This is a genomic window from Ruegeria sp. HKCCA6837 (genome assembly GCF_013034475.1).
GTDB lineage: Bacteria > Pseudomonadota > Alphaproteobacteria > Rhodobacterales > Rhodobacteraceae > Ruegeria.
The window spans coordinates 172,449-287,791 of the sequence record NZ_WQGD01000002.1 but is presented as its reverse complement, the minus strand read 5'-3'; the positions used below and the strand labels follow the sequence as shown (position 1 = coordinate 287,791).

The 115,343-nt window shown below is 56.8% G+C and carries 104 protein-coding genes, 3 tRNA genes, 1 pseudogene and 1 riboswitch (1 of these 109 only partly in view); of the genes and pseudogenes, 57 read left to right on the top strand and 51 right to left on the bottom strand.

The window, feature by feature from the left end; genetic code table 11:
- Window positions 1-82 precede the first annotated feature (82 nt).
- From GOV91_RS05665 to GOV91_RS05655, 3 genes are read right to left on the bottom strand one after another with little or no spacing between them, the layout of a single operon-like run.
- The gene (locus tag GOV91_RS05665; protein ID WP_171234749.1) at window positions 83-967 is read right to left on the bottom strand and encodes an esterase-like activity of phytase family protein; all 885 of its coding nucleotides are present in this window, start codon (window positions 965-967) and stop codon (window positions 83-85) included.
- Window positions 940-1,803 carry a penicillin-insensitive murein endopeptidase gene (gene mepA / locus GOV91_RS05660; RefSeq protein WP_171178361.1) on the bottom strand — a complete coding sequence of 288 codons (864 nt, stop codon included), beginning with the start codon at window positions 1,801-1,803 and terminating at the stop codon, window positions 940-942. Before mepA ends, GOV91_RS05665 begins: the two co-directional genes overlap by 28 nt.
- Window positions 1,800-3,167 carry an MFS transporter gene (locus GOV91_RS05655; RefSeq protein ID WP_171178363.1) on the bottom strand — a complete coding sequence of 456 codons (1,368 nt, stop codon included), beginning with the start codon at window positions 3,165-3,167 and terminating at the stop codon, window positions 1,800-1,802. The genes mepA and GOV91_RS05655 overlap by 4 nt, the downstream gene beginning before the upstream one ends.
- 127 nt (window positions 3,168-3,294) lie before the next feature.
- Between GOV91_RS05655 and GOV91_RS05650 the strand changes: the two genes are divergently transcribed.
- The 3 genes from GOV91_RS05650 (at window position 3,295) to yaaA (ending at window position 6,604) form a co-directional block, all read left to right on the top strand.
- Window positions 3,295-3,582 (top strand): YggT family protein, encoded by a 288-nt coding sequence (locus GOV91_RS05650; protein ID WP_171178365.1) that lies wholly within the window; start codon window positions 3,295-3,297, stop codon window positions 3,580-3,582.
- 78 nt (window positions 3,583-3,660) lie between these two features.
- Complete coding sequence (gene recQ / locus GOV91_RS05645; protein WP_171234748.1) at window positions 3,661-5,700, top strand: DNA helicase RecQ; 2,040 nt, start codon at window positions 3,661-3,663, stop codon at window positions 5,698-5,700.
- Window positions 5,701-5,833: 133 nt separating this feature from the next.
- On the top strand, window positions 5,834-6,604 hold the full coding sequence (gene yaaA, locus GOV91_RS05640) for a peroxide stress protein YaaA (RefSeq protein WP_171234747.1): 771 nt from the start codon (window positions 5,834-5,836) through the stop codon (window positions 6,602-6,604).
- Between the two features lie 79 nt (window positions 6,605-6,683).
- On the opposite strand, the pseudogene GOV91_RS05635 reads toward yaaA, so the two are convergent.
- Window positions 6,684-8,885: pseudogene (locus GOV91_RS05635) on the bottom strand (response regulator).
- A gap of 171 nt (window positions 8,886-9,056) precedes the next feature.
- On the opposite strand from GOV91_RS05635, the gene GOV91_RS05630 reads away from it, so the two are divergent.
- Both GOV91_RS05630 and pbpC read left to right on the top strand, forming a co-directional pair.
- The gene (locus tag GOV91_RS05630; protein ID WP_171234746.1) at window positions 9,057-14,483 is read left to right on the top strand and encodes an alpha-2-macroglobulin family protein; all 5,427 of its coding nucleotides are present in this window, start codon (window positions 9,057-9,059) and stop codon (window positions 14,481-14,483) included.
- A 36-nt stretch (window positions 14,484-14,519) separates the two neighbouring features.
- Window positions 14,520-16,556 carry a penicillin-binding protein 1C gene (gene pbpC / locus GOV91_RS05625; protein WP_171234745.1) on the top strand — a complete coding sequence of 679 codons (2,037 nt, stop codon included), beginning with the start codon at window positions 14,520-14,522 and terminating at the stop codon, window positions 16,554-16,556.
- On the opposite strand, the gene GOV91_RS05620 is transcribed toward pbpC, so the two are convergent.
- Genes GOV91_RS05620 through GOV91_RS05605 form a run of 4 tightly spaced genes read right to left on the bottom strand, consistent with a single transcriptional unit; the run spans window position 16,553 to window position 23,230 of the window.
- On the bottom strand, window positions 16,553-18,595 hold the full coding sequence (locus GOV91_RS05620; RefSeq protein ID WP_171234744.1) for a hypothetical protein: 2,043 nt from the start codon (window positions 18,593-18,595) through the stop codon (window positions 16,553-16,555). The genes pbpC and GOV91_RS05620 overlap by 4 nt on opposite strands.
- On the bottom strand, window positions 18,592-21,354 hold the full coding sequence (locus tag GOV91_RS05615) for a DUF4159 domain-containing protein (RefSeq protein WP_171234743.1): 2,763 nt from the start codon (window positions 21,352-21,354) through the stop codon (window positions 18,592-18,594). The genes GOV91_RS05620 and GOV91_RS05615 overlap by 4 nt, the downstream gene beginning before the upstream one ends.
- Window positions 21,351-22,226 carry a DUF58 domain-containing protein gene (locus GOV91_RS05610; protein ID WP_171234742.1) on the bottom strand — a complete coding sequence of 292 codons (876 nt, stop codon included), beginning with the start codon at window positions 22,224-22,226 and terminating at the stop codon, window positions 21,351-21,353. The genes GOV91_RS05615 and GOV91_RS05610 overlap by 4 nt, the downstream gene beginning before the upstream one ends.
- Complete coding sequence (locus GOV91_RS05605) at window positions 22,223-23,230, bottom strand: MoxR family ATPase (protein WP_171234741.1); 1,008 nt, start codon at window positions 23,228-23,230, stop codon at window positions 22,223-22,225. The genes GOV91_RS05610 and GOV91_RS05605 overlap by 4 nt, the downstream gene beginning before the upstream one ends.
- Before the next feature lie 64 nt (window positions 23,231-23,294).
- Here GOV91_RS05605 and GOV91_RS05600 point away from each other — a divergent pair, with 64 nt between their 5' ends.
- The gene (locus GOV91_RS05600; RefSeq protein WP_171234740.1) at window positions 23,295-23,870 is read left to right on the top strand and encodes a DUF1285 domain-containing protein; all 576 of its coding nucleotides are present in this window, start codon (window positions 23,295-23,297) and stop codon (window positions 23,868-23,870) included.
- Here GOV91_RS05600 and GOV91_RS05595 read toward each other — a convergent pair.
- Window positions 23,853-24,815 carry a DMT family transporter gene (locus GOV91_RS05595; protein WP_171234739.1) on the bottom strand — a complete coding sequence of 321 codons (963 nt, stop codon included), beginning with the start codon at window positions 24,813-24,815 and terminating at the stop codon, window positions 23,853-23,855. The genes GOV91_RS05600 and GOV91_RS05595 overlap by 18 nt on opposite strands.
- Before the next feature lie 172 nt (window positions 24,816-24,987).
- Here GOV91_RS05595 and GOV91_RS05590 point away from each other — a divergent pair, with 172 nt between their 5' ends.
- Window positions 24,988-25,743, top strand: a complete 756-nt coding sequence (locus tag GOV91_RS05590; protein WP_171178388.1) for a hydroxypyruvate isomerase family protein — start codon at window positions 24,988-24,990, stop codon at window positions 25,741-25,743.
- Window positions 25,744-25,805: 62 nt separating this feature from the next.
- Window positions 25,806-26,036 carry a DUF2798 domain-containing protein gene (locus tag GOV91_RS05585; protein WP_171178849.1) on the top strand — a complete coding sequence of 77 codons (231 nt, stop codon included), beginning with the start codon at window positions 25,806-25,808 and terminating at the stop codon, window positions 26,034-26,036.
- A gap of 42 nt (window positions 26,037-26,078) precedes the next feature.
- Here GOV91_RS05585 and polA read toward each other — a convergent pair whose 3' ends face one another.
- The 3 genes from polA to GOV91_RS05570 form a co-directional block, all read right to left on the bottom strand.
- Window positions 26,079-28,877: a DNA polymerase I gene (gene polA / locus GOV91_RS05580; protein ID WP_171234738.1), complete on the bottom strand. Its 2,799-nt coding sequence runs from the start codon at window positions 28,875-28,877 to the stop codon at window positions 26,079-26,081.
- A 70-nt stretch (window positions 28,878-28,947) separates the two neighbouring features.
- Entirely contained in the window at window positions 28,948-29,418 is a 471-nt protein-coding gene (locus GOV91_RS05575; RefSeq protein WP_171234737.1) for a hypothetical protein, read from the bottom strand.
- An 82-nt stretch (window positions 29,419-29,500) separates the two neighbouring features.
- Entirely contained in the window at window positions 29,501-29,677 is a 177-nt protein-coding gene (locus GOV91_RS05570) for a zinc-finger domain-containing protein (RefSeq protein WP_170533977.1), read from the bottom strand.
- A gap of 87 nt (window positions 29,678-29,764) precedes the next feature.
- On the opposite strand from GOV91_RS05570, the gene GOV91_RS05565 reads away from it, so the two are divergent.
- Window positions 29,765-30,754 (top strand): ABC transporter ATP-binding protein, encoded by a 990-nt coding sequence (locus GOV91_RS05565; RefSeq protein ID WP_171234844.1) that lies wholly within the window; start codon window positions 29,765-29,767, stop codon window positions 30,752-30,754.
- Here the strand turns inward: GOV91_RS05565 and GOV91_RS05560 are convergent.
- A complete protein-coding gene (locus GOV91_RS05560; protein WP_171234736.1) occupies window positions 30,751-31,215 on the bottom strand; it encodes a DUF1203 domain-containing protein in 465 nt (154 codons plus the stop codon). The two genes, GOV91_RS05565 and GOV91_RS05560, sit on opposite strands and share 4 nt — an antisense overlap.
- 110 nt (window positions 31,216-31,325) lie before the next feature.
- On the opposite strand from GOV91_RS05560, the gene GOV91_RS05555 reads away from it, so the two are divergent.
- The 3 genes from GOV91_RS05555 (at window position 31,326) to GOV91_RS05545 (ending at window position 35,790) form a co-directional block, all read left to right on the top strand.
- Complete coding sequence (locus tag GOV91_RS05555) at window positions 31,326-34,244, top strand: error-prone DNA polymerase (RefSeq protein WP_171234735.1); 2,919 nt, start codon at window positions 31,326-31,328, stop codon at window positions 34,242-34,244.
- Window positions 34,245-34,292: 48 nt separating this feature from the next.
- Window positions 34,293-34,706 carry a group III truncated hemoglobin gene (locus GOV91_RS05550; protein WP_171234734.1) on the top strand — a complete coding sequence of 138 codons (414 nt, stop codon included), beginning with the start codon at window positions 34,293-34,295 and terminating at the stop codon, window positions 34,704-34,706.
- 145 nt (window positions 34,707-34,851) lie between these two features.
- Window positions 34,852-35,790: a DMT family transporter gene (locus GOV91_RS05545; RefSeq protein ID WP_171234733.1), complete on the top strand. Its 939-nt coding sequence runs from the start codon at window positions 34,852-34,854 to the stop codon at window positions 35,788-35,790.
- Between the two features lie 9 nt (window positions 35,791-35,799).
- Here the strand turns inward: GOV91_RS05545 and GOV91_RS05540 are convergent, their stop codons facing one another.
- The gene (locus GOV91_RS05540) at window positions 35,800-36,513 is read right to left on the bottom strand and encodes an NYN domain-containing protein (protein WP_171234843.1); all 714 of its coding nucleotides are present in this window, start codon (window positions 36,511-36,513) and stop codon (window positions 35,800-35,802) included.
- 109 nt (window positions 36,514-36,622) lie between these two features.
- Window positions 36,623-37,735, bottom strand: coding sequence for an S-(hydroxymethyl)glutathione dehydrogenase/class III alcohol dehydrogenase (locus GOV91_RS05535; protein ID WP_171093067.1), 1,113 nt, complete (start codon window positions 37,733-37,735; stop codon window positions 36,623-36,625).
- Between the two features lie 129 nt (window positions 37,736-37,864).
- Between GOV91_RS05535 and GOV91_RS05530 the strand changes: the two genes are divergently transcribed.
- A complete protein-coding gene (locus GOV91_RS05530; protein ID WP_171178403.1) occupies window positions 37,865-38,152 on the top strand; it encodes an I78 family peptidase inhibitor in 288 nt (95 codons plus the stop codon).
- Window positions 38,153-38,213: 61 nt separating this feature from the next.
- Complete coding sequence (locus GOV91_RS05525) at window positions 38,214-39,866, top strand: DUF6504 family protein (RefSeq protein ID WP_171234732.1); 1,653 nt, start codon at window positions 38,214-38,216, stop codon at window positions 39,864-39,866.
- A gap of 3 nt (window positions 39,867-39,869) precedes the next feature.
- Here the strand turns inward: GOV91_RS05525 and GOV91_RS05520 are convergent, their stop codons facing one another.
- On the bottom strand, window positions 39,870-40,595 hold the full coding sequence (locus GOV91_RS05520; protein ID WP_171178408.1) for an SDR family oxidoreductase: 726 nt from the start codon (window positions 40,593-40,595) through the stop codon (window positions 39,870-39,872).
- Between the two features lie 192 nt (window positions 40,596-40,787).
- Between GOV91_RS05520 and GOV91_RS05515 the strand changes: the two genes are divergently transcribed.
- The 8 genes from GOV91_RS05515 to GOV91_RS05480 all read left to right on the top strand — a co-directional run bounded on the left by GOV91_RS05515 (window position 40,788) and on the right by GOV91_RS05480 (window position 48,509).
- A complete protein-coding gene (locus GOV91_RS05515; protein ID WP_171234731.1) occupies window positions 40,788-42,119 on the top strand; it encodes an NAD(P)/FAD-dependent oxidoreductase in 1,332 nt (443 codons plus the stop codon).
- Window positions 42,073-42,618 carry a hypothetical protein gene (locus GOV91_RS05510; protein WP_171178412.1) on the top strand — a complete coding sequence of 182 codons (546 nt, stop codon included), beginning with the start codon at window positions 42,073-42,075 and terminating at the stop codon, window positions 42,616-42,618. The genes GOV91_RS05515 and GOV91_RS05510 overlap by 47 nt, the downstream gene beginning before the upstream one ends.
- Window positions 42,618-43,841 (top strand): MFS transporter, encoded by a 1,224-nt coding sequence (locus GOV91_RS05505; RefSeq protein ID WP_171234730.1) that lies wholly within the window; start codon window positions 42,618-42,620, stop codon window positions 43,839-43,841. The genes GOV91_RS05510 and GOV91_RS05505 overlap by 1 nt, the downstream gene beginning before the upstream one ends.
- Complete coding sequence (locus GOV91_RS05500; RefSeq protein WP_171093054.1) at window positions 43,838-44,455, top strand: DUF3833 domain-containing protein; 618 nt, start codon at window positions 43,838-43,840, stop codon at window positions 44,453-44,455. Before GOV91_RS05505 ends, GOV91_RS05500 begins: the two co-directional genes overlap by 4 nt.
- Window positions 44,452-44,994 (top strand): DUF3833 family protein, encoded by a 543-nt coding sequence (locus GOV91_RS05495; RefSeq protein ID WP_171234729.1) that lies wholly within the window; start codon window positions 44,452-44,454, stop codon window positions 44,992-44,994. Before GOV91_RS05500 ends, GOV91_RS05495 begins: the two co-directional genes overlap by 4 nt.
- Window positions 44,995-45,868: 874 nt before the next feature.
- Window positions 45,869-47,032 (top strand): site-specific integrase, encoded by a 1,164-nt coding sequence (locus tag GOV91_RS05490; protein ID WP_171234728.1) that lies wholly within the window; start codon window positions 45,869-45,871, stop codon window positions 47,030-47,032.
- A gap of 104 nt (window positions 47,033-47,136) precedes the next feature.
- Window positions 47,137-47,769, top strand: coding sequence for a tyrosine-type recombinase/integrase (locus GOV91_RS05485; protein WP_171234727.1), 633 nt, complete (start codon window positions 47,137-47,139; stop codon window positions 47,767-47,769).
- Between the two features lie 260 nt (window positions 47,770-48,029).
- A complete protein-coding gene (locus GOV91_RS05480) occupies window positions 48,030-48,509 on the top strand; it encodes a GNAT family N-acetyltransferase (protein ID WP_254440600.1) in 480 nt (159 codons plus the stop codon).
- A 415-nt stretch (window positions 48,510-48,924) separates the two neighbouring features.
- Here GOV91_RS05480 and GOV91_RS05475 read toward each other — a convergent pair whose 3' ends face one another.
- The 5 genes from GOV91_RS05475 to GOV91_RS05455 all read right to left on the bottom strand — a co-directional run bounded on the left by GOV91_RS05475 (window position 48,925) and on the right by GOV91_RS05455 (window position 54,607).
- The gene (locus GOV91_RS05475; RefSeq protein WP_171234726.1) at window positions 48,925-49,776 is read right to left on the bottom strand and encodes an ABC transporter permease; all 852 of its coding nucleotides are present in this window, start codon (window positions 49,774-49,776) and stop codon (window positions 48,925-48,927) included.
- A gap of 4 nt (window positions 49,777-49,780) precedes the next feature.
- On the bottom strand, window positions 49,781-51,034 hold the full coding sequence (locus tag GOV91_RS05470; RefSeq protein ID WP_254440599.1) for an ABC transporter permease: 1,254 nt from the start codon (window positions 51,032-51,034) through the stop codon (window positions 49,781-49,783).
- A gap of 60 nt (window positions 51,035-51,094) precedes the next feature.
- Window positions 51,095-52,147 (bottom strand): ABC transporter substrate-binding protein, encoded by a 1,053-nt coding sequence (locus tag GOV91_RS05465; RefSeq protein ID WP_171234725.1) that lies wholly within the window; start codon window positions 52,145-52,147, stop codon window positions 51,095-51,097.
- Window positions 52,148-52,211: 64 nt separating this feature from the next.
- Window positions 52,212-53,321: an ABC transporter ATP-binding protein gene (locus GOV91_RS05460; RefSeq protein WP_171181273.1), complete on the bottom strand. Its 1,110-nt coding sequence runs from the start codon at window positions 53,319-53,321 to the stop codon at window positions 52,212-52,214.
- Between the two features lie 329 nt (window positions 53,322-53,650).
- Window positions 53,651-54,607, bottom strand: a complete 957-nt coding sequence (locus GOV91_RS05455) for a LysR substrate-binding domain-containing protein (protein ID WP_171234724.1) — start codon at window positions 54,605-54,607, stop codon at window positions 53,651-53,653.
- 131 nt (window positions 54,608-54,738) lie between these two features.
- On the opposite strand from GOV91_RS05455, the gene GOV91_RS05450 reads away from it, so the two are divergent.
- Both GOV91_RS05450 and GOV91_RS22515 read left to right on the top strand, forming a co-directional pair.
- A complete protein-coding gene (locus GOV91_RS05450) occupies window positions 54,739-55,371 on the top strand; it encodes a glutathione S-transferase family protein (RefSeq protein ID WP_171234723.1) in 633 nt (210 codons plus the stop codon).
- 50 nt (window positions 55,372-55,421) lie between these two features.
- The gene (locus GOV91_RS22515) at window positions 55,422-56,396 is read left to right on the top strand and encodes a hypothetical protein (RefSeq protein WP_174836528.1); all 975 of its coding nucleotides are present in this window, start codon (window positions 55,422-55,424) and stop codon (window positions 56,394-56,396) included.
- Window positions 56,397-56,504: 108 nt separating this feature from the next.
- On the opposite strand, the gene GOV91_RS05440 is transcribed toward GOV91_RS22515, so the two are convergent.
- Both GOV91_RS05440 and GOV91_RS05435 read right to left on the bottom strand, forming a co-directional pair.
- Entirely contained in the window at window positions 56,505-57,896 is a 1,392-nt protein-coding gene (locus tag GOV91_RS05440; protein WP_170756228.1) for an alpha/beta fold hydrolase, read from the bottom strand.
- 331 nt (window positions 57,897-58,227) lie between these two features.
- Window positions 58,228-58,797 (bottom strand): GNAT family N-acetyltransferase, encoded by a 570-nt coding sequence (locus tag GOV91_RS05435; RefSeq protein ID WP_245224488.1) that lies wholly within the window; start codon window positions 58,795-58,797, stop codon window positions 58,228-58,230.
- A gap of 173 nt (window positions 58,798-58,970) precedes the next feature.
- On the opposite strand from GOV91_RS05435, the gene GOV91_RS05430 reads away from it, so the two are divergent.
- Complete coding sequence (locus GOV91_RS05430) at window positions 58,971-60,683, top strand: adenylate/guanylate cyclase domain-containing protein (RefSeq protein WP_171234722.1); 1,713 nt, start codon at window positions 58,971-58,973, stop codon at window positions 60,681-60,683.
- 489 nt (window positions 60,684-61,172) lie between these two features.
- Here GOV91_RS05430 and GOV91_RS05425 read toward each other — a convergent pair whose 3' ends face one another.
- From GOV91_RS05425 to GOV91_RS05410, 4 genes are all read right to left on the bottom strand, one after another.
- On the bottom strand, window positions 61,173-61,544 hold the full coding sequence (locus GOV91_RS05425; protein ID WP_171234721.1) for a hypothetical protein: 372 nt from the start codon (window positions 61,542-61,544) through the stop codon (window positions 61,173-61,175).
- Window positions 61,545-61,961: 417 nt separating this feature from the next.
- A complete protein-coding gene (locus GOV91_RS05420) occupies window positions 61,962-62,942 on the bottom strand; it encodes a GTP-binding protein (protein ID WP_171234720.1) in 981 nt (326 codons plus the stop codon).
- 14 nt (window positions 62,943-62,956) lie between these two features.
- Window positions 62,957-64,423 (bottom strand): guanitoxin biosynthesis MBL fold metallo-hydrolase GntH, encoded by a 1,467-nt coding sequence (gntH, locus tag GOV91_RS05415; protein ID WP_217352015.1) that lies wholly within the window; start codon window positions 64,421-64,423, stop codon window positions 62,957-62,959.
- Window positions 64,424-64,433: 10 nt separating this feature from the next.
- Window positions 64,434-64,667, bottom strand: coding sequence for a hypothetical protein (locus GOV91_RS05410; protein WP_171188099.1), 234 nt, complete (start codon window positions 64,665-64,667; stop codon window positions 64,434-64,436).
- A gap of 99 nt (window positions 64,668-64,766) precedes the next feature.
- Between GOV91_RS05410 and GOV91_RS05405 the strand changes: the two genes are divergently transcribed.
- Together GOV91_RS05405 and GOV91_RS22810 are read left to right on the top strand one after the other, a co-directional pair.
- Window positions 64,767-66,086 carry a hypothetical protein gene (locus GOV91_RS05405; RefSeq protein ID WP_171234719.1) on the top strand — a complete coding sequence of 440 codons (1,320 nt, stop codon included), beginning with the start codon at window positions 64,767-64,769 and terminating at the stop codon, window positions 66,084-66,086.
- Window positions 66,087-66,386: 300 nt separating this feature from the next.
- A complete protein-coding gene (locus tag GOV91_RS22810) occupies window positions 66,387-66,518 on the top strand; it encodes a hypothetical protein (protein WP_256369230.1) in 132 nt (43 codons plus the stop codon).
- On the opposite strand, the gene GOV91_RS22635 is transcribed toward GOV91_RS22810, so the two are convergent.
- The 4 genes from GOV91_RS22635 to GOV91_RS05385 form a co-directional block, all read right to left on the bottom strand.
- Window positions 66,519-67,199, bottom strand: coding sequence for a hypothetical protein (locus tag GOV91_RS22635; protein WP_254440598.1), 681 nt, complete (start codon window positions 67,197-67,199; stop codon window positions 66,519-66,521).
- Between the two features lie 90 nt (window positions 67,200-67,289).
- The gene (locus GOV91_RS22630) at window positions 67,290-68,330 is read right to left on the bottom strand and encodes a 7-cyano-7-deazaguanine synthase (protein ID WP_254440597.1); all 1,041 of its coding nucleotides are present in this window, start codon (window positions 68,328-68,330) and stop codon (window positions 67,290-67,292) included.
- A gap of 16 nt (window positions 68,331-68,346) precedes the next feature.
- Window positions 68,347-68,865, bottom strand: a complete 519-nt coding sequence (locus tag GOV91_RS05390) for a hypothetical protein (RefSeq protein WP_254440596.1) — start codon at window positions 68,863-68,865, stop codon at window positions 68,347-68,349.
- A gap of 395 nt (window positions 68,866-69,260) precedes the next feature.
- Window positions 69,261-69,336, bottom strand: a tRNA-Lys gene (locus GOV91_RS05385).
- A gap of 220 nt (window positions 69,337-69,556) precedes the next feature.
- Between GOV91_RS05385 and dapF the strand changes: the two genes are divergently transcribed.
- Both dapF and mtaB read left to right on the top strand, forming a co-directional pair.
- Window positions 69,557-70,390 carry a diaminopimelate epimerase gene (gene dapF, locus GOV91_RS05380; protein ID WP_171234718.1) on the top strand — a complete coding sequence of 278 codons (834 nt, stop codon included), beginning with the start codon at window positions 69,557-69,559 and terminating at the stop codon, window positions 70,388-70,390.
- Window positions 70,387-71,643 carry a tRNA (N(6)-L-threonylcarbamoyladenosine(37)-C(2))-methylthiotransferase MtaB gene (gene mtaB / locus GOV91_RS05375; protein ID WP_171234717.1) on the top strand — a complete coding sequence of 419 codons (1,257 nt, stop codon included), beginning with the start codon at window positions 70,387-70,389 and terminating at the stop codon, window positions 71,641-71,643. Before dapF ends, mtaB begins: the two co-directional genes overlap by 4 nt.
- A 144-nt stretch (window positions 71,644-71,787) precedes the next feature.
- Here mtaB and GOV91_RS05370 read toward each other — a convergent pair whose 3' ends face one another.
- The 3 genes from GOV91_RS05370 to petA are packed head-to-tail and all read right to left on the bottom strand — an operon-like array spanning window position 71,788 to window position 74,528.
- Window positions 71,788-72,579, bottom strand: a complete 792-nt coding sequence (locus GOV91_RS05370; RefSeq protein WP_171234716.1) for a cytochrome c1 — start codon at window positions 72,577-72,579, stop codon at window positions 71,788-71,790.
- Window positions 72,580-72,597: 18 nt separating this feature from the next.
- The gene (gene petB / locus GOV91_RS05365) at window positions 72,598-73,929 is read right to left on the bottom strand and encodes a cytochrome b (protein ID WP_171093028.1); all 1,332 of its coding nucleotides are present in this window, start codon (window positions 73,927-73,929) and stop codon (window positions 72,598-72,600) included.
- Between the two features lie 14 nt (window positions 73,930-73,943).
- Window positions 73,944-74,528, bottom strand: a complete 585-nt coding sequence (gene petA / locus GOV91_RS05360) for a ubiquinol-cytochrome c reductase iron-sulfur subunit (RefSeq protein WP_171178437.1) — start codon at window positions 74,526-74,528, stop codon at window positions 73,944-73,946.
- A 464-nt stretch (window positions 74,529-74,992) separates the two neighbouring features.
- On the opposite strand from petA, the gene GOV91_RS05355 reads away from it, so the two are divergent.
- Window positions 74,993-75,436, top strand: coding sequence for a cytochrome c family protein (locus GOV91_RS05355; protein WP_171234715.1), 444 nt, complete (start codon window positions 74,993-74,995; stop codon window positions 75,434-75,436).
- A gap of 22 nt (window positions 75,437-75,458) precedes the next feature.
- On the opposite strand, the gene GOV91_RS05350 is transcribed toward GOV91_RS05355, so the two are convergent.
- Both GOV91_RS05350 and GOV91_RS05345 read right to left on the bottom strand, forming a co-directional pair.
- Window positions 75,459-76,067, bottom strand: a complete 609-nt coding sequence (locus GOV91_RS05350; RefSeq protein WP_171234714.1) for a glutathione S-transferase — start codon at window positions 76,065-76,067, stop codon at window positions 75,459-75,461.
- Window positions 76,068-76,137: 70 nt separating this feature from the next.
- The gene (locus GOV91_RS05345; RefSeq protein WP_171234713.1) at window positions 76,138-76,749 is read right to left on the bottom strand and encodes an FMN-binding negative transcriptional regulator; all 612 of its coding nucleotides are present in this window, start codon (window positions 76,747-76,749) and stop codon (window positions 76,138-76,140) included.
- 54 nt (window positions 76,750-76,803) lie between these two features.
- Window positions 76,804-77,004, top strand: a riboswitch (FMN riboswitch).
- Window positions 77,005-77,075: 71 nt separating this feature from the next.
- Here GOV91_RS05345 and GOV91_RS05340 point away from each other — a divergent pair.
- The 5 genes from GOV91_RS05340 to cobO all read left to right on the top strand — a co-directional run bounded on the left by GOV91_RS05340 (window position 77,076) and on the right by cobO (window position 81,048).
- Window positions 77,076-77,516 (top strand): 6,7-dimethyl-8-ribityllumazine synthase, encoded by a 441-nt coding sequence (locus GOV91_RS05340; RefSeq protein ID WP_171234712.1) that lies wholly within the window; start codon window positions 77,076-77,078, stop codon window positions 77,514-77,516.
- A 148-nt stretch (window positions 77,517-77,664) separates the two neighbouring features.
- Window positions 77,665-78,765: a chorismate synthase gene (gene aroC / locus GOV91_RS05335; protein WP_171234711.1), complete on the top strand. Its 1,101-nt coding sequence runs from the start codon at window positions 77,665-77,667 to the stop codon at window positions 78,763-78,765.
- Window positions 78,749-79,411 (top strand): HD domain-containing protein, encoded by a 663-nt coding sequence (locus GOV91_RS05330; RefSeq protein WP_171234710.1) that lies wholly within the window; start codon window positions 78,749-78,751, stop codon window positions 79,409-79,411. The genes aroC and GOV91_RS05330 overlap by 17 nt, the downstream gene beginning before the upstream one ends.
- Before the next feature lie 45 nt (window positions 79,412-79,456).
- The gene (locus GOV91_RS05325) at window positions 79,457-80,392 is read left to right on the top strand and encodes a DMT family transporter (RefSeq protein WP_171234709.1); all 936 of its coding nucleotides are present in this window, start codon (window positions 79,457-79,459) and stop codon (window positions 80,390-80,392) included.
- Window positions 80,393-80,448: 56 nt separating this feature from the next.
- Entirely contained in the window at window positions 80,449-81,048 is a 600-nt protein-coding gene (gene cobO, locus GOV91_RS05320) for a cob(I)yrinic acid a,c-diamide adenosyltransferase (protein WP_171234708.1), read from the top strand.
- A 35-nt stretch (window positions 81,049-81,083) separates the two neighbouring features.
- On the opposite strand, the gene GOV91_RS05315 is transcribed toward cobO, so the two are convergent.
- The 5 genes from GOV91_RS05315 to GOV91_RS05295 all read right to left on the bottom strand — a co-directional run bounded on the left by GOV91_RS05315 (window position 81,084) and on the right by GOV91_RS05295 (window position 85,618).
- A complete protein-coding gene (locus GOV91_RS05315) occupies window positions 81,084-81,302 on the bottom strand; it encodes a hypothetical protein (protein WP_171178454.1) in 219 nt (72 codons plus the stop codon).
- Between the two features lie 208 nt (window positions 81,303-81,510).
- Window positions 81,511-83,079: an alkaline phosphatase gene (locus tag GOV91_RS05310; RefSeq protein ID WP_171234707.1), complete on the bottom strand. Its 1,569-nt coding sequence runs from the start codon at window positions 83,077-83,079 to the stop codon at window positions 81,511-81,513.
- A 137-nt stretch (window positions 83,080-83,216) separates the two neighbouring features.
- The gene (locus GOV91_RS05305; RefSeq protein WP_171234706.1) at window positions 83,217-83,582 is read right to left on the bottom strand and encodes a hypothetical protein; all 366 of its coding nucleotides are present in this window, start codon (window positions 83,580-83,582) and stop codon (window positions 83,217-83,219) included.
- Window positions 83,583-83,693: 111 nt separating this feature from the next.
- On the bottom strand, window positions 83,694-84,644 hold the full coding sequence (locus GOV91_RS05300) for an AraC family transcriptional regulator (protein WP_171178460.1): 951 nt from the start codon (window positions 84,642-84,644) through the stop codon (window positions 83,694-83,696).
- A 107-nt stretch (window positions 84,645-84,751) separates the two neighbouring features.
- Window positions 84,752-85,618 carry a branched-chain amino acid aminotransferase gene (locus GOV91_RS05295; protein WP_171178461.1) on the bottom strand — a complete coding sequence of 289 codons (867 nt, stop codon included), beginning with the start codon at window positions 85,616-85,618 and terminating at the stop codon, window positions 84,752-84,754.
- A gap of 158 nt (window positions 85,619-85,776) precedes the next feature.
- On the opposite strand from GOV91_RS05295, the gene GOV91_RS05290 reads away from it, so the two are divergent.
- From GOV91_RS05290 to GOV91_RS05260, 7 genes are all read left to right on the top strand, one after another.
- Complete coding sequence (locus GOV91_RS05290) at window positions 85,777-86,289, top strand: MarR family winged helix-turn-helix transcriptional regulator (protein WP_171234705.1); 513 nt, start codon at window positions 85,777-85,779, stop codon at window positions 86,287-86,289.
- On the top strand, window positions 86,286-86,987 hold the full coding sequence (locus GOV91_RS05285; RefSeq protein WP_171178465.1) for a response regulator: 702 nt from the start codon (window positions 86,286-86,288) through the stop codon (window positions 86,985-86,987). Before GOV91_RS05290 ends, GOV91_RS05285 begins: the two co-directional genes overlap by 4 nt.
- A 69-nt stretch (window positions 86,988-87,056) precedes the next feature.
- On the top strand, window positions 87,057-87,983 hold the full coding sequence (locus GOV91_RS05280; protein ID WP_171234704.1) for a histone deacetylase family protein: 927 nt from the start codon (window positions 87,057-87,059) through the stop codon (window positions 87,981-87,983).
- The gene (locus tag GOV91_RS05275; protein ID WP_171234703.1) at window positions 87,980-88,222 is read left to right on the top strand and encodes an exodeoxyribonuclease VII small subunit; all 243 of its coding nucleotides are present in this window, start codon (window positions 87,980-87,982) and stop codon (window positions 88,220-88,222) included. Before GOV91_RS05280 ends, GOV91_RS05275 begins: the two co-directional genes overlap by 4 nt.
- On the top strand, window positions 88,223-89,089 hold the full coding sequence (locus tag GOV91_RS05270; protein WP_171234702.1) for a polyprenyl synthetase family protein: 867 nt from the start codon (window positions 88,223-88,225) through the stop codon (window positions 89,087-89,089).
- Between the two features lie 13 nt (window positions 89,090-89,102).
- Entirely contained in the window at window positions 89,103-91,031 is a 1,929-nt protein-coding gene (gene dxs, locus GOV91_RS05265; protein ID WP_171234701.1) for a 1-deoxy-D-xylulose-5-phosphate synthase, read from the top strand.
- A 491-nt stretch (window positions 91,032-91,522) separates the two neighbouring features.
- On the top strand, window positions 91,523-91,675 hold the full coding sequence (locus tag GOV91_RS05260) for a hypothetical protein (protein ID WP_171234700.1): 153 nt from the start codon (window positions 91,523-91,525) through the stop codon (window positions 91,673-91,675).
- A 74-nt stretch (window positions 91,676-91,749) separates the two neighbouring features.
- Here GOV91_RS05260 and GOV91_RS05255 read toward each other — a convergent pair whose 3' ends face one another.
- Together GOV91_RS05255 and GOV91_RS05250 are read right to left on the bottom strand one after the other, a co-directional pair.
- Entirely contained in the window at window positions 91,750-92,568 is an 819-nt protein-coding gene (locus GOV91_RS05255; protein WP_171234699.1) for a DUF2189 domain-containing protein, read from the bottom strand.
- Between the two features lie 274 nt (window positions 92,569-92,842).
- Window positions 92,843-92,918: transfer RNA gene (locus tag GOV91_RS05250), tRNA-Thr, on the bottom strand.
- Window positions 92,919-93,144: 226 nt separating this feature from the next.
- Here GOV91_RS05250 and GOV91_RS05245 point away from each other — a divergent pair.
- The 4 genes from GOV91_RS05245 to arsB are packed head-to-tail and all read left to right on the top strand — an operon-like array spanning window position 93,145 to window position 97,254.
- The gene (locus tag GOV91_RS05245) at window positions 93,145-93,978 is read left to right on the top strand and encodes a MarR family transcriptional regulator (protein WP_171234698.1); all 834 of its coding nucleotides are present in this window, start codon (window positions 93,145-93,147) and stop codon (window positions 93,976-93,978) included.
- Window positions 93,975-94,973: an ArsJ-associated glyceraldehyde-3-phosphate dehydrogenase gene (locus GOV91_RS05240; protein ID WP_171234697.1), complete on the top strand. Its 999-nt coding sequence runs from the start codon at window positions 93,975-93,977 to the stop codon at window positions 94,971-94,973. Before GOV91_RS05245 ends, GOV91_RS05240 begins: the two co-directional genes overlap by 4 nt.
- A complete protein-coding gene (arsJ, locus tag GOV91_RS05235; RefSeq protein WP_171178483.1) occupies window positions 94,970-96,235 on the top strand; it encodes an organoarsenical effux MFS transporter ArsJ in 1,266 nt (421 codons plus the stop codon). The genes GOV91_RS05240 and arsJ overlap by 4 nt, the downstream gene beginning before the upstream one ends.
- Window positions 96,232-97,254 carry an ACR3 family arsenite efflux transporter gene (arsB, locus tag GOV91_RS05230; RefSeq protein WP_171234696.1) on the top strand — a complete coding sequence of 341 codons (1,023 nt, stop codon included), beginning with the start codon at window positions 96,232-96,234 and terminating at the stop codon, window positions 97,252-97,254. Before arsJ ends, arsB begins: the two co-directional genes overlap by 4 nt.
- Before the next feature lie 28 nt (window positions 97,255-97,282).
- On the opposite strand, the gene GOV91_RS05225 is transcribed toward arsB, so the two are convergent.
- From GOV91_RS05225 to GOV91_RS05210, 4 genes are all read right to left on the bottom strand, one after another.
- On the bottom strand, window positions 97,283-97,792 hold the full coding sequence (locus tag GOV91_RS05225; RefSeq protein ID WP_171234695.1) for a nuclear transport factor 2 family protein: 510 nt from the start codon (window positions 97,790-97,792) through the stop codon (window positions 97,283-97,285).
- 59 nt (window positions 97,793-97,851) lie between these two features.
- Window positions 97,852-98,805, bottom strand: coding sequence for an alpha/beta hydrolase (locus tag GOV91_RS05220; protein ID WP_171234694.1), 954 nt, complete (start codon window positions 98,803-98,805; stop codon window positions 97,852-97,854).
- 113 nt (window positions 98,806-98,918) lie between these two features.
- Window positions 98,919-99,722 carry an AraC family transcriptional regulator gene (locus tag GOV91_RS05215; protein WP_245222878.1) on the bottom strand — a complete coding sequence of 268 codons (804 nt, stop codon included), beginning with the start codon at window positions 99,720-99,722 and terminating at the stop codon, window positions 98,919-98,921.
- Between the two features lie 216 nt (window positions 99,723-99,938).
- Window positions 99,939-100,015 (bottom strand) — tRNA-Arg (locus GOV91_RS05210).
- 115 nt (window positions 100,016-100,130) lie between these two features.
- On the opposite strand from GOV91_RS05210, the gene GOV91_RS05205 reads away from it, so the two are divergent.
- Window positions 100,131-101,156: a LacI family DNA-binding transcriptional regulator gene (locus tag GOV91_RS05205; protein WP_171092978.1), complete on the top strand. Its 1,026-nt coding sequence runs from the start codon at window positions 100,131-100,133 to the stop codon at window positions 101,154-101,156.
- Window positions 101,153-102,373, top strand: coding sequence for a winged helix-turn-helix domain-containing protein (locus GOV91_RS05200; protein ID WP_171234693.1), 1,221 nt, complete (start codon window positions 101,153-101,155; stop codon window positions 102,371-102,373). The genes GOV91_RS05205 and GOV91_RS05200 overlap by 4 nt, the downstream gene beginning before the upstream one ends.
- A 3-nt stretch (window positions 102,374-102,376) precedes the next feature.
- Here the strand turns inward: GOV91_RS05200 and GOV91_RS05195 are convergent, their stop codons facing one another.
- Together GOV91_RS05195 and hpaR are read right to left on the bottom strand one after the other, a co-directional pair.
- On the bottom strand, window positions 102,377-103,075 hold the full coding sequence (locus tag GOV91_RS05195) for a fumarylacetoacetate hydrolase family protein (protein WP_171234692.1): 699 nt from the start codon (window positions 103,073-103,075) through the stop codon (window positions 102,377-102,379).
- A 587-nt stretch (window positions 103,076-103,662) separates the two neighbouring features.
- Window positions 103,663-104,097 carry a homoprotocatechuate degradation operon regulator HpaR gene (hpaR, locus tag GOV91_RS05190; protein WP_171234691.1) on the bottom strand — a complete coding sequence of 145 codons (435 nt, stop codon included), beginning with the start codon at window positions 104,095-104,097 and terminating at the stop codon, window positions 103,663-103,665.
- Window positions 104,098-104,319: 222 nt separating this feature from the next.
- On the opposite strand from hpaR, the gene GOV91_RS05185 reads away from it, so the two are divergent.
- Complete coding sequence (locus GOV91_RS05185; protein WP_171178499.1) at window positions 104,320-105,090, top strand: HpcH/HpaI aldolase/citrate lyase family protein; 771 nt, start codon at window positions 104,320-104,322, stop codon at window positions 105,088-105,090.
- Window positions 105,091-105,094: 4 nt separating this feature from the next.
- On the opposite strand, the gene GOV91_RS05180 is transcribed toward GOV91_RS05185, so the two are convergent.
- A complete protein-coding gene (locus tag GOV91_RS05180; protein WP_171178502.1) occupies window positions 105,095-106,237 on the bottom strand; it encodes a DUF3095 domain-containing protein in 1,143 nt (380 codons plus the stop codon).
- Window positions 106,238-106,378: 141 nt separating this feature from the next.
- On the opposite strand from GOV91_RS05180, the gene GOV91_RS05175 reads away from it, so the two are divergent.
- The 5 genes from GOV91_RS05175 (at window position 106,379) to GOV91_RS05155 (ending at window position 112,237) form a co-directional block, all read left to right on the top strand.
- Window positions 106,379-107,551, top strand: coding sequence for an MFS transporter (locus GOV91_RS05175; RefSeq protein ID WP_171234690.1), 1,173 nt, complete (start codon window positions 106,379-106,381; stop codon window positions 107,549-107,551).
- Window positions 107,552-107,572: 21 nt separating this feature from the next.
- A complete protein-coding gene (locus GOV91_RS05170) occupies window positions 107,573-108,604 on the top strand; it encodes a glycosyltransferase family 4 protein (protein WP_171234689.1) in 1,032 nt (343 codons plus the stop codon).
- A 103-nt stretch (window positions 108,605-108,707) separates the two neighbouring features.
- Window positions 108,708-109,730, top strand: a complete 1,023-nt coding sequence (locus GOV91_RS05165; RefSeq protein WP_171234688.1) for an aspartate-semialdehyde dehydrogenase — start codon at window positions 108,708-108,710, stop codon at window positions 109,728-109,730.
- A 383-nt stretch (window positions 109,731-110,113) separates the two neighbouring features.
- Window positions 110,114-111,055, top strand: coding sequence for a hypothetical protein (locus GOV91_RS05160; RefSeq protein ID WP_171234687.1), 942 nt, complete (start codon window positions 110,114-110,116; stop codon window positions 111,053-111,055).
- Window positions 111,056-111,319: 264 nt separating this feature from the next.
- Entirely contained in the window at window positions 111,320-112,237 is a 918-nt protein-coding gene (locus tag GOV91_RS05155) for an endonuclease/exonuclease/phosphatase family protein (protein WP_171234686.1), read from the top strand.
- Between the two features lie 93 nt (window positions 112,238-112,330).
- Here GOV91_RS05155 and GOV91_RS05150 read toward each other — a convergent pair whose 3' ends face one another.
- Complete coding sequence (locus tag GOV91_RS05150; RefSeq protein WP_171234685.1) at window positions 112,331-112,981, bottom strand: carbonic anhydrase; 651 nt, start codon at window positions 112,979-112,981, stop codon at window positions 112,331-112,333.
- A gap of 145 nt (window positions 112,982-113,126) precedes the next feature.
- Here GOV91_RS05150 and GOV91_RS05145 point away from each other — a divergent pair, with 145 nt between their 5' ends.
- From GOV91_RS05145 to GOV91_RS05135, 3 genes are all read left to right on the top strand, one after another.
- On the top strand, window positions 113,127-113,516 hold the full coding sequence (locus GOV91_RS05145) for a hypothetical protein (protein WP_171234841.1): 390 nt from the start codon (window positions 113,127-113,129) through the stop codon (window positions 113,514-113,516).
- Window positions 113,517-113,579: 63 nt separating this feature from the next.
- Window positions 113,580-114,962: a M17 family metallopeptidase gene (locus GOV91_RS05140; protein ID WP_171234684.1), complete on the top strand. Its 1,383-nt coding sequence runs from the start codon at window positions 113,580-113,582 to the stop codon at window positions 114,960-114,962.
- On the top strand, window positions 114,959-115,343 hold the 5' portion of the coding sequence (locus GOV91_RS05135; protein ID WP_171234683.1) for a C40 family peptidase. Its footprint extends 353 nt past the window's final position; the window shows 385 of its 738 coding nt (coding positions 1-385); its start codon is at window positions 114,959-114,961; the stop codon falls past the right edge of the window. The genes GOV91_RS05140 and GOV91_RS05135 overlap by 4 nt, the downstream gene beginning before the upstream one ends.

Genomic DNA, 115,343 nt, shown 5'->3' with positions numbered 1-115,343 from the left:
CCCGTTTTGACAAGGTAGCGGCGACTTGGCCAAGGGACCGTCCCAAGGCAAGCCGTGCGTTTAGACCCTTGGAGGCCCCGAGTCAATCGGGCAGCAAATATTCCACCAATTCGGTCCGCTGCAGGGCCAGAAAGTTGTCATCCGAGATCATCGTAGCCCGCAAACGGCCTTGACCGTCGCGCCAGACTGACACCCCTTCGAGATTGTCATGTATGCCTGCTGCGGTTTCGAACAGGGTTTCTTCGGCGCTGAGAACGTCATCCGTCACCTCCCATCGACGCAGCCGAGAGCGGAACCCGATGAATCCAAGCTTACGCTCCAGCAGGTAAAATTTCCCGTCCGGGCCGAAATCAGCGCCGACTGGTTTGAAACCCTCGCGTTGTGGCAATACAAAAGGGATCGACCATGCATCGCCATTCCAACGGTAAACCGGGATGTCCCCGTCAGCGGTACGGTCTTTTTCCGGGATCGTGTAAAGCCAGCCGCGTGCATCAATGGCAAGACCTTCGAACGACCCGTTGTCGGCGAGGTCGTCAAACTCGGGCAACCGAGGCAAAACTCGCGACCTTGCCCCCCGTGCTGCATAATACGCGACCCGGTGCACCCCTTCGAACGAGATGTAAACTCCACCACTTGGCGCCAATGCGAGCCCTTCGGAGTCGCCGACACCACCCTTCATGATGTGCCCTTGGCTGGATAAGATCCGCCACTGATCCAAAACACGAATGTTGGTGATCCGATCACTGTCCCGTTCTATTTGCGCGGTCGCCATCCTGGCCCGGTCGCTCAGCACCAGAATTTGCTGACCATCACCCGAAACCTGCAATGCCGAGAACCCCCCGAACCAGGTTGCCGGATCACGCCACTCGAAGCTGTGCAGATAAGTGGCTGCCTTGATCTCGACCGCGGCGACTGCCGTAGCCACAAACAGAAAGGCGGTTAGTTGGATTGCAAAACAGCTGCGCATTGTTGTGGTAAATCGGCCAGAACATACTCCCGGCGTTTCTTGGGGGCTGGGGCGTTTGGATCAGGTGGCGGCGGATTGAGGATGTTGTTTACCCATTCCTGCGCCTGTGCGCAGCCATCGCCCTTGGGTGGCGGGTCCTGGTTGACGCAGCCTTTCGACCCTCGGGGGCATTTCAGACGGACGTGAAAATGATAATGATGCCCCCACCATGGTCTGATCTTGCGCAGGTAGGCACGGTTGCCTTTTTCGTCGTTGCACATCTGCACCTTGGCACCGGGAAACACGAAGATGCGCGCAACGCGCTTGTCTTTTGCGGCCTCGCGCAAAACTGCATGGTGCTGTTTCGTCCAATTCCCGTTTACAAAGGCACCGTTCGCGCGTCGCAACGAAATGGACGAGATATTCTCGCGCGCTTTGCGGCTGAGGCGCATGTTGTTGCCCGGCAGCATCCAGATATCGATATCCAGACCCAACTGATGAGACCGATGGCCCGACGTCATCGGACCACCCCGTGGCTGGCTGATATCCCCGATATAGAGACCATTCCAACCCGGCTGTCGCGCCGCAAACTTGCTGAGGTCCTTCACGTAATCAATCGCCTCTGGGTGCCCCCAATTGCGGTTCCGAGACAGGCGCATGGCCTGCCACGTTGGTCCGGTTTCCGGCAATTGCACCGAACCGGCAGCGCATCCGCGCGAATAACTGCCGAAGGCTGCTGCTTTTTGTTGTGAACTGACCTTTTGTGCCCCAAACAACTGCTTTGCCAGAGGCTCTGCCGCCGCTGTGCTCGCAATAGTAAGCGCGGCCAAAATTATCAAAAAACGCTGTATAATCATCTGCTCTGATCCCCTTCCGGTCTGACCCAGCGCATCAGGAATAGCCCTAGAATAAACAACAGAATGATCGGTGACACCCCCAGACGCGCACTGCCGGTTGCGGTTGTTGCAATCCCGATCATCAACGGTGCAGCAAAAGCAGTCGCGCGCCCTGACAGGCCATAGAGACCAAAGCTTTCGACCGGCGTCTCCGGATCTGTGTGGCGTACCATCATCGAGCGACTGGCCGATTGCAGAATACCGCCCATACCACCGATCAACACACCGCAGCCGAAGAAAACGATATCCGGCAAGCTTGACCCTTCTTCGAGCTGGATGCCGTAGATTTGCGTCCGATCCATCATGACCACAGTGGCGCATACGAATATCAGAACCCAGATCGCAACGATGATCACGGGTTTGGGGCCGTATTTCTTGTCCAGCTTGCCGCCGAACCAGGAAAATGCCGCCGCTGCCAAAACGCTGACAATCCCGAAGACGCCGATCTTGATCAAATCCCACTCAAGCACGAGCCGCGCATAAACACCGCCAAAACTGTAAAGCCCGTTCAGCGCATCGCGGTAGAACATCGACGAACCGAGGTAGCTGGCCAGACTGACGCGATGACGCAGGTTAGACACTGATTTCGCCAGTAGCCGCAGCGCTTCACCCACACTGCCCGTTTTTTCACTTGGTGCGTCATCGCGCACCCACAGGAAGTAGGGCACCATAAACAGAATGAACCAAGCAGCCGTAAACGGGCCGACAAAACGTGTGCCTTCCCGGGTCGCCGCATCTAGACCCAAGGCAGGCTCCATCCCGATCAGTGTTTTGCCGTTCGCCTGTTCCACAAACAGCGCCAACATGATCGCCAGTGAGATCAGGCCGCCGAAATAGCCAAATGCAAAGCCCGAGCCCGAAATCTCGCCCACTTCACTGTCGTCGCCCAAATCAGGTAGCTGGGAATTGATAAAGATCAGCGCATATTCCGCGCCCACGAAACCCAGCCCAAAGGCCGACAGCATCAGCCACATGTTCGAGCCATCGGGCATCGTGTACCACAACGCACCGGATCCAACCGCGTACATAACCGAAAACGCAAAGATCCACGGAATGCGCCGTCCTGACACATCCGCCATCGCCCCCAGCAAAGGCGCGCCAAAGGCAATGATCAACCCTGTGATCGTCAAACAGTTCGCCCAGACCGTCTGTGCCTGCGCGGCTGCGGCTTCGGCATTCAGCCCACTGTTCGCGTAATACCCGGCTGCCACCCCGGCAAAATATGGGCCAAAGACAAAGGTGACCAACAGCGTGTGATACGGCTGGCTGGCCCAGTCAAAGAACCACCAGCCCCAGATGCGCTTGCGTTTGGAAATCTCTGCCATTTCTGCCTCTGTTATTGTTGTGTTTATAAGACGGGGGTTTGGTTCAATTCGCAAGCGTTGAGTGTCAGGCACTTGCTCTTTGCCGCTGTGGTGCTTAGGTCTCGGCGAACAAGAAAACGGAGAACCCATGCTGTCGCTGATCCAAATCCTGCTGCTGATCCTGGACGTTGTCTGGTTCATCATTCTGGCCCATGTGATCATGAGCTGGCTGATAAACTTTCAGGTGCTCAACTTGCACCAGCAACTGGTTGCGCAAATCTGGTACGGGTTGAACCGCATATTAGAGCCTATTTACGGCCCCATCCGTCGCATCCTGCCCAATATGGGCGGGCTGGATCTAACACCTTTGGTGGTCCTGATCGGGGTCTATGCGCTGCGGATCATCCTGATCAACAATGCACCCTATTTCTACTGACCTCTTGTTCACCAAATCTTAGTATGTGATTGTCCTGTCTTAAGAGCAGACAAACCTTAAAACAGGGCAACCCCGCAGATGTTCGACTCCGCACCCCTGCTGCGAGATGTCTTTGGATTCGATGACTTCCGCCCCGGACAGGAAGAGATTGTCGATTCCGTGACCGCCGGCGAAAACGTGCTTGCGATCATGCCGACCGGGGGCGGGAAATCCCTGTGTTATCAACTTCCTGCCTTGCTGCGCGACGGGGTGACGGTGGTGATTTCACCACTGATCGCCTTGATGCGTGATCAGGTGCGCGGACTGCAGGAAGCCGGGGTTGAAGCCGGGGCACTGACCTCGGGCAACACACCCGAAGAGACCGACGCGGTGTGGGAAGCCCTGGAAGCTGGGCGGCTTAAACTGCTTTACATGGCGCCTGAACGTCTGGCCGCCGGGTCGGCGTTGGGCATGCTGCGCCGGATCAATGTCAGCCTGATCGCCGTGGACGAGGCGCATTGCGTCAGCCAATGGGGTCACGATTTTCGTCCAGATTACCTGCGGATCGGTGAACTTCGGCGCGCGCTGAACGTTCCTCTTGCAGCCTTCACCGCCACGGCGGATTCAGAGACGCAAGACGAGATTGTCGAAAAACTGTTTGACGGCATCGAACCGCGCAAGTTTCTGCGGGGTTTTGATCGGCCTAACATCCATCTGGCCTTTGCAGCCAAGGACGGGCCGCGCAAACAAATCCTCGATTTTGCAGCCGCACGCAAAACCCAATCCGGCATCGTCTATTGCGGCACCCGCAACAAGACCGAAGTGTTGGCTAAGGCTCTGCGCGACGAAGGGCACACAGCCTGCCACTATCACGGTGGCATGGACCCCGAGGATCGTCGCATCGTCGAAACCCGCTTCGCCCGCGAGGACGGTCTGATAGTTGTGGCCACCGTGGCCTTTGGCATGGGCATCGACAAACCCGATATCCGTTGGGTGGCCCATGCTGACCTGCCCAAATCCATCGAGGCCTATTATCAGGAAATAGGGCGCGCGGGCCGTGACGGAGGCCCTGCCGAAACGCTTACCCTGTTCGGCCCTGACGATATCCGCCTTCGGCGATCGCAGATCGACGAGGGGCTGGCCCCGCCCGAGCGTCGCATGGCAGATCATGCCAGGCTGAATGCTTTGTTGGGCTTGGCCGAAGCGCTGGAATGCCGTCGTCAAACCTTACTGGACTATTTTGGTGAACAGGCTGCGCCCTGTGGCAAATGCGACCTGTGCGACACCCCGCCCGAGGTCTTCGACGGCACCACCCCCGTCCGTATGGCCCTTTCCTGTATCCTGCGCACCGAGGAATGGTTTGGCGCGGGCCATCTGATCGATATTCTGCTGGGGAACGAGACCGACAAAATCCGCGCGCGTCGTCACGACGATCTGTCCACTTGGGGCATCGGCAAAGACTGGTCGCGCCCTCAGTGGCAGGCGATTTTCCGGCAGATGATGGGGCATGATCTGGTCCGCCCAGATCCAGAGCGCCACGGTGCATTGCGCATGACCGAAGCTGCCAAGCCGATCCTGAAAGGCGAGGCGCAGATTAATCTGCGCAAAGATACGATCCGAAAAGCCACGCGCCGACCCGCAGTGAAAGCCATGGTATCCGAAGAAGACGCTCCGCTGCTGTCGGCACTTAAAGCGAAACGCCGAGCACTGGCTGAGTCTGCGCGCGTGCCGGCCTATGTCATCTTCCCAGACCGCACTTTGATCGAAATGGCTGAAAACCGACCCACAACACTGGATGACATGGCTCGAATTGGCGGCGTTGGTGCCAAGAAGTTGGAACGCTATGGCGACACTTTCCTTGAAGTCATTGTAGGCGCGGTCGAGGCCGTTCACCCTGCGCGGCGCAAACTGGCCGGGCGCGATCAGGGTGAGATCTATGACCGTTTACTCGAAGTGCAATCTCAGTTGTCGCGTGGTCCCGAGGGGATTGATAAGCCACTGACCTGTTCTGCCTCGCAACTGGCAAAGGTGGCGCAAATGCGCCCCGATGACCCACGCGGGATCGAGACGGTGCTGGGTGATCGACGTCACGAAAGGTTTGGCGCTGCCTTTCTGGACGTGCTGCGTGAGGCGGGCTAGTTCGTTTTACGTTTCAATCGTGTCAAAAGACGCTGCCTCCCCCTATGGTCGACCGCGCCTTGCGACAAATGCTCTTTTGGTAACACGCAAAACGACCTAGATACACCAAAGCAGGTAAGGAAAGAGGGCGGATATGCTGGTAGTGATTTCCCCGGCCAAGCGGCTGGACTGGGCAGAGCGGGATGTCGCGGTCACACAACCCGACTTTCAGGATGACGCGATCCGGTTATCTAAAACAGCCCGCAACCTGACACTTGGCGATCTGAAAAAGTTGATGAACCTGAGCGACGATCTGGCACGCCTGAACCGCGACCGCTATCGCACCTTTTCGGATACGCCCGAGGCCGAGGCCACGCGCCCTGCCGCGCTTGCTTTTGCTGGCGACACTTACCAAGGGCTTGAGGCCAGTTCTCTGGATGCCGAGGAACTGGCGTGGGCCCAGGACCACTTGCGCATTCTGTCAGGGCTGTACGGTGTGCTGCGCCCATTGGATGCGATTCAGCCGTACCGGCTGGAGATGGGCAGCAAGCTGAAAACTCGGCGCGGCAAGAACCTGTATGAATACTGGGGCAACCAACTCAGCAAAACGCTGAATACCCAAGGTACAGAGATTGGAAGTGACTTTCTGATCAACTGCGCCAGTCAGGAGTATTTTGGCGCGGTTGACTTGAAAGCGCTGAAACTGCGGGTCATCACACCGGTGTTTATGGAAGACAAGAACGGGACCCCGAAGATCGTAAGTTTCTTTGCCAAAAAGGCTCGCGGTGCCATGGCGCGATATATCGTTCAGCACCGTCTGACCGACCCAAAGGCCCTGCTGGAATTTGACACTGGTGGGTATGAATACCGTCCTGACCTGTCTGAAGAGGACAAACCGGTCTTTGTCAGGCCCTATACAGCCTGAACATCATTGAAACACCTGGTCGCGGTTGCGGCCACGGAAGGAAGCGGGGGGCCAGCCCCTCGCGCTCCCCGAGGTATTTTTAGCCAGATGAAGCAGGAACCTGTTTTTGATCGCAGCGGTTTGTGATGAACTCTTCGGGTTCGGATTTATCAACAGGTCTCACGTTACTGGGTTGGTGGTTCAAGATCATCTGATGAATGAGGGTTTTGTGCAGCGGTTTGGTCAAATAGTGGTCGAGTCCTGCCGATAATATCCCCTCATCGTCCCCAGCCATCGCGTGCGCGGTCAGGGCAACGATCGGGACGTGTCGGCCGGTTTCAACTTCGAGCCTACGGATTTCGGCAGTGGCTTGTTTGCCGTCCATCTTGGGCATTGAAATATCCATGAAAATCAAGTCAGGCTCGAACTTCTGATAGATATCAACCGCCTCAAACCCATGAGATGCAAATCGTAGGTCAATGTTCAAAGTCTTGAGCATCTTTTTCAGGATCAATTGATTAGTGCGGTTGTCTTCGGCTGCAAGAATCTTCATTCGCCGGAGCGTTTTTGATCCGGAATCCTTTTTATTAGACTCTGACTTTGTCTGCTGCGGCGCTCGATCAGATTGCGGTGAGGCTTTCAGAGTCATCAACCTGGCATACAGCTCTGATCGGGGAATGGGTTTCTGAAGAACGCCACTTACGAGGTCGCGCGCCGGATGGGCGTGGATCAATGCGGGATTTGCGGACATCACAATGATCGGCAAGTCACCCCATCCCCGATCCTTGAGTGAGGTCGCAAGGTCCAGCCCATCCATGTCAGGCAGATCATGGTCACTCAGCACCAGCTCTATCTGATCATTCATCAAGGACAGCGCCTCTCTGCCCGACGCGCAGACAGTCACTTCAGCACCCAGCTGGCCTAGCTGTTTCGCCAGAATTGCCCGGTTTACGGCCAGATCTTCGACCACCATCACGTGTTTGACGCAATCTGCCAGATTCGGCGGCTCGGGTTGCTTGCCTTCGGCGGTGGGCAGAGAGATGCGAAACCCGAAACAGGACCCAAGCTCCAGTTCGCTTTCCACCCAAACAGTGCCGCCCATCATTGAAATCAGCCGTTTTGTGATAGCCAAGCCCAGCCCTGTACCTTCGAATTGGCGGTTGCGCTCGTCTTCAACTTGATTGAACTCGCCAAAGATGTGACTGATTTTTTCAGCCTCGATACCGATGCCTGTATCTTCGATGGCAACATGGATGTCGCAGGTCTGTTTATCCGGGTGGGGCACACCCGTGACCCGGATTGGAACATGCCCTTCGGACGTGAATTTGACCGCGTTGCCAACCAAATTGGTCAGAACCTGTCGTATCCGTCCGGGATCACCAACAAACAGAGTGGGCAGGAACAGGTCGTAATCCACCAGTAGTGTCAGGCCCTTGTCGCGCACACTGGGTTGCAAGAGCATCGCAACCTCGAGAATGCAGCGTTCCAGATCGAAATGTTCAGGATGAAGAACAAGCTTGTCCGCTTCAATCTTCGAGTAGTCCAACACGTCATTGATGATGACCAGCAAGGCTTCACCTGAATTGCGGATGGTGTTGACGTACAGACGCTGTTCTTCGTTCAAAGGGGTTTCGTCCAACAGCTCACTCATCCCGACGATACCATTCATCGGAGTGCGGATTTCATGACTCATGTTGCCCTAAAATGCTGACTTTGCGCGGTTGGCCGCCTCGGCACGCTCGCGCGCGGCTGTCAGTCCGGTCTCATGCCGAACCGACGCCGTGATGTTGAGCGCAAGACTAACCACGTCACCACCATTTCCCCGTTGGTCAATCAGGCGGATGTATTGCCCGTTCCACAGTTGCAGTACGATGGGCGGAGGATTAGCGCGTTTCCAGCGTGCCTGCATCCTGGCGCGCCACGCATCAGCCGTGTCATCGCCGATGTCGACAATGCCTTCGGTTGTCAACAATTCTAGAATGCGGGGATATGTTATCCCAGGTACCACCTCATCCAAACCATCAAAAACACTTAGATAAGCGGTGTTGGCTCCGATCAATCTGCCATCGCCGTCGAAAAAGGCAAACCCGTCCTGAATGGTTTGGATAGAATGCCACCCACGGCGTTCAGCCACCTCGATCTTGTCATTCGCGACGGTCAGGTCGGATTTTACCTTCTCATTCTCGTCGCGGACGGTTTCAACCTCGGCCTGCGTCTCACCAATGCGTTTGGTCAATGCCATCGCATGCTGGCCCAGTTTACGGTTGGCCGCCGAAAGCTCGGCCTGTTTCAGGGCCAGCATACGTTCGGCCGCCAGACGTGCGCGAAGTTCCTGTGCCAGTTTGTGCAAGACTCATGGTGATCAATTCCGGGACGTTCCGGTCCCACCATCGCGGCAGAGAATGAAAAACTGTTTAAGCCGTTGCGTGACAGGCGCACGCCATGCAAGGTTGAGCACAAAGAGGAGGGCAACATGCACCGCTTTGTTTTTATTTCAATAACTTATATCTTTTCACTCTTGATCCTGCCCATCACCGCTCTGGCGCAGAACGCCGTGCCTGACTTCCGCTACATAACCACCCGGGACACGGACTTTTATGGGTCAGATCTGGATGCGCTGTTCGACACAGATCTGAGATCATGCATTCGGGCATGCTCGGCCAATGATCGCTGCACTGCTTTCACCTATAACACGCGATCCGATGCCTGCTTTCCCAAGGACGGGGTGACCCGGCAGGAGGCGTATCAAGGGGCGCTTTCCGCGCAAAAGGTAACGACCTCAGAACAGGCTCTGATATTGGGCAAAACCCGTGCGGCAGCGTTGAGCGTTCTGGGTTCTGCTGATTTGAAGCGGGCGACAGATCAGGCGCACAACCTGGGATTCCTGCATCCTGCCGGCGGTTACGACCTGAAAGCTGTGTTGGACGCAGCGCGTAGCGCGGGCAGTGCGACGCAAGCGATGCAATGGACCGGCGTTGCCGTGTCTCTCAGCGATGCGCCGGACCTGTGGGTGGAATACGCGCGACTATTGCTGATTATGAACCCCTCGGGCTGGAGCGAACGACGGGATTTGCGCAATCGTGCATTGAACGCTGCGATCAATGGCTATCTGCGCGCCGAGACCCCGGGCACCCAGATTATGGCTCTGATGACTATGGCAAACGCGCTGGAAGAAGTTGAGCGCGGGCGTGACATGGTTCCAGTGCTGCGCCTGGCCGAGCAAGTGCAACCGCGCGAGGATGTGTTGGCCGCACTGGACGATGCCATTGCGAAATATGGCTTCCGCGTTGTCGATAGCTCGGTCGAAAGCGATGCTGCCGCCCCCCGGATCTGTGTTGAGTTTTCCGAACCCCTGGTCAAGGCCGGCGTGGACTATGATCCGTTTGTGCAGCGTGACGATGCCGGGTTGGTCGTACAGGCTGAGGACAAACAGCTTTGCGTCGACGGGGTCGCGCACGGCCAGCGATATCGCGTGACACTACGGCAAGGTTTGCCAGCCGCTTCGGGTGAAGTACTGAACCGAAACGTTGAACTGACCCATTACGTGCGCGACCGGACGCCTTCGGTTCGCTTTCCCGGGCGCAGCTATGTCCTCCCGAAATCTGCGGATGCTGCGTTGCCGGTCGAAACAGTCAATGTCACTGCACTTGATCTGATCCTGCGGCGGATCAGCGACCGGAACCTGTTGCGCGCGGTGCAACAGGACTTCTTTGGCCGCCCGCTCAGCGAATGGCAGGAAGAGGAATTCTCGGACCAGATTGCCGAGGATATCTGGACCGGCACTGCCGAGGTATCCAATAAGTTGAATCAAACCATGACAGCGCGCCTTCCTATGGCAGAGGCCATCGCTGGTCAGTCTGCAGGCATCTATGCGCTGACAGCCCGTGTTCCGGGGGCTGATCCTTATGACGACCCCGGCGCGACGCAGTGGTTTGTGTTGTCTGATCTGGGGATCAGCACCGCGCTTGGCACCGATGGGCTGCACGTAACGGTGCGCGGCCTCAGCGATGCGGCACCGCGTCAGGACGTCGAGGTTTCGCTGGTCACAAATGCGAACGCGGTCATTGCAACCGCGCGGACCGATGAAACGGGCTATGCCATATTCGATCCAGGCCTGATCCGCGGCAAAGGGGCCAATGCACCCGCCTTGGTTACGGCCTCTGCCGGGGACAGCGACTTCAGCTTCTTGTCCCTGACCGATCCCGCCTTTGACCTGTCGGATCGCGGCGTCGAAGGGCGCGCGCCTGCGGGGCCAGTTGATGTCTTCCTGACCACGGATCGGGGTGCCTATCGTGCCGGAGAGGTCATCCATGTCACCGCGCTGTCCCGAGATGGTGAAGCACAGGCCATTGAAGCGTTGCCACTGACCGCGATCCTGTATCGTCCGGACGGGGTGGAATACCGTCGGTCTGTCTCGGACGGGGGCATTGCCGGGGGGCATGTCTTTGCTTTGCCTGTCGCCATCGACGTACCGCGTGGAGCATGGAAGATTGAGATTAAATCTGATCCCAAAGGCGAGGCACTGGCGCGTCAGACGGTACTGGTCGAGGATTTTCTGCCTGAACGTATCGATTTCGATCTGACCCTACCCGACGCGCCCTTGCGGCCCGGCGATAGCCCTCCGCTTTCCATAGATGCGCGCTATCTTTTTGGTGCGCCGGGATCTGACCTGAGCATTGACGGACAGGTCGTCGCGCGCGCGGCTGACACGGTTCCGGGATATGAAGGCTATCGCTTTGGCCGCTACGATGCGGAGGCCGTGATAAAAAGCACCTATTTCGGAAACTCACGCACGGATGCAGCGGGCCAAGCCACCGTGGCCGTCGAAATTCCAGTGTTAGAGACTGAAGGAAAGCCTATTGAGGCTGAAATCATCGCACGATTGACCGATGGTTCTGGTCGTCCGGTTGAACGTCGCCTATCTGCTCCGGTCCCGCCGCCGCAGCCGGTGATCGGTGTCAAACCTTTGTTCGAACAGGTTGTTCCCGAAAGTACCGAAGCGGCATTTCAGATCGTCGCGCTCGCGCCTGATCTGACCCCGAACCCGATGCGTCTGCGTTGGACACTGAACCGGGTCGAGACGCGGTATCAGTGGTATCAGCTGTACGGCAACTGGAATTGGGAACCGACAACCCGCCGCACACGCATTGCCACCGGCGAAGTTGACATCTCGACAGATCCTTTGACATTGGCCCAGCCCGTGGATTGGGGCCGTTATGAACTGGTCGTCCAGCGCATCGACGGCACATATGCCGAAACCGCTGTCGATTTCTATGCGGGCTGGTATCAGGCCGCGGATGCGTCAACCACACCAGACCGGCTTGAGATGTCGCTGGACCGTGACAGCTATCGCGCAGGCGATACCGCGCAGTTACGGATCGTCCCGCGCATGGCGGGCGTCGCCCAGATCGAAATCCTGTCGAACCGGCTGATCCATCGCCAAATGGTGGACGTGTCGGAAGGTGAGACCGTAATCCCGATCGAAGTGACCGAAGATTGGGGCGCGGGGGCTTATGTCACCGCCACGGTCATCCGCCCGATGAACGTCGCAGCAGGTCAAAACCCGGCGCGTGCGATGGGTGTAGCGCATGCCTCCATTGACCCAGCAGATCGCAAGCTGGACGTCGCAATTGATGTGCCCGAGGTTACATCTCCACGGCAAACGCAAAAAGCCCGTATTAGGGTAGAGAATACCTCGGAAAATAACCCGGTCTGGCTGACGCTGGCTGCGGTGGATGTGGGCATTCTGAACCTGACCGGGTTTGAAAGTCCGGATCCACAGGAATATTACTTTGGGCAACGCCGTCTGGGCGTGGATCTGCGCGACGTTTACGGACGCCTGATCGACGGCATGACCGGAGCGATGGGTACCGTCCGTTCCGGTGGTGACTCCGACAACGGCATGCGCCGCCAATCCCCGCCTCCGACGCAAGACTTGATGGCTGTGTTCAGCGGCCCGGTTCAAGTCGGCCCGGACGGAGAGGTTGAGGTGGACATTCCCCTGCCCGCCTTCAACGGCACTGTCCGATTGATGGCTGTCGCGTGGTCACCCAAAGCGGTCGGGCAGGCCGAAGCCGATATGATCGTCCTCGATCCGGTGGTCGTCACCGCCAGCCTGCCGCGTTTCCTTGCCCCCGGAGATCAAAGCCGAATGCGGCTTGAGATCGTTCATACCGATGGCACACCCGGGGACATGGTACTTGGTCTGACGGCTTCCGGTGGATTGGAACTGGGTGAGGCACCGACCAACTTTGTGTTGAAGAACGGCGGCAAGGCGATCTTTGACATCCCTGTCACTGCCAGCGTTGTTGGCGACCCCGAAATCAGTGTCTCGATCACCACACCAGACGGCCGCGACCTGTCTCAAACCCTGCGTATGCCCGTACGTGCCAATGATCCGGTGATTGCACAGACACGACGTTTCGCGTTGGGGGCCGGGGACAGCTTCCTGTTTTCACAGGACGTATTTGACGGGTTCCAGCCCGGTTCGGCCAAGGCCATCTTATCCGCCGGAGCTTTGGCAAAGTTCGACACGCCCGGTCTGTTGGATCAGTTGAACCGTTATCCTTATGGCTGCACGGAACAGATCACCAGCAAAGCCCTGCCGCTGCTTTATCTGTCATCCGTCGCGCAAGCCTCGGGGCTGGGGGACGGTCCGGTGGTGGATCAGCGCATCACAGAGTCCATTCGCAGCATCCTGACCCGTCAGGCTGCAAATGGTGCCTTTGGACTTTGGCGCGCGGACAGCGGAGATTTCTGGTTGGACGCTTACGTGACGGACTTCCTGTCCCGTGCGCGCGCACAGGGATACCCTGTGCCGGATCGCGCCTTTGCCCAGGCCATGGATAACCTACGAAACAGGGTCAATTACGCGCCAGATTTCGACGAAGGCGGTCAGGATATTGCCTATGCCCTGATGGTTCTGGCACGAGACGGCGCGGCATCGATGGGTGATCTGCGCTACTATGCAGATGTCAAAGGGGATGCGTTCGACACCCCATTGGCGGCCGCACAATTGGGCGCAGCACTTGCATCTTACGGCGATCAGACCCGGGCGGACGCGATGTTCAACCGCGCCGCTCGCATGTTGGAACAAGTTCCGGATGAGCAGGAAAATTACTGGCGCGCGGATTTTGGCACGCACCTGCGGGATGCGGCAGGTCTGTTGACTCTTGCCCTGGGCGCGGGCAGCGAGGCCGTCAATCCCGACGCATTGATCCAACGTGTCAGCGCCGGTCGCGCCCCATTGTCCACGCAAGAGGCCACGTGGTCGCTGTTGGCCGCCCATGCGCTGGTGTCTGATCCGACTGGATCGGGCTTGACCGTCAACGGCTCTCAGGTGGCTGGTCCGTTTGTGCAGGTTCTGCAGTCTGGTCAGGCGGATGAGGTCAGTATCACGGCAAGTGACGGCCAAGCAACGGACATCACCCTGACAGTCACCGGGATCCCTGAAGTTCCGCCAGAGGCGGGTGGTACCGGTTATTCCATCGAACGGCAATATTACTCGATGGATGGCGATCCGATTGACGCCAACAGCTTTGAAACCGGCGAAAGGTTTGTCACGGTTCTGACAGTGACCCCGTTCGAAAGCGGCGGGGGGCGGCTGATGGTCGATGATCCACTTGCCGCCGGGATCGAAATCGACAACCCCAGTCTGCTGCGTTCAGGCGATGTACGGTCGCTGGACTGGCTGGACCTGTCTGAGGCAACTCATACCGAGTTCCGTTCTGACCGTTTCCTTGCTGCGGTTGATCTGTCCGGCGGTGACACGGTAACGCTGGCCTACGTCGCCCGCGCGGTTACGCCGGGTCTCTTCCATCACCCTGCGGCCTCGGTCGAGGATATGTACCGCCCGCAAAACCGCGCGCGAACAGCGACTGGCCGGATCGAGGTTCAGTGATTTGCACCGCGCAATATCACTGCCCGGGTGGCTGTCATGCATAGGCCGTCGCGGCTTTTGTTGGCCCTGGCCGGTGCCCTTTATCTGACGGCACTGGCACGGGACGGTCTGCACCGCTGGGTCGATGCCACAGTTCTTCCCCCTGTTCTGGCCGAAACATCAGTCGAGATGCGGGACCGGAACGGCGACCTTTTGCGTGCGTTTCCGGTTGAAGATGGGATTTGGAGATTGCAACCCGGTGCAGTCGATCCGAATTTCACCGCTATGCTCGTCCGGTACGAAGACAAAAGGTTCTGGACACATGCCGGAGTGGACCCAGTTGCGATGCTTCGCGCTGTGGGGCAAAGCCTTTGGAATGGGCGCACGGTGTCCGGTGGGTCAACCTTGACCATGCAGGTCGCGCGGCTGATCGAAGATGGCTCGACCGGGCGCTGGAGCGGTAAAATTCGCCAAATTAGAGTCGCATTGGCCCTGGAGCAGCGGTTAAACAAACGGCAAATCCTGACCCTTTATCTGACCCACGCACCCTATGGGGGCAATCTGGAAGGTATCCGAGCCGGTACCCGTGCATGGTTTGGAAAAGACGCAACTCGGTTGACCGCAGCACAGGCGGCCCTGTTAATCGCATTGCCGCAATCCCCGGAAGCTCGACGCCCGGATCGTGAACCACAGATAGCCCGAGAAGCCCGTGACCGGGTTCTGCGCAGGCTCGCGCGGTATGGCACCCTGACTGCGGCTGAAACCAGCGCGGCCATAGCAGAAACCATTCCAGACCAAATGAGACCCTTCCCGCGTCTGGCGCCGCACCTGACCGACCGGATGAAACGCCTGACCCAGGCAACCGGCGCGGTCGATTTGACTTTGGACGCCGGGTGGCAGGCCCGGTTGGAGGGTTTGGTGGCCCAAGCCGCCACCCGTGTCGGGCCGCGCGTATCCGGGGCCCTGATCGTCGCGGATCACCGCAGTGGTGAGGTTCTGGCCTCGGTCGGGTCCGCCGGGTATCAGGATGCCCGTCAGGGCTTTGTGGATATGACCCAAGCGCTGCGGTCGCCCGGATCGACACTGAAACCTCTGGTTTACGGGCTGGCCTTCGATCAGGGACTGGCCCATCCCGAAACCCTGATCAGCGACAGCCCCGTAATGTTTGGCCGCTACGCCCCGCGCAATTTTGATGGGGCATTCCGTGGCGATGTCCGGGTACGGGACGCCCTGCAATTGTCGCTCAACATTCCGGTCGTGCGTCTGACAAACGCGCTGGGGCCAGCGCGTATCATGGCGGCATTACGCTTGGCCGGATCAGAACCGCGCCTGAACGGTGGCACGCCCGGCTTGGCGATCTCATTGGGCGGTGTGGGGTTGAGCCTGCATGACCTTGTACAAATCTACGCCGCTCTGGCAGGCGGTGGACAAGGCCCGATTCTGCACCACGATGCCTTGGGGGATGCACTGCAAACCCCGCGCGTTATGTCAGAAACCTCTGCCTGGCAGGTTGCCGACATTCTGGCCGGGCTTTCACCACCCGCAGGCGGCGCGACAGGGGCGCTGGCCTACAAAACCGGCACATCTTATGGCCACCGCGATGCCTGGGCCATCGGCTTTGACGGTCAGCACGTCATTGGGGTCTGGTTAGGTCGTGCAGATGGAACGCCCGTTCCCGGCGCGTTCGGAGGCGATCTTGCCGCGCCGCTTCTGGCCGAAGCCTTCAGCCTGCTGAAACCCGCGCTTACCCCGCTGCGCCCACCGCCGCCTTCGACCTTGCTGGTGGGCGCTGCGCAATTGCCCCAACCCTTGCAACGTTTCCGCCCTCGCACGGCGGCTTTCCAAAATGATCCTTCCGCTCCGGATCTGCTGTTTCCGCCCGATAATGCTGTTTTAGAGACATTTGGAGCGCCCCTAACGGTCAAACTGCGCGGGGGGGTCGGGCCATTTTCAGTGCTGGCGGATGGCGTGCCCGTGCTGACCGGACAGCGACAGCGAGAGTTCGAGATCCCCAACCCGGGGGCCGGTTTCACCTCGCTTGTTGTGGTGGATGCGCAAGGTCTTTCGGATCGGGCAGCAATCAGGATTGATTAGCGCCGCCCTTCGCGCAACCAACCTCCCAGCAGGAACCCTCCTGCCAGTAGCAAAACCAGCCAAGGGGGCAGCAGACCGGCCTGCGTAACATCCCGCGTCTCGTAGGCATCGCGCGGGGTCAGACCGATCCAACCTCGGCCAGCCGCAGGACGCCCTGCGCGTACGTTGCGGATTGATGGCAAACCGTCTTCCAAACGGATCACGCCACCCCGCATACTAGCCAAGATCGGTTCCAAAACATCATCGGTTGCGATGGTGCGCTCAAACTCTTTCGGCGCGGCGGGGCCAAGGCCAATCACGGCCATATGGTCGCCTTCCCGCAACCGGTACAGACCGATCTCAGGCCCATAGTTTTGTGCTTCGAACCGGCCCGGAGAGACCTCTTGCAAAGTGATCTCTAGTGTCTCACCGTTTGGACGCGTCACCGTCACCGGCCCAACCTCGTCTTCAAGCGTCTGGCGAATGATGCGCATGGATTGACCGTTCGCCTCGGCCCATAACGCTTCTTCCTCCAGTTCGGGTTCCTTCATCATCCAATGAGCCAACCTGCGCAGCAGCTCCAGCTGCGGACCGCCACCTTCAAAACCGCGGCTCCACAGCCAAGCGTGGTCGGATGCCAGCATCGCAACGCGCCCCTCGCCAACACGGTCCAGAACCAGCAGTGGCCGTTCTTCGATGCCAGTCATCAGAACCTCGCCCGAGCGGTGGTTCACGTCGATCTGGCGCAACCAAGCCCCCCAATCCTCGGAATCGCCCAGATTGGTTGTTACCGGATGCCGTTGCCCCAAGTCGCTGACCATCGGTACATACCGTTCCTCGAACACCCGTGCCGAAGGCTGCGCCGGCAAGATCGGTGCTAAAGGAGATCGGAAGATACTGTCGGCACTGGCGAAATCGGGACCAGCCGCGATCAGAACCGCGCCCCCGTCATTGATATAGCTGGTGACGTTGTCCAGATAGATCGCAGGTAAGATGCCACGCCGCTTGTAGCGGTCGAAGATGATCAGATCGAAATCGTTGATCTTTTCCAGAAACAGTTCACGCGTCGGAAAGGCGATCAAGGACAGCTCATCGACAGGCACGCCATCCTGTTTCTCAGGCGGGCGCAGAATGGTGAAATGTACCAAATCGACCGAACTGTCGGATTTCAACAGGTTGCGCCATGTGCGCCCACCGGGGTGCGGTTCGCCCGAGACCAGCAAAACGCGCAGACGATCCCGAACGCCATTCATCTGGATCAGCGCAGTGTTGTTGCGGTCGGTCAATTCACCCTCGGCCTGCGGAACAGAGAACTGGATAACGTTGCGCCCGCCATGGGGCAGCGTGATCGGCAACTCGACATCCCGGCCAATGGGAATGTTGAACTGTTCGGGTGCGGCACCGTCTACAGAAATCTCTAACGGCGCGGTTGCTGCACCGGCAGGGGCTGCGCCACTGTCTTCCACGCGCAGGGTCAATGTTACCGGCTCGCCAATAATGGCAAAGGCAGGCGCATTCCGAACGATAAGCCTGCGATCCCAGTCACTTTCACGCCCGGTTTGCAGAAGGTGCATCGGTGCAGGCAGGTCCGGAGCCTGATCGACATCGTGCACAATCCCGTCCGACACCACCAGAATGCCAGCGATCCGAGCGCGGGGTTCTTCGGCCAATGCCTCATTCAGAGCCGCCATGATCTGCGTGCCCTCATCCCCATCCCCGTCGCCAACCTGAATGCGGCGCAGTTCCGTGTTGTTGCGCGCCTCAATCTCAGCAGCAAGTGCCTCGGCTGCCTGTGCAGTTTGTTCAGCCCTGTCCGTAAGCGTCTGGCTAGCGCTTTCATCCTCGATCATCAGGACGATATCTGTCAGCGGTGCGCGATCTTCGATCTGATAGACCGGGCCGGACAGAGCCGCCAGAACCACCAAAGCCGCCAAACCCCGCAGCGCCCAACCCGACAAGCCACGCCACAGGGCCAACACAACCCCAGCCACGGCAATCGCACCCACAGCGGCCAAAATAGGCCAAGGGATCAGTGGGTCGAATATGACGGTTCCGGTCATTGTCCTAACCTGTCCAGAAGGGCGGGCACGTGGACCTGATCGGATTTGTAATTCCCGGTCAGCACATGCATTACCAAATTGACACCAAAACGATTGGCCAACTCGCGCTGACGTTCCCCGGCATAGCCGCGCCCGACAGGCAGCAGGGCCTGCCCATTGCGATCCACAGCCCAGGCCCCGGCCCAATCATTTCCACCGATAACCACCGGAGTCACATTGTCATTCAGGTTGCGGAACGGCATCCCTTCGATCTGTTCCGCGTCCAGTGGCGCAGCTTCCACCCAGACCTCGGTGCCAGAATAACGGCCCGGGAAATCCTGCAACAGATAGAACGTTCTGGTCAGGACGTGATCACGTGGAATCGGCTCTAATGCAGGGATATTCAGCGGTACAGCCAGTTGCTGCAACTTGCGGCCATTCGGGCTGGACGCGCCGAAGCCAGCGATATCCGCGTCACGTGTGTCGAACAGGATCATCCCACCCGAGCGCAAATAGGCGTTCAATTTCACATAAGCTTCAGCCGAAGGCTGAGGCTGGCTCAGGGAAATCGGCCAGTAGAGCAGCGGGAAGAATGCGAGCTCATCACGTTCAAGGTCCACACCTATGGGGTCGGCCGGTTCGACGGAGGTGCGATAAAACAAGGTTTGCGCCAATCCTCGCAGACCGGCCTGCGCAATCTCGTCCACCTGCGCGTCGCCCGTCAGCACATGGGCTAAGACAAGTTCATGCGTCGCTGCCAAGGCGAACTCAGTGTCCTCCGGCGTCTGCGCCTGAACCTCGGGCACCAGCAGAAACGCCGCCAGAACCCCAGCAGCAGCACGAGCCAAACCCAACCGGCCAGACAAAGCCAATGACGCAACCACGTCGATTGTGAGCAAGATCAAAGCAAGGCTAAGCAGCAGACCACTCAGCGGGGTTTCGGTGCTGGCCTCTTGCCCTTTGATCGGCACATTGGCGGGCCACACCACCGGGCGAAGTTCGGTATCCTCGGAAACAACGTTCAGCGCCAGCTTCTGCTTGCCACTTTCATACAGACCCGGACGTAAATCCGGCCCGATCTGCCCCGAAATCAAATGCACACCGTCGACACCCGCAAGCGTGCCAGCGTCTGACAATGTGCCAAACCCGTCCATGATCTGCACTGGCTCCCACGTGGTGCCTTGCAACTGTGCCTCTTGCCGGGATTTCGCAGCCGAGGCCACGGCCAGACGATCCAGCATTTCGACAAACAGGCCCGACAGCGGCAGACTGGACCATTCCGCATCTGCGGTTACGTGGAACAGCACCACCTGCCCCAATCCCAACGCCTTGCGTGTTACCAATGGCGTTCCATCAGAGAGAGACGCAATCACGCGATCCGCCAGATTAGGGTCTGGTTGAGCCATGACCTGGGTCGAGACGACCACATCATCCGGGATATCCAAACCATAGAACGGTGAATTTTCGGGGAACGGGGCCAGGGTCTTGGCCTCACCCCAGCTCATCGCTCCACCGACAGATCGCCCGCCGCTGCGCAGCCGCGCGGGCAACAGGGTGTCTTCGGTATCCCGCCCCAGATCGCTGGCCGCCATGCGCGGACCGGCAAACCGCAGCAGCAGGCCGCCCTGTTCGACCCATTCGATCAGACCGGTCTCTTCCGCATCCGACATCTGCGCGACATCCGACAGAACGATCACATCTGGGTTCGCAGGCAGAACCTCAAGCAGACCCCCATCGACAAAATCCGCCGTGGGGATCAGAACCTGTGTCAGGTAATGTAGGGGCGACAACAGCTCCAGCCCTTCGCGGTTCAAGGTTCCGGCAATCAGCGCAACCTCACGCCGACGCAAGCTGTCATCTGTCAGGGTCACAGTCCCGGCGGATCTTTGGCCCTGAATTTCGAAACGCGTGATGCGCGCGCGCAATTCCGACGGCAGTGCCAGTTCGATCTGCGCCGTGGTTTCCCCGGCATCTAAGGTCAGGTCGACCGAATGCAGCACCCGCGCCGTGCCTGCCGGATCACGCCCCTGCGCCAGAACCGTCACCCGCTCTTCTGGGCCGGGTCCCGCGCGTTGCACGGTCAGTTGGATAAGACCGTCTTGGTAGGCCGCGGGCTGGATCGCAATGGGCCTGGATGCCGCCTGATACACCGTCACATCACCACGCGCCTGCAAGGCAGAAACCAACCCGGCATGTTGGGCATAGTCCAACCTGTCGCTGAACCAATGCGTTTCAAAGCCGCCATCAACTGCATCCAAAACGGCAATGGCTTGAGAAATCTGATCGGCAGTCGGTTGCCAAGGGTTCGGAGTCAGTCCAGGAAGACGCCCGCGCCATGCTTCCGCCGCTTGGAAAACAGGCGTTTCCGGTTCGGTCAGGCGCATTATGGCAACTGTACGACCAGCGCGACCTGCTTCGGACAGTTGAGTGTCTATCTGGTCCAGCGTGGCCGACCAGCGCGTTGCACCGGCCCAACTGGCATCCAAAACCAGCAGCAGCGGTCCGGTGCCGGTCTCATCCCGCGATGGGTTCAGAACCGGTCCGGCCAGACCCACGATAATGGCCGCAGCCGCCAATATCCGCAGCAGCAGCAACCACCATGGTGTGCGATCCGAAACACTTTCGTCATCCTTCAAGCCCAACAACAGGGTGACTGCCGGGAACATCCGGCGGATCGGTGCGGGCGGTACAGCGCGCAGAATCAGCCACAGAATCGGCAGGGTTAGAAGACCCAGCAAAACCCATGGCGCGGTAAAGCCTATGCCCGCAAGAACCGTCATCGCGTGCCCCCATCCAAGGCCCGATAGAGCCACAATAGAGCCGCTTGTGCACTATCACCCGTATGATGCAGGCCCAGTTGCCAGCCGGTTGCACGGCACAACTGCGTCAGGGCATCCTTGCGGCGCGCAAGACGTTCCAAATAGCGGTCCCGCAACTCGGCCGCCTTGAGGGTTTCGTGCCGGACAGATCCTCCGACGCTTTCGAAAATGGTGCGCCCGCGATAGGGAAATGTCTCTTCGCCCGGATCAAGTACTTGCAGCACCACACCGCGCACGCCGCGGTCAGCCGCTTTGGTCAGGGCCAATTCAACTTCGTCCATGGGGCCAAGGAAATCCGAGATAAACACGGCGCGGGCATGAGGAATCATGGCACGGTGTTCAGGCGGGGCGTAATCCGTTTGATCATCTTCAGACCAGGCTTGCGCCAAACGGATGATCTGCGCGTTGCCGCGCCGGGGCGGCAAGGTTGTACCGGTAAGGCCGACACGTTCACCGCCGCGCACCAGCAGGATCGAGGTTGCCAGCCCCAACAGCCGGGCGCGATCCGCCTTTGTCGGCAGCGATTTGTCAGACGCGAACCGCATGGAAGCACCCTGATCGACCCAGAGCATCACCGATTGCGCGATCTGCCATTCGCGCTCGCGCACAAACTGCTGATCCCCCCGCGCTGAACGGCGGTGGTCGATCATCCGGCGGCTATCCCCGATTTGCGCGGGGCGGTATTGCCAGAAATCATCGCCCATACCCGAGCGCCTACGCCCGTGATCGCCCAACAGGACGGTTCCGGCCAAATGCTCGGCCCGCGCCAAAAGAGGCGGCAGCCGGGACGCTTCGGCCTCGGATCTTTCGCGAAGGGTCAGCGCAGCATTCACGCCGCAGCCTCGGTGCGGATCAGACCGGCAGCCGTCGAGTCAATCAGCTCGGCAAGGCTGTCACCGCGCGCCCGCGCCGCAAAGTTCAACGCCATCCGGTGGCTCAGCACCGGGCGGGCCATGTCCAGAACATCCTCAGCATTCGGAGCCAAACGCCCCTGCAACATCGCACGTGCCCGCACCGTCATCATCAGCGCTTGCGCTGCGCGAGGACCGGGGCCCCAAGCCACGGTTTCTGAAACGCGTTCGGACACGCCTGCTTCTTCGGGGCGGAACGCGCGAACCAGATCAAGGATCAGTTCGACCACCGATTCACCCACCGGCATCCGGCGCAGCAGGACTTGGGCCGCCAACAGGTCTTCCTTGCTGAAAATCTGGTGAGCGTCTTCCTCTTCCACACCCGTCGTGGCCAGCAGAATATCACGTTCGGTCTGCCGATCCGGGTATTCGACGTCGATTTGAACCAGAAAACGGTCCAACTGCGCCTCGGGCAGCGGATAGGTCCCTTCCTGTTCGATCGGGTTTTGCGTGGCCAATACGTGGAAGGGTGTCCCAAGCGAGCGGTCTTCGCCTGCCACAGTTACCGTGCGTTCCTGCATCGCTTGCAGCAAAGCCGACTGCGTTCGAGGGCTGGCGCGGTTGATTTCGTCAGCCATCAACAACTGGCAAAAGATCGGTCCAGAGATAAACCGGAAATGCCGTGAACCGTCATCGGCAGTATCCAGAACCTCGGACCCAAGAATATCTGCGGGCATCAGGTCGGGCGTGAACTGAATGCGGTTGCCGTTTAAGCCCATCACGGTCGAAAGCGTTTCGACCAACCGCGTTTTTCCCAGCCCCGGCAAACCGATCAGCAGGGCATGACCACCGCACAACAGCGCGGTCAGAGTCAGATCCACGACCCTTTCCTGCCCGATGAAGCGGCGGGTGATCGAGGCCTTCGCCTCTTGCAGCTTGTTTTCCAGCGCTTCGATCTCGGCTACGAGGTCGGCAGGTTCGGTCATGACTTTCCCTTCCGTGGACTAATATGATTGAAGTGTATCGCGCTAAGAGGAAATGGCAAAAGCAATGAGCGGACAAAAACCTGTGAAACCGTCGCCGGATGGTCTGGCTGCATCAGTCAAAGCGGCCAAAACCAAGGGTTTACCGCCCGTTCACCTGTGGAATCCCCCGTTTTGCGGCGATCTGGACATCCATATCGCAAAAGATGGCACCTGGAGTTATTTAGGCTCGCCCATCAACCGTTTCGAGCTGGTGATGCTATTTTCCTCAATTCTTAAGAAAGAAGATGGGAAATACTTCCTCGTCACACCGGTCGAGAAAGTGGGAATCACTGTTGAAGACGCCCCGTTTGTCGCCGTGGATTTTGATCGTGAGGGCGAAGGCGAGCAGCAAAACCTGACCTTTACAACTCATGTTGGCGATCATGCTGTTGCAGGTTCAGATCATCCGATCCGGATCGTTATTGACCCGGTGACAAACGAACCTTCACCCTACATCATGATCCGTTCCGATCTTGAAGCACGCATAGATCGCAAAAGTTTCTACCGCCTGGTCGAGATTGGCACCCACCATGACGGCTGGTTTGGCGTTTGGTCAGGCCAAGAATTCTTTGGGCTGATCCCGTCAACCGAGCTTGGCTGATCCTCGGGACTGTCGAGGCGCACGATGCTGCGCCAAAACAACGGCCAGAGCAACAACACCCGCGCCCAGCGCGCGGGTCCAATTCCAGTCATCCCCCAGCATCAGCATGATCAGCATCACGTAGAACGGTGCGACGTTGATGTGGAACGACGCGAGCGCAACGCCCAATTTACCAACCGAAGCGATGAACAGAACCTGGCTGAGCCCCATGGCAATCAGTGCATAGATCACAAGCATGCCAACCTGCTGCGCATCAACTGACGCACGCGGCATCACGTCCAAACCCATTTGCGCAGAAACAAAACACAGAGCACTGGCCATCAGCAATCCGCCGGTAAACGTGATCGTTGTGCGGCCGATCTGGCTGAGCTCGGGAAAGTCCCGTGCCGTCGCCATGCTGGCCCAGCAATACAGACCGGTTGAAGCGATTGCGCAGACCGCGCCCAGCCCCAGTTGTGCCGGTGAACCGGCGCTTGTTGCTATCAATCCACCTACAATCGATACCAAGACACCAAGGGCAAAATTCCACTTCAAACGTCGGGTGCCAGCGGCAAGTTCCAGCAATGTTGCCGCCAGTGGAGCGCAGGACGCAATGATTGCAACGGTGACGGGATCTGTCAGTTTCTGTGCAAGGATCAACAGGAACATGCCGATCCCAAAACCGAACCCGCCGATGATCATTGCCCGACCCCATTTGGCCCTCAGTACGCGGCTGGGCCCGTCCAGAATGAACCAAAGCGGTACCATCACAGCCACGGCCATTGCCAGACGCGCAGCCAGCAGTGCGACAGGTGGCCAGCTTTGCAACAGGATCTCAGCGGCAGGGAAACCCGCAGCCCAAGTCATCATCGAAGCCACTGCCAGACCATTGCCGGACAGGACCGAGTTGCGGCCAGCAGGCAAAAGAACTGTCGCCCCGCGCACGGGTTCAGGGCTCATGGCCATGAGTTTAGACCTTTTTGTTGGTTCAGCGTGAAAAATGATTCGCTGCTACGGCCCGACTGTCCCTGATCCTTTGTCCATGATCTGGCCGATTTTCGACAACTTGTCGTTTTCAGTCCCTTCCCCGGAAACTGCGCGACGGTTAGGGTCAAACTGCCACAACCGAAGACCTCTCATGCCCAGATTTGCTGCCAACCTGTCGTTGCTCTTTACCGAACTGCCTTATCTCGACCGGTTTCAGGCCGCTGCTGATGCGGGATTCACTGCTGTTGAAATCCTGTTCCCCTATGACATAGCCGCTAAAGAAACCCGCCGCGCCTTGCTGGCCAACGGGTTGGAATTGATACTGATCAACGCCCCACCCCCTAATTACACGGGCGGCCAACCCGGTTTCGCCGCGGTCCCGGGGGGCGAGGCCCGGTTTCAGTCGGATATCCGCCGCGTTCTGCGTTATGCGGACATGCTGCGCCCCGGATTCATTCACATCATGTCAGGGTACGCCTCGGGGTTGGACGCTCTGTCGTGTTTTGTTCAAAATCTGCAATGGGCCGCTGATGCTGCGCCTCAACAGCAGTTCACGATTGAACCGCTCAACTCGGTGTCGCAGCCTGAATACTTCCTGAACGACTACGATCTGGCAGCTGAGGTTCTGGATCGTGTTAATCGCCCGAATGTCGGCCTGCAATATGACAGCTTTCATGCTCACATGATCCACGGCGACGCGCAGGCCGTTTGGGATCGATTTCATCGCAGAGTGGCCCATGCCCAGATCGGCGCTGCCCCGGATCGGTCTGAACCGGGTCGGGGACCCACGGATTTCCAAAGCTTGTTTTCGGCTATGCATGCCGCGGGATATACGGGTTGGGTCAGTGCCGAATACACACCTTCGACATCGAAAACCTCCGACAGCCTTGATTGGATGCAGCCCTAGCACTGGCATTTCACAGGCAAATGCTGCAGATCAAAGGCAATACGCCCTTCAGGATACCCGCCATGATTCCAGCCCGCTATGCCCGCGCCGTATTCAGCCTGATCATGTCCGGCCTCATGTCCTGCATCGTCACAGGGATCGCAACAGTGAAAGCCATTGGTTTCGGCCCCAGCACATTCGGAGATTGGTTGGCATCCTGGGCTTTTTGCTGGCCGATAGCCTTCACCGTGATTCTTCTGTTTGGCCCAACCGTGCAACGCATGGTGAACCGCATGGTCAGGCCACAAGACTGACCCGCGACGAAGATGGCCCGCCGGGCCGGATGAGGCGCGTCGCTAGTGCGCCTCGGCCCAATTCGCGCCTTGCCCGGCATCCACACTCAGCTTGACGTCCAGCTTGATTGCCGGATCCGAGGCACCCTCCATCACGTCGCGTGCCACGCCGATCACCTGATCCACGGAATCTTCGGCCACTTCGAACAACAATTCGTCATGCACCTGCAGCAGCATCTTAGCCGGTAGCCCATTGATCGCCCCAGGCATCCGCACCATGGCCCGTCGGATCACATCCGCTGCAGTGCCCTGAATGGGCGCATTGATCGCCGCCCGTTTTGAGAACCCAGCGTGAGGTCCCTTGGCGTTAATCTCGGGCGTATGAATTTTGCGCCCGAACAAGGTCTGGACATAGCCATGTTCTTTGGCAAAGGCGACGGTGTCATCCATATAGGCTCTAATGCCCGGGAAACGTTCGAAGTAGCGGTCGATGAAGCCCTGGGCTTCGGCCCGCGGAATGCGCAGGTTCCGCGCCAGACCAAAACCCGAGATGCCGTATATCACACCAAAGTTGATCGCCTTGGCCTGACGGCGAATGTCGGGCGTCATCTCATCCAGCGGCACGTCGAACATCTCGGATGCCGTCATGGCGTGAATGTCCAACCCGTCCGAGAATGCCTGTTTCAAAGTCGGAATATCCGCAATATGCGCCAGAATCCGCAGTTCGATCTGACTGTAGTCGAGGCTCACCAGCACATTGCCCGGCTCAGCGATAAACGCCTCACGAATGCGTCGCCCTTCCTCGGTCCGCACCGGGATGTTCTGAAGGTTCGGATCGGTCGAGGCCAAACGTCCCGTATTCGCGCCGGTGATGGAATAAGACGTGTGCACCCGCCCGGTATCGGGGTTGATATGGGTCTGCAGCGCATCTGTGTAGGTCGATTTCAGCTTGGACAGCTGCCGCCAATCCAGCACCCGGCGCGGCAGTTCATGCTCGGTCGCAAGATCTTCCAAAATGTCCGCCCCGGTCGAATATTTCCCGGTCTTCCCCTTCTTGCCACCCTCAAGACCCATTTTGTCGAACAGAATCTCACCCAACTGCGCAGGCGATCCAACATTGAAAGTCTCACCGGCCAGCTCGTGAATTTCAGCCTCTAATCCGGCCATTTTCTGCGCGAATGCGTTAGACATACGGCTCAGCACATCGCGGTCCACCTTGATGCCATGCATCTCCATCTCGGCCAAGACGGGCACCAAGGGGCGTTCCAACGTCTCGTACACCGTCGTCACTTGGACCTGATGCAGTTGAGGCTTGAACAGTTGCCAAAGACGCAAGGTGATATCCGCATCCTCAGCGGCGTAGGCCGTGGCCTCATCAATTGGAACCTTGTCGAATGTGATTGCGGATTTACCCGATCCCAGCAGCGGCTTGATCGGGATTGGCGTATGGCTCAGATACCGCTCGGACAATGTGTCCATTCCATGCCCATGCTCGCCGCCATGCATCGCATAAGACATCAACATCGTGTCGTCGATTGGGTCAACGTTGATGCCATGGCGCGCAAAGATCTTGGCATCGTATTTCATGTTCTGCCCGATCTTTAGGATCGACGGATCCTCGAGCATCGGTTTCAGCAAGGTTAGAGCCTCATCCAACGGCATCTGACCCTCAGCCAATGCATCCGAGCCGAACAGATCATCGGCGGCCCCATCGCGGTGGGTCAGCGGGATATAGCAAGCCTCACCAGCTTCAACACAAAGCGAGACGCCGACCAGATCGGCGATCATCTCATTCAGACCGGTGGTTTCGGTATCGACAGCGACCCAACCGCGCTCGTAGGACTTATCGATCCACTTTTGCAGGGCCTCGGCGTCGCGTACACACTCGTATTTCGACGCATCAAACGGAATAAGCGTTGCCTCTGGTTCTTCAGCCGCAGGCGCAGGCGCGTCAGCAATCACCGGAGCTTCGGCCCCCAGTTTATCTGCGATGCGCTTGGTGAGAGTGCGAAACTCCATCTCGGCCAGGAACCCCAGAAGGGTTTCGGCATCCGGGTCTTTGACCTCAAGATCGTCCAGAGTGAAATCCAGCGGCGTGTTTTCGTCCAATTGCACCAGCTTCTTGGACAGCTCGATCTGGTCTCGTTTTTCCATCAGCGTCTGACGGCGCTTTGGCTGTTTGATCTCTTCCGCGCGATCCAGCAGCGTTTCCAGATCGCCATATTCATTGATCAGCAGAGCTGCCGTTTTCACGCCAATCCCAGGGGCACCCGGCACATTGTCCACCGAATCCCCGGCCAAAGCCTGCACATCGACCACCCGTTCAGGGCCAACACCGAATTTTTCGATAACCCCGTCCCGGTCGATGCGCTTGTTCTTCATCGCATCCAGCATCTCAACGCCGTCGCCAACCAATTGCATCAGGTCCTTGTCGGAACTTACGATAGTCACACGGCCTCCGGCCTCACGCGCCTGAACGACCAACGTGGCGATGATGTCGTCGGCCTCGTACCCCTCAAGCTCTTTGCAGGCGATGTTGAAAGCCTTTGTCGCCTCGCGCGTTAGAGGCATCTGCGGGCGCAGGTCCTCAGGCATCGCCTCGCGGTTGGCCTTATACAGATCGTAGAGATCGTTCCGGAACGTGTGCGAACCCTTGTCGAAGATCACCGCGACATGGGTTGGCGCATCTGGTCCGGCGTTTCCCTCGACATATTTCTGCAGCATGTTGCAGAAGCCCGAGACCGCCCCGATCGGTAATCCGTCGGATTTTCGAGTCAGCGGAGGCAGCGCGTGATAAGCCCGGAAAATAAAGGCCGATCCGTCGATCAGATGCAGGTGACACCCTTTTCCAAAATTGCTCATGCGCGCTCTCCCTGTCGGTCAGGGATGGTTCTGCCACAGGGGCACGCGGGTGACCAGTCAGGAACGTGTGTTAGCCACCAAAGAGGCCGCCGAAAACGTCTGAGAAACTGTTCAGAAGCGCCATGATCACCAGAACGCCGAGGAAAGCGAAGAAAGCGAAGGCGAAGAACTGGAACAGGATCGCGCCAGTTCCAATGGCCATTCCGGCGATGGCCGGGCGTCGTTTTTCGTGACTAAGAATGCCAATCACCGAGACAACAATTGCCAGCCCACCCAGCATAGCCACACCAATTTGCAAGTAATCGTCCAGGTCACGGGTTTGGGCCACGGGTGCGGGCTGCTCCAGCCCGGCTGCGGCGCGTAGGGTGGATTTGCCAAGCTCTGCCGCCAGTTCACCCAACGAAACGCCGGTGGACTGTTGCGGCGCAAAAGGACCGGCCCAGAACACAAACAACGCAGCGAACAAAGCCAATGCAGCAAGGAAAAACCCGATCCAACCAAAAACCGGGTTGGCCGTGTCAGTGGCAGTCATGTCGGTCATCACACTCACCTACGATGGTTGTACCAACGCACTACCATGAAAATCGCGGCGAGATTTGGGCGAAACCCGGTTAGGCGGGCAATCAGCCCTGTTCTGTGCCCTTCAGAACATATTTGCAGTCGCAATAGGGGCACTCGACCCAGCCGGTGTCTTCGGGGATTTGCAGCCACACGCGCGGATGCCCCAACGCACCTTCACCGCCATCACAGGCAACACGGGTGGTTTCGACGATCTTGGTTTCCGGCGCTTCGATGGTCACGGCTGGCGATCCTTCTTCGGTTGTCGGCCTCGCGGGCATGTACTAGGTGCGTTTATGAGCGATGAGCAAACCGGGGGCAAGAGCCACATGAGCGATGCGGCAATCAGGATCGAAGGGCTGCGCAAAACCTATCGCGGCGGCAAGGGCCAGCCCGAGAAACACGCGCTGAAAGGCATAGACCTGACCGTTCCGCGCGGGTCGGTGTTTGGGCTGTTGGGGCCAAACGGAGCTGGGAAATCGACCCTAATCAACATTCTCGCTGGGCTGGTTGTGAAATCCTCGGGCCATGTATCTATTTGGGGATTCGATCAGGATCAGAACCCGCGCCAGTCGCGTTCCGCCATTGGCGTGATGCCGCAAGAGCTGAACCTGGATCCGTTCTTTTCCCCACGTGGAGCGTTGGAGGTTCAGGCCGGGCTTTATGGCGTGCCAAAGGCGCAGCGCCGCAGCGATGAGATTCTGGAACTGGTGGGTCTCAGCGCCAAGGCCGAGGCGTATGCCCGCACGCTGTCGGGCGGGATGCGGCGGCGGCTTTTGCTGGCCAAGGCGCTGGTGCATCACCCGAAGATTCTGGTGTTGGATGAACCCACGGCAGGTGTGGATATTGAACTGCGTCAGATGCTCTGGACCAATGTGCGCAAACTGAATGAACAGGGCATGACCATCATCCTGACCACGCATTATCTGGAAGAAGCGCAAGAGATGTGCGACGAGATCGCCATCATCAACCATGGCGAAAAGATCGCGCAGGACAGCACCGCCAACTTGCTGGGTCGGATGGACAGCCGGACGATGGTGATCGTTCCGGACAACCCTGTGACGAAACTGCCTGCAACAGAAGGGGTCGAAGCCGCGCTGCGCGACGATGGCAGCCTTGTGCTGCAATATCAGGGCAATCAAACCAGCGCCGAGCAGGTGCTGGAAGCCGTCCGTGCCGTGGGTATCCGTATTCGTGACGTGCGTACCGAGGAAGCCGATCTTGAGGATGTGTTCCTTGCACTGACTTCGTCGCGCGCCGAGGAACCTGCAGACGATCAGGACCAGCCGCGCCGGGGAATGCACCGCGTTAAGCTTTAGGCGCGGTCGATCCGCGCCTGATAGCAGTTGTTTCTGGCCGAGCGGACATGGATATAAGCGATATCCGGTCTAGCAAAGATGCCCTTCACCGCTGCGCCGATCTGCTCCATGGGCGTGATCGCCCCGGTGCCATAGACGATCCTGTCATCCGCACCATAGCCCTTGATCAAATAGTCAGGAGAGGTGGTCAGAATCTCGGGCATCTCTTCCCCCTCATGCCGCTCGCACGGTTTAGCACACAGAAAGATCGGGCCGGTTTCCGCATACGGATGCGTCTCTAAAAAGGGGCGATGGGCCAATATCAGCATCTCTTCGCCTTCGGGAATGTTCTGCAGGCAGTGGCGGCATGGATTGCCTGCACCAGTCGAAACGGCGTGTTCGGGCGTTGCGCCATAAGCATCCGGACCACCGGCCTGAAGGGCGCGTACCTCGTTGGTGGGTAATGCAGTAATTTTGAACATATCGGGCCTCCTTTTTTGCCGACCCTGCCGATCTGATCGATCTCAAGCGACCCGTTTCCTGCGCAAAGGACTCGAAAAAGAACAAAACGTGAATATAATAGTGACTCGCCATGTATGCCGAGCTGTCGATCACATCGAACTTCACCTTCCTCACCGGGGCCTCGCACCCCGAGGAGTATATGGAGCGTGCCGTCACCCTGGGCCTGCCCGCTATTGCGATTGCCGATGACAACTCGGTCGCCGGGATTGTCCGCGCCCACACCCAGGCGCGCGAGATTGCCCGCAAGGTCCGCGAACGGCTGGAGTGGGAAGCGCAGAGCACCTCCATCGGCCCACCCTGCCCTGACCACATCCCCAAACCGCCCTCGTATCCGATTCACGCAGTGCCGCGCCTGATCCCAGCCGCGCGGCTGATCTTTACCGACGCACCTACCGTCACCGCCTTGCCGCTGAACCGACAGGGTTGGGGCAACCTATGCCGTATCCTGTCCACTAGCCGCCTGCGTGCCGAGAAAGGCGACTGCATCCTGCACCTGTCCGACCTTTTGGAGTTTTCCGACGGCCTCCACCTGCTGCTCTGGCCACAAGCGGACCGATCCCAAGGCGGCGCGAGCGCATGGAGGACACACGCGCAACAACTGACGCGCCGCTTTGCCGGGCGGATAAACCTGTTGATGCACCCTCGATACGATGGCGCAGACAGCGCATATTTCTCTTTGTTAGAGACTGAATCAAAGCAACTGGGCATCCCCACACTCGCCAGTGCCACACCGATGATGCATCACGGGGCCCGTCGTAAGCTGGCCGACGTTCTGACCGCCATCCGCCTGCGCCGTAAGGTGGATGATCTGGGCCGCGAGGCATTGGCCAATGGCGAACAGCGCCTGCGCTCCGAGACCGAGATGTTGCGCATCTTTAAAGGTCACGAGGGCGCTGTTGCCCGCGCCCATGAGCTGAGCGAGCAACTCACATTCTCGCTCGACGAGCTGCGCTATGAATATCCCAGCGAGGGCAGCGAACAGGAAACTCCGACCCAACGCCTGCACCGTTTGGCACATGAGGGGTTGAAATGGCGCTATCCGGCAGGCGCGTCAGAGAAAGCTCAGAAGATGTTGGCCCATGAGCTCGCCCTGATCGGCAAACTGAAATATGAACCCTATTTCCTTACCGTTCGCGACATCGTCCATTTCGCCCGATCTCGGGGCATCTTGTGCCAGGGGCGCGGCTCGGCGGCCAATTCGTTGGTCTGTTTCTGCCTCGGCATCACCGAAGTCAGCCCCGAGATGGGTACGATGGTGTTCGAACGCTTTGTCTCTGAGGCGCGCGATGAACCGCCCGACATTGACGTGGATTTTGAACACGAACGCCGCGAAGAGGTGATCCAGCACATCTATGATCGTTATGGTCGCGAACGCGCGGGGCTGTGCGCCACGGTCGTGCACTATCGGGGCAAGCGGGCCATTCGCGAGGTCGGCCGTGCTATGGGGCTGACCGAAGATACGATCTCGGCGCTGTCCTCGCAGCTTTGGGGTTTCTTCTCGACCGTCGGGCTCGAGGCGCACCGGATGCGCGAGATCGGCCTCGACCCCGAGGACCGTCGCCTAAAACAGACTCTAATGCTGGTGTATGAAATTGACGGCTTCCCCCGTCATCTATCCCAGCACGTCGGCGGCTTTATCATAACCGAGGGGCGTTTGGACGAACTTGTTCCCATCGAGAACGCCACGATGGAAGACCGCACGGTCATCTGCTGGGACAAGGATGACATCGACTCGCTTGGCATCCTCAAGGTCGATGTTCTCAGCCTTGGGATGCTCACCTGCATCCGCAAGGCATTCGATCTGATCGGTCAACACCACCAGACCAGCTATACACTAGCAACCCTGCCGCCCGAAGATCCGGTGATTTATGACATGCTGTGCAAAGCCGACAGTATCGGCGTGTTTCAGGTGGAATCACGTGCGCAGATGAACTTCCTGCCCCGGATGCGGCCACGCAATTTCTATGACCTGGTGATCGAGGTCGCCATCATCCGCCCCGGCCCCATTCAGGGCGACATGGTTCACCCCTATATCCGCCGCCGGAACGGAGAGGAGGAGGTCAGCTTCCCCTCGGACGAACTGGGCGAGGTGCTGGGCAAAACGCTGGGCGTACCGCTGTTTCAGGAACAGGCGATGCAGATCGCCATTGTGGGTGCGGGTTTCACCCCGGAACAGGCCGATCGGCTGCGACGGTCGCTTGCAACCTTCAAAAAGCATGGCAATGTCAGCGAATTTCGCGCGCTATTCCTGCGCGGAATGAAGCGCAACGGGTATGATGACGAGTTTGCCGAGCGTTGCTTTTCACAGATCGAAGGGTTTGGGTCCTATGGCTTCCCTGAAAGCCATGCGGCCAGCTTTGCCTTGCTGGTCTATGCCTCGGCCTGGATAAAATGCCACCATCCCGGGATTTTCGCCTGCGCGCTGCTGAACTCACAGCCCATGGGGTTCTATGCGCCCGCCCAGATCGTACGCGATGCGCGCGAACATGGGGTGCAGGTGCGCCCGGTCTGCATCAATGCCAGCTTCTGGGACAATGTGATGGAGCCTGACGGCCATGGTGGGCTGGCCCTGCGGTTGGGGTTCCGTCAGATCAAAGGCCTCAGCGAGGAAGACGCCAGCTGGCTGACCGCTGCGCGCGGCAACGGCTACCATCAGGTCGACGATGTGTGGCGTCGCGCGGGTCTGGGGCCGCCGGTGATCGAACGGCTGGCCGAGGCCGATGCCTTCGCCGCCTGCGACCTGACCCGGCGCGAGGCCTTGTGGCAGGCCAAGGCGATTGCAACCGCCAAGCCGCTACCGCTTTTCTCGCAAGATCTGGAAGGTGAGGCGCTGGACGAACCCGAAGCCTATCTGCCGCAAATGACATTGGGTGAGCAGGTGGTCGAGGATTATGTCGCCACCCGCCTCAGCCTGCGGGCGCATCCGGTGGCCTTGCTACGGCATATCCTGACGCCCGAGCCGCGCGACAAAACCACGCCTGTTGCATGACGGTTGAAGTGGATATTGCCCCGGGACAGAGTCGAATTTGGTGACCTCATGTCCAGACCCACCCTGCCGCCGCGCTTTCCGGCGACACCCCACCAGATCAATGCGCAGGTTAACGCCTTCTATGCCCGCGTACGAGAAGACACTGTGCTGGGTCCGGTGTTCAACACACATGTACATGATTGGCCCACGCATGAGGAAAAGATCGCCGCGTTCTGGCGCAACGCCATCTTGTTTGAACGCAGCTACGACGGCAATCCACAGCGGGTCCATATAGAACGGCCCGATGTGAAACCCGAGATGTTTGCCCACTGGCTGGACCTGTTCGAAGAGGTTGCAACCCAGACCTTGCCGCCCGAAACCGCAGTCCCTTGGGTCGCGCTGGCCCGACGTATCGGCGTGGGGATGAAGGCTGGCGTGCAATCGGCCCGTCAACCCAAAGACGCGCCACCGATCCTGCGTTGATCCCTCTGCATGGCGGCTTTGTCATGTTAGCGGTAAAATAGGGACTATGCGGACCGCAAAAATGGGGTTACTCAGGGGCAAGACAGCCCCTTTTGCGCTGCGACGGCACAGTGCCACCACACCGACATCGCCCGAGGCCATATCGATGAGCACTCAAAACACCACCCTCAGGGGCCTTGGTTTCGCGTTTGCGGGATTCGCGGTCTTTGCCAGCCACGACGCGCTGATCAAGGTGCTGGGCGGGACCTATTCGGTGATGCAGATCATTTTCTTCGCCACGCTGTTTTCCTTTGTACCGATGGCGGTGACGATCCTGACCGACCGGACAACGGGCAACTTCCTGCCACACCATCCCTGGCTGGTGCTGCTGCGTTCGGCCCTGATGGTCACATCCATGGTCTGCGCCTTCTATTCGTTTTCGGTGCTGCCGCTGGCCGAGGTCTATTCGCTGCTGTTTGCTTTCCCCCTGTTCGTTACGGTTCTGTCGATCCCCATATTGGGGGAGGTCGTCCGCGCCCAACGCTGGGCCGCCGTCGTCGTTGGTCTTATCGGCGTTCTGATCGTCCTGCGCCCCGGCACGACGGACATCACCCTAGGTCACCTTACCGCTCTGACAGCTGCGTTTTGCAGCGCGTTTGGCTCTGTTCTGGTGCGAAAGATCGGGAATGAGGAACGCTCAGCCGTACTGATCCTCTACCCGATGCTGCTGGCCATAGTGGTGATGAGCCTTGCGCAGCCGGCTGTGTATCAGCCTCCATCCCTGCTGCATCTGGCAATGATGGCGCTGGTCGGCGTGTTGTCGGTCATCGCGCAGCACCTGATTATCCTCGCCTACCGTGCCGCGCCTGCAGGGGTCGTGGCCCCCAGCCAATACAGTCAGATCATCTGGGCCACACTGTTCGGCATGATCTTCTTCGACGAGAAACCCGATGCTTGGGTCGCGGTGGGTGCCAGTATCATCATCGCATCCGGCGTGTTCGTGGTCTGGCGCGAGAGCCGGGCCAATACTTCGTCGGTCAACACCCCAGTATTGCGAGTGCGGTCTCCGCGGTCGGATACGGGAGCAACGAGGCCGGGGGGCTGAAGCAAGGCTTCAACTGTCCTTACACCTGATCTTGAGACCCCCGTTGATATCACCTTCTTCAAAGCGGCCAATGGCGCGGACCAAATCGCCTAGCCTTTTGTGGCCGTAAGTGCGAGAGTCGAAATCCGGATACATCTTACCAAGTTGGCTACCCACAAAGGAAAGACTGGCCCACCCATCCGCTTCGTTTGTGTTCAACACAACATTCCGGATCAATTGATATGCATGGTTCAATCCATGTTTCGATTTTGCGTCTTTGTTTTCTTTTGAAGTATTTGCTCCGCACTCCGGCTTGTGGATGTTTTCAATGTAGATAAACCTGTTGCAAGCATTCACGAACGCTTTGGGAGCCTTTCGTTCTTCTCCAATGCCGAATACCTTCAACCCCTGCTCGCGGATGCGGCTGGCCAAGCGGGTAAAGTCACTATCGGATGATACCAACACAAACCCACTGAACCGACTGCTGTGCAAGATATCCATAGCATCAATAACCAAGGCAATATCGCTGGAGTTCTTTTTGGACGCATTGGCAAATTGCTGTTGGGGAACAATTGCGTATTCCGCCAATGATCCAGAGTTCCACCCCTGCGGCGACCCGTTGGAAAAATCTCCGTAGATCCGCCTTAGGCTTGCCTCGCCCAAAGTGGCGATTTCTTCAAAAATCTCCGGCGCGTGTTTTGCCGGTACATTCTCTGCATCAATAAGGACCGCCAAGCGATCCATGCCTGCTGTTGTCACTGTAATTCCTCAAAACAAAACTAATTCGCATTGCGGAATGTAGTAACAAAAAAGGGCGAGCAAAAGCCCGCCCTTCGAGATTATTAGAGTTTTATCAGTACACTACAACCGACCGGATACTCTCACCCTTGTGCATCAGATCGAAGCCGTGGTTGATGTCGTCCAGACCCATGGTGTGGGTGATCATCGGGTCAATCTCGATTTTGCCTTCCATGTACCAGTCGACGATCTTGGGCACGTCGGTCCGACCACGTGCGCCGCCGAAGGCTGTGCCGCGCCAGGATCGGCCGGTGACCAGCTGGAACGGGCGGGTCGAGATCTCGGCCCCAGCAGGCGCCACGCCGATGATGATCGATTCACCCCAGCCTTTGTGCGCCGATTCCAGTGCGTCGCGCATCACGCCGACGTTGCCGGTGGCGTCAAAGGTATAATCCGCGCCGCCCTTGGTCAGGTTGACCAGATAGGGAACCAGATCGCCTTCGACCTCCTTGGGGTTCACAAAATCGGTCATGCCGAACTTCGTGGCCATCTCGACCTTCGATGGGTTCAGGTCAACGCCAACGATCTGATCCGCCCCGGCCAGCCGCAGACCCTGAATCACGTTCAGGCCAATGCCACCCAGGCCGAACACGATGGCCCGGCTGCCGATTTCGACCTTGGCGGTGTTGATCACAGCGCCGATGCCGGTGGTGACGCCGCAGCCGATATAGCAGATCTTGTCGAAAGGCGCGTCTTCACGCACTTTGGCCAGCGCGATCTCGGGCAGAACCGTGTGGTTCGAGAAGGTCGAGCAGCCCATGTAATGCAGGATCGGATCACCATCCAAAGTCGAGAATCGCGAGGTCCCGTCGGGCATCAAGCCTTTGCCTTGGGTTTCCCGGATCGCCTGGCACAGGTTGGTTTTGGGATGCAGACAGTATTCACACTCGCGACATTCAGGAGTGTAAAGAGGGATCACGTGGTCACCCGGCTTCAGGCTGGTGACGCCGGGGCCGACCTCAACCACGATGCCTGCGCCTTCATGGCCCAGAATGGCCGGAAACAGGCCCTCGGGGTCGGCACCCGACAGGGTGAATTCGTCTGTATGACAAATGCCGGTGGCCTTGATTTCCACCAGTACCTCGCCCGCCTTGGGGCCTTCGAGATTCACATCCATCACTTCCAAAGGTTTGCCCGCCTGAACGGCGACGGCGGCACGGGTGCGCATATCACTGTCTCCCTGTCTTCTTTGACCCGACCCTGCGTCAATTGCAGGGTGTTTTCAACTGTGCTTTCATGACAGACTTGCTAATTGTTTGATATTGCAGAAACGACATTGCCGGAATGAGGAACGCCAATGCACCGATTTATCCCGATTCTGATCCTTCTGGCCGCCTGCGCCGAGACCCCTGCCCCCGAAGAAGCACGCCTTGCGCCCGAGAACGCGCCGGTTGATCTGGCCTTTTGTCAGGGCGAAGCATTTGCCGACTCGGTAGGCCAGCCGGTTTCGTCCATTCAGGCCGATTTGCCGGAACGCACCCGCGTGTTGGGGCCCGATGACATTGCAACGCAGGATTACCGGATCGACAGGCTGAACGTCTTTGTAAACGGGGCCGGTGTTATTCAGCGCCTGACCTGCGGGTAAGCGTGGACTCGGGCGTTGATTCTCAGATAAGAACAAAGTGGGAACATTTTGATGTCTGCCGATGCCAAAACGCCGAATACTTTCACTGTGGTTTCCCCGTCTTGGGGCTGAACGGCTGATCCGCGCCGCGCGGGGGCTGCATGCCGGGCCGTTGGCTGTGGTCACTGAGCAGTCGAACATGCAGGTCATTACCTCATTGAATACTGAGGCGCAGGCCGCCGGGCTGCGTGTGGGCCAGCCCGTGCGCGATGCCCATGCCATGTGCGCCAGCCTGATCACACGGCACCGCAACGCCCCGGCCGAGACTGCGTTTCTAACCGCGCTGCGCCGCTGGGCGGGCAAGTTCAGCCCTTGGGTGGCCGAAGAAGCTCCGGATGGGCTGATCGTTGATCTGTCGGGTTGCGCGCATCTGTTTGGCGGGGAAGAGACGCTGCTGAGCGTGCTGGAAACCGACTGCGCTGATATGGGCCTCAGCGTACAAATGGGCATTGCCGACACGCTGGGCGCAGCCTGGGCTTTGGCACGCTATGCAGGTCAAGAGGCCACATCCGACCGCAATGGCGACGCCATCAGCCAAGAGGCCCGCGCCACCCGCGCCCGGGCAGGCAAGCGGCGACACTGGACCAAAGGCGGGGCTGCACCACAAGTGATGGCCCTGGGTGGTGGCGCGCGTATTGCAGCGCCGGGGCAATCCTATGGTGCGCTCAGCCCCCTGCCCATCGCGGCGCTGCGACTGGACGACCCGGTTGTGACGCAGTTGAACCGGCTGGGCCTGCGCCGGATCGGCGATCTACTGGGCCAGCCGCGCGCGTCGCTGGCGCGCCGCTTTGGGCGCGGACTGGTGCTGCGGCTGGATCAGGCCATGGGCAGCGCACCCGAGCCGGTCTCGCCCGCGCGTCCGCCGCATCAGTTCGCGGTGCGCATGACGCTGCCCAATCCGATCGGTTTGATCGAGGATGTGATGGCTGCGGTTGATCGGGTGCTGCCCACGCTCTGCGCCAAGCTGGAGGAGAAAGGGCGCGGGGTGCGGACATTACGGCTTGAGGCGCACCGTGCTGATCAAGCCGCCGAGATCATCGAGGTCGGCCTGGCCCGCCCGACCTATGACAAACATCGTATTCGACCTTTGTTAGAGATGAAAATCGACAAGATCGATGCAGGCTATGGCATCGACATGCTGCGGCTTGAAGCGATCCAGACCGAGCCCATCCACGCCCGCACCATCGCCGGTCATGCCGAGGCACGCCGCGTGGCTCGTAACCGGCTTGAGGGCAATACAGCCGTGGATGACCTGATCGGCAAGCTGGGTGCGCGTGTTGGGCTGGAGGCGATCACAAGACGGCACCCGGCCGCCTCTCATATCCCCGAGAAAACGGTACAGACGCTGGCGGCTGCATGGTCGGAACCCGCGCGCGACTGGCCTGCACCGCCGCGCCCCCGGCCCTTGCAGATGTGGCAGCCCGAGCCGGTGATGGCACCGGAAACCCCAGATGTCCCAACCGCATTCCGCTGGCGCGGACGCGACTGGCAACTGGCTCAGGCCACCGGCCCGGAACGGATCGCACCGGAATGGTGGCTGGATGACCCCAACTGGCGCAGCGGCGTGCGCGATTACTGGGTGGTGGTGACGGAACAGGGCGAACGCCTATGGCTGTTCTACGGGCACGGAGGCACCATGTCTGCAGGCTGGTTCTGTCAGGGACAGTTTTGTTAGAGTCTATTTTCCGCGATAAACCAGCAGATCCGGCAGGTAGTCAATCAAACGAATAAACCACGAGAATGGTGCCGGGAAATCGGTACGGAACCGGCGGCGCGACATCGCTTTGACCACGCGCTCTGCCGCGTCCTCAGCTGTCATCAGCATCGGCATCTTGAAACTGTTCTTGTCGGTCAGGCGGGTCTTGATGAAGCCGGGATTGACAATGCGCACCGTCACACCGGTGCCCGCCAGATCATGCCGCATCGTTTCGGCCAGCGAAATCAGCGCCGCCTTGCTGGCCCCATATCCGATAGCGGCAGGCAAACCGTGATATCCGGCCAGCGACCCGATCAGAGTGATCTCTCCTTGACGCGCCTGAACAAAGCCCGGAACCGTTTCACCTAATACCCGCAACGCCCCCGAATAGTTCACATCGCTAATCCTGAGCGAAGCCTCGGTATCCCATTCGCCCGAGCGCATGGGCTCGTAAGCGCCTGCATTGTAAACCAGACCGTCGATCTGACCTGCCTCGGCCACGGCATTGCGTACAGAGTCTAAATCGGTCACATCACACGGAATCGCGCGTGCATTTGGAAGCTTGGAACAGATTTCATTCAAACGCGCGGCGTTGCGTGCAGACAATATCAGATGCGCGCCCTTACCGCTCAGTGCCTCGGCCAAGGCACGGCCCAAGCCTTCGCTTGCGCCGATGATCCAATAGGTTTTTCCGTCAAAGCTGCTCATACCCGCGCCGTTTCGTTGAAGTTACACTTTTTACGGCCCTGCACCCGCAGTGGATCATAGGGTGACGCAAGGAAGCGGGCGCTGAAACCCGAAGTCACAAGATAGTGCATCTGTTAAAAACTTCTATCCGGATTGATCCAGCACGGCATACCCTGCGTATCTCATTGTAAAATGTCACATAACGAGGCTGGAATGTTCGACGAAACCCGGGGTGTACGGAAGAAAATTGCGATTGTAGGTGCAGGCGTTTCGGGTCTCTCTGCCGCGTATTACCTTTCAGAAAACAACGACGTGACGGTGTATGAAGCCGAACCCAGGCTGGGTGGTCATGCCCGCACGGTGATGGCTGGCAAAAACGGCGACCAGCCGGTCGACACCGGCTTTATCGTTTTCAACTACGCAACCTACCCTTACCTGACGCAGCTTTTTGACGAGCTGAACGTACCCGTCACCAAAAGCGAAATGAGCTTTGGCGCGACCATCGACAATGGCCGCATCGAATACGGGTTGAACAATCTGCGCACGCTGACGGCGCAGAAACGCAATCTGGCGCGCCCTGCCTACTACAAGATGATTGCAGACATCATACGCTTCGGCAAAGAAGCGCCCGAGGCCGCCAAGGACGACGACACAACGATTGGTGAACTGGTCGATCAACTGCGTCTGGGTCACTGGTTCCGGCACAACTATCTGATGCCCATGTGCGGCGCGATCTGGTCCACGCCGGTTGAGTTCGTAGATCAGTTCCCGGCCCGTTCGCTTGTGCAGTTCTTCCGCAACCATGCGTTGCTGGCGAGTGGGCGTGCCAATCAGCATCAATGGTATACAGTCAGCGGCGGTAGCATCGAATACGTCCGCCGCATAGACGCCGCTCTGCGCGCACGTGGCTGCGACATCCGACTGGCCGCCCCGGTTCAACACGTTCATCGCGACGACATGGGCGTCAGCGTCACCAGCCAGGGGCATACGGATCAATTCGACGAGATCATCCTGGCGACCCACTCGGACCAGTCCCTCGCCATTTTGGGCGAAGGCGCAACCCCGGCCGAGGCCGCAGCTTTGGGCGCGATCCGCTATCAACCCAACACCGCCATACTGCACTGCGACCAACGCCAAATGCCCAAGCGGCGCGCGTGTTGGTCCAGTTGGACCTATCGCTCGCAAGCCGGAAATGTGGGCGTGACATATTGGATGAACAGGCTTCAGAACATCCCGGACAGCGATCCCCTGTTTGTGACGCTGAATGCTTCATCAGAAATTCCCGCGGACAAAATCTATGATCAGGTCGAATTTGCCCATCCGGTATTCGACAAAGCCGCCCTGAAGGCACAAGGGCAAATCCGCGAGATGCAGGGACAGAACCGAACTTGGTTTGCCGGTGCTTATAACCGGCACGGATTTCACGAAGACGGGATTGCCAGCGCGATACATGTCGTTGCGCAAATTAATGGCACCCCGCAAACCATCGGAGCTGACAATGGCATTTCTGGGAAAGACCCGGCCATCCCCGTGGCCGCCGAATAAGGGAATTTTGCGTGCAGCGTTACTGACCGTGGCGCTACTGGCCCCATCAGCAGCGCTGGCATCGCCCGTGAACGAAGAGTTGAAGGACGCGCAACTGCGTGGCTCAGCGACTTTTCGATATCTGGGTCTGCCGCTCTATGACGCCAAACTCTATACCCCCGGCGGCGCTCCGTTTAGTTGGAGCGAAGACATCGGCCTGCAACTGACCTACCGCAAGAACTTCAAGAAGAAAGCGCTGGTCAACTCGACCCTGGACGAGATGGACCGGATCGGACGCTCTGCCCCGGTACGCAACCAATTGGACCAGTGTTTCAAAGCCGTGACCAAGGGGGACAGCTTTCTCGCGGTGTCCAACGGGCCGGATAACGTAAGCTTCTGGCTGAACGGGCAAAAAACCTGCACTATGTCCTATCCGGGCATCAAGCGTAGTTTCATGTCCGTGTTTCTGGGGGACAACACGCGATCGGCGTCGTTCACGCAGAAACTGCAGGGGCGCTGATGCTTTATCCTCGGGTCAGCCTGTATGCGCTGATGCTCGCTGCGGCGGGCATCCCGCTTTATATCCACCTGCCGCGCTTTGCGGCGGTGAATTTAGGTATTGGCCTGGGTGTAATTGGAACTGTTCTTCTGGTGATCCGCCTTGTTGATTTGGTTCAGGACCCGTTGATTGGCTGGGCAATCGACAAGTGGCCAAAGGGCCAGCTTGTATTTGCCTCTCTAGCGGCGTTGGGATTGGCGGTCGGGTTCCCTTTGCTCTTTAGCTTGCCACAGGGTGCCAGTGTCACCGCGCTGATCGCGATTCTGATCTTGCTGTTCTCGGCTTACAGCCTGGGCACCATCCTTTTGTACGGGCGCAGCGCAACTTTGGCAAAACGTCCAGATCCGCAAGAGCTTATGACCTTGGCCGCCTATCGCGAAGGCGGGCAACTGACCGGCGTGGTCATCGCCGCCAGCGCCCCGGCGCTTTTGGTTGCATTTGGTGCGCAAGCCCAAGGCTATCCCGCGTTTGGAGTATTTCTGGGGCTTCTGTCCGTTCTGACCCTGTTGCTGACCATTCCGATCTGGAGGCGTACACCGATAACCGGCACTGGTCTGTCTTTTGCAGGGCTGGGTCAGGCCGGAGGGTTGCGCCTGCTGGCGCTTGCGCTGGTTAACAGCCTGCCCGTGGCCATCACCTCGACCCTGTTTTTGTTTTTTGTTGAAGATCGGTTGCAACTGCCGGGCAAAGCAGGCCCGCTGTTGATCCTGTTCTTCCTGAGCGCGGGCGCAAGCGTGCCGCTTTGGGCCAAGCTCAGCAACCGGATTGGCCCGAAACAGACTCTGATGATTGCCATGCCCCTCTCAATCGCGGGGTTTATCGGTGCCGCCACCCTGAGCGCTGGGAATCTAGCCGGGTTTGCCGTGATCTGCCTTGCCTCGGGCGCAGCCTTGGGTGCGGATATGATCGTGCTGCCCGCTATGTTTTCTGTCGTCTTGACCCGGGCCGGACTGAACGCCTCTGCGGCGTTTGGCATCTGGTCCTTCGCTGGCAAGCTGGGCCTCGCCCTGGCTGCCTTTTTCACCTTGCCCCTGCTGGAACGCAGCGGCTTCACCCCCGGTCAGACCAATTCTGCTGACGCGCTAGAGACACTCAATCTTGCTTATGCGGTGCTGCCCTGCATCCTCAAGCTCGGCGCGTTTGGAATGGTCTTGACCCTGCCCACCGAGGTCACAAGCAAATGAACGCTATCGCCATCATCCTGCTGGTCCTTCTGATCGCAGTTTTCATCCGCGCCCGCCTGCTGAGCTTTCGCGCACAATCTCCGTCAGATTACACAGGAACCGGACCTGCCTTTTCACTGAAAGAGCATCTGAACGGAGAAATCCTGTCCGAAGGGCTGATCTATGGCCCCAATGGGAAGATGTCGAACAGCTTTGTCGCGCGCATGGTTGGCGAATGGAAGGGAAACTCGGGCACGCTGTCCGAGTACTTCACCTATTCCAACGGAAAACAGATGACACGAAAGTGGTATCTGACACTGGGCACAGGCAACACGTTCACGGCAACGGCGGACGATATTGTCGGTGAGGGTCGGGGCATCATTTCGGGATCGACCGTCAAACTGTCCTATCGGATCATCCTGCCCGAAGATGCCGGTGGGCACACTTTGGACGTCACAGACTGGATGTATCTGACGGAACACGGCGTCATCATGAACCGATCCGAGATGCGCAAGTTCGGCCTCAAGGTCGCTGAGCTGGTTGCCACGATGCGCCCTGCTCCCGATGTAAAAACCACGCATGTGCCAGGCGCAAACGGGTATGATGCGACATCCGAAGGGAAACCACTGCAATGAGTGTTTTCCGTTCCCTTCTCACCTTTCTTGCTATAGCAAGCCTTGCGTTTCTGGCGGCCTGTTCCAGCAAGCCGAAAGTGCCCAAAACCTTCTTGTCCGACCGGCAACTGAATCTCGAAGAGTTCTTCGAAGGCAAAACGGTGGCCTACGGTCAGTTTCAGGACATTTTGGGCAATATCCCCCGCAGATTCACCGTCGATATCGACGGGACATGGGATGGTGAAACCCTGACATTGGTCGAAGACTTCGTTTATGATGATGGCGCCACAGAGCAACGTATCTGGACGCTGACCAAAACCGGTGTAGATACCTGGACCGGTACAGCCCCCGGTGTGTTGGGCACCGCCAGTGGGATTGAGCGCGGAGATACGTTCAATTGGAAATACAAGATCGACCTGCCGATCAAGGACGGGACGATGCGCGTCAAATTCGACGATTGGATGTGGTTGTTGGATGATGATCGGCTTCTTAATCGCGCTTACGTCTCACGCTATGGCGTACGTCTGGGCGAAGTGATCCTCTTCTTCGAAAAGCGATAGCCGAAGCTGGATCAACCGGTCTTCCGGAATCAGTAGAAAATAAACTCGTCTACCGGGGCTTGCACTGTTCGATTTTTACTGCCGTTCCTGTTCATGCCTGACCCATCCGGAACGGTTCCGTCAGGAGGAACTGTGTTCTCCAAATTAAGACGCGCCCGCTCAATCTGGCCCCAAAGGAAAAACAGACCATCCCGTTTGCCCACCATACCTGCAGGCACACTCGCCCGCACAACACGTTTTTTCGCCTGTCGCATTTGCGCTCTCACTGCCCCCGGTGTTGACCACCTTTTCCAAAAACCTATCGGGTTTGTAAGTTAAAAGCAATTTTCATAGGCAAAATAGCGCCCGGCGGCGTCTCCGACGTAGTCCTGGTACGAAAGCACCATTTAAAGGATCATTTGTTTTTGTCCTTACATAGGCGACCAACGGGGTCTACCGAAGGTTGGAGGCCTCACGCAGCGATGGACCGGTGGCGCAAAACCGCATTAGTACTAGGTTCGTGGCTGTACGAAATTCGCGCACGACCTGCAGAGACTTAACGATCGCGCCTGACCCGCTTTCAAGAGACTCAAATCACGCCCAAGTCGCACACGCAGCTTGGTGATTCATACATATAGGCCCGGTCGTCTTCGCACCAAACCCGCTTACTGAACGCCTAAATTTTGAAACAGTGGTGAGCCGTGCAGGATTCGAACCTGCGACCCACTGATTAAAAGTCTTATAAGCCCCTTTTCGATAGCATTATAGCCAATTCGATTGGACAATATATTCTCTTAAATAACAAAAGCTTTAGCGTGCAGAGGTTTCTATAAGACCCTTCCCAACTCTCCGCACTTTGCTTACCTTGTGCTTACCCAAGCCGTCCGAGACCAATATGCCCAACGTCAGATCAACAAAATCAAGTGTCGATCGCCTTTCAGCAACAAACCGGGACACGATATATTGGGACGACGGTCTGCCGGGTTTTGGACTTCGCGTGAAAACGACCGGCGTCAAAAGCTTCTTAGTTCAATATCGCAACAAACAAACCGGTCGGTCGAAACGCAAGACACTTGGGCGATATGGGCCGACCTTGTCTTTGTGCGCCGCCCGCGAAATTGCACGCGCGCTTCTTGCTGAGGTGGTACGTGGCGCAGATCCTGTCGCCGATGCTCAAAGCCTAAGGCATTCACCAACGGTGAACTCACTTGCCACGCAATACATGACCGAACATGCGGAACCGAAGAAACGTCTCAGTAGCGTTCGGAATGATCGGTCAATGCTGGACAGATACATTCTCCCCAAGCTTGGGGACCTTAAAGTCATTGAAGTGACGCATCAGCATGTTCAGAAGCTTCACAATCAAATGCGTGATACGCCCTATCAAGCCAATCGCACTCTGGCGCTCATGTCGAAAATGTTTGAACTGTCTGTGCGCTGGGGTCAGCGTTCTGACAATCCGGCGCGCGGCATAGAAAAGTTCCCCGAGGAAAAGCGGGACAGCTGGTTGTCAGACGGTGAGCTGCAAAGACTTTTGGTGGCTCTGTCAGAGCATCCAAATCAGGTGGCAGCGAACGCTATTCGCCTGCAGCTCCTGACAGGCGCACGGATCGGCGAAGTGCTGAAGGCAAAATGGGAAGACTTCGATTTGGAACGCGCGGTCTGGACAAAGCCGTCGCACCACACAAAGCAAAAGCGACGTGAGCACCTGCCGATTTCGTCAGCAACCTGTGATTTGCTTGCAGCAATGAAAGCAGGGGCATCTCCTGAAAGTCGTTGGTTGTTTCCGGGACGCTCTCCGGACCAACCGTACAAAGATCTGAAGAAATTTTGGAGCTCGGTCACCACATCAGCAGGTCTTCAAGACTACCGTATCCACGACAATCGGCATACGCATGCGTCGCATCTCGTTTCCAGCGGTCTGAGTCTGCCTATAGTCGGTCGATTGCTTGGACACACGAACCCGTCTACCACGCAACGCTACGCGCACCTCGCAGATGACCCGTTGCGGCAGGCAGCGGATGTGATGGGTAAGAAGATCAGCGGTGGCAGTTCCTGAAACCTGAGAATTTCCTGTGCTGAAGACACGCGAGCGGCAATTAGACTGCAGCTGTCGGCACAGTGTCGATGTTTGGGACGGAAGGGAATGGACGGAGATATAAGATGTCCAAATCTCTACTTCCCGTTGTCACAACGCGTCGTCCGCCTTGGAACAAAGGCAGACTAGTCGGACAGAAGCGGCCATTGCGGTCAAAGCAAGTCTGGGCCATTCGCGCTCGGCTCGAACTTGCAAACAAGCTGAGAGACCTAGCATTGTTCAATCTTGCCATCGATAGCAAGTTGCGCGGGTGCGATCTCGTCCGCCTGAGGGTTAACGATCTCGCCGTCGGCAATTCTGTTCGCGATCGGGTATCCGTTGTTCAACGTAAAACTGCGAAGCCAGTGCAATTTGAAGTCACGGAGAATACACGTGAAGTCGTGTCGCAATGGGTCTCTTCTCAATACATGCATGGACAACGGTATCTGTTTCCAAGTCGTACGCGTGCTTTGCCGCATCTTTCGACCCGGCAATACGCTAGGCTTGTCCGGGAATGGGTGTCAGCGATTGGTCTCGATCCGTCCAGCTACGGCACGCATTCGCTTAGGCGCACCAAAGCGGCTTTGATATACAGAAAGACCGGAAACCTACGTGCCGTTCAACTTCTGCTCGGTCACAGCAAAGTGGACAGTACGGTGCGTTACCTTGGCGTCGAGCTTGAAGACGCGCTTAGTATTGCCGAACGTATCGATCTTTAACGATTTAGGCGGGCGGGATCGTCCGCTCGCCGCTCCCAAGCAGACTTTCGGAATCTCCCGTTAATCTTCCGCTTCGAGCCCAATGTTGCCGATGCTGCGCGTCGAAAGAATGTCTGCAATAGTGATGGGATCATCTGATCCGATAATTCCGGTAGGAAACGCCATGAATTTTGTGAAACCGCTTACTCTTGTGAAAGACATAGAGAAGTCCAAGTGCTTCCGGCCTGCCTTAGTCGTATCTGCCAGCTTCTCGATGTCTCATGTCCCGGGATAAGTTTGCCGCGATGACGTCGCTCAAAATCCGACAGGCAACAGTTGCCGATGTAATTCCGCTCAGTGGGTTGATCCGACGCACAATTCGCGTTTCGAATTTCAAGGACTACGATCAAAAGTCAATCGACAGGTTGTGCACGATTTTTGAGCCGGAGCCGGTCACCAAAAGAATTGAAAACGAGTTAATTCTTCTTTGCTTCATGGGCACCGAACTCGTTGGAACTGTGGGTCTGAGAGATGACTATCTGCGTTCAATGTTTGTGGACCCTGAGTACCAGGGGCGAGGGTTGGGCAAAATGCTGGTTGCAAGAATAGAAGAGGAGGCGCGACAAAGGGCAATCCCGGAAATGATGCTTCATTCCTCACTGACCGCGCGAGAATTTTATTTGGCCCTCGGCTATGAATTTGTGGAATTCCAAACGTACCCGGAGGGACCATTCGTTTTGATGAGAAAGACGCTCTTGTAGCGATTTGCTGGAAACAAAATGAAGGCAAGAAGCGCGGTCGTCAAACAGCTCAATGAGCGCCTGAGAACGACTTTGCAGTACGAAAAGTTGGCACAAAGTTTGCCCGATGTATCGCGGCCCCCCATTTGAATCATCAGCATAGAGCAGACATTTGTTTCTGCGATGCCGACGGCTGTTTTGTCCGCTTAGCGGTCGTTCGTTGTAACTTGCTGGAACGTCTGCAATGCGGACAAACGCGCCATTTGTGTCTGCTAACCGCACATCAGCGTTCAATCGCCCTTCAAGCGCCGGCTCGGAGGACAAATCACCAATTTTTAATGCATCAATTTTGGGTTAAAGAAAGCTCACTCTTTTGATGATGAATCATCACCATTCTTCGTGGCTGATGTAATCCAGTTTCTTAAATCCGGTGCAATTAGTCAGAAGTACCTCTAAGACGCTCGGATCTACGGCGCAGCAATTCGAGTGTTGCTAAGAGAGCTATGGATAGAAGCACCAAAAGCGTTGCTACCGCGAGGATCGTTGGATTTATCTGCTCGCGTAGCCCTGAAAACATCTGGCGAGGGATTGTTCTTTGTTCTGGACCCGCCAAAAACAACACCAAGACTACTTCATCAAATGAAGTTACGAAAGCAAACAGTCCTCCAGAGATGACACCGGGCCGGATGATCGGAATAACCACATCGAAAAACACTTTAGTTGGCGAAGCTCCTAGACTAAGGCCAGCGCTGAATAGTGAACGATCAAAGCCAGTCAGTGTTGCGGTGACAGTGATGATAACGAACGGTACGCCAAGGGCTGCATGAGCAATTATTAGGCCAGGGTAGGTGCTGACCAAATTAAAGCTTGTATAGAAAAAGAACATGCCGGCAGCGATGATGATTAATGGCACGATCATGGGCGAGAGAAGAAGCGCAGTGATCAGGCGCTTAAATGGCATCCAAGGCGACGCGAGACCAACCGCCGCAAGTGTTCCCAATCCTGTTGCTAAGATCGCAGCGGCGATGCCCACGACAAAACTATTCCAGATGGCAAGCGTCCATTTCTGGTCATGTGCGATGGCCTGGTACCAGCGCAGGGAAAAGGCATCCGGGTCTAGCGAAAGCATACCTTCAGTGAACGTAAAGAATGGTTCTGCATTGAAAGACAGGGGCACAATAACTAAAATCGGCAACATCAGAAAAACGAGTACCAGGTAAGCTGAGAAACGCAGACTATAATGTCCAGCGATGTGCCAAAAGGTAAAATACTCTGGGAACTTCCGCATCGCTCTAACCCAGTTTGATGTTGCCCGCGCCCACGAACCGGTCATAGAGCCAGTAGAGCGCAAGGATTAAGAACAACAGAAGCGAGCCAAGGGCGGCTGCAAGCTCCCAGTTGTTGGATTGCTGCATGTGAAAGGCGATGATGTTCGAGATCATCTGGCCATCCGTGCCCCCAACCAATGCCGGAGTGATGTAGTAGCCCACTGAAATTATGAAAACCAACAACGCGCCCGCTGACAGGCCCGGCAAGCTCATCGGAAGGTAAATGCGAAGGAAGGCCGGGATCGGTGGGCTGCCCATCGACATTGCCGCGCGCATGTAACTGGGATCAATGCCACGCATGACCGAATAAAGCGGCAGGATCATGAAGGGCAACAGGATATGCGTCATCGCAATGATGGTCGAGAATTGCGTATACAACATCTCAAGCGGCGCATCGGTCAGACCCAGGGCAAGCAGGGTGGAATTAACCACTCCGTTTGTTTGTAACAGTGCGATCCATGCGGTGGTTCGCACAAGAAGCGAGGTCCAGAAAGGCAACAGGACAAACACCATCAGGAGGTTCGCCGTTCCGCTGGAGCTGTTGGCCATGAAATAGGCTAGCGGGTAACCAAGAATAACAGTCAAAATCGTTATGATCAGCGCCATCCGAAGCGTCTTGCCATAGAGTTTGACGTAAATCTGCGTCTCGCGGCGTTGGATGCCGCCGTCAGGGTCATTCTCGAGGTCGAGCGCAGTCAGATAGTATCCGGCGGTATAGACCTGACCGGTTTTTTTTAGTGCTTGCCAGATCTCTGGTTCTGCCCATTTGGCGTTAGCATCAATCAGGATCGCGGCGCCATTATTGGCTAGCTCGCTGTCATCAACACGACGCAGCTTGCGAGCGGAGGATTTGATGACGCTGGAGGACCCGGGAAGGGCACGATTCACTTCTTCCGCCAGTTGACCAGAAGTGCGATCGTTGGCGAGCCTCTTTAGATCAAGGGCGAAGATGCTAAGAATCTCATCGCTTGGACGTTCCTCGCCTTGCCAGCTTGGCAGTTTTTCGAGCGTCTCGGGTACGAGGCTGGCAACAGTCGGATTATAGACACCGCGGTACAGCATCGAGGCTATAGGTGCGACAAATGAGAAACCAATAAATGCCAGAAGGGGCACAACGAACAGAAAAGCTCTCCAACGCCGTGACCGGTATTCACGCGCGGCGTTACGGGCATCTTCGCGGCTCAACCCCTCTGGAGTGACGCTGGTGGCTTCGGGCAATTGTTCGTCTCCGGTCGATGAACCTGCGCCGATTGAACGGCGCAGGTTGGTGCTCTTAGACTATTGAAGCAGCCACTCGTTGAACTTTTCGCCTAGTGACTCACCGTAGTCGGCCCAGAAGATGCCGTCTGCTTTGACACCTTCGTCAAGATGTGCTGTCGGCAGATCCTGCTTGACGTCATCCGGCAAAAGCGCCTGAGCAGACTTGCGCGTTGGGCCGTAAGCCACGTCTTGCATACCTGACAGGGGCACGGTTTGAGTTGCGAATTTGACGAACTCAAGCGCAGTATCGAGCTTATCAGTACCTTTCATGACCGACCAAACATCAAGGTCATAGACATGGCTATCCCAAACCATTGTGAAGGGGGCGTTTTCTTCCTTGATGGCGGCGAAGATACGACCATTGGCGGACTGCACCATCTGGGCACCACCGTCGTTCAGAAGAACAGGTGCTTGTGACCAGCTATCATACCAAACGATATCGTCTTTGATTGTGTCGAGCTTCGCGAAGGCTCGTGCCTGACCTTCATCGGTGGATAGAACGTCATAGACCTCGTTTGGTGCCACGCCATCGGCCAGAAGGGCCCATTCCATGTTTACCTGTGGACGTTTGCGCAGGCCGCGCTTGCCGGGGAACGCTTCCGTATTGAAGAAGTCTTCGATCGTTGTAGGGCCGTCGGAATACGCATCGTTGTTGTATGCGAAAATAATGGTCCAAACGATGTTCCCGACGCCACATTCGTGCAATGCCTCGGGAATAAAGTCCTCGGCAGCGGGTGTGCCGTCGTCGCCCGGAGGCAAAATCGAATGATCGATGACTTCCAAATACCCTTCCGAGCAAGCACGCTCGAGGTCGATCACCTCGATATCAACAACATCCCATTGGATGTTGCCGGATTCGCTTTGCGCTTTCATTTCGGCGACGCCGCCGCCGTAGTCTTCAAACAAAACGTTGACGCCGCTGTCGGCCATATATGGGTCGATCATGTGTTTCTGTTGTGCCGCCCCGTAAGCGCCACCAAACGACGTCACGGTCAGATCTTGTGCCATGGCTCCCGATGAAACCATTGCCAGTGCAGCAGCATATGTAAGCAATCCAGAATTTCTAATCACATTCACCTCCTGTTGTCGCGAGAAGCTTTGGGTCCCGCTTTCCCTTTCATTACTTCGCGCAACCTCATACAGGGAACGCAATGCAATCCGAAGTCAGCCACATCAGACTCCCGTCCTGGCCTTCTGAAAACTCAGGGGCGGACAAATCGTTCAGGACTTTGACAATAATCTCTGAACCGTTTGCCAGCCTGAAATAATAACGGATGAAATCGCCCACATAGATGCGCGTTATGAACGCCGCGGTCACCTCGTTGTCGTGATCATGCGATGTCGGGTGTATGAACAGCTTCTCGGGTCGTACCGACACACGACAACCGGAATTCTCGGTCAACCCTTGGCCAGCCATAGCAACCACGGTTTCGCCGCCCGGCGTAACGACTTTGGCCTGATCGCCTGAGATCGACTGAACGTGGCCATCGATAAAATTATTCTCGCCAATGAACTCGGCCACGAACGCATTTGAAGGCCGCTCGTAGAGTTCCGCGGGCGGGGCGCATTGCTGTACGACGCCGTCGTTAAAAACAGCGATCCGGTTGGACATCGACAGCGCCTCGGATTGATCATGCGTCACGTATATGACAGTAACACCCAATTGCTCGTGTAGGCGCGAGATCTCATACTGCATTTGTTCGCGCAGCTTCTTGTCCAACGCACCCAGCGGCTCATCCATAAGGATAAGCGTCGGCTCAAAAATCATCGATCTTGCCAAGGCCACGCGTTGTCTTTGACCACCAGAGAGCTGGCCGGGATAACGTCCGCCAAACCCGTCCAACTCTACGAGCTTAAGCGAGGCAACCACTCTGGAATCTATTTCAGCCTTTGCCACTTTCCGAACCGAAAGCGGGTAGGCTAAGTTCTCCGCCACTGTCATATGCGGAAACAGCGCGTAGTTTTGAAACACCATCCCGATATTTCGACGATAGGGTGCGATACGATTGATCGATTGCCCCTTTATTGCGATGTCGCCTGAGGTAACGCTCTCAAAGCCTGCTAGCATCATCAGAACAGTTGTTTTGCCGGAGCCTGAGGGACCAAGAAGAGTGATGAACTCTCCTTCTTCGACTTGCATATCGAAACCCTTTACGACCAAGTTCTTTTGGTCGTAAGTTTTTTTCACGTTATCAAATACGAGAAACGGTTGTGATTTCCCAGCTTGTTGTTTGTGGGCATCCATGTTTTTCGCCACTATGTTGACCATTCATGTTTGCCGCCGTTATGGGGGCTGAAAGCAAGTAAATCGTGTATTCCGGCAAACTGCAACTTATCGTTTTATATCTATAAAATGAGGCTCTCGGGCAAAAAAAGGTCCGCGTTGGGCTCTAAGCCGACCTTGGAGCAAGCGCGGCATCTCAAAACTTGCACCGCTAGGCTTCGTTGAGGGCGGCCCAAGGCGGACCTTGGTCGCATCCTTGAGCGCCGCAATGCAGCTTCACCAAACCAGACATTCGTGCATCTCGCAGTATTCCGCTTCCCGAAATGACCGGGTCGCGGACAATGCGGCCACTAGCCGGACGCTCTTGAGCCTTGGGAAGCGAGGTATGCGTCTAACTCACTGACGAAACGGTCTGATCTGTCTGTGATCCATTCGACGAATATCGCCCGCAGATTAGATTTCGCTCGGGGTCGCGCCCATAGGAGACGATAGGCGTACTTTGTCTGGCATATCATTGACGGTCCGAATGGCAGAATGAGCGATCCTGCTTTCAACGCGTGAAATGCTTCCACAATCCCGCAAAGCGCCAGCCCCTGACCCGCTGCCGCCGCTTGAAGCCCTGAACCTGTTCTCGAGATGCGTACGCCATGTTTTAGATGATCGCGGTCAAACCCAAAGGCATCGCCCCATGCTTGGAAGTCAAGCCATCCCGGGTCCTTGGTGCGATTGGTGACGTGGATGAGCGGTACACCCTTTAGCGATCGCACATACGGATCCAGCCCTTGCTGGTCTGCAAAAGCGGGCGAGCATACTGGGGCAACAAAATCACCGAAAAGCACGCGTTCTTCCAATACAGTGTCACGGGTGGGTCCGTATCTGATCGCAAGATCATAGTCTTCTCTCACTAAGTCGATATCGCGATTGGATGGGTCCAAGTATAAGTCCGCATCCGGGTATTGCAGGTGGAACTCCACAAGCATCGGCGATAGCCAATTTTCCGAAAAGGACTCCGGCAGGGTAATGCGTAGACGGCCAGCCGCGTAGTTCGGCTTCAGTTGCTCAAATGCCTCGGCAAGCCTTGCAAAGCCGTCTTCCAACAATTCCCGAACCCGCAATGCATCCTCAGTTGGCTCGATGCCCGAGCTGGAGCGAATGAACAGACTTTTTCCGAGGTAAAGTTCTAGGGACCGTACCCTTTGCCCAACTGCAGCCGGAGTAATTCCAAGTTCGTTGGCGGCCAGTGAAAAGCTCCCATGCCGCAATGTAGCCTCCAGCGCGCGCAACGCGTTCAAATGAGAAAGATGCATGTCGACACCCTAAAGGTTTCCTTTAGTGGGGCCAAATGAAATCAAGCGTGCAAAGCAATCGAACCCACCCATACTGAGCATTGGTGCATAGGATGTCGCCATGAAAAACAGAACCATGGGGAAGACGGGGTATGTTCACGCTTTATTGGGAATATTTGGCAGGCTCGATTGTGGTGCAGTCAGTCCTTGAAGAAATCGGTGCAGAATATCGACTACACTACGTGGACATGGGCGCAGACGGACATCGGACTCCAGATTTCCTGCGTCTAAACCCAACCGGCCGGATACCGGCGCTCGGCTACGCAGATGGCAAAACGATTGGAGAGACTGCCGCGATCGTTACGCTACTCGGCGAGATGTACTCTGGGAGCAGGGTCGCTCCAGCGCCCGGTGATGATAATCGTGGAGAGTTTCTGTATTGGCTGAATGTCATGACGACCTCAGGCTACATGACGGCAGCGCGCCTCGGGCACCCTGAGCGCTATGCGAACAGCAGCAAAGCGATCGAGGAGGTCGGCGCAAAAGCGGCTATCGATTACGATGCCTTTTTCGATGTGATCGAAGATGCAATTGCGGGCGATCCGTACTTCATGACGCGCGGTCTGACCGCACTGGATTTTTACGTCACAATGCTGACCGAGTGGCACGCCAACAAACAGTCTCTCTTTGGCTCACGACGCAAGCTCAGCGCGCTGTGTGAATCTGTGAATGAAAGCCGCTCCTACAAGGCCGCAATGGAGACACATGCACTTCCACAGACCTGAATATTCAAGCGGTCAGCCGAAATCTGCACTCTGGACTAGCGTCTGCGCAGGTGGAGCAATGCGGTCCCTACTTTCAGAGTTTTGATGCTAAACTACTTGGGCTTGAAGCAGATTATCTGCACTGGGCGGGTTCGGCGTTCTTCGATGTTTCGTGCAGCGTTTCGCACAATCTGCGGAGCCAATTTACCCAACAGGATATGAGTGTCAAAAACCGGCGCTTCGCCCTTTTCAACAAATGCTGCGTTTCGCAACAACGACTGGATTGGGCTCGAAGCGGACCTTCGCTGCAATTAAGTCGAACGACTGCCATGCGGACGAAGCTGCTGTTCGCTGCGAACTGTGCCAACGATTGCTTGTGTGCGGCGCAGGAAGATCCATACTGTCGTTTGAATGGCCAAATGCCGCTCTCTTTTTGGGGAAAAACGCTTATGAAGTTCATTTTATCGATGGCAGTTGTTTCATTTGCCATGCCTCTGTCAGCATTTGCACAGGATCAAGGCCACAACCATGGTGGTTCCCCGTATGCCGGGTTCGAGGCACGTGAGATCAAAAGTCTATCCGATCAAGACATCGCCGAACTTCGTCGCGGCGGTGGATGGGGACTGGCTCTTCCGGCGGAGTTGAATGGCCTTCCTGGCCCGGCCCATCTGCTAGAACTTCAAGAAGAACTTGCGCTTTCCAGCGATCAGGTTGCTGCAATTACCCTGATATTTGAAGAGATGCGAGCCGAGGCCATAGCGGCAGGAGAAAACTTCATAGCAGCTGAAGCAGCAGTTAGCGCAGCTTTTGAAGAGGCCGACCTTACACAAGAGGAACTCGCGGGGCTTTTGGCGAGAGCTGCTGAAGCCCGGGCAGCGTTGCGTTTGGTTCATTTGTCCAGACATCTCGCGACACCCGCTCTTCTGAGTGACGAGCAAGTTCGAAAATACAGCGTCTTGCGCGGGTACTCAGATGATCCATGCGCCACAGTCCCGGAAGGACATGACCCAACAATGTGGCGGCGTCACAACGGTTGTGATAGGTAAGCCGACCTCCGTTTGTCTCGCAGCGTAAGGGCATTGGGCGCGAAGCAGGCAGTCGCTGCCGCGCGACTCTGGCAGGCACGCTGAACGACCGCTGTGCGGACGAAGCGGTCAATCCTGTTGTTCCGCAAGGAATGGGCCAATTTCATGAAAGAATTCATCAAATCCTGCATGACCGCGGATCATGCAATGGTTAGCACCGGGAAGTTCAACGAACTCTGCGGTGGCTATTTCACGCGCTGTTTCACGACCTTCACTGATGGGAGCTGCCATGTCCCCCTGCACGTGTAGCACAAGTGTAGGCACATTTAACTTTCGGGCGTCTGCTCGCGCATCAACTTTTGAGTTCATGGCCATAATCCTTAAAGCAGTTTCCGGGCTCGCAGAAATTCGCTGCATTTCATCAAAGCTGGCACTCTCCGCTGGAGTTGCGTCTGGCATATAGCTGGACGTAAAGAACTGTCGATAAATAGGATTAGGCGACCCCCAGCCCGCTGAAACCATTGCACGGGACGCCTCATAAAACTGTTCAGCCTCAGGATTTCCTCGCATCATTCTTCCACGGACATATCCGCCTAGAAGGATCAGGAATTTGACCCTCTCTGGGTATCTCGCGGCAAATCGAACGCAGAACGCTGAGCCCTGACTTATTCCAAACAGACCAAAACGATCCAAGCCAGATGCATCAGCGACGGCAACCATATCATCTATCATTCTGTCCTCGGAGATGTCGTCGACGTCCCAGTCAGAAAGTCCGTTGCCGCGTTGATCGAACCGAACCAGCCGGCAGAGTTTGGAAAACTCAGATAAGAAATCCCCCCATACAGGACTGGTCCACTCATATTCGATGTGGTTCAGCCAGTTGGGAGCCTTAAGAACAGGTGTTCCGGTTCCCGTTGAAGCCCAAGCCAAATTAATCCCATCAGCGGATTTGCAGAATTTCACGCGCTGCTGATAGGAGATTTCCGGCGCTTTTCGTTCCTGCACCACATTAGGCGTCCATTGCCACACACGTATTGGTCGTGTGATGTTTTTCACGCGCTGCCCGCCCATGTCTCGAAATGGTTCATCGATCTTGTCCAGAACAGATTGATGCACAATGTCCGAAACACAGATGCCACCCGGTTCCGCCAGGCCCTCTAGTCGCGCGGCAACATTCACACCGTCGCCAAAGATATCGTCGTCGTCAAAGATTACATCGCCAAGGTTGATACCCACTCTGAATCGGATCCGCCGATCTTCGACCAAGTCCAACTCTTTCCGCCCCATCTCTTTCTGGATTTCCAACGCGCAGCGTACAGCGTTCTGAACAGAAGGAAATGTTGCCAATAGGCCATCTCCAGTCGTCTTTACAATTTTCCCTCGGTTTCGAGCGATTTCCGGGTCAATCAAGTCTTTTCGGTACGTCTTTTGACGCGACAAAACACCCAACTCATCCGCTTCCATCAATCGAGAATAGCCAACCATATCAGACGCAAGAATGGCTGAAAGTCGTTGTTCCATCGTAGCCTCCCAAAGAGCTTTCCCGGCAGCAAGGCACTTAATTGTGCACCCCAGAAGTCATATTCGTTAAGCCGTGTACTTCATCCCCATTGAGTTATTGCTCTCTCACCAGAATGAAGATGTAGTGATCTTTCGAGAGTAGTTCCCGAGTTTATAGTATTCCATCAAGCGTTCCTCCCCAGATGCAGAGGCAAACTACCAGAACCTTTCAAATTTGGATACCGACGCCACTAAGAGACCCATACCTAGACATAAAGGCGCGTGTTGGTTGCGCAGCGACGCGTTCAATTCGGTTGAACAACCGATTGAAGTAGAAACGACTAGTATTGGTTCAAAGTCGCATGCTCATTTCGTGCCATGTCATTCCGCCGTGGTCGGAGGTCGACGGTTTCAGATAGCTATAGCCGAGCTTTTCGTAGAGCGGCACGTGATGTTCTTTGCACATCAGATAGATCATTTCTTTATCCATCCGTTGCATGCGTTTTACAAACTCGTCCATCAGCGACCTTGAATAGCCTTTTCTTTGTCTCTTGGGATCAACGACAACGGACATGATGACCACATTCGGGGCGTCAGGGTCGTGGCCAATAAGCTCTTTGAAGTCCTCGTCAGACATCTCGACCTCATGAGCGCATCCGCAATTGATGAAGCCAACAACTTCACCGTCCACTTCAAGGATCAAAAAACCCTCGGGATGGGTCTCTATCCGTTTACAGATTTTAGCATGGGTTGCTGCTTCGTCTCCCTCATAAGCCGAGGTTTCAATTTCGAAGCAGCGATCCGCATCGGAAAGTTGGGCATTTCTAAACTTTTTCATGCGATTTTCCCCCATGTCGCGGGGAAGACTAACCCAAAAGATCCAAGGCTGTCTCGTATCAGAATAACGAGCATCTTGCCGCAAGAATTGGTGTCCGCTTTGGGCTCGGCTCCGTCATTCGACAAGTTCAGGTGAACAGTCGCTAAGCGGACAAAGCAGGATTACAGGACGCCATCAGTCCATTGCCGAAGTACGAGACATCGTCCAATGTGCATTTAAGCATTAGGAGACACCGCATCAGAAAACTAACGACAATCTTGGCCGCGGACCTAGCGGCCTATTCACGCCTCATGGCGGCAGATGAAGAAGGCGTAGTTTCGCGTCTTCGTGCTATCTGGTCTGAAGTTGTGAAGCCGATGGTACGCCAATCAGGTGGGCGGGTTGTTAAAACGATGGGTGACGGCTTTTTGGCGGAGTTTCAGTCACCAGTCGAAGCAGTGCGGACTGCCCTCGCCATTCAGGAAGCCATGGAGAACCGCGATACAGATCGACCAGTTCAAGAAAGGCTGCACTTTCGGATTGGGATGCATGTCGGCGACGTCGTTGTTTTGGATAACGATATCTTAGGTGACGCGGTGAACGTTGCGGCACGGCTGGAGGCGATAGCGCCTGTTGGCGGGATTTGTCTGTCACGTGCGGCACGTGATCAGGTTAAGGGTCGCATAGACGTCGAACTAAACTCCATAGGCGAGGTTTCGGTAAAGAACATTCCAGACCCTATTGAGGCTTGGGTTACAGGAGAAGATCCAAGCGGCATCCTCCTAGCCTCGGCAAAGCTACCCGCCATTGTGGTAATGCCATTTGAAGAGATCGGGAGCGAAGACGAGTTTTTTGCCGACGGCGTCGTGGACGAAATCACGTCGGCTCTTTCAAGCGTTGGAGACATTTCGGTAATCGCCCGGCAATCGGCTTTCAGTTTCAAGGGCCGCATAGTGGAAGTCAGGAAGGTCGGCCGTGAGCTTGGCGCGCGATACGTCGTGACCGGTGCCATACGTCGATCCGGTACGAGGGTGCGGATTTCCGTTCAACTGAACTCTGCCATAACAGGTGCCAACCTCTGGTCGCAGCGCTATGACGATGAGCTGGAAGACCTGTTCGATCTTCAAGACAAGATCGCTTCACATGTTGCCGGGGCAATTTCGCCCTCGATCCGCGCGTCTGAAATAGCTGCCGCCCGTGCTGTCGCGCCGATGGAGAGAAAGGCGTACGAGCTTTATATGAGCGCGTTTCCGCATTTTTGGGCTCATCGACGGGAGGAGAACGATCGCGCAATCGACCTTTTGACGTCGGCCATAAACAGAGACCCGGATGATTTCCGGGCACAGGCGCTGCGCGCTTGGGCCTACGCACAGCAGGCGACGTATATGTGGAGCGAGACGCCATTGACGTCTCGAGAAAACGCTCAGTCAGACGCTGAAGCCGCCGTGTTGTCAGCCGGGGAGCATGCGCCTTCGCTGGTCGCGATAGCTGCTGCATTGAGCATGACCGGTCTTGAACATGAACGTGCCGGGGTGCTGCTGGAACGGGCACTGGTTCTCGATCCGAATTCAGCCTGGGGTTGGATGCGAATGGGGTGGAACCAAATCTATCACATGCGCGACATCCAAGATGGTCTTGCCGCATTCGACAAAGCCGAAGCTCTTAGCCCTCTTGATCCATTCCTGTTCAACATCCAGTTCGGTCGGGCTTATGCAAAGGGCTTGCTGGGAGAATACGACGAAGCGATTAAACTGGTGAAGCTCGGATTGACAGCGGGGCCAGGTGTTACTTGGGCCTATCGCGATCTCGCTAGTTTCTGCGCCAATGCCGGTCGGCGGGAAGAAGCAGACGAAGCGGTTGAAGCGCTCATGCACAGCTATCCCGGCCTAACAATCAAACGCGTCGTCAACAGCATGCCACCCGCCACTCATGCGCGGCATCAGGCATTCCTTGAAGGTCTCCGGCGCGCTGGTGTGCCAGAAGGCCAATAAAAACACTTCCGCTTTGGGCTCGAAGCGGCCATTCGCTGCGTGTTGGATAATTGACTGCTTGGCGGACTTTGCAGCCATCCGCATTTTTGCTCCAAAGGACCGCGGTTAGCCCAAAGCAGACCTTCAAAACCGAACTTTCTAATGCCGACTTTGCGAACAATTCCGTTTAGTCGCATTCACCACTGCAATGCTCCCAACCGGCCCGGCCGAGCATTTTCGGCTAAGAGTCCATTCGAACAAATTCAAACCAGCTTCTTACTTGGGTTTTGTGACAAGTAAGCTGGTTGCAGGGTTTAGATCTTCATTTGGATCCGCCAGAATACCAGCCGGGAAAGACACTGAGATGGGACGGTCCTTTGTATCAAGGCAGAGCATTTGGTTATTGTCTCCGTCACCCAGATCGGCAAGCGCCGCGGGTGTTACTATGCGTTGAGATCCATCCTCGGCCACTACAGTAATCCTGTACAGATCACGTTCCACATCGCCAGGCTACTTGCCGTTGGCCAGCGTAACGCCACCCGCCCAGGTTACCCGAATGGCCTGTACGATGTTGTCACTTGGACAAAGGCTTCCTCTGGTTCGACGTGGTCCCAAATTTCCGACCAAAGTCCAATCCTCGACAACCTCGGCAAAGATCATTGAGGGTCCGTCTTCCAACGGAGTCACGGCTGCAGTGGCACCTCGAAAATCAAGCGTCCCTTCGATGGAATGAAGGTGCCCAGTAACCTCGACTGCAACGGGGGGATCTTCGGAAACGTTCCCAAAGTCGCCGATGAGAAGCACCGTGCGCAGTTCGCCGGGATCGGTAGCAGGCAACACTGACGCGCAGTGCATTGTTCCGATCTGGCCTGACTTTGTCATAACTCTGAAGTCACCTGCCTGCAGAGTTTCTAAGTCTATCTGGGTAGAAAAAATGACAGGCATCCCGTGTTTGCCCCTAGAGCCTCTGCAAATGAAATTTGCCACTCGGGGTAACGCCTCGAGCCCATGGAAAGCAGAAAGCAACTCGGCATCTTGTCCTCCAGCTGAACTCGGCAATCCGAGGTTTGAGGTTGTATCTTCAAGTTCTCGACTTGAGACGTCCTGCGCGCGCACAGCCGTTCCCGACAAGGCAATCGCAGTGGCAGGTGCAAGAAGTGTGATCGCTTGAATCCGTTTCCTAATCTGCTTCAGCAATAAGGTTATTCTCCCCATTTGGTATTCGGCGCTGCGGGCTTTCGCGCTGTTACGTGTTGGAATTAAAATAACACACTCATACACATTTGGTCGAACTTGCCGCTACGCAGGTTCCAACAACGCTTCGGAAAGCTCGTACTCCGAAAGGGCTCCCGGTGCACCTATTGCAACAAGCCTTGTTTCGGGTTTTCGGTGGCCCCATTCTCCATCCCTTGCGATGTCCATGCGTTTTCCGACAACCTGAACAAGAATGCGATGATCCGGATCCTCCTCGCTAAAAACAAAGCCCTTGAGGCGATAAACGTCGCCCGGAAGCTTTCGAATTGCACTCCGAAGAGAAGACAAGCTTATCGGGCGTTCAGCTTTCATCATAGTTGTTGAGAAGCTGTCCGAGTGATCAGAGTGATGGCAACCACAATCCGGTCCATGTTCGTGATGATCGGGTATTTCTGTTTCTAGCTGTTCGGCGGCAAAACGACCAACGGAAAGAAGTATATCCAGTGGGACGTCCGCATTGACAGCTTCGACCAATCGATATCGACGGAATCGAGACCCCAGCCAATCGTGCACCTTCTGAACTGTGGCCCTGTCGACAAGATCAACCTTGTTCAGAATCACCATGTCCGAAAACGCAATTTGTCGGAGCTTCAACTCCATTTGTTCCGGCGCGGCAAATAGTTGTTCCGCGTCGACAAGACACATGAGGCTGTCCAAGCGGATCATGTCGCGGAACCGTTGATCCGTAAACGTCATCGCGATTGACGATGGGTCCGACACGCCGCTTGCTTCAAGAACGATATACTCCGGCTTCTCAGGCCGGGCGAGAACGGCCTCTACTGTTTCGATCAGGTCATCTCGGATCGAGCAGCACACGCAGCCATTTGCCAGACTCATCACATCATCTTCGAGGCCAACCACCAAGTCAGCGTCAACGTTTATTGATCCAAAGTCATTCACCAGAACTGCAACCCGCAACCCGTGATTGCCTGTCAGGATGCGGTTCAAAAGTGTTGTCTTACCTGCGCCGAGAAAGCCGGTAAGGATCGTTACGGGGATCGCAGAAGTCGAACCAAATTCAATCATTGTTCGATCTCCACTCAGTCTTCATCGCGCGGGCCGATTACATCCGAAACTTTGATGGTAAAGTCCTGCGGCCAGTCCCCGCCGGGTGCTCGGAAAACGTCAGTTGGGTAGTATTCGCGTGGATCGATCTCCATATCGCGGTACTTCTGGTCTTGCTGATCTGCTCGAGTGAGCCTCGGATTCGGCAATGTGATTTCATCCGGAAGCTCAATACGCCCGGCCTCGGCTGCCGCAGCCAGTTCACGAAATGGTGGCACAGTACCGGATTTTCCGGGCAGTGCAGCTTTCCTGTACCAGATGGCATCCTTGGTCACGTTCACAACGGCTACATCGAGACCCCATTGGAACAGACCGTCATAGTGGGCGCGAATACCAGCCAGCATTTCAGCGTCGATATCCTCGTCCTGTGTATAGTGCGTCACCATTCCCAACCGCGGCCTTGTGTCAGCAAAGAGCTTACCCACGGCATAGTGGGAGGTATGATGCGTATCGATTGTGTAATTAAACAGATCCTGTGGGATACCGTATTTGTAGGTCATCAACTGACCAATATCCTGTCCCGACATTTCGGTTACAAAAACATCAACACCTTCGCCGTATTTCCGTGAAAGCTCATCCGGGCGACCATCGCCTGTCCATACGAAGCTCAGACCATTCCAATCGAGCCGATACCCAACTGCGCCGTCCTTGGCGTGGCTGCGCGGCCAGGACCGAACAGTCACACCATCTTGGTCATAAACGATACCGCCTTCTTGGCTGAAATCGAACTCGTTGACCTCGATCTCATAGCCGTCACCAATTGGGAACACATCGAATGCTTCGAGGTGCCATTTGAGCATTTGCTGCATGCCTTTGACCATCCCAGCTGTTCCAAGCTCGGGTGTCCGACCGGACGGGCCGTGAATACGAAGTGGAGTGTACCCTCCTGACCAGGCCCGGAAAGGGTATATGTAAGGGATGTCGGCATAGTGGTCGACATGCAGGTGAGAGATGAAGATGTCGTTGATCAGCTGCCCCGGCACCTGCATGGCAATGATGTTACGGACACAACCGGATCCAAAGTCGAAGAAGAACCGTTTTCCATTTCCCAACTCTACCATGATACACGTACCCGCCTGATCTTCGCGCGGCGGATAGGGTGTCGAGCCACAGAATGAGATGCGCATCTCATCTGGCCCCAACTCCTCACTAAGTGGAAAATAGTTCGCGTTTGAGCCTGTCATGTATTTGGTCGGGCGGAAATACTCTGGCAAAGAGATACCACCTGCGGGTCGCCCACCGTATGGGTTCTTGAGAGTTTCTCCCAGCGGGCCGTCTCCTTCGTGGGCCTCGGCACTCCCCGCCGCAAACCCAGCCGCCCCTGTCGCGGCAGCTCCAGTGGCTAAACCCTTAAGAACACTCCGTCGTGAGGGGTCTTCAATTTGGTCTGTCGCCTGAACTTGTTTGTTCTTCAGGTCTTGCCCATTGTCTTCCTTGGTCATGGTTCGGTCCTCAGTTAAAAGTGTTACGAAGATTGCGCTTCACCATCCGGCGAAGCTCGTTCACGAGTTCAGATCTGATGTGGGCCCATTCCGCACGCTCTGGCGCTGTAATCGATGTGTCATCCAGCAGCGCAGTAACTTTCTTTAGGTCTGCAATTGCCTCGCTGAGTAACGCGTCCGTTTCGATACGCCCGGAAAGCGCATCGGAAAGCTCTGGAAGCTCGTCACTTAGTTCCCACGTCACTGGATAATCCTCGGTTCCCACTATCTATTCTCACATCGAGATGAGTGCGGTTGACGGCACACGCCAAGTGAGTCACCGTGAGTTGGGGGTGAGTTTGCTTTGAACCAAGCTAATGAATTGCCGATAGATCAAGATGTTGCACAGCCATCTCCGGAGCTTGTCCGACAAGCACTTCAGAGCGTTGTTTCCAGTGCCGCGTTCCAGGCTTCGCCTCGACTCCAGCAATTTCTTACTTACGTGGTCGAAGAAACGCTCGCGGGTCGCGGGGCTCAGATTCGTGGCAAAGCAATCGCCGTCGAAGTCTACGGTCGGAGCATTGATGGCACCGGTGGTCGGAATCTCGTTCGCGTTGAAGCCCGACGGTTGCGTCGGCTGCTACAGGAGTTTTACGAAGATCAATGGAACGGTGAAGGCGTTCGCATTTTTGTTGATTCCGGCGGATACAAGCCACGGTTCTCGCTAGACAGCACTTCAGGAATGCGGAACAGCGATGCGCTTGGAAAGCATCCGCGTTTAACGCAACTGCTGCCGTTTGGATTGGTTTGCGTTGTATTGATTGCTGGAATTGGGTTTTGGTTTGCTCAGAATAACGAGGCGGTTTCGCCCGCGACTCGATCCACAGAACAGGCTGAGCGAGCTGCCCTTGGTGAGCAGTCTTTGACGAGACTTCAGGCGGCCAACCTTGCGGATCAGGCCCGCGGCATGTTTTTCCCCGTCTTTGATGTCAAGCGTCAGCAAATAGCGCTGGGAATGTTCCAGCATGCCACCGAGCTCGACCCAGCACTCTCCGATGGCTACGCCGGTTCGGCACAGGTCCTGGCAACTCTGGCTATGTTGTCCCCGGACAAAGCACGAAGAGAAGATCTCTTTAGCCAAGCTGCGGAGATGTCGGGAAAGGCGCTTGATCTATCTCCCACCGATGCATGGGCAAACGGAGCAAATGGTTGGGTATTGGCCACCCAGTATAAACCAGTTGAGGCACTGAAATACGCAAGACTGTCGGTCGAGCTTGCGCCGAAGGATGGTCATATCCTGGATCTAGTTGGCATCACCGCCATTATGGCCAACGCTCCGGATCTTGCGGCCGAGGTTAGCGATCCAGAAAGACTAAGGGCAGGATCGGGCCGCTTTGGCGCACGAAATATTTGGGGTGTATCGCAACTGATGCTTGGGAATTACGAAAAAGTTGTCGAAGCTTTTAAAGGAGCACCCGCTGCCGGTGCACCTGTAAGTGCTCCTTCTCTCCTCTTCCAAGCCGTTGCGCACGACCAGTTGGGGCATTCGGAAGAAGCACAAAGACTAGTTATGGAAATGCGAAAGACATGGCCGGAGTTTCCATCTGAGTTTCTTGCCGGCAGGATTTTCCACAATGATGATGCAACGCGGCAAGCGATACTGGATACTCTGAGTAGATACTGATGAAACGCGTCGCATGGTTGCGTATGCAAAGTCTGCTTTCTGCGCATCGCTGACATTGGTGCTTTCGGCAGCATCGGTTGGTTTGGGCTCGAAGCCGTCTTCCAAGCATTTTTGATTGAGGCAGTAGGTATCGCGCGCGAGCCGTGGGCAGGCCCGTCGTCTGCGGCCAGGATCTTCAAGCAAGCTTTCGTTAACGCCGGGCTGCCACCATTTTCGCCGCACCGCGTGCGAGATACGATCGCAGAGCTGGCAAAACTTCACTGCAGGACACCAGAGGACTATAAAGCGTGGTCGCAGAACATGGGACACGACGACGTGATGACGACGTTCCGCTCCTATGGTTCTGTTTCACCTGGCCGTCAGGTCGAACTGATGGGGCGGTTTCGCCCCCGTGGACCGTTGCCAGACGAGGACGCGGTTATTGATGAATGATCAACTCCGGTGACGCACCCGAACGACCACGCGCTCGGGAGCAAGCCGGTATCCGTTCCAAGAGAGATTTTCGATCAACTCTTGGGGCTTATCAACTGACAGACCAGCGGACTCGAATCTCTTTGCAATCGTTCTTCGCGCGGTCAGTATTCTCCGCCTAACGACTTCGTCGGTTTCAACGCCTAATTTTTCGACGAGGTCGCCAGACTTCAAGCAGGGATACTCCAAAGGTTCGAGACCTTTGCCTGCTGCACGGAGCCACTCTTCAGCCAAAACGATCAACAGATCCACTGTGGCGTTTTTCTTAAGCTCAATATGTTCGCCGATCAAAACCAAACGTGAGGTTTTGTCGATTTCTATGGTCAGCGGTGGTTTCTCATTCTCGTTTTTATCAACTGAGGGAGCTGGCACGAAAGGCAAGGACAAGGCGCTCTGCATCTCGCCATATAGTCTTGGCAAACTCTGTTCTGGGAACTCGCCGGGTGACTTGCTTTCGAGAGTTCTGCGCATGACAGATGTGACCGCCTTGCCGTGGCGGTTAAGCAAATCTGCGATCATCGACATTGCTGTGTCTGGTGGACTGTCGAGATGATTGACCGCGTCCAGAACAACCGGGAAACTCCGGGCCAGCGCATCTGGTGTGGCGTTCTCGAAGAACACTGCATTGCGTACGTAGGACAACGCCATCTCCCGGTCGGTCCCGTTCGGTCGAGCGTCCGACACAAGGTCCACGCGATAGGCATCTTCCGGGTCAAATCGCTCCAACCCCTTTTAAAGCATCGCGAACCGCCGATCGATACACTGCGAACAGCGCCCACAATGGAAGTATTGATGGGTTTGATTATGCACATCAGCGCAACTGCGCGTCTCAACGATCTGGTCTGCCATCCCAAGTTGGGAGATGCGCTCCACGACTTCAGCTTTAGTGCGCGCGAAGTAGGGATTGTCGACGCGCATATCGTTCTCGAAAACAAGCCGCAGAAGACGGGTGAACAGCTTCAGTGTCTTTGGATGCGTGGTTCGCGTCGCTCGTGTTCCAACGACGTTGCCGACCGGCGGCAGGTTGAGGCTCACGACCCCGTTTTCATGGAACGACACGCGGTCCAGTCCAAAGGCCGTTGCAGTGATCGACCCAAGTACCGCAAACAAGAATGAGCGTGTGCGATGCGTTCTTTCCGCGGTCGATCGGCTCTTCAACTGGGCGGTCATGGGAATGTGACGGCACGTTTCCGGTCCGTACCGTTTGCTCAACGCTGATATCAGCCGTTTCTGGACCGGCGCTATTTTCGTGGACGAGGCATGACTGACCAAAGCAACCCGATGCTTCTGTTCTACGATTTCTTCCACAGCACCCGCAAAGGAATCGAGCCCGCCGGAAAACATCAGGACGCGGTGGGGCTTCCATGAACTATTTCGTCCGAATTTGAAGAAGCGCGATAGCTCTGCATCCGGTTCGTCTTTGGTCGAAAAAGAAAACTCAAAGCGGTCGCCGGATAGAAACATCAACGTTTCTTCCAGAGCTTGTATTACGCTCTCACGTTGCCAGAAATCCAGATCGCGAACCGGCATTGTGGCTACGAACCGTCTGTGCCACTTCTCACCCATCTTCTGATCCGCCGGGCCACCACGGCTGACTGCCGCGTCCGCGCAATAGACAAGCGCGGCAATCTCCAGCAAATCGAGTGCACGATCCTGCAGGGCCTCGACCAATTGACGGTTCAATTGTCCAATCCGCAGCGTCATTGCTACTTCGCGGCCAGCAATGTCGAGACGCAGGACTTCATCACTGCCGCTTTTTGTCAGCGGCGGCAACCATCTGACTTCAACTTCAGACAACGGCGCGACGGCGCCCAAACTCCGAGCGCATCTTTTTGAACGCGTAAGCTGTGAACTTGTCTATTGCATCGCAATCAAGCGCCTGCTTCTGCCAGACGGTTTTGCCATACCAACCGCCCGCATATTCTTCGACAATTCTAGACACTTCAAATGTGTGCTGGGCGAGGGCTTGTTGAAATGCCACTCGCTGTGCATCGGTGGAAAAGCGTCTATCCTCACCCGTATGATTAGCGAGTTCCCGACTGAGGTAATAATCCAAAGATCGGTAAGTCAGCCTGGCAAAAAAGTCCCGTGCAAGGCCTGCAAACGAATCGCCGGAGGCAAAGCTCGCGAGAGCCTTACGGATTTCCTGCGGTGTCGGTTCAAACAGGGTTGGTAACCGATCGCGCATCTGAACGGACAGACTTTCTAGCAGTGCCGCCTTCGCCAATTCGCCTGCATCTGAGGAACCTCGGAGATCAAAGCTGTTGCGATCAACAACGCGTTCCAATCCTGCAAGCAGTCCTGTCACAGAGTTAAGCTCTGATCTGTCGATTCCGAGATCGACCAAAACGTCTTCGAAGCCAGGGGCCCTCGCAAGCAAAGGCAACCGCACCAGAAGATCACTTAAAAACTGAAACCTGGGGTCACGACTCGCCCGTGCGAGATCGCTCTCAGATGCATCCGCTGCGGCCTCGGCGATGTCTTCGACTGACGCATCGGTTGCGATCAGATCAACGACCTAGCGCCACTTCCTGGACCGAGGCAAAGTGCCAAGCCTGATGTGTCCCATCAGTTCCTCCCTTGCCTGAAGAGTCATTCAACCATCAGGCGAATGTAAAGGGAAAAATGGCGGCCTTAGCTTACCCTGCGCTTACCCGAAGCGAGTGTTAGGCATGAGATCGCCTCGTAAGTCTTTGAAAACAGTGGTGAGCCGTGCAGGATTCGAACCTGCGACCCACTGATTAAAAGTCAGTTGCTCTACCAACTGAGCTAACGGCCCACTCTTTTGCTGGATCTTCCTGATCCGTGGCGCTCTTTAAGACAAATCCCTGATCGGGTTCAAGCCCTTATTTTGCGCCTCGTTTCACCGATACATCTTATGTTTCCGGCGACCCGATAGGCGGCTTAATTAGGCAGGTGTCGCAGGGGGGTCAACCCCTTTTTTCACGATTCTGCGCAACAGGGTGGATTCATGTTCGGACCGGGGTTATATCGCCGCCATGCAACAGAGACTCGATACCGGTTTGCCCTTCATGAAGATGCACGGGCTGGGAAATGACTTTGTCATCGTGGATGCGCGCGGGCGCGATTCCCAGATCACCCCGGCTCTCGCAAAGGGAATCGGCCATCGGCAGTTTGGGGTGGGTTTCGACCAATTGGCTGTAATCGAAAACGGCCAGGCGGACGCACATCTGGTCTTCTACAATTCCGATGGATCTACCTCGGCCGCCTGTGGCAATGCCACACGCTGCATCGCGCGGTTTCTGATGGATGAGACCGGGAAGTCCGAACTGGCCCTGACAACCGAACGCGGCGCCCTCTTTGCAAAAGATGTCGGCAATGGTCTGACCTCGGTGAATATGGGACAGCCTCAACTGGACTGGCAGGACATACCGCTGGCGGAGGAGATGGACACGCTGGAGTTGCCGATCGAAGGTGCGCCTACGGCAACCGGCATGGGCAATCCGCATTGCACCTTCTTTGTCGAAGACGCCGAGGCAATTCCGCTGAACGAGTTTGGCGCGCGTTACGAACACCATCCACTCTACCCAGAGCGCACCAACGTTCAGGTCGCACAGGTGACTGGCCCGGACAATATCCGTATGCGCGTTTGGGAGCGTGGTGTCGGGATCACATTGGCATCTGGCTCATCCTCCTGCGCGACGGCGGTTGCAGCCGCAAGACGCGGTCTCACGGGGCGCAAAGTTCAGATCGAGCTGGATGGCGGCACGATCTGGATCGACTGGCGCGAGGATGGAGTCTGGATGACCGGCCCGACAGCGCATGTCTTCTCGGGCACCCTCACCCCTGAGTTCTTGGGGTCTTTGGGATGAACCCGCCCAAGTTCACCACTTTGGGCTGCCGCCTGAACGCCTATGAGACCGAGGCAATGAAAGAGCTGTCACAGCAGGCAGGTCTGACCGATGCTGTGGTGGTGAACACATGCGCGGTGACGGCTGAGGCAGTCCGCAAAGCCCGGCAAGAGATCCGCAAATTGCGGCGCGAAAACCCCAACGCCCGTCTGATCGTCACCGGATGCGCCGCCCAAACTGAACCAGAGACATTTGCCCAAATGGACGAGGTCGATGCGGTCATCGGCAATACCGAGAAAATGCAGCCCGCAACCTGGAAAGGCATGGCCGCCGATTTCATTGGCGAGACCGAGGCCGTTCAGGTCGATGACATCATGTCCGTCACTGAAACAGCCGGGCATCTGATCGATGGCTTCGGCACGCGCTCACGCGCCTATGTGCAGGTTCAAAACGGCTGTGATCACCGCTGCACTTTCTGCATCATTCCCTATGGCCGTGGCAACTCCCGCAGCGTACCAGCAGGTGTGGTAGTAGACCAGATCAAGCGGCTTGTGGACAAGGGCTACAACGAAGTGGTTCTGACTGGGGTCGATCTGACCTCGTGGGGGGCCGACCTGCCCGCAGAACCCAGGCTTGGCGATCTAGTGATGCGCATCCTCACACTGGTGCCAGACCTGCCGCGCCTTCGGATCAGTTCAATCGATTCGATCGAGGTCGACGAAAACCTGATGCAAGCCATCGCGACCGAGCCGCGCCTGATGCCGCACCTGCACCTGTCGCTTCAGCACGGGGACGACCTGATTCTGAAACGGATGAAACGCCGCCACCTGCGTGACGACGCGATCCGATTTACCGAAGACGCCCAAAGGCTGCGTCCTGACATGACGTTTGGTGCCGATATTATCGCGGGGTTTCCTACAGAATCCGAAGAGCATTTCGAAAACTCGCTCAGGCTGGTCAAAGACTGCAATCTCACGTGGCTGCACGTCTTCCCATACTCCAAGCGTGACGGCACGCCTGCCGCACGAATCCCGCAGCAAATCAATGGAACGGTGATCAAAGACCGCGCGGCCCGACTGCGCGCGGCCGGGGATGCTCAGGTCTCAAAGCACCTATCGGAACAGATCGGCAAAACCCATCACATCCTGATGGAAAACCCCCATATGGGCCGGACCGAGCAGTTCACCGAAGTGTCCTTCACCACGCCTCAGTCCGAAGGTCAGATCGTAACGGCTGCGATCACTGGACAAACTGCAGATCAACTCATCGTCTGATCCGCCCTTCATCTGGCTCAAAATACCTCGGGGATGAATTGGCCAAAGGCCAAGAAGGGGCTGGCCCCTTTTTAGCTAGTTCGCAAAGAAAACCCCCGCAACCGGGTGGGCGCGGGGGTTTCGATTTCTAATTCCGAAAAAGGATCAATCCTCTGGACGGAGCTTGCCCTTGTGTGGTGCCCAGAGGCGCTTGTTCACCAGATACAGCAGGACTGACAGAATAGACAGGAAGATTACGCCAACAAAACCGGCGTTCTTGCGATCCATCAGCTTGGGCTCAGCCGCCCACATCAGGAAGGCCGCAACGTCTTCCGACATATGCTCGACCGAGTTCGAGTGACCATCAGCAAACTCAACCTGTTCATCTGCCAGTGGCGGGCCCATCGAAATCCAGCCGCCCGGGAAAGCGGTGTTTTCGTACAGGATGGTGCCTGCCTCTTCCTTTTCCTTGCCGGTGTAGCCATCCAGCAGCGAGGCGATGTATTCCGCGCCGCCCATGCCTTTGACCAGCTGGTTGATGCCCAACCCGTAAGGGCCGTGGAAACCCGCGCGGGCTTTGGCCATCAGGCTTAGGTCCGGTGCGCCGACGGCAGTATTGGCCGGGAAGTGATCGGTCGGGATCGCCGGGCGGAAATCGTCCAACTCAGGATCGAAAACTTCAAAATTTTCCGCCGCATAGGTGATGACCTGCTCTTCGTTGTAGCCCAGCGCTTCCAGATCACGCAGGGGAACATATTGCAGGCCGTGGCAGGCTGCGCAAACCTCGGTATAGATTTGCAGACCGCGTTGCAGCTGGTTTTGATCCCAGGTGCCAAACGGACCTTCGAACGAAAAGGCGAAATCTTCGATATGCTGATCGCCACCACCTGCCGCAAAAGATGCAGCAGGGGTCAGGGCCAGAGCAAACGCAGCGCCGATTGCAAGTTTCTTGAACATGGTATCCGGTCCCTCTTCTTACTCGGCCGGCGTGGCTTCGGCGTCAGCCTTGCCATAATGCGCGTTGAAGTCTTCTTCGATGGTCTCCGGTGGAGTCAGCGGTTTTTCGATAACACCCAGGATCGGCAGGATCACGAAGAAATAGGCGAACCAGTAGGCAGACGCGATCAGCGAGAAGGTCGCATAGGGCTCTTCCGCGGGCATAGCACCCAGCCACATCAGGGCAAAGAAGTCGATGATCAGCAGGTAGAACCACCATTTGAACATCGGACGGTATTTACCCGAACGCACGCTCGATGTGTCCAGCCAGGGCGCCAGCGCCATGGCCAGGATCGCACCAAACATCGCAATCACACCGAAGAACTTGGCGTCGATGATGCCACCGGTGATGAAGCTGGCGAACTGAACAACCCAAACCTCGCCAGTGAAGGCACGCAGGATCGCGTAGAACGGCAGGAAATACCATTCCGGCACGATGTGTGCAGGTGTGACCAGCGGGTTGGCTTCGATGTAGTTGTCCGGGTGGCCCAGGTAGTTCGGCATAAAGCCGACGATCGCCCAGAACACGACCAGGATCACGGCCAGCGCAAACAGGTCCTTGATCACGAAGTACGGCCAGAACGGCAGTGTGTCTTTCTCGGCCTCGGCTTTTGAACCACGGCGCACTTCAACGCCCGTGGGGTTGTTGTTGCCGGTGGTGTGGAAAGCCCAGATATGCACGATGACCAAGGCCGCGATGATGAACGGCAGCAGGTAGTGCAGCGAGAAGAAGCGGTTCAGTGTGGCGTTGTCCACGGCGGGTCCGCCCAACAGCCAAGTCTGGATCGCTTCACCCACAAACGGGATCGCACCAAACAGGCCGGTGATCACTGTCGCGCCCCAGAAGGACATCTGCCCCCAAGGCAGAACGTAGCCCATGAATGCGGTACCCATCATCATCAGGTAGATGAGCATACCGATGATCCACGTGATTTCACGCGGGGCTTTGTACGAGCCGTAATACAGGCCGCGGAACATGTGAATGTAGACCGCAACAAAGAACAGCGAAGCACCGTTCATGTGCAGATAACGGATGAAGTAACCGCCATTCACGTTACGCATGATGTGCTCGACGCTGGCAAAGGCCAGATCGACATGCGGTGTATAGTGCATCACCAGGATGATGCCGGTAACGATTTGCAGCGCCAGGCAGAACGCCAGGACGATGCCCCAGATCCACCACCAGTTCAGGTTCTTGGGGGTCGGGATCATCAGGGTGTCATACAGCAGGCCGACGATGGGAAGGCGGCTGTTCAGCCACTTTTCGCCGTCAGACTTCGGCTCGTAATGATCGTGGGGAATTCCGGACATAAACTGGGTCTCCCTTAGCCGAGTTTGATGGTTGTTGCGTCGACCCACTCTGCGGGTGGAACAGGCAGGTTCTCAGGCGCGGGGCCTTTGCGGATCCGGCCAGCAAGGTCGTAGTGCGAACCGTGGCAGGGGCAGAACCAACCGCCGAAATCGCCAGCGTCGCCCAAGGGGACACAGCCCAAGTGGGTGCAAACGCCCATCTGAACAATCCACGCGCCCTCTGCCTCGCCTTCGGGCGACGGCATAACACGGTTTGCATCAGTCGCGGGCGCATCCGCGTTCAGGTTGAAGTTCCGTGCCAACGGATCAGGCAGGCTGCCAATGGCTTCCTCATCCTGCTGCTGCGCTTCGGCAATCTCAGCACCAGTGCGGTGACGGATAAAGACGGGTTTTCCCAGCCACTTGACGGTCAGCTGTGTACCCGGCTCGACCCCGCTCACATCCGTGCGGATCGACGAAAGCGCCTGCACGTCTGCTGACGGGTTCATTTGGTTGATCAGGGGCCATACGGCTGCACCCGTCGCAACGACACCTGCGCCGCCAGCGACGTAATACAGGAAATCTCTGCGGGTGCCTTCGTGGTCTTCTGCGTGGGACACGAGGTTATCTCCGATTGTCTGGCGCCCGCGGACGGGCAAAAAGCTCGCGCACCGCGTGAAAGCGGCGTCTTAAACGCGCTTACTATCGGGGAGAATAGTGTTCGTCCAGCGTTCATAAACGCGCAATACGCCGCATGTGCCGCTTCATTTAGGGAACGAGGCCGTTTTTTTGGTGAATCTTGCGCTCAACTTTGTTGATCAGGTCGAATCAGGCTGCTTTGATTCGATTGCCAGCAGACACCAAAGACGACGCCCAGCAGGCGCGGGGCGTTCCAGCCATGTAACGCTGAATTGCGCCTTGAATGTTCACAATCCAACCGGCGGGAACGGGATTGTTTTCTGCAAAATCATATTCCCCAAATAGATGATTTAAATTGCAAATTGTGCAGGTTTACCCCGTTGCACTTTTTGCGCGAATACAGGACAGCGGGCAAAACGCGCGAACTCCTGTCAGGAGACCCCCTATGTCAAAAACCCTGTTGATCACAGCTTTACTTACATTGACCTTGTCCACTCAGGCCCTTGCCGCAGGTGACCCCGAAAAGGGAAAGGCGATGTATAACCGCTGCTCGTCATGCCACGCGATCATCAAAGACGGAGAAGTTCTGGTCAAAGGTGGAATCACCGGACCGAATCTTTATGGTGTCATCGGACGAGTCGCCGGATCCGAGAACGATTACCGTTATGGCAGCGAACGCCTGCCCATCGGAATGTTCACCGACGACATGATCCGCGCCGGTGAAGAAGGTCTGGTCTGGACCGAAGACAACATCGCCGCCTATTCCAAAGACCCGATCGGGTTCATCAAGGATTATCTCGACGACGACACTGCCCGCCCGAACATGAGCGTCAAGCTCAAGAAAGGTGCGGAAGATATCGCTGCTTATCTGGCGACGTTCAGCCAGTAACGCAGATGCGGCTGAGGATGCCTTAGCCCTGAGGGCGGGTGGCCACCATGCTGGGTCGCTCGCCAAACTCCGCAAACCACTTGGCAAGTGCGTCATTGCCCTTGCGCCACCCCCGCGCGTCATGGCGCAGATCCAGATAACCCAGCGCACAGCCGACGGCGACCTGCCCCATATCCAACGGGCCGGACAAATGCGCCATCCACCGTTGGTTCAGTACGGCACAGGCACGGTCAATCTTGACCCATTGCGATTCAATCCACGCATCCCATTTTTTGTCTTCAGGGCGCAGACGATCCTCATAAGTCATCAAAAGGGCTGCATCCAGAATACCCTCAGCAAGCGCTTCGAGTGTCAGAACATCCCAGCGACTTGCGCCCTCGGGATAAAGCTTTCCACCGGCACGGGCATCCAGAAACGCACAGATTACCCGACTGTCGAACAAGGTAGGCCCATCCGGGCGCTCCAGCGCCGGAACTTTTGTTAACGGTGCTTTGCTAACCAGTGGCTCAGCCGGTGAGATCGGTGTTCCGGCCACGGTCTCCAGCTCAACATCTTCAAGCTGTTCTGTTTCATGCAGCAATACCATGACTTTGCGTACATAAGGCGAGGTCAGACTGTGGTAGAGTTTCATCGGCGGGCTCCCTGTTTGAGCCGACCTTACAGAAGGCCTGCAAAAACAAAAGCCCACACTTTGCCGAGGGCTAGGCGTTGCGCATTAGCTCTTGCAGAACATTCAATTCTGACCCGATCCCTGACGCAATCTGTTCTGACGCCCGCAAGCGCACATCATCAGGCTTGTTCTGGCTCAACTTCCAAGTGCCCTGAACATCCTCGACCTGCATTCGGCACGGCACGATCATCCGCATCATTTTGGTCAGAGCCTCATCTGACATCTTTCCTGTGGCCCATGGAGGTTTAGGTTGCAGGCGCTCTTCATAGAAGGCCGACTGCCGGTTCAACAGATCCAACAGCTCTTCCTGCGGGCGCAACTCCAGCTTCCCGGTCAGATGCACAGCCACGTAGTTCCAGGTTGGAACCTGATCCTCGACCTCATACCAATCCGGAGAGATATACCCATCCGGCCCTTGTACCGCGATCTTCGCCGCTTTCGGCTTTTCCAAGGCGCGCACGATGGGATTGGAGCGGACAAGATGCAGTTCAGCCACCCTGCCGTCGTCCGACAGAAGAATCGGCACATGGCTCAACAGCGGGGCACCATCTGTCGACAAGACCAATACACCGAATCCTCGGTCACGGGCGAACTCAATATGGCGCGCGCGCTCCTCGGCGCGAAAGGCGGGGTTCGGGTGCATGGTGATCCTCCTGCCAAATCTCTTGCAGACGAGGCCCAAGATATGCAAGGACCGTCTTGTTCTCAGGGCGGGGCGAAATTCCCCACCGGCGGTATGCGGGCGACGACCCGTAAGCCCGCGAGCGGCCCAAAAGTGTCCACGATCCGAAAAGTGGGAACCGGTTTTCGGACAAAGTGTAGAAGCGCCAGAGGGTGACAAGCAGATCTGGTGAGAAGCCAGAGCCGACGGTTACAGTCCGGATGAAAGAGAACGTGCAACACGCCGGCAATCGGTGTGCTTGTTCGTGATCGCCTTGGGTGACGTGTCTGTTACGAAAGGAGATCACGATGACACACACCCGCTATGCTTTTGTCAAAGCCAACTGGCATTCCGATATCGTCGACCGCGCACTTGACGGCTTCCTCGAACTCATCCCCGCCAAGCAGGTCGATGTCTTCGACGTCCCCGGCGCGTTCGAAATGCCCTTGTTGGCCCGCGACCTGGCCCAAACCGGCAACTACACCGCCGTAGCGTGCGCCGCCTTTGTTGTGGATGGCGGCATCTACCGCCACGACTTCGTCGCGCAGGCAGTGGTCGATGGCCTAATGCGAGCAGGAATGGATACCGGCGTTCCTGTCCTGTCTGTCTCGCTGACGCCGCACCAGTATCAAGAGACCGAGCACCACAACGCCATCTACCGCGACCACTTCGTGCAAAAGGGCCGCGAAGCCGCTCAAGCCGCGCTCGGCATCACCCAGATCCGCACAAAAATCGCAAGCGCAGCTTGATCGCTTCTTCTTGTCCCAAATACGGCAGGGGTGAATTGAGCCGCAGGCTCAAGAGGGGACGACGTCCCCTCCACCACCTCCAAAACGCAATTCCGCTTGAGGCCAGGACCCGCGCCCGCTAATCACGACCCGCAAAGGAGCACGCCCCATGTCGATGAACAGTTTTGGACACCTCTTCCGCGTCACCACCTGGGGCGAGAGCCATGGTCCCGCTTTGGGCGCTACGGTCGACGGCTGCCCTCCGGGTGTTCAAATCGACGAAGCCATGATCCAGCACTGGCTGGACAAGCGCAAACCGGGTCAGAACAAGTTCACCACGCAGCGGCGCGAACCGGACCAGGTAAAAATCCTCTCGGGAGTATTCGAAGGCCAGACCACCGGCACTCCGGTGCAATTGATGATCGAGAATACCGATCAGCGTTCAAAAGACTACGGCGATATCATGGACAAGTTCCGTCCGGGCCACGCCGATATCACCTATTGGCAGAAATACGGCATCCGCGACTATCGCGGAGGCGGGCGCAGCTCGGCGCGGGAAACCGCATCACGTGTCGCCGCCGGAGGGCTCGCGCGTGAGGCGATCAAACAGATCGCGCCGAATGTGCAGATCACAGGCTACATGACGCAAATTGGACCGCACAAAATCGACCGTGCAAATTTCGACTGGTCCCAGATCGAACAGAACCCGTTCTGGACACCCGATGCACAAGCTGCCGAGGACTGGGCCGCGTATCTGGACGATCTGCGCAAGTCCGGCAACTCGGTCGGCGCTGTGGTCGAGGTCGTCGCGCGCGGTGTTCCAGCAGGAATCGGAGCGCCCGTATACGCCAAATTAGATACTGATCTGGCCGCTGCGATGATGTCGATCAACGCCGTCAAAGGTGTAGAAATTGGCGAAGGCATGGCGGCCGCGGAACTGACCGGCGAAGCCAATGCGGATGAGATCTTCATGGGCCAGAACGGCCCGCAATACAGCTCGAATCACGCCGGTGGCATTCTGGGCGGTATCTCAACCGGACAGGACATTGTGGTACGCTTTGCCGTGAAGCCTACGTCATCGATCTTGACCACACGCAAAACGATCACCAAGTCGGGTGAAGAGACCGAGATCATCACCAAAGGCCGCCACGACCCCTGCGTCGGCATCCGCGCGGTTCCGGTTGGCGAAGCGATGATGGCCTGCGTGATCCTCGACCACCTGCTTCTGCATCGCGGTCAGATCGGAGAGAACCGTGGACGGATCGGCTGATCTGCGCACGCGCCTACGTGCGGTGGTCGCGCATCGCATGGAAACGGATCCAGCCCATGATCTGGCCCATCTGGATCGGGTCTGGACCAACGCTCAGGCCATCGCAGATGATCAAACCGATATGTCCGTGCTGCTGGCCGCAAGTTATCTGCATGATCTGGTAAATCTACCCAAGGATGATCCTGATCGGCATCTGGCATCTCGCAAATCCGCAGTGGAATCAGAGCCTATTCTGCAGGATTTGGGGTATAACTCGAACCAGATCCGAGCCATCCAGCATGCGATCGAAGCCCATAGCTTCTCGGCCGACATTACTCCGAAAACAGCCGAGGCGCGTGTCCTGCGCGATGCGGATCGGCTTGACGCCTTGGGTGCCATCGGTATAGCGCGCAACTTTTCCGTTTCCGGGGCACTGGGGCGCACTCTTTATGACGCGGCAGATCCCTTTGCCCAAAACCGGCCATTGGACGACCTGCATTTCTCGCTCGACCACTGGAAAGTCAAACTGCTGGGGTTGCCGGGCGACATGCTGACCCAGACCGGCAGACAGATTGCGGAACAACGCACCACGCGTATGATCCGCTTTCTTGAAGAATTCGCCGAGGAAATCGGCAATTCTCTGCCTCAATCCTGGGTGAATGACTAAACCCACCCGTTGATCTTTGCCCGCCAAAGGCGCAGGTTCGCGCCGATGACAAAACCCTTAACATCGCATCGACCTATGCTGGCAGTGACGCTGAAACTGGGCGCGCTGTTCCTGTTCACGTCGATGTCCGCCTTGGTCAAAGCTTTATCGGATGAATTCCCACCGGGCCAATTGGTGTTCTTTCGGTCCCTGTTCGCGATTCCCGTCATCATTCTTTGGCTCATCGCGCGCGGGGAATTATCCAAGGGCTTTGTGGTCAAAAAACCCATGGGCCATTTCTGGCGCGGCGTTCTGGGCACCAGCGCCATGGGGCTTACCTTTACCGGCCTCAGCCTGCTGCCCCTGCCCGAGGTGACGGCAATTGGCTACGCCACACCGATCTTCACCCTGATTCTGGCCGCCGTGATGCTGGGCGAACGCATTCGTCTGATCCGTATCGGCGCGGTGGCTCTTGGTCTATTGGGGGTCCTGATCATGATTTGGCCGCGCTTGGGCAGCACCCAGATGGAGGTCGCCGCAACCGTCGGCGCTCTGTGCGTTTTGGGGGCCACCATCGCGCGCGCCTTTGTGCAGATTCATATCCGGCAGCTTGTCAAAGTCGATCACCCGGCTGCGATCGTCTTCTATTTCTCGATGACCGCAACCTTACTGTCGGCGCTGACCGCGTTCTGGGGCTGGTCGATGCCAACACTGAATCAGGCTCTAATACTGATCATGATGGGCCTGATCGGCGGGGTCGCGCAGATTTTGGTGACGTCCTCTTATCGCTTTGGTCAGGCTTCGATGCTGGCACCTTATGATTACGCGACCATGCTGTTTGCGATTGTGATTGGCTATGTCTGGTTCGACGAACTGCCAACACTTGCAATCCTGATTGGGGCCGCTTTGGTCATCGCAGGCAATGTCGTTGTAATCTGGCGCGAACACCAGTTGGGGCTCGAGCGGGGCAAGGCCCGGTCGGTCACAGACCCCAAAGCGTGACTTTACCTTTTGTAATCTTTCCCTAGGTTGGGCCGGACAATCAAAGAGGTTCCCCCATGAGCGACGCGCAGGATCACAAGGAAAAGATGCAGCAGGTGCAGGCCAAGCACCGCAAGAAAGTGTCCGAGGCAGTGGATCCTGGCCGCGGTCTAGTTCTGATCAACACCGGCAAGGGCAAAGGCAAGTCATCCGCCGCTTTTGGCGTGGTTATCCGCGCGCTGGGCTGGGGCCAGAAGGTCGCCGTGATTCAGTTCATCAAGGGCAAGTGGAAAACAGGCGAGCGTCGTTTTTTTGAGGAACGCGATCTGGTGACATGGCACACGATGGGCGAAGGTTTCACCTGGGACACGCAAGATCGCGAACGCGACATCGCTGCCGCAAACGCCGCCTTCGACAAGGCGCGCGCCCTGATGTCCAGCGGCGAGTACGATCTGGTCGTGCTGGACGAGATCAACATTGCGCTGCGGTACGAGTATCTGTCTGTTGAGCAGGTCATCGACGGCCTGAACGCGCGTTCGGACAAGACCAGCGTGTTCCTGACCGGCCGCGACGCGCCCCAAGCGCTGCGTGATTACGCCGACTTGGTTACTGAGATGACTGAGGAAAAGCACCCGTTCCAAGCGGGGATCAAGGCGCAGCGCGGCGTGGATTTTTGACAATTGGCTGACGTAGGCCTCACGGCCTACGTCACTCAGCCAAAACGGCTCAGGGTCGCTTCAACAATCTCTCGAAGCGAGGCGCGTGGGGTAAGATCGTCAGGTTTTGATCTTACAGGCGGCATCGCTTCGGTTTGTTTGCGCCGCGGCTTTTGGCAATCGACATAGGCGCAATAGTCACTGTCGCAACAGGTGCATCCACACACAGCCAGCGCGTCATGGCGTGCCATAATTTCATCTAGCGACTCGCTCATTTCGGCCTCGTTCTGTTTAGACAGGTTCGTTTCCGGAGCGGCGGCAAGCTATCACCAAAGTCATGCTAAACCTGCAAACCGCCCCGAAACCATGAGCTTGATGGTACAACATCTGGCGTTGCGAATAATCTGACTATTTAAGTCGGGATTTTCAAGCCCTAAAACACCCCGAGATTTGCTCGGGGTGCAAACACGCCCTTATAAGAAATCAGAGCGCGCGATTCTGCGGGTCCAATGTTACTGACCAGAGTTCGGTATCTGCCCGGTCCATCAATCGAACCGTCATCTGTTCCGTCGCTCCGTCAATGTCCACCAGACCAAAGAACTGCAGCCCTTCGCTGGGTGGAAGGTTTACCCCCTGCCCTTCGGCAGGTGCTTTGACGTATTTGACCTCAGGTCCGAACGTGCCGTCCAGGGCGTTTGGACCAAATGTCCCTGCGTGCAGCGGGCCTGAAACAAACTCCCAAAACGGTTCAAAATCCTGGAATTGTGCTTTGTTAGGGTCATAGTAGTGCGCAGCGGTGTAATGAACATCAGCCGTGAACCAGACCGTGTTGGTGATGCCCGCCGTCTTGATGAAACGTAGCAGATCAGCAATCTCCAACTCGCGCCCCTTAGCTGGTCCGCTATCGCCGTTCGAAATTGCCTCTGCTCCGGCCTGTTCCTTCCAGTTGTCCCAGACGATCAATCCGATTGGCATGTCCGAGGCAATCACCTTCCAAGTCGCTTGAGATCCTGCCAGCTCTTGCTTGAGCCATGCCAGTTGTTCCGCGCCCAGAATGCGGGACTGATCCGTGATTTCATCCTCCATCGACGGGCCGTTCGGTCCACGATAACTGCGCAGGTCCAGGAAGAAGACGTCCAGCATCGGACCATAGGAAATCTTGCGATACACACGCCCTGGCTCTGCCGGCGTAATGCGCAACGGTGTCATTTCGTGGAAAGCACGTCCGGCGCGGGACTGAAGAACATGCACCGACTTCTCGGTATATCGGTCGTCTGAAATCAGGTCTTTCGCATCGGACCAGTTGTTCACAACCTCATGGTCATCCCACTGGAAAAAGGTCGGACAAACGGCGTTCATGGCCCGCACATGCTCGTCCATCATGTTGTATTTCCACTGGGCACGGAACTCGTCCAGTGTTTCGGCCACCTTGCGTTTCTCGTCGATCAGGGTTGTGTTCTTCCAGATCAGCTGGCCGTCTTTCTCGACCTCATCCTGCATAGGACCATCGGCATAGACGGTATCACCGGAATGGATGAAGAAGTCCGGCTTGTGCTGCGCCATGGTCGCGTAGGTGCGCATACCTTCGTCATCAATACCCCATCCCTGGCCGGCGGTGTCACCCGACCAGGCAAAGCGAATGGTGCGGCGCGAGGTCGGTGCAGTGCGGAATTGACCAATAATAGGCTCTGATATTGTGTTGATGTCACTCAGATCGGCAGCAACGAACCGGTAGAAAATGTCCTGATCCGATGGCAGCCCCTCGACCAGACGTTTGACAGCAAAATCGCTGTTGGGGATGGCATCCATCGCCGGGAGTGTGCGGGCATCTGCGAAGCTTTCTGTGGTCGATACTTCCATCATCACGCGAGAGGGGCGATCCGTGCGGGTCCAGATCATGCCCGATGTCGTATCGACGTCACCGGACTGAACGCCGTGTGTGAACACAGGGCGCGATCCGGCGCGGCTGATGGCTGGCATGGCCAGTGAAGCGGCAAAGGCAGTGCTGCCCGCCAGAAACGAACGACGGTTTGGGCGTAGGATCTTGGTCATAGTGAGGCTCTCCTGTCTGGTGATCGATTCTCCGACCACGCGATTGGTGCGCCGATATGAGCCGCCAGTTTGTAAAACCCGCGGCTCAGTTTTTTGACAGTATCATGATGATACCATGACAGATGTGGATAACGTCGTCAGGCAGCGACGTCCTGCTCGGGCGCGCTGAGTGAGATGACAAGCACCACAGCCGCACCGTTCAACCAGTAAAACACCGCATCCATACCCGTGAAACCAAAGATACTGGGTGCAAACAGAAAGGTGACGCCAACCAGCAAGTCCACCGCCAGATGAAACCTGTAGGGCAGAACCCGCCAGATCCCCAGATGGTGATCGGTCAGAACTGTCAGAACAAAGGCGGCCACCCCGGTTGCAACAGACAACCACAGGGCCAGCGGATTGGACTGACCCAGCCCCAGAAGGAACGGCAAGGTCATCAGGGCAACGGCGACCGGGTAATCCAGATACGCGTGGACAGAACGGGTGACAAAGCGCAGGGACATAAGGTTTTCCTTTCCTCAACCAGTGATGAAAGGAAGGTAGTCTGATGATCTCGGACGCTGAATTCCTGAGCGTTTACGATATATTGCAGATCATTCAAAATTAGCGGAGTATCAGTGCATCGCCCTGTACGCAGCCGGTGACAGGCCAACCTGTTTTTTGAATACACGCGAGAACGCGGCTTCCGAGGCGTATCCGACTTCGGCTGCCGCGTCCGCCACGTTCCAGCGCGCCTCGGTCAGACCATGGCAGGCGATCTGCATCCTCCAGTCTGTGAGGTATTGCATCGGCGTCGTTCCCATTTTCTCGGCAAAAAGCTGAGCAAAGGCAGTGCGAGACATACCGGCCTCTCGCGCCAAAGATGCGACGCTCCAATCCTCAGCCGGGGCTTGATGGAACGCGGTCAGCGCCCGCGAAATGCGCAAATCGGCAAACCCGGCTAAAGCCGAATCCTGCGGACTCTGGCGTTCCAGATAGGCCCTGATTGCCTGCGCGAACAGAACTTCGGACAATTTCATCGCGATCAGGTCGCCGCCAATTTTCGCGCCAGAAACCTCGGAACCGATCATACGCAGAGTCGATTCCATCCAGGCCCCGGCTTCTTCGCCGTAGTTTTCGATCAGGATGTAGGGCGGCAGACGGTCGATCAGCATGTGCCCAGTGCCCTTCCGCCCGGCAGGACCTGTGAAAGAAAAGTGACCGCAGATCAGCTGCGTATCTCGGTCTTCGTCAGAGCCGCCGTATACCAGCACACCGTCGCCTGTGTAGCCAGCCACCTCAAGCACCTCTTCCAAAGGCAACGCATCCAAAGGCTTGACCTCGGCGCAGAGCAACGCGTGCGGCGCACCGTGGGGAATCAGGATCAAGTCACCCTGTCGCAGCCTCAGTGTCTCGCCAGTCGTTGAGACATGCACCTTAAGCTCACCACGCTGCACAAAATGAAACCGCGCGACGTTTTCATAGCCCGGCACCTGAATGCCGAATGGCGGTGTGAACGATGTGCGAAAGTAGAATGTGCCACGCAGGGACAGGCGCGTGAGAATATCGCTGAGAAGATCTAACATGCGCCAAAGATACGCTTTCCATACAAGCCGTCCAGATTGCTGGACGCATTGCATGGATATTTGCACTTTCTGCAATGAAAAACCCCCGCCGGAGCGGGGGCTGAAGCTTACGAGCGGACCAGCTTTTCGTAGTCTTCCGCAATCTCGCGGGTCAGGTCGCCCACCTCGAATGTGTACTCCCCAATCTGCCCGACCGGAGTAACCTCAGCTGCGGTACCGGTCAGCCAGCATTGTTCGAAATCGGCCATTTCCTCGGGCTTAATACGGCGCTCATGAACGGTGATGCCTTTGTCTTTCAACATCTGGATCACCGTCTGGCGCGTGATGCCGTTCAAAAAGCAATCGGCCAGCGGCGTGTGAACCTCTCCATCTTTGACGAAAAAGACATTCGCGCCGGTCGCTTCAGCCACATATCCACGCCAGTCCATGAACAAGGCATCCGAGCAGCCTTTGGCTTCGGCTTTGTGTTTCGAGATGGTGCAGATCATGTAAAGGCCTGCGGCCTTGGCGTGAACCGGGATGGTTTCAGGGCTGGGGCGTTTCCATTCGGCAATGTCCAGCTTAGCGCCCTGCATTTTCGCGTCGCCGTAATAAGCACCCCAGGGCCAGACCGCGACGGCCATGCGCACCGGATTCTTGGCGGACGCCACGCCCATATCTTCGCCCGAGCCGCGCCAGACCAGAGCACGCACATAGGCGTCTTGCAGGCCGCTGGCTTTCAGCGCCTCTTCCTTCGCAGCTTCAATTTCGTCGACCGAATAGGGCATCGGCATATCCAGCGCCTCGGCCGAGGCGATCAGTCGCTCGGAGTGCTCCCGGCTTTTGAAGATCTTGCCGTTATATGCGCGCTCGCCTTCAAACACGGACGAGGCATAGTGCATGGCGTGGGTCAGAATATGGACATTGGCCTCACGCCAGGGCACCAGCTTGCCATCCATCCAAATGGTACCATCACGATCATCATACCCCGCCATGCGAAACCTCCTGAACCGGGTGAATTTTCGATTATTGCGCCAATTAGGTCCGATACGGACGCAAAATTGCGCAAAAACTGCGATTCGATACCGCTCCACCCTTGGAATGTCAATAACGCTGACATAAACTCGGCCCCGAGTAACGAATGAGGCGCACCATGTCTGACATCCGCCCGGCCCCGCGTTATGGGGGCGAAAGCCTGTTGTTTTTGACCGACGAGCAATTACGGCAGGGGATTGAGGCCATGTTTTTCGCCTATCGCGGCTTTACCGCGGACCCTGATCGCATCCTAGCCGAAATGGCATATGGCCGCGCCCACCATCGGGCAATCCACTTTATAAACCGCGCACCGGGGACTACGGTCAACAACTTGTTAGCGATCCTTGGTGTCACAAAACAGTCTCTAAACAGGGTTTTACGAACCTTGATCGAGGATGGGCTGGTGGAAAGCCGTGTCGGCACAGTGGACAAACGCGAACGCCACCTATTTCTGACTGAGAAGGGGCAAGCTCTGGAAACGACGTTGTCGGATGCGCAACGCTCCAGGATGCGCGCTGCTTACAAGGATGCCGGTCCCGAAGCCGTGGCCGGATTTCGCAAAGTGCTTGAAGCAATGATGGATGCTGATATGCGTCATGCCTATACGAAACTTCGGGATACGACCTCATGAGCGATATGGACGCCCATCTGCTGATTGTTGACGATGACGAGCGCATTCGCGACCTGCTCAAGAAATTCCTGATGCGAAACGGGTTCTTGGTCACTGCAGCTCGGGATGCTGCCCATGCGCGGCGGGTCTTGTCAGGGCTGGATTTCGACATGATTGTCATGGATGTCATGATGCCGGGCGAAGATGGTGTCAGTCTGACAAAATCGCTGCGTGAGACGCACAGCACTCCCATCCTGCTTCTAACCGCCAAAGGGGAAACCGAACACCGGATTGCAGGGCTTGAGGCCGGGGCAGATGACTATCTGGCGAAACCCTTCGAGCCAAAGGAACTGCTGCTGCGGATCAACGCAATTCTGCGCAGGATGCCGGAAACGCCAGCCGAGGAAACAGCCGCGAAGATCCTGTACCTCGGCCCGATCCGATATGACATCGAGCGGGGAGAGATGTGGCAGGGCGAAGATCCCGTGCGCCTGACCGCAACGGAAAGCCAGTTGATGAAGATCTTCTCGGCCCAGCCCGGCGAACCGATCAGCCGCGCAAAACTGGTAGAGGATCTTGGGCGCGACAAAGGCCAGGCGCAGGAACGTGCAGTGGACGTGCAGATCACGCGCCTGCGGCGCAAGATCGAGCAAGACCCGAAACAGCCCAGATATCTGCAAACCGTCCGCGGCGCAGGCTATATGCTGGCACCGGATTAAGCGTGCCGCTGCGCGGCGGTTTTGTGCCTTCGGCGAAGGTATTTGTAGCCAGATGAACAGGGGATCCCGATGACAACTGCCCTTTTGACCCATGCTGATTGCCTGGGCCATATCACGCCTGAGGGTCACCCCGAACGGGTGGCGCGGCTGGAGCATGTTCTGCACGCCTTGGAAGGGTTCGAGCTTAAAAGGGTGACAGCGCCGTTGGCGGCAGATGACGATCTGCTGCGGGTGCATCCGGAAGGTTACATTCGCGATATTCGATCCACGCGCCCGTCAGATGGGTTTGCGCAGATTGACGGGGATACGTTCATGTCGCCGGGCTCGGTGGACGCTGCCTATCGAGCCGCGGGCGCTGTAGTGCGGGCTGTTGATCTGGTGCTGAGTGGCGACGCGTCGAACGCGTTCTGTGCCATTCGCCCGCCGGGTCACCATGCAGAAACAGACACTGCAATGGGGTTTTGCCTGTTTGGCAATGCAGCGCTGGCAGCGAAACATGCGCTGGATCATCACGGGCTTAGCCGCGTTGCCGTTGTTGATTTTGACGTTCATCACGGCAATGGAACGCAAGATTTGCTGTGGGACGAAGGGCGTGCCCTGGTGATCACCAGCCAGCAGATGCCCCTTTGGCCCGGTTCGGGACGCCCGGATGAGACAGGGGTTCACGACACGGTTCTTAATATCCCGCTGGCGCCAGGCAGCGGTGGGGCCGAGATGCGCGAAGCGTACGAGTCCCAGGCGTTTCCGCGCCTGCGGGCGTTCAACCCCGATCTGATCATCATCTCTGCCGGGTTTGACGCCCATCAGGACGACCCGCTGGCCAATCTGAACTGGTCCACTGGCGACTTTGCCTGGATCACAGCCGAGCTGTGCAAAATCGCCGATGAGGTTTGTGACGGTCGTATCGTCTCGACTCTGGAAGGCGGGTATGATCTGAACGCACTGGCCGCGGCCACACGCGCCCATGTGGAAGAATTGATGAAGGCAGCACCATGACCGATACCCCAGTTGAGCAGATGACATTCGAGCAGGCCATGAAAGAGCTTGAAGCCGTTGTGGGCCAGCTTGAACACGGCGACGTGGCATTGGATCAGTCGATCGCGCTGTATGAACGCGGTGCGGCCCTGAAGAAACGGTGCGAGGACGAGTTGAAGCGGGCTGAAGAGAAAGTGGCCGCGATCACTCTGGATGCCACAGGGCAACCCACCGGGACCACATCTGTCGACGGTCAGTAAATGTTTCGCGAAAGACTGGCGCAGGATGCAGCGCGCATTCAGGCGCATTTTGACCTGGTTCTAGGCGCACTGGACGATGTCGACGTAACGCGGGCCATGGCCTACGCCACGCAAGGTGGTAAACGGTTACGCGGGTTTTTGGTGCGGGAAAGCGCACGCTTGCATGACGTGGATGAGGCCCGCTCGATCTGGCCCGCCACGGGGATCGAAGCGCTGCACGCTTATTCTTTGGTCCATGATGACCTGCCCTGCATGGATGATGATGATTTGCGCCGAGGGCGGCCCACCGTTCATGTGAAATGGAACGAAGGGACCGGGGTGTTGGCCGGCGATGCGTTGCAGACCTTAGCATTTGAACTGTGCACTCGGCCCGAAGTTGGCGATGCCCAAACGCGTGCAGAATTGGCTCTGACTCTGGCCCAAGCCAGCGGGGCGCAAGGCATGGTTCTGGGCCAGGCGCTGGATATCGCAGCCGAAACAGCGGCCACGCCTTTGACACTGGAACAAATCACCCGGTTGCAGGCGGGCAAGACAGGTGCGTTGATCGAATGGTCTGCTTGTGCGGGTGCGCGGCTGGCGCAAGCCGATCCGACCCCTCTGCGCGATTATGCGCAGGCTCTTGGGCTTGCCTTTCAAATTGCTGATGACATCTTGGATGTAGAAGGCGATGTAGAAAAGGCAGGAAAACGGCTGCAGAAAGACGCAGATGCGGGCAAGGCGACCTTTGTTTCGCTTTTGGGACTCGAGGCGGCCAAAACCCGCGCGACAGATCTGGTTGAAACGGCCTGTGCTGCGTTGGACGGGTACGGTGCGTCAGCAGAAACCTTGAAGGACGCCGCCCGCTTCGTTATTGCCCGGGACAGCTAAGCCAGGAATTCCAATGTCTGACCGCCCGAACACGCCCCTGCTGGACCTTGTGAACCGCCCTGCGGATCTCAAGCAGTTTTCGGACGCGCAGCTGCATCAGGTGGCACAGGAATTGCGTTCCGAGACAATCTCGGCCGTGTCCGTGACGGGCGGGCACCTTGGGGCTGGTCTGGGTGTGGTCGAGCTGACCACGGCGCTGCATGCCGTGTTTGACACGCCACGCGACAAGATCATCTGGGACGTGGGTCATCAGTGCTATCCGCACAAGATCCTGACCGAGCGGCGCGATCGTATTCGCACATTGCGGATGAAGGATGGTTTGAGTGGTTTTACGAAACGCAGCGAAAGCCCCTATGATCCGTTCGGCGCAGCGCATTCCAGTACCTCGATCAGTGCAGCACTTGGTTTTGCCGTGGCGCGCGATCTGGGTGGTGTCACACCCGAGGGTTTGGGCGATGCGATTGCTGTGATCGGCGATGGCTCAATGTCTGCAGGCATGGCATTTGAAGCGATGAACAATGCGGGCCATCTGGGCAAGCGATTGATCGTCATTCTGAACGACAACGAGATGAGCATTGCGCCACCGGTGGGCGCCTTGTCCAACTATCTGTCCCGTATCTATGCGGAAGAGCCGTTCCACGATCTGAAAGCCGCCGCAAAAGGTGCGGTTTCGCTGCTGCCCGAGCCCTTCCGTGAGGGTGCCAAGCGCGCCAAGGAAATGCTGAAAGGCATGGCGGTCGGTGGTACGTTATTCGAAGAGCTTGGCTTTTCTTACCTAGGCCCCATAGACGGACATGATCTGGACCAGTTGCTGCCGGTGTTGCGGACCGTCAAGGCACGAGCGACCGGCCCGATCCTGATTCACGTTCTGACCAAGAAGGGCAAAGGCTATGCACCCGCAGAGCAAGCCCGAGACAAAGGACACGCAACGGCCAAGTTCGACGTCGTGACAGGTGAACAGAAGAAAGCACCCTCAAACGCGCCGTCTTACACATCGGTTTTTGGCAAAACGCTGGTCGATGAAGCCGCGCGAGACGACAAGATCGTTGCCGTGACCGCCGCCATGCCGGACGGTACCGGCCTGAACCTGTTTGCCGAACGCTACCCGTCGCGCTGTTTCGATGTTGCGATCGCCGAGCAACATGGGGTGACATTCTCGGCTGCACTGGCTGCAGGTGGGATGAAACCATTCTGCGCCATGTATTCGACCTTTTTGCAACGTGGCTATGATCAGGTCGTTCACGACGTGGCGATTCAGCGTTTGCCCGTGCGATTTGCCATTGACCGCGCAGGTTTGGTGGGTGCCGACGGAGCCACGCATGCCGGATCGTTCGATATTGCGTATTTGTCCAACCTACCGGGCATGGTCTTCATGGCAGCTGCCGACGAAGCCGAGCTGATGCACATGGTGGCCACTGCTGTTGCGCATGACGAAGGGCCGATTGCGTTCCGCTACCCGCGTGGTGAAGGCGTTGGCGTCGACCTTCCAGAGCGCGGTGAAGTGCTTGAAATCGGCAAAGGCCGCGTGATCCAGAAGGGCGCGCGCGTGGCCTTGCTGTCTTTTGGAACACGATTGTCTGAGGTGCAAAAGGCCGCAGAATCCCTTGCTGGCAAAGGCATCACCCCGACCATCGCCGACGCCCGCTTTGCCAAGCCACTGGACCGCGACCTGATCCTGAATCTGGCAGCAAACCACGAGGCTCTGATCACCATCGAAGAAGGCGCGATTGGCGGTTTTGGCAGCCATGTCGCACAGTTTTTGGCCGAGGAACGCGTTTTTGATCAAGGGCTGAAATACCGTTCGATGGTCTTGCCCGATACGTTCATCGATCAGGCCAGCCCAGCGGACATGTATTCCGCCGCCGGCATGAACGCCGAACAGATCGAAGCCAAGGTTCTGGACGTTCTGGGCGTCGCATCAATCGGTGAAAAGCGCGCCTGAGCGGAGCCAACCGATCAAAGGGGTCTTTGCGTTTCCACCAATAGCAAGCGCGGTCGGGAACATCCTCCTCCGTCAGGCGGCAGAGCCGCAAGGCGCGTTTTCAGACCTTTTGCTACATGGCAAGAAAAAACGCTCGCCAAAGCAAATAAACCTATAATATCTATCAGAAAGTTTATTCGTTTTTAGATAGGTAAATCATGGGAAAAAATCGTTTTTCTTTCACATTTGTAATGGTGGCGGCTCTCTCGCTCGTTGCCGCATGCGACGACGGAGCGAGCAAAGAGAAATCGGTAACCAAGGTGAAATATTCAGGCAATTTCAATTCAATTAGCGGTAAGTTGTCTGACGGAAGCGATTTTGACGGGGTAGCCTGGTGGCTTCCTGGCGCTTACCGAGGAAATTTTTGCCTGCAAACCTCAGACGCTGTGTGTTCGGGAAAGTTCTCTGCCAGAGCGTCTCGTATCATCACGGGTGAGTTCGAGTGTTCAGACATGACAACCGGGTCCTATCGAACTGAACGCCTTGAAGAAAGCGACTTTCTGGAGCCGGTTCAGGCAACGGGCGTCTTGTCGGACGGGCGCACCAGTACGGCGGTTTTTGCCCCCCGCCAAGAAGGGTCTGGCGAGACCACCTGCTACCAATAGAGTTTAGCCTCAAGGATGATCCACAGGCGTAGATAAGCTGCGCAAACGCAGCTTATCGAGGAGGTGGTGCCTGATCACACCTCGTCCGGCGGCACGGCCCGCTGGTATAGGTGCCAGGTGGTGTGGCCAAGGATCGGCAGAGTAAAGATCAGACCCAAAAATGCGGGAACCAACGATATCAGCATGGTAAACGAGATGATTGCCGCCCAAGTGAGCATGACCACAGGGCTTTCCCTGACAACGCGGACAGAGGTGAGCATCGCAGAAACGAAATTGGTTTCCCGGTCCAGCAACATAGGCATGGCAACAACGGTCACCGTGAACAGTGCCGCTGACAAAAACGCGCCGACGCAGGTGCCAATGGCCAGGAAGGTCCAACCTTGGGGCGTAAATAGCACGGTGTTCAAGAACCCATCGAAATCCGAAAAAGATGCATTCTGCAGGATGATCGCCAGCCAAAGCCGAACCTGATAAACCCACACCCAGAAAATGAACAAGGTCACAAAGGCCATCCAGCCCATTTCGCGCTTGCGCTGATCGGCCATGACCGTGAGGATCTCGGACCACCCAAAACTCTCCCCCTTTTGCAACCGACGCGACATTTCATAAAGCCCGGCGGCGGCGAAAGGTGCGACCAGCGGGAATCCTACAATTGCAGGAATGATCATCCAGATCTTGCCGAGCCAAACCAAGGCCCAAACCAACAGTATTCCGAAAACCGCATAGAACAGGCCGAAAAAACCGCTCATGACGGGGCGCGCCAGAAAATCGGAAAACCCGGCCTTTAGTGCGGCGGTGATATCATCCGCTGTCACTTTGTTGACCTTGGGCACGGCCTGTTGTGGCGGTGTCAGGTTATCTGGTGGTGTGGAACCTGCGGTCTTGGATGTCATGACAAACTCCTCCCAAAGCATGGCGCCGTGCTGATCCGTTGACCGACAATCCCGGCGGTAAACAGATACTCTTCCTGCGGAAGCAAGCATGCCTCAGGCAAGGCATTGGGGCAAGGTCGGGATACGGTCGACACTCGCGCGCAGACCGCCTTTGGGCATTGCGAAATGTGTCTTGTTGGAAAGAACGTCAAGTCGACGCCTGTGCAACGGGCACACTTAAAATTTGAAAGTACATTCGAATTCAACGCGAATTATTTCAGAAAAGCGAGATGTGTGGTGCCTCAAGAGGGACTCGAACCCCCGACCTTGTCCTTACGAAGGACCTGCTCTACCAGCTGAGCTATTGAGGCAACTTATGGCAGCCAGAACTGGTTCTATCTGGGTGCGATGGATCGTTTAAACTGTCGGTCTGTTGCCTGCAAGCCAAGTTAAGCTTTTTGCGGCCGACCCGCCCGAATGGGGTCTCTTTTTGAGCCGGCAACCGACTCTGCCTGCGGCAGCTTCTGTTTGTGAATTTTTTGTAACGCCAACGGGTTGAAATTGACTCCCGATCATTAATTCAATATTTCATGAAATATGATAGAAGAAATAATCGACCAGCTGGCCATTCTGGGTCACCCGCAACGCATCACCGTGTTTCGCATGTTAATGCGACGGTTTCCTGACACTGTTCCCGCAGGGGAGCTGGCGGCAGAGTTAGGTATCAAACCCAGCACAATGTCGAACTATCTGAATGCGTTGCAGCGGTCAGGGCTGGTCAAGCAGGAGCGATCCGGGACGTCTCTTCTCTATTCGATTGAAATGAAGAACGTGCAGCAAATGCTCGATTTCCTTATTGTGGACTGCTGCCGTGGCCGACCTGATCTTTGCATGCCTTCAACCAAAGGAAGTGACACCATGACTGACCGGAAGTTCAATGTGTTGTTCATTTGCGTGGGCAATTCCGCCCGCTCGATCTTTGCTGAATCTCTGCTGCGCGAGATTGGCGGCGATCGGTTCAATGTCTATTCGGCAGGAACACGGCCGTTTTCCGAACTGAACCCGTTTGCGATGCAGGTTTTGCAAGACAAGGGCCATGACACGTCAGTCCTGCGGTCAAAGAATGTGTCCGAGTTTTCGGGGCCGGATGCGCCTGACCTGGATTTTGTTTTTACGGTCTGCAACCAGGCTGCGAACGAAGAATGCCCGGCCTGGGAAGGTCAACCGATCAGTGGTCACTGGGGTATGGTTGACCCGGTCAAGACAGAAGGCACCGACGCAGAAAAAAGCCTTGCGTTTCAAAACGCTTACGGCGCGCTGAAGCGTCGGATCCAAGCCTTTACGTCGCTGCCGGTCGAAAGTCTTGACCGGATCGCACTGCAATCCGCTGTCGATGACATCGGGCGAGCATCTTTTGAGGACACGAAATGACGACCTACGCTCTGAACGGCCTTGGCCGGATGGGAAAACTTGCGCTGAAACCCTTGCTGGAACGGGGCGCAAAAATTGCATGGATCAACGACGCTGTTGGTAATCCCGAAATGCACGCGCATCTGCTGGAATTTGACACAGTGCACGGACGTTGGGATGCAAAGTTCAGCTACGATGCCGACAGCATCACTGTGAGTGGCACGCGCCTCCCCTTTGTTGGGACAAAAGACCTTTCAGCTCTGCCGTTGGACGGTGTCGATGTAGTGATCGACTGTACTGGCGTCTTCAAGACCGAAGCCAAGCTGGCACCCTATTTCGATGCAGGCGTGAAAAAGGTTGTTGTCTCCGCCCCCGTCAAAGACGGCCCGACAGCCAACATTGTTGTGGGTGTGAACGATGATACTTATGACCCTGCGACCCATAACATCGTGACAGCGGCCTCCTGCACCACCAACTGTCTGGCACCGGTTGTCAAAGTCATCCACGAAAACCTGGGCATCCGCCACGGGTCGATGACCACAATCCATGATGTGACCAATACGCAAACCATCGTTGATCGACCTGCAAAGGATCTGCGTCGCGCGCGGTCGGCCCTGAACTCACTGATCCCGACCACCACTGGCTCGGCTACGGCGATCACGTTGATCTATCCCGAACTCAAAGGGCGCTTGAATGGCCACGCCGTGCGGGTGCCGCTGTTGAACGCCTCACTGACCGATTGCGTGTTCGAGGTTGAGCGCGCAACAACGGTTGAAGAGGTCAACGGCTTTTTCAAAGCCGCTGCCGAGGGTGAGTTGAAGGGCATTCTTGGCTATGAGACGCGCCCGCTGGTTTCAACCGATTACACCAATGACGAACGCTCCTCGATTGTCGATGCGCCGTCGACCATGGTGGTGAACGGGACGCAGGTTAAAATCTATGCCTGGTATGATAACGAGATGGGCTATGCGCATCGTTTGGTGGATGTGGCTTTGATGGTCGGATCGTCGCTGTGACCCAACGGCCCGAAGGATTGTCGGCCTATATCGCGGTTACGGCGGCCTATTGGGCCTTCATGCTGACCGACGGGGCGCTCAGGATGTTGGTGCTGTTGCACTTTCACACCATGGGCTTCTCGCCGGTTCAGTTAGCTTATCTTTTTGTGCTCTATGAGATCGCCGGGATTGTCACCAACCTGACCGCAGGCTGGATCGCAGCGCGGTTCGGATTGACCTCGACCCTTTATGCAGGGCTGGGGCTGCAAGTTATTGCGTTGCTTGCCATGACGCAGCTTGACCCGAACTGGACCGTCGCAGCGTCGGTCACATTCGTGATGATGGTGCAAGGCGCCAGCGGAGTGGCCAAGGATCTGGCCAAAATGTCTTCGAAATCGTCGGTCAAACTTCTGGCCCCTGCCGAGGGCGGCGGGTTGTTTCGTTGGGTGGCCCTGCTAACGGGGTCGAAAAACGCAGTCAAAGGTCTGGGCTTTTTGCTGGGCGCGACCATGCTGGCCACAATGGGCTTTATGACAGCAATTCTGGTCATGGCAGCCGTACTGGCGGTGATCCTGTTTGCAGTTATCCTGTTCATGCCAGCAGGCTTGCCGAAGGGACGCAAAGGGGCGAAGTTCTCCGAAGTTTTTTCGAAGTCCGCCAATGTAAACTGGCTGTCAGCAGCGCGTGTCTTTCTGTTCGGCGCCCGTGATGTCTGGTTTGTGGTCGGCATCCCAATCTATTTCTACGCCGTGCTCTCAGACGGTACCGAGGCGGGCAACCGATCTGCGTTCTTCATGATAGGAACTTTCATGGCGGTGTGGATCATCCTCTATGGTGTGGTGCAAGCCAACGCGCCAAGGATACTTCGCGCCTCGGATCGAACCGAAGGTGATCTGATCCGTGCTGCGCGCAGCTGGGCAGTGATCCTTTTCTGCATTCCTGCGGCTCTAACATTGGCCACTTGGCTGTCAAACGAGCCTGAGACCTGGCTGACCACGACACTCGTTGCTGGCTTGCTGGTCTTTGGAGCGGTCTTTGCCGTCAATTCGGCACTGCATTCCTATCTTATCCTGGCCTTCACCAAGTCCGAGCGTGTGACGATGGATGTCGGGTTTTACTACATGGCGAATGCAGCAGGTCGGCTGGTCGGCACCGTTTTGTCTGGCCTCACCTATCAGGTCGGGGGATTGCCGATGGTCCTCGGTACCGCGTCCGCTATGGTTGCCCTCGCCGCACTGACCTCTGGTAAACTCACAGATCAGACTTCCGAGGCGCTTTCATGAGCATTTTCGAACGATATCTCACAATTTGGATCGCGCTCGCCATGATTGGCGGTGTTCTGATCGGACAAGCCGCGCCAGGACTGGTTCAACTGGTTGCAGGGGCCGAAATCGCCAGCGTCAATCTGGTTGTAGCCGTACTGATCTGGGCGATGGTCTATCCGATGATGGTCAACGTCGATTTCCGCGCAGTCGCCGGGGTTGCCCGCCAGCCACGCGGTCTGATCGTGACGCTGGTGGTGAATTGGTTGATCAAGCCCTTCACCATGGCGCTGCTCGCCGTTTTTTTCTTTGACTATATCTTTGCACCCTGGATTGCACCCGAAGACGCTGCCCAATACACAGCTGGGCTAATTTTGTTGGGGGCAGCCCCCTGCACCGCCATGGTGTTTGTGTGGTCGCAACTCACCAAAGGCGACGCGACCTATACGCTAGTTCAAGTCTCGGTCAACGATCTGATCATGGTCGTGGCATTTGCCCCGATCGTCGCCTTTTTGCTGGGTGTCACCGATATTGAAGTGCCCTGGCAGACGCTGGTTCTGGCCACGGTTCTTTACGTGGTGTTGCCGCTGATTGCCGGGTTGATCACCCGTAGCAAACTAGGTTCTAAACAGGCAGTTGAGGCGTTTTCTACCCGCGTAAAACCTTGGTCGGTGATGGGGTTGATTGCAACTGTGGTTATTCTGTTCGGATTGCAGGGTCAGACCATTCTGTCCAAGCCAATGGTTATCGTGCTGATCGCGGTGCCTATCCTCATCCAAAGCTACGGAATTTTTGCTGTAGCGTATGGCGCTGCATATGCACTGAAAGTACCCCATCGGATCGCAGCCCCGTGTGCCATGATCGGAACATCAAACTTCTTCGAACTGGCTGTGGCCGTAGCTATCAGCTTGTTTGGTCTGAACTCCGGCGCGGCGTTGGCGACCGTTGTAGGCGTTCTGGTCGAAGTCCCAGTGATGCTGTCCCTTGTTGCTTTCGCCAACCGCACACGCACGCGTTTTCCAGAACCAGGAACAAGGTAGATTTGGCGACCTCGGCTCACCACTGGGTTCAATTGGACTGTTGCGCGCGCTCGGCCGCGATTGCCACAAGACCACGATCACCGGTTTCCCAAAGCGCTGTCATGGTCAGGGATGTTACAACCCAACCGTCCTCGGATTTTTCAAGGATATAATCATATCGGCCGCCCAGCACCCACAAGCCATCCGCGATACGGTGGGTTGCAGTGAAATCAGCCTGCGCTGTGGCCTGGGTTTCGGAAAGCGATCTGACGGTATGGTTGGTGACCAAGTGATGTGTGCTTTCAAACCCAGGCAGGAATGCGGACCAACCTGCTATAAGGTCGTCAGCCGGTTGCGTGACTGGGTCACCGCCCCAAAGGCTGGTGTAATCGGTTGTCACCGTATCGGCAAAAGCGCCGCGCACACGAGTCCAGTCATGGCGGTCAGCTCCCGCTGCGATATCGGTGATTGCTGTCGAGATATTGGTGTGTTGCTCGGCAAACGCCGCGCTGCCAATCATTGTGACAGCTGCAAGTGTGGCGGTAAGGTTCTTGGGCATCGGTTTACTCCAGGGTAAGGGGCAGGCACCGAAGACAGCTTCGACGCCTGATCGAGAATTCAGCTGTCTAGGCCAGCACTGAAATGGTCGGCCACGGTATCCGCTGCTCGGGTCACGTCTTCGGGATTGTCGTAGAAATCGAACTGCGTGACATCTTCCAGCCATTGGGCTGTCGCTTCGCCTGCAAACCCTGCGAGAAAGGTCTGCACACCCTGAGGTATGGCCGCACTTTCCGAGTGAACAATGGCGAGCGGCTTGTCCAAACGCTGCGGGTTGTCCGCAGGGTGATAGGTCAGCCAGCCTTCCCAGCCCGCATTGTTCCACTTGTCGTCATACTCGGGGATCGCGCCACGGTCGGCCTCGTAATAGTACCCACCGATCGGCATCAGAACGCCTTCGGCACCTTCCGGCCCTGCCGCAGGGATGATTTGCCCACCCGCGGCTTCGGCAGCATGGGACACTTCGATCAGCCCGGCAACGCCATCCTTGCCGCCATAAACGGCCTCGACGATCTCTTCATTTTGAAGCCAGGGGGCGACAAGCCCAACACGTTGCACCAGCGGATTTCCGGAAACAGCGTCGACCATGTAACCGGCCGAAGCGCAGATACCCAGCCCGTTGATGTGATCGGCATCCACTTCAGGCAGGGTTGCGACATATTCGAACGCGGCTTTGATGTCCGACGTCTTGGCCTTTGGGCTTTCGACAAAACGTACATTGTCAGGCAAATCGCCCGACTTGCCCCAACCGCGAAAATCGAAGGTGAATGCAGCAAATCCGCGTGCCGCCATTTCATGTGCATAGTTAGCGGGCATCTGTTCCTGCACCGAGGTCCAGGCACCGGTGACAACAACCGTGGGCAAAGGCGCGTCACCGCGTTCTTCCGGCAAATACAGCGTGCCGGACATGATGGTGCCTTCATTTTCAAAGGTCACGGTGCGGGTTTCGACCTGAGCTATCGCGGCAGTCGATGCCATTAGCGCAGCGGCGGTGTTCAAAGCGAGGGTTTTCATGGAGGTATCTCCCAAAATCTGTCAGTTTGGGCACAGGCCCGATGACATGAAAGATACGAAGTCAGCGCCTGCGATAATTGCACCATGCTGCCCGGTTTTTGAAAGATTCTGCTTCAACCGTTCAGCGCAACGCGAAAGGCACGCGGGGTCTGACCGGTCACTTGCTTGAAGCTGCGGGTGAAATGCGCCTGATCTGAAAACCCGCAAGCCAAAGCAATGTCCCCTAAGGGCCGTCTTGGATCTTCGATCATCTTCATCGCCTGCTCGATCCGAAACGACATGACATATTGCATAGGCGTTGAACCAAGCGTTTCCTTGAAGACACGGGCAAAATGCGACGCGCTCATTCCAGCCTCGGACGCCAGTTGGTCAACGGTGATCGTGCGATCCAGGCGCTTTTGTACATAGGCCAGGACACGTTGGTAATGGCGAGAGGTGAACCGCGATGACAATTCAGCATCTTCGGCGCGCCGCTTTCCGTATTTCTGCAGCAGCTTGACCAGAAAAACCCGACTCATGGCCTCGAACATAACGGCCGAGGACATGTCTTCAGTCTCCAGCGCATCCCGCAAGATGACACCGGCCGCGCAAAGGTCAGGGTCGGAAAACTGCGGCAAGTCCTTAAATTGTTGGGGATCGAGTAACATCCCAAGCTCAGACTGCGCGAAACGGTCCACCTTGTGCGGTTCTAGGGTAATGACGATCACGTCAGACGGCGCGAACCACCGCCAACCTGACCGCACGCCAGCGGGCGTAACAATGACCTCGTCCTTGCAGAAGGTGAAATCCCGCAATGTGCCGTCACGCCAATTTTGAACGCGATGCGGACTGTCCTGCAAATTTAGCAATACATGGTGTTCCGCGAACACGTCCTCGGGCATTTCGTCCGGTTCCGCCTGAAAATATCGTACAGACATCAGTGCCGCTGCCGAAGGACGCTCCATCGAGTCGCTGTTGAGCAGTGGTTCAGAGGGGTAAATGTCTGCGTATCTGAGCGGCACTCGGAAGGTCCCATGGAAAGTTTGCCCAATTTTTGCAGGTAAATGTGGATCGAACAACGTATTTGATGCGCATTCAGGGACCAATCTTGCCGCGTTCCAGCGCGCGTCGATTGACGGAAGACCATGAGAAATTGGCGACCCCGGCAGGATTCGAACCTGCAACCTGCCCCTTAGGAGGGGGCTGCTCTATCCAGTTGAGCCACGGGGCCTTGTGTGGCCTTCTGTAACCGGGATTTTCCGGGTTGTCATCGGCTTTGCACAATTGTTGTACACGCAGACCTGTTCACGCTACCATCGGGCAAAACAACAACACAGGTGCCTCCCGTGAACAGTGAATCCAAACGCCCGCTTACCCTTCGCGACGTGTCCGAGGCTTCTGGAGTATCCGAGATGACGGTAAGCCGGGTGCTTCGGAACCGGGGGGACGTGTCAGACGCCACCCGCACCCGCGTTCTGGCCGCCGCAAAAGAACTTGGCTATGTCCCCAACAAGATCGCAGGTGCATTGGCGTCCAGCCGGGTCAATCTGGTTGCAGTCATTATCCCGTCGCTATCGAACATGGTGTTTCCTGAGGTTCTGACAGGTATCAATCAGGTGCTGGAAGACACGGAACTGCAGCCAGTTGTGGGCGTGACCGACTACCTGCCCGAAAAAGAAGAGAAGGTCCTGTACGAGATGCTCTCGTGGCGGCCTTCAGGCGTGATCATTGCAGGGCTGGAACATACTGAAGCCGCACGCGCCATGCTGGATTCAGCGGGCATTCCTGTGGTCGAGATCATGGATACCGACGGCAAGCCTGTGGATGCGATGGTCGGCATCTCGCACCGCCGCGCCGGGCGCGAAATGGCGCAGGCCATCCTGAAAGCCGGGTATCAGCATATCGGTTTCATGGGCACCAAAATGCCGCTGGATCACCGCGCCCGGAAGCGTTTCGAAGGCTTCACCGAGGTATTGGGCAAGCACGGGATCGAAATCGAAGACCGCGAGTTTTATTCCGGCGGCTCGGCCCTTGCGAAGGGGCGCGAGATGACGCAGGCGATGCTGGAACGTTCTCCCGATCTGGATTTTCTGTATTACTCCAATGACATGATCGGTGCGGGTGGCTTGTTGTACCTGCTGGAGCAAGGCATCGACATTCCAGGGCAAATCGGGTTGGCCGGGTTTAACAATGTCGAGTTGTTGCAGGGTCTGCCGCGCAAGCTTGCAACGATGGATGCCTGTCGGCTTGAGATTGGTCGTCATGCCGCCCAAATCATCGCCGAGCGTTTGAAAGATCCCGATTCTGAGATTGAAACGCGCGCGACACTGACTCCCAAGATCAGCTTTGGCGACACCCTGAAGCGGCGATGACGGCACCCCTCAAACGGCTCGACAACCAAACAGCGCGGGCCGTTTTCATGGACCGCCACGCGCTGGCGGAACAGCCTTCGGGCGAGGCCAAGGGCGGTGCGCTTCTGAATCTGATCCAGCGGTTGGGGTTTGTGCAGCTCGACAGTATCAACACAGTTGCCCGCGCCCATGATTTGATCCTGTTCTCTCGCAGACCCAGCTATCGCAGCGCGAACCTAAAAAGGCTCTATGAAAGGGAAAAAGAGCTGTTCGAACATTGGACGCATGATGCGGCCGTGATCCCGATGGAGTTCTACCCGCATTGGCATCTACGGTTTCAGCGCGATGCAGATTTGCTGAAAGCGCGGTGGAAGAACTGGCGACGGGATGGGTTCGAACAGCAGTTTGAAACGGTGTTGAAGCACATCCGTGACCATGGGCCGGTGTCTTCCTCGGACGTGGGCAAGGACGAAAAGAAAGGCTCGGGCGGTTGGTGGGATTGGCATCCGTCAAAAACCGCCCTGGAGTTTTTGTGGCGTTCCGGCGCGCTTACTGTTGTCGGTCGCGACGGGTTTCAGAAACGCTATGACCTGACAGAGCGAGTTATTGAGAGTCAACTCTGTCCTGGAAACATGCATTGCGATGCAGAAGCGACTGTGGATTGGCTATGCAACGCAGCACTGGACCGACTTGGATTTGCAACATCGGGCGAATTGGCTGCGTTCTGGGACACGGTCAGCGCAGCAGAAGCCAAAAGCTGGTGCGCATGGGCGCTGGCCAAAGGCGATATAGAAGAGATCGAGATCACCTGCGCTGATGGGCGGCACCGCAAGGTCTTTGCCTGCTCAAACCTGGCGGACCAGAGTTTGGACCTGCCCCAGCCACCCGGGCGCATCCGCGTGCTCAGCCCGTTTGATCCAATGCTGCGTGACCGCAATCGCGCAGAACGGTTGTTCGGCTTTCACTATCGGATCGAGGTCTTCGTGCCGGAACCCAAGCGCAATTATGGTTACTACGTGTTTCCACTGCTGGAAGGTAACCTTTTAGTTGGCCGGATTGACATGAAAGCGCATCGCGACCGCGACATGTTACGCGTCAAAGCCCTTTGGCCCGAGCGCGGAGTGCGCTGGTCTGACGCCCGCACCCGACGCCTGAACGCTGAGCTGGATCGCGTGCGACGACTGGCGGGAGTCACACAAATCGAATTTGCCAACGATTGGCTAAAAGACCCTAAATAGGGTCTATTTTGCATCCGTCAGTGTCAATTCAATCGGCGCGAGCCCGTCTATCTCACCGCTCAGAACATCACCTGCCACAACCGGTCCAACACCCGCTGGTGTGCCGGTCAGAATCAGATCCCCGGGACGCAGGTGATAGAAGCCGGACAAGTGGCAGATGATTTCGTCGATTTTCCAGATCAGCTCCTCAAGCGTCGCGTCTTGTCGCAGCTCATCATTGACGCGCAGACGGATATGCTTGTCTGCGTCCGGCGACCATTTGCCTGCCGGTGTCAGCGGGGCAAATACCGCACCGTTTTCGACATCCTTGCCCAGATCCCAGGGCCGTTGCTTGTTTCGTTCGCGAATCTGCAGGTCGCGACGGGTCATGTCGAGGGCGCAGCCGTAAGCATAAACTGCATCCCAAGCCTGCGCAGAGGTGGCACGGAACACGGGTTTTCCGATCGCCAGCACCAACTCCATTTCATGATGATAATTCTCGGTCCCTGCCGGGTACGGTACCGTGGCCCCGGACAGAACCGCGTTGGCTGCGGATTTGGTGAAATAGAACGGTGCTTCGCGATCGACCTCATTCCCCATTTCGGCCGCATGGGCCGCGTAATTCCGACCGACGCAGAAAATACGCCCCACAGGATACTCTGCTGAGGCCCCAACAACAGGGATAGTAACCGGGTCGGGAAGGGAAAACAGACTATTTGACATGGTGCTCTCGGACTATTGTGCTGGTTCATCTTACGACCGCCAGTCCGATCAGCAATACAAGAAAACACGCCGAATTTCGCCAAAGCTTTGTTGGTGTTTCAGCGCAAACCCGCCCAATTCCGGTATGCAGTGCAATGACCGTTTCACAGCAATGTCACTTCCGCCTTTATGACCTTGTCAAAGGAAGAACAAACGTGACTTGGCTCGGGCTTAAGTTGAGTTATGTCCTCAAATACAGATGTTGCAGCCGACAATATGGCCGAACTGAAGCCAGATGCACACACTTGGCAAATTACCTAGCCGATTTGACTTCAGAGGTCCCACTTGCAAGACAATCCATCGGTTGGCAGTTACGAAAATCTATCTCGGAGAGCAAAGGCATGTGCCCACCCCCGGGAGCAACGCTTTAATTAGAGTCTGTTTTGACTCGACACACTCCGAAGCGCAGGTCGGACCGTCAGGCTACACATGACGCAACCGGCCTCGGGCCAGGCAATGATCCAGTACGATTCTGGCCGCCCCGCTGGAGAATACCCCCTAAATTCTCCGGCGGGGTTTCTAAGAAGCGTCTTCGCTTTAGCCACTTGTCAGGCTTCGAGATTTTTCAGGTCATTGAGAAGATCCAGCAACAACTCGTGCTTTTCCGGCCCCAGCTGAGACCGAATGCGTTCTGCTTGGGCGATACTTACGGGCAAATTGGCGCGAATGATCTGGGTACCGTTTGTGGTGATCTCAATGATCTGGCGACGGCGATCTGCCGGATGAGAGCGCCGCGAGATCAAACCGCTTTGTTCCAGCTTCTGCAAAATCCGCGTCAGGCTGGGCAACAACAGGCAGGCGCGATCAGCGATGTGTGTCGGTTCCAGTGGGCCTTCTTCGTTCAAAACCCGCAAAACCCGCCACTGCTGTTCGGTGACACCAGCGTCAGCCAGCATTGCACGGATGGGTCCCATAACCTTTTCCCGCGCCCGCAACAGCGCTATGGGCAAAGATCGCGACGTCAGAGGCAGGTCGTCAGTCATAGGAAAATTATCACCGAATTTCAGCTTTTTCGCAAGCAATCCTCCCAGTTCTGGCAAGGCGCTAGTTATCATCATGCGGAGGCAAGGCGCCGCCAGCGTCGATTATGCCCCGTCAGAAAGGCTGCATTCAGACTGGACAATTCACTGTCATAAGAGAAGATGCAGAAAGGACCCGGCACCGGGTCTTTGATAATCATGGTTTGCAAAAGCAAGAGAGATCTGATGGCTGCCCCGGAAAACCCCTTCAAAAAGGCTCTAAATGAGGGAAAAACCCAGATTGGGTGCTGGATGAGCTTTGCTGAATCTGTCACCGCCGAGGTCATGGGCACAGCGGGTTTCGATTGGTTGGTAATTGACGGGGAACACGCCCCAAATGACATCCGTTCGATCCGGGATCAACTCATGGCTTTGGCCGCCAGCCCATCGCATCCGGTGGTGCGCGTTCCAATTGGCGAAACCTGGTTGATCAAAATGGTTCTGGATGCAGGGGCGCAGACCGTGCTGGTCCCAATCGTCGAAAGCGCCGAGCAAGCGCGCGAACTGGTTCGTGCGTGTCGCTATCCTCCGACCGGAGCGCGCGGCGTGGGTGCTATGGCGGCACGGGCGACTATGTATGGGGCTGTCGACGCGTATATTCAAACAGCGGATCAGGAAATCTGCCTGTTGCTGCAAGTTGAAACCCGCGCTGGATTGGATGCCCTGGATGATATTTTACAGGTCGAGGGCGTTGATGGAGTTTTCATCGGCCCCGCCGACCTGTCGACCGACATGGGCTATCAGGGCAACAGCGCCGCCCCTGAGATGCGCGAGGTGATCGCAGACGCGCTGGCGCGGATCAAGGCGTCTGGCAAAGCGCCGGGCATCCTTGCGACCAATGACGAGGCCCGGCAAGCCTATAAAGACATGGGCGCGCAGTTTTTGGCCGTAGGTATCGACGTGATGCTATTGGCGCAGACGGCCCGTTCGCTTTCGGAGCAGTGGAAGGTGTCTTGACCTTTCACGCGCGCATGGCCGCAGCGGCCTGAGCATACCCGCCCGACGCGCCATCAACAAAATGCACATGATCATCCCGGGTGGCCGACGGGACAATGCATGTCATCATCGCTTCGTTTTGTGCGTGCAAACCATAGCGTATCTTTCCACGCGACCGCGCTTGCTCCAGCATGTGTTCGATCCGTTTCAACGTGGACGCATCACAATCAAGCGTCATCTTCAAACCGTCATCAAACTTGCGAAAATCCGCGTTGCCGCTGACCATCTTCTTGTAGTGGTCCGGCTCGAACTGACCCAGGCGTTTGCCCAGTTTAAACAGGGCTGCGATCAACAGATTCTGGAACAGCAGAACAGTCTTTTGCAATATCATGTTCCGTCCATTGCGTGACACATGCGCGTCAATGTCCAAGCCAGGCGGCGGCCATTTCATGGGCGGGCCGTTCTCGGGCACGGGGTGCCCTGCACGCTCCAGTTTTTCCGACATGGACAGAACGGATTGCACCAGATCGGCAAAATCACCCTCTGACGCTGATGCAGTGGGCTCAACAACCAGCGAGACGATCTGGCCATGCCGAGCCGTACTGTTGGACCATCTGCACGACAGGCCTGTCAGATTCGGCTGGGCGCCCGGTTCTGCTTGATCAACCATGTTGCGGCCAGCCTTCATCTCGGCTTCGGCCCAGGCCAGCCCACCCCCCGAGAACATGGCATAGTCCACGCCGGTAGATGGTGCATAGCGGGCCACGCGCACATCCCGACCGGCGGCTCGGACCTCGGCCATCGATACCATGGCCGCACGCAGAGGCATGGAAAACTCTTCTTCTGCCCAGCGTCGCAAAGCAGCCAATGCATCACGCGCGGCTTCGACCTGACTGGGCGGAACGGCAAAGCCAGCACCGTCGCCACCAAAAACATAGGGAAACAGCTTACCGTTCATGGCGTTGATCATGGCTGAAATCACAGCCGCCCCAACCGTGTTGACGGTTTTGTATCGGCCCCGGGCGATTTCTCCGGTTGAATCAACTATGTCAGCAACGCCGACGACCCATTCATCCGGCACAGCTGAAAACTGCGTCGGGTCCGCCACCAAAGTAAACTCCCGCAAAAGAGGGAGGTTTTCATAAAACTCGGAATGGAGGTCTTTCATGGTCCCCCTCAAATCAAAGTTGAGCTTAAATTAGGCGGGCGTAAGTCCAAGTCCCGTTTCTGAAATATACTACACACGCTTGTGCGTTGCATCATGACATGCCAAGCCTTTCCCTAAAGCGCGCAAAATAAGGGGCAAGTTATGCAGGCAGGTTTGGTGGTTTTATGCCTGGGCTACGTACTCAGCCAGTTTTTCCGCGCGTTTCTGGCTGTTCTCAGCCTCGACCTGGAACAGGATATTGGCGCAACACCCGAGGATCTGGCGTTTGCCTCGGGCCTTTGGTTCCTGGTTTTTGCTGCGATGCAAATCCCGGTCGGCTGGGCGCTGGATCGGGTTGGCCCCCGCCTGACCGCAGCGGTCCTGCTGCTGATTGGTGGTGCAGGAGGGGCGGCGCTTTTTGCCGCTGCGTCTTCGCCAATGCATATCAGCATTGCAATGGGTCTGATTGGCGTTGGCTGCTCGCCGGTCCTGATGGCCTCATATTTTATCTTTGCCCGAGAATACCCTCCGGCGCGGTTTGCCACTTTGGCGGCTGTGATGCTTGGCGTGGGGTCTGTTGGCAACCTCGTGGCATCCTACCCCACCGCACTCGCGGTCGAGTGGATGGGATGGCGCGCAACGATGGTTGGGCTGGCCGTGATTTCGGCTGCAATTTCTCTTGGCATTTTGCTGACTGTGCATGATCCGAAAAAGGTTGAGACGGACCAAAAGGGGTCATTGTTGGACCTTGTGAAGGAGCCCGCCCTCTGGTTGATCCTGCCGCTGATGTTGGTCGCATACGCGCCTTCTGGCGCTTTGCGGGGCCTTTGGGCGGGGCCATATCTGAACGATGTTTTCGGGTTAAGCACGACGCAAATCGGCACCGCGACCCTGATCATGGGGGCCGCAATGATCGCTGGCACTTTTGTCTACGGGCCATTGGATCGCGTTTTTGGTACCCGAAAGTGGGTTGTTTTTGCGGGCAATGCGCTGGGGGCAGTGGCGCTGACCTTGCTGTGCCTGTGGATTGACAACGCAATCTGGCTGTCTGTTCTGCTGCTGGCCGTCATAGGCTTTGCCGGGGCCAGCTTTCCGGTCATCATGGCCCATGGTCGGGCCTTTGTACCACCGCACCTGGTTGGCCGCGGCGTCACCCTTTTGAACCTGTTCGGCATCGGTGGCGTCGGCGTTGCCCAGTTCGTCACCGGTCGGATTCATGCTGCCACCGTTCAGACTGGGTCAACCGCGCCTTACACGGCGATATTCGGGTTTTTTGCCATATCGCTTGCCATTGGTTGCGTGATCTATCTATTCAGCCGGGATAGTGTCGACTGAAGCAGCCATCAGGAGAGCCCGGTGAAAGACCCCGTCGTCATAGCCCCAAATCTGAAACGCAGGCTTTCGGGCGTGACCGCAACCATCGCAAGGCTGGTTCCGCTTCAGGCAAAATCAATCGACATCGCCGCCACGGGTCCGGGCCTGCCCGCCGACATCCCGCATATCCCGCTGGGCCGCCTACCCTTTCTTTCACGCCGTCCAATGCGCGTTTGGCATGCCCGTCGCAATACAGAGATGCTGCTGGGTCTGATCCTGCGGAACGTGTTCCGCCTGAAACTCAAACTGCTGTTCACCAGCGCATCCCAACGTCCTCATACTGGCTACACAAAATGGCTGATCGGCAAGATGGACGCGATCGTGGCAACGTCACAAAAAACCGCCGGGTACCTTGAGCGCGACGCGCAGGTTGTCATGCATGGTATCAACCTCGAGGACTTTACGCCCCCACAGGACAAGGCCGCCGTTCGGGAGAAACTGCGGCTGCCGGACGGATTGCTGTTGGGATGCTACGGCCGCATCCGGCACCAAAAAGGTACAGATGCCTTTGTTGACGCGATGATCGATCTGTGTGGGCGGTTCGACACCGTTTCAGGTATCGTCATGGGCCGGGCAACTGAGACACACACCGCATTTCTGGCCGAGCTGAAAGACAAGGTTGCTAAGACGGGCTTGTCTGATCGCATCCTATTCATGCCCGAGGTCACGGTCGATCAGATTGCCGAATGGTATCAGGTTCTGGACCTGTTCATCGCGCCGCAACGGTGGGAGGGGTTCGGGCTCACCCCGCTTGAAGCCATGGCGTGTGGCGTACCGGTTGTGGCCACAGATGTTGGCGCGTTTTCCGAGATCGTGACCGACCCTTCGCTGGGCCGGGTCGTAGCCCCCGACGATATTCCCGCGCTGGCCGATGCAGCGGCGGAGATGCTGGAAAACCGTGATTCCCTTGCACTGTCCGGTCAGGCCGCCCGTACCCATGTCGAACAGAATTTCGATATTCACGGTGAGGCAGAGACGTTGGTTGCACTCTACCAGCGTCTTCTGAGCACCTGAAGCGCTTCAATTCGACGTCAATTGTTCAAATCCACGCCGAAAACTCTTTTTTCTTCGCCGCAACGCAGCTATGAACGCGCGTCCTTAACTTTGGAGACATGAAATGGGCTATCGCGTCGTTGTCGCCGGCGCCACGGGTAACGTGGGCCGCGAAATGCTGAACATCCTGGCGGAACGCCAGTTCCCGGTCGATGAACTTGCTGCTCTGGCAAGCCGTCGTTCCTTGGGCACAGAGGTGAGCTTTGGCGACAAGACACTGACGACCCAGGACATCGACACGTTCGACTTCACCGGCTGGGACATGGCGCTGTTCGCCATTGGCTCGGACGCGACCAAGACCTATGGTCCCAAGGCTGCGGCTGCGGGCTGCGTCGTAATCGATAACTCGTCGCTCTACCGCTATGATCCCGAGATTCCGCTGATTGTGCCGGAATGTAATCCCGAGGCGATCCACGACTATAATAACAAGAACATCATCGCGAACCCCAACTGCTCGACCGCACAGATGGTTGTCGCGCTGAAACCGCTGCATGACCGTGCCAAGATCAAACGCGTGGTTGTCTCGACCTATCAGTCGGTTTCGGGTGCCGGTAAGGACGGCATGGATGAGCTTTGGGATCAGACCAAAGCCATCTACAACCCCACCACAGAAGTTGAGCCGAAAAAGTTCCAGAAACAGATCGCGTTCAACGTCATTCCCCAAATCGACGTCTTCATGGAAGACGGCTCAACCAAGGAAGAGTGGAAGATGGTTGTCGAGACCAAGAAGATCGTCGATCCGTCGATCAAGGTCACAGCCACCTGTGTCCGCGTTCCGGTGTTCGTCGGCCATTCCGAGGCCGTGAATATCGAGTTCGAGGAATTCCTGGACGAAGACGAAGCCCGCGACATCCTGCGCGAGGCACCGGGCATCATGGTGATCGACAAGCGCGAAGCCGGTGGCTACGTCTCGCCCATCGAATGCGCGGGTGACTTTGCTACGTTCATCAGCCGTATCCGTCAGGATTCGACCGTGGAAAATGGCATCAACCTGTGGTGCGTCTCGGACAACCTGCGCAAGGGCGCGGCCCTGAACGCGGTACAGATCGCTGAACTGCTGGGCCGTGAGGTTCTGAAAAAGGGCTGACGTTCCGGCCCCAATAAAGACCAAGAAGAAACCCGCTGTTTGGTCAGCGGGTTTTTTTGTTTCAGTCAGCCTAGATTGCAAACCAAACGGGCTCTAGTCGCGCATACAGTTTCTTGGACAGGACATTGAGGCCACAGAACTGCCCTTCCAAATACTGCACCCCGACCTGATTAGTCATAAGCGGACGAAGCAGTCTTTCATACAGTGCCCAATTCCCCCGTCGCAGTTTACACAATCGGCGACGGTTCGAACCATTCGAAGTTCGAGATGCACAACCTTTCACTCCCATGTGTTCATTTTTATTGTTCGGCACCTCCCTCAACTTGCTTTAGGGCAAATGACGTTCGCAGTAATACTTAAAAAATCGTGCTGGGGTTTCTGACATGCTCAAAGGCATCTCGAAGCGTACTACAATAGGCGTATTGGTTGCCGTGGCAGCCGTAATCGGCGTAGGCGTCACTTGGTTCATACTTTATGGACCTGGGACTTGGACTGGTAACATCTCCAATCGCAAACTTTCCGATACGACCGCCAATGCTAGCCTGCCGAGACAGGCAAACGGGCAATCTGCCAATCTTCTATCGGCCTTTCACGGGCTTGACGCTTTGCCGCGGCTTTCCAATGTGATTTGCAAAGGTTCAAAGGGCTATTCTGGGATGCCTGTTATCTTCTCGACCGAGATAGACGTCGCCACGATGCAGGCGGGTGACTTTCAGGTCAGGACTAGGTCTGGCGAAATTGGGATCATGCACTGCGTGTCTGTTCTTCCCGCCACTGATCCGGGAGAGCTGCGTACCGTACTCTTGATCGGGCGGTTGGGCCCTTCGGACACTGACCCACCAGTCAGCGTTGAAATCGTGGGTCATCTGCATTCGATCGACGGGTCGATGGATTTTCGCGGAGCCAGTACGCCAGTAATACCCCTTGAAGACGGGCCATCGATCGCATGGGCTGAGGTTGTGGAAGACTGGACACTTGTTGGCACGCTGGGCCCACCTCGGGTCAGGGGCAGCCTCTGCCAAACAGAGGGCATCGTTCAGGCGGTCCGTGTTGTGTGGGAGGGCGGCGTGACGCTGGAAGACGGTACCGAGCCCGGCGAGGCTGAGCGCGATCTCTACGCGATCACCGTCGAAGCGGCGGATGGGACCCGGCGCGAGGTGAAGCCAGCAGAGCTGGCAAACTTAGGCGATGGAGACAACAACCACATGCTCTGTATGGATACAAAAGACCAGCCCATCTCGGTATCCTTCCCAGAGGGAATCCTGACAGACCCAAATGGCGACCTTAACCCGGTCACAAAGGTGGCTATCACACCTCTACCTTGACCACTTGAATACCGAATTTTGGGGTTTGGGACTCGCCTCCTTAGTGCACGCACCGGATAACGTTAAGATCTTAACCCATGACAATCCTTACGCAACGCGTGCAAGTAACCGCTGTGGGCGCGAGGCGGCCCTCAATGAGGTAAATTTGCCCGGTCTGTTGACAAAGACGGGCTGGCTTGCCACCTAAATAACAAACCTTGATCGCGGCAGATGTGACCAATCACACCTCAGGCGGTGTCCCGCGCAAGGCGGCTGAGGCAGAGCATGCAGGTTTCGACCAAACGCAGAATTGGCAGAACTCTGACCATCGGATGCGCGAGTGTTCTGATGGCGCTTGTCTTCATTGGCTTTACCGGGCAAATCTTTGCCGTTGGGGACTCGATTGCCCTTTTACGCCCGCAAGCTGGTATTTTGCTGGTACTCTATTCAGCGCTGTTGCTGTACCTGCGCGCCAGGTATCTCGCTTTGACAACTTTTGCCGTTGCCGCGATGGCCCTTGGTTCGATCGCCACCAGCTATGCTGCACCCTCTGCCGATTGCAACGGCACTTGCCTGACGCTTTATCAGAAAAACCTGATGAGCAAAGCTTGGCCGCGCTATTCATTGGCGGACGACATTGTCGCATCCGACGCCCAGGTTGTGACATTGCAGGAAGTGTCCAGCCACAACCAGAAATACATGAGCAACCTGTTCGAACACTACCCGTCCAAGACTGTTTGCGGCTTTCGACCCGAACAAAGCGTTGCCATCCTGACAACCCTGCCCATCGTGGAAAACTCTGAGTTCTGTCTGAAAGGCTCGGGGCTGGTTGGCATTCAGGTCGAGGCCCCTGACGGTACTTTAGTCTGGATTGTATCGATTCACCTGAATTGGCCGTTTCCTTATGATCAAGCGCAGCAAAGTCAGGTTATCGCTGATCGCATTGCGGATTTGGACGGCCCTGTCCTGATTGCCGGCGATTTCAACATGGTACCATGGGGGGCAAGCGTTCAGCGGATCGCTGCGGCGGCGGACAATCAAAGCTTTGGAACCGCCCTGAATACGCATCATCTTGGCAGTTGGAAGTTGCCGCTGCCGATAGACAACCTACTCTTCCCCAAAGGCACAATCGGAACGGTCGAATTGCGCCCTTTCATGGGATCGGACCATCTGGGAAAGCTTGCCAGGATTCGAATAGAGTGACGTACGCGGGCTGGGCGCTCACACGCTAAACAGGTGTGGTTTTCGACAGAGATTGTGCCGTCCACCGCAGGGCCAAATCAAAAAAGAGCCGCTTCAGACGGGAACAAACTTCTTCTGATAGGGATCAAAGCATTCCAGTCCGCCTGCACCGATATCTGTCCACAAGCCATGCAGGCTCAGCGCGCCTTGCCCGACCGCCTCCGAGATGAACGGAAAGGTCATCAGGTTTTCCAGAGACGCCACAACCGCATGGCGTTCGAACTGCCGCGCCTGATCAACACGGTCTTCGATATCGGCAACCAGCTCGTATTTGGGTTTGAGGATGTCCATCCACCGGCCCACAAAGCTTTCCTTGACCTCCAATTGGGGTGCTTCCCCTTTGCACATGTCGATGCACCCCTGAACACCGCCACATTGCGAATGACCCAACACGATCAGATGCGCGACCTTCAGCGCCGTGACGGCGTATTCGATTGCTGCGCTGGTGCCGTGATGATCACCGTCCGGCGCGTATGGCGGCACCAGATTGGCAATGTTGCGGTGAATAAAGAAATCGCCCTGATCGGCCCCGAACATGGAAGTCACATGCACCCGGCTGTCGCAGCAGGATATTACCATCGCTCGGGGGCGCTGCCCCTCTTCTGCCAACCGCTTGTACCAAACCTGGTTCTCGGAATATGTCGTGGCATTCCACCCGTGATACCGCTTGACCAGATAGGTCGGCAAAGGCTTGGCAAAGTCCATTGTGTTGTCCCAGTTCTTCTCGCTTTAGGACGCTCTAAACCGAATTCAAGAAAAATTCGAGCCATTATCCAATTTCCCTGCAAGGTTTTGCAAAGGATTTTACTGCCAGTATCAGACCCACGCCGTGGGGGCGTCAAAACTTAGGGTGAATGTGGTGGAAAAGATAATCACGCTTGAACACAAGGAATCCGTCCGACTGGACCCGGAACAACTCAGTGGGCTGTACAGCCAATTGGGGGACAAGAACGCGTTGGACGTGCTGTGCCGCACGGTTGAGGAACTGGCCGTGCGTCTTTCGAACTGTGAACGGTTTTGGCGGCACCGCGAATGGGCCGATCTGCGCAAATGCGCCAAGTCGCTGGTTGCAATCTCTGAACAGGTCGGGATGACAGTGCTGGCGCGGGTGGCAGCGGATGTGGCCCAAACAGTCGATGCCGGTGATGCGGTGGCGGCGGGTGCAACTCTGGGGCGGTTGATCCGAGTAGGCGAACGTTCCCTGACCGCGGTATGGGACCAGCAGGATCTTTCCGTCTGACAGGGGTTGCAGGTGGATCAGGCGCAGCTAGTCTGTGCGAGGAATTCTAATGCCGAGACGCCCATGACCCTGTCCTTCGCTCCACCCTCTGACACCTCTTTTCCGTTGCATGTGATTGCTCAGCCGGACCTGGAAAGCTGGTTGCAAAAGCAATCGCAGCACGTGCAATCTTGGGTCGCTGTGAACGGGTTTTCGGCGGCCCTGGGTCAGACTTTGTTGGTACCAAGCGCAAATGGCGCAGCAGAGGTGGCGCTGGCAGGCTACGGAACCGAAGCAAAACGCGCGCGCAAACGGTTCCCGCTGGCCGCTGCCGCTCTGTCATTGCCAGAAGGAACCTATCATATCGCATCCGGCGTGCCCGCGGACCAGTTAGAGGTTGAATGCCTCGGCTGGCTGTTGGCCGGTTATGCGTTTGATCACTATGCCTCCCAAACCGGTGGGTCAGCGGAACTGGTCGCACCGGATGGGGTGGATGCAGCTCGTATCGAAGCAATGGCGCAGGCCGAGGCTTTGACACGCGATCTGGTCAACACACCCGCGTCGGATATGGGACCAGCACAGCTGCATCAGGCGGTCGAGGCCTTGGCCGCAGAGTTTGGGGCCACTTGCGACGCAATCCTTGGTGATGCGCTGCTGGATCAGAACTTCCCGATGATCCACACGGTTGGGCGGGCCGCGCAACAGGCCCCGCGATTGATCGAGCTGACCTGGGGCAACAGCGGCCCAAAACTGACGCTCGTGGGCAAAGGTGTATGCTTCGACACAGGTGGGCTGAACCTGAAACCGGGTGCCTCGATGGGGCTGATGAAAAAAGACATGGGCGGGGCCGCCAATGTGCTTGGATTGGCGCGCATGATCATGGCGCTGGATCTGCCGGTGCAGCTTCGTGTCATGATCCCCGCTGTTGAAAACGCGGTTGCGGGCAACGCGTTCCGGCCCGGTGACATCTTGACCTCACGCAAGGGCCTGACGGTTGAGATCAACAACACCGACGCCGAAGGGCGTTTGGTTCTGGCCGACGCTCTGACTCTGGCGGATGAGGGTGAGCCCGATCTGGTGATTTCGATGGCCACGCTCACAGGCGCGGCGCGCGTCGCCGTGGGCCCCGACTTGGCCCCGTTCTATACGGATGATGAAACTTGCGCGTCGGCTCTGTCCAACGCCGCAGTTGTTTCGGCTGATCCGGTCTGGCGTATGCCGTTTCACACACCTTACGAGGCGATGATCGAACCCGGCATCGCAGATCTGGACAATGCGCCTTCGGGCGGGTTCGCAGGTTCGATCACCGCCGCCTTGTTTCTGCGCAGGTTCGTGGGATCGCGCCGCTACATCCATTTCGACATCTATGCGTGGCAGCCCAGCAAGGAACCAGGGCGCAGCAAGGGTGGTCTGGGACAAGGGCCGCGCGCGATTCTGAACGCTTTGCCCGAGATGTTGGGCCTGTGACTCGCCTGCGCATATCCAAACCTGTGGTCGATCTTTTGCGCGACCCTGAAGGGCCTCGCGACAGGCAGGTGCTTTTCGGTGATACGGTTCAAGTTGCAGATGAAAAGGACGGCTGGAGCCGGGTCATCGCCGACAAAGACGGGTACACTGGCTGGCTGCAAACGGATCAATTGACCCATGACATTCCCGCCACCCATTGGATTAAAGCACCGGCGACGCATGCATATGAAAGCGCAGACTTCAAAAGCCGCGATCTGGTTTCGCTCAGCTTCGGAAGCAAGATCCATGTTTTGGCGGAAACAGATCGCTATCTGGAAATCGAGTGGGGCTTTGTTCCAAAGGTACACACCGCACCAATTTCTGAGACCCAGCAAGACCCTG

Excerpts from the sequence above, each read along its gene's own strand:
- GOV91_RS05240 (WP_171234697.1), top strand. The coding sequence starts at position 93,975 with ATGACGACCTACGCTCTGAACGGCCTTGGCCGGATGGGAAAACTTGCG.
- GOV91_RS05340 (WP_171234712.1), top strand. The coding sequence starts at position 77,076 with ATGACACACACCCGCTATGCTTTTGTCAAAGCCAACTGGCATTCCGAT.
- GOV91_RS05480 (WP_254440600.1), top strand. The coding sequence starts at position 48,030 with ATGTCCCGGGATAAGTTTGCCGCGATGACGTCGCTCAAAATCCGACAG.
- GOV91_RS05605 (WP_171234741.1), bottom strand. The coding sequence starts at position 23,230 with ATGACCGAACCTGCCGACCTCGTAGCCGAGATCGAAGCGCTGGAAAAC.
- GOV91_RS05290 (WP_171234705.1), top strand. The coding sequence starts at position 85,777 with ATGTCTGACATCCGCCCGGCCCCGCGTTATGGGGGCGAAAGCCTGTTG.
- GOV91_RS05300 (WP_171178460.1), bottom strand. The coding sequence starts at position 84,644 with ATGTTAGATCTTCTCAGCGATATTCTCACGCGCCTGTCCCTGCGTGGC.
- hpaR (WP_171234691.1), bottom strand. The coding sequence starts at position 104,097 with ATGACTGACGACCTGCCTCTGACGTCGCGATCTTTGCCCATAGCGCTG.
- GOV91_RS05575 (WP_171234737.1), bottom strand. The coding sequence starts at position 29,418 with ATGACCGACATGACTGCCACTGACACGGCCAACCCGGTTTTTGGTTGG.
- GOV91_RS05655 (WP_171178363.1), bottom strand. The coding sequence starts at position 3,167 with ATGGCAGAGATTTCCAAACGCAAGCGCATCTGGGGCTGGTGGTTCTTT.
- aroC (WP_171234711.1), top strand. The coding sequence starts at position 77,665 with ATGTCGATGAACAGTTTTGGACACCTCTTCCGCGTCACCACCTGGGGC.
- GOV91_RS05595 (WP_171234739.1), bottom strand. The coding sequence starts at position 24,815 with ATGGCCATGAGCCCTGAACCCGTGCGCGGGGCGACAGTTCTTTTGCCT.
- GOV91_RS05260 (WP_171234700.1), top strand. The coding sequence starts at position 91,523 with ATGACAACCGGGTCCTATCGAACTGAACGCCTTGAAGAAAGCGACTTT.
- GOV91_RS05450 (WP_171234723.1), top strand. The coding sequence starts at position 54,739 with ATGTTCACGCTTTATTGGGAATATTTGGCAGGCTCGATTGTGGTGCAG.
- polA (WP_171234738.1), bottom strand. The coding sequence starts at position 28,877 with ATGAGCAATTTTGGAAAAGGGTGTCACCTGCATCTGATCGACGGATCG.
- petB (WP_171093028.1), bottom strand. The coding sequence starts at position 73,929 with ATGTCCGGAATTCCCCACGATCATTACGAGCCGAAGTCTGACGGCGAA.
- GOV91_RS05370 (WP_171234716.1), bottom strand. The coding sequence starts at position 72,579 with ATGTTCAAGAAACTTGCAATCGGCGCTGCGTTTGCTCTGGCCCTGACC.
- GOV91_RS05600 (WP_171234740.1), top strand. The coding sequence starts at position 23,295 with ATGAGCGGACAAAAACCTGTGAAACCGTCGCCGGATGGTCTGGCTGCA.
- GOV91_RS05460 (WP_171181273.1), bottom strand. The coding sequence starts at position 53,321 with ATGGATGCCCACAAACAACAAGCTGGGAAATCACAACCGTTTCTCGTA.
- GOV91_RS05420 (WP_171234720.1), bottom strand. The coding sequence starts at position 62,942 with ATGATTGAATTTGGTTCGACTTCTGCGATCCCCGTAACGATCCTTACC.
- GOV91_RS05535 (WP_171093067.1), bottom strand. The coding sequence starts at position 37,735 with ATGCGCACCCGTGCCGCCGTCGCCGTTCAGGCGGGCAAACCTTTGGAA.
- GOV91_RS05540 (WP_171234843.1), bottom strand. The coding sequence starts at position 36,513 with ATGGATCGCTTGGCGGTCCTTATTGATGCAGAGAATGTACCGGCAAAA.
- GOV91_RS05455 (WP_171234724.1), bottom strand. The coding sequence starts at position 54,607 with ATGCATCTTTCTCATTTGAACGCGTTGCGCGCGCTGGAGGCTACATTG.
- GOV91_RS05490 (WP_171234728.1), top strand. The coding sequence starts at position 45,869 with ATGCCCAACGTCAGATCAACAAAATCAAGTGTCGATCGCCTTTCAGCA.
- GOV91_RS05325 (WP_171234709.1), top strand. The coding sequence starts at position 79,457 with ATGACAAAACCCTTAACATCGCATCGACCTATGCTGGCAGTGACGCTG.
- GOV91_RS05650 (WP_171178365.1), top strand. The coding sequence starts at position 3,295 with ATGCTGTCGCTGATCCAAATCCTGCTGCTGATCCTGGACGTTGTCTGG.
- GOV91_RS05160 (WP_171234687.1), top strand. The coding sequence starts at position 110,114 with ATGCTCAAAGGCATCTCGAAGCGTACTACAATAGGCGTATTGGTTGCC.
- GOV91_RS05590 (WP_171178388.1), top strand. The coding sequence starts at position 24,988 with ATGCCCAGATTTGCTGCCAACCTGTCGTTGCTCTTTACCGAACTGCCT.
- dxs (WP_171234701.1), top strand. The coding sequence starts at position 89,103 with ATGTCTGACCGCCCGAACACGCCCCTGCTGGACCTTGTGAACCGCCCT.
- GOV91_RS05665 (WP_171234749.1), bottom strand. The coding sequence starts at position 967 with ATGCGCAGCTGTTTTGCAATCCAACTAACCGCCTTTCTGTTTGTGGCT.
- mtaB (WP_171234717.1), top strand. The coding sequence starts at position 70,387 with ATGAACCCGCCCAAGTTCACCACTTTGGGCTGCCGCCTGAACGCCTAT.
- GOV91_RS05615 (WP_171234743.1), bottom strand. The coding sequence starts at position 21,354 with ATGACGGTTCTTGCGGGCATAGGCTTTACCGCGCCATGGGTTTTGCTG.
- GOV91_RS05150 (WP_171234685.1), bottom strand. The coding sequence starts at position 112,981 with ATGGACTTTGCCAAGCCTTTGCCGACCTATCTGGTCAAGCGGTATCAC.
- GOV91_RS05585 (WP_171178849.1), top strand. The coding sequence starts at position 25,806 with ATGATTCCAGCCCGCTATGCCCGCGCCGTATTCAGCCTGATCATGTCC.
- GOV91_RS05525 (WP_171234732.1), top strand. The coding sequence starts at position 38,214 with ATGCCAAAACGCCGAATACTTTCACTGTGGTTTCCCCGTCTTGGGGCT.
- gntH (WP_217352015.1), bottom strand. The coding sequence starts at position 64,423 with ATGACCAAGGAAGACAATGGGCAAGACCTGAAGAACAAACAAGTTCAG.
- arsB (WP_171234696.1), top strand. The coding sequence starts at position 96,232 with ATGAGCATTTTCGAACGATATCTCACAATTTGGATCGCGCTCGCCATG.
- GOV91_RS05355 (WP_171234715.1), top strand. The coding sequence starts at position 74,993 with ATGTCAAAAACCCTGTTGATCACAGCTTTACTTACATTGACCTTGTCC.
- cobO (WP_171234708.1), top strand. The coding sequence starts at position 80,449 with ATGAGCGACGCGCAGGATCACAAGGAAAAGATGCAGCAGGTGCAGGCC.
- GOV91_RS05440 (WP_170756228.1), bottom strand. The coding sequence starts at position 57,896 with ATGGAACAACGACTTTCAGCCATTCTTGCGTCTGATATGGTTGGCTAT.
- GOV91_RS05255 (WP_171234699.1), bottom strand. The coding sequence starts at position 92,568 with ATGACATCCAAGACCGCAGGTTCCACACCACCAGATAACCTGACACCG.
- GOV91_RS05350 (WP_171234714.1), bottom strand. The coding sequence starts at position 76,067 with ATGAAACTCTACCACAGTCTGACCTCGCCTTATGTACGCAAAGTCATG.
- GOV91_RS05310 (WP_171234707.1), bottom strand. The coding sequence starts at position 83,079 with ATGACCAAGATCCTACGCCCAAACCGTCGTTCGTTTCTGGCGGGCAGC.
- recQ (WP_171234748.1), top strand. The coding sequence starts at position 3,661 with ATGTTCGACTCCGCACCCCTGCTGCGAGATGTCTTTGGATTCGATGAC.
- GOV91_RS05560 (WP_171234736.1), bottom strand. The coding sequence starts at position 31,215 with ATGTTCAAAATTACTGCATTACCCACCAACGAGGTACGCGCCCTTCAG.
- GOV91_RS05620 (WP_171234744.1), bottom strand. The coding sequence starts at position 18,595 with ATGACCGGAACCGTCATATTCGACCCACTGATCCCTTGGCCTATTTTG.
- mepA (WP_171178361.1), bottom strand. The coding sequence starts at position 1,803 with ATGATTATACAGCGTTTTTTGATAATTTTGGCCGCGCTTACTATTGCG.
- GOV91_RS05200 (WP_171234693.1), top strand. The coding sequence starts at position 101,153 with ATGACGGCACCCCTCAAACGGCTCGACAACCAAACAGCGCGGGCCGTT.
- GOV91_RS05495 (WP_171234729.1), top strand. The coding sequence starts at position 44,452 with ATGAGTGTTTTCCGTTCCCTTCTCACCTTTCTTGCTATAGCAAGCCTT.
- GOV91_RS05140 (WP_171234684.1), top strand. The coding sequence starts at position 113,580 with ATGACCCTGTCCTTCGCTCCACCCTCTGACACCTCTTTTCCGTTGCAT.
- GOV91_RS05225 (WP_171234695.1), bottom strand. The coding sequence starts at position 97,792 with ATGCCCAAGAACCTTACCGCCACACTTGCAGCTGTCACAATGATTGGC.
- GOV91_RS05515 (WP_171234731.1), top strand. The coding sequence starts at position 40,788 with ATGTTCGACGAAACCCGGGGTGTACGGAAGAAAATTGCGATTGTAGGT.
- yaaA (WP_171234747.1), top strand. The coding sequence starts at position 5,834 with ATGCTGGTAGTGATTTCCCCGGCCAAGCGGCTGGACTGGGCAGAGCGG.
- GOV91_RS05220 (WP_171234694.1), bottom strand. The coding sequence starts at position 98,805 with ATGAAAACCCTCGCTTTGAACACCGCCGCTGCGCTAATGGCATCGACT.
- GOV91_RS05275 (WP_171234703.1), top strand. The coding sequence starts at position 87,980 with ATGACCGATACCCCAGTTGAGCAGATGACATTCGAGCAGGCCATGAAA.
- GOV91_RS05215 (WP_245222878.1), bottom strand. The coding sequence starts at position 99,722 with ATGTCTGTACGATATTTTCAGGCGGAACCGGACGAAATGCCCGAGGAC.
- GOV91_RS05530 (WP_171178403.1), top strand. The coding sequence starts at position 37,865 with ATGCACCGATTTATCCCGATTCTGATCCTTCTGGCCGCCTGCGCCGAG.
- GOV91_RS05245 (WP_171234698.1), top strand. The coding sequence starts at position 93,145 with ATGATAGAAGAAATAATCGACCAGCTGGCCATTCTGGGTCACCCGCAA.
- GOV91_RS05180 (WP_171178502.1), bottom strand. The coding sequence starts at position 106,237 with ATGAAAGACCTCCATTCCGAGTTTTATGAAAACCTCCCTCTTTTGCGG.
- GOV91_RS05155 (WP_171234686.1), top strand. The coding sequence starts at position 111,320 with ATGCAGGTTTCGACCAAACGCAGAATTGGCAGAACTCTGACCATCGGA.
- GOV91_RS05485 (WP_171234727.1), top strand. The coding sequence starts at position 47,137 with ATGTCCAAATCTCTACTTCCCGTTGTCACAACGCGTCGTCCGCCTTGG.
- GOV91_RS05500 (WP_171093054.1), top strand. The coding sequence starts at position 43,838 with ATGAACGCTATCGCCATCATCCTGCTGGTCCTTCTGATCGCAGTTTTC.
- GOV91_RS05305 (WP_171234706.1), bottom strand. The coding sequence starts at position 83,582 with ATGTCCCTGCGCTTTGTCACCCGTTCTGTCCACGCGTATCTGGATTAC.
- GOV91_RS05505 (WP_171234730.1), top strand. The coding sequence starts at position 42,618 with ATGCTTTATCCTCGGGTCAGCCTGTATGCGCTGATGCTCGCTGCGGCG.
- dapF (WP_171234718.1), top strand. The coding sequence starts at position 69,557 with ATGCAACAGAGACTCGATACCGGTTTGCCCTTCATGAAGATGCACGGG.
- GOV91_RS05510 (WP_171178412.1), top strand. The coding sequence starts at position 42,073 with ATGGCATTTCTGGGAAAGACCCGGCCATCCCCGTGGCCGCCGAATAAG.
- GOV91_RS05550 (WP_171234734.1), top strand. The coding sequence starts at position 34,293 with ATGTCCAGACCCACCCTGCCGCCGCGCTTTCCGGCGACACCCCACCAG.
- GOV91_RS05185 (WP_171178499.1), top strand. The coding sequence starts at position 104,320 with ATGGCTGCCCCGGAAAACCCCTTCAAAAAGGCTCTAAATGAGGGAAAA.
- GOV91_RS05425 (WP_171234721.1), bottom strand. The coding sequence starts at position 61,544 with ATGACAAAGTCAGGCCAGATCGGAACAATGCACTGCGCGTCAGTGTTG.
- GOV91_RS05270 (WP_171234702.1), top strand. The coding sequence starts at position 88,223 with ATGTTTCGCGAAAGACTGGCGCAGGATGCAGCGCGCATTCAGGCGCAT.
- GOV91_RS05285 (WP_171178465.1), top strand. The coding sequence starts at position 86,286 with ATGAGCGATATGGACGCCCATCTGCTGATTGTTGACGATGACGAGCGC.
- GOV91_RS05555 (WP_171234735.1), top strand. The coding sequence starts at position 31,326 with ATGTATGCCGAGCTGTCGATCACATCGAACTTCACCTTCCTCACCGGG.
- GOV91_RS05175 (WP_171234690.1), top strand. The coding sequence starts at position 106,379 with ATGCAGGCAGGTTTGGTGGTTTTATGCCTGGGCTACGTACTCAGCCAG.
- pbpC (WP_171234745.1), top strand. The coding sequence starts at position 14,520 with ATGCATAGGCCGTCGCGGCTTTTGTTGGCCCTGGCCGGTGCCCTTTAT.
- GOV91_RS05295 (WP_171178461.1), bottom strand. The coding sequence starts at position 85,618 with ATGGCGGGGTATGATGATCGTGATGGTACCATTTGGATGGATGGCAAG.
- GOV91_RS05280 (WP_171234704.1), top strand. The coding sequence starts at position 87,057 with ATGACAACTGCCCTTTTGACCCATGCTGATTGCCTGGGCCATATCACG.
- GOV91_RS05345 (WP_171234713.1), bottom strand. The coding sequence starts at position 76,749 with ATGCACCCGAACCCCGCCTTTCGCGCCGAGGAGCGCGCGCGCCATATT.
- GOV91_RS05165 (WP_171234688.1), top strand. The coding sequence starts at position 108,708 with ATGGGCTATCGCGTCGTTGTCGCCGGCGCCACGGGTAACGTGGGCCGC.
- GOV91_RS05315 (WP_171178454.1), bottom strand. The coding sequence starts at position 81,302 with ATGAGCGAGTCGCTAGATGAAATTATGGCACGCCATGACGCGCTGGCT.
- GOV91_RS05630 (WP_171234746.1), top strand. The coding sequence starts at position 9,057 with ATGCACCGCTTTGTTTTTATTTCAATAACTTATATCTTTTCACTCTTG.
- GOV91_RS22810 (WP_256369230.1), top strand. The coding sequence starts at position 66,387 with ATGGGACACGACGACGTGATGACGACGTTCCGCTCCTATGGTTCTGTT.
- GOV91_RS05545 (WP_171234733.1), top strand. The coding sequence starts at position 34,852 with ATGAGCACTCAAAACACCACCCTCAGGGGCCTTGGTTTCGCGTTTGCG.
- GOV91_RS05520 (WP_171178408.1), bottom strand. The coding sequence starts at position 40,595 with ATGAGCAGCTTTGACGGAAAAACCTATTGGATCATCGGCGCAAGCGAA.
- GOV91_RS05195 (WP_171234692.1), bottom strand. The coding sequence starts at position 103,075 with ATGTCAAATAGTCTGTTTTCCCTTCCCGACCCGGTTACTATCCCTGTT.
- GOV91_RS05565 (WP_171234844.1), top strand. The coding sequence starts at position 29,765 with ATGAGCGATGCGGCAATCAGGATCGAAGGGCTGCGCAAAACCTATCGC.
- GOV91_RS05475 (WP_171234726.1), bottom strand. The coding sequence starts at position 49,776 with ATGCGGAAGTTCCCAGAGTATTTTACCTTTTGGCACATCGCTGGACAT.